The following is a 115,343-nucleotide window of genomic DNA, read 5'->3' on the forward strand; positions in this document are numbered from 1 at the left end:
AGGCGCTGCCTTAGTAGTGCAACTTGCTCTTCGAGCACGCCCATCCTGGACTGCATCTTCGCAAGCATCTGCTTGAGCAATTCAGGATCATCAGGAAGGTTGTCGGGCACGAAATTCATGCCCTGGATTATACCGAATCAGGCCACGAATCGCGGCGTCAAAACCTGATGGGGACGGTTACGCCAAAGGTCAAAGCCGTCGAGCATCCAATTGAGCTCCTGGACAGTCAGGACAATTGCTTCGTCGGTCACATCGGGCGATGTTTTGAAACGCTCAGACTCCAGGCGCTTGAGCCAAAGGCAGAAGCCGTTGCGCTGGTAAGTAGGCCGTAGGAGTTTCACCTTCAGCCTCTCGCAGAACCGTACGTGAGCCTCTCAACTCATACGGCTCCCGTTGCCCGGTCGAAACTCATTTCCATAAACATGCCAGTGCATGAACAACGATGGACAGGCTTTCTTCATCCGGTTGAGCCAATCAACACTGCGGCGTTTGTGCCCCGCCAGTGGTTTGTACTTCTGACGGGCCCAGCGTTGCAGCTTCAAGTCAAAGTGATTGAAGACCTTGCGCATGACCGTTTTGTAGAAAGCCCCATAGTAGTTCCACCACCCGCGCAGGGTAGCGTTGTACTGCTGTGACAACTCAAGAAGGCTGACCGGTGTTTGCCGGTGGATATTCCAGCTGCGAGTTCGTTGACGCATTCTTTTTAACGCCTCATTACTGGCCCCGGGCAGGAAGCTGGTAAACCGGCGTCCATTATTGCCCCATGCCTCCCGTGGCCGGAAGGTGAACCCCAGAAACGTGAACTGTGTCGTTGGGTACGCTGCTTTGCGGTTACTGTCTTTGCAATACACAATCTGCGACTTTTCCGGGTGCATGGTCAACAGACATACCTCCAACCGTGCCTTGATTGCCGCCATGACCTCACACGCCTGCTTTTCGCTACGGCAGTGAACCACCGCATCGTCGGCGTAGCGTGCAAATGGACAACCTGGAAAAGTCCGTTGCATCCAGGCATCGAACGCATAGTGCATAAACAGATTCATCAATAAGGGACTGACAACCCCACCTTGGGGTGTACCGCTTTCACGCGGGACCTGAACGCTGTCAGCAGTCTCAAATGGCGCTTTAAGCCACCGTTCGATATACAACAGAATCCATTCATCCTTTATGTGATGCTTAACCGCTTTGAGCAGCAGCTCATGATCAATGTGATCAAAGGCTCCCTTGATATCGAACTCCACTACCCAATTAATATTCCAGCAACGCCTACGAGTGATCTCCACTGCCTGTTTGGCTGACTTTCCCGGCCGGTATCCATAGGAATCAGGATGGAACAGACAGTCCAGACTCGGCTCTATAAGCAACTTGATGGCGGTCTGAGCCACCCGATCGGCTACTGTTGGAATACCCAGCTTGCGTTTGCCTCCTGATTGCTTCGGAATTTCCACCTGCCGAACCGGTGGCGGAAAATAGGAACCCGACGACATGCGGTTCCAAACCTTGTACAGGTTCCGTTGCAGCTTCTGCTCGAACTGGGCAATAGATTGTTCATCTATCCCAGCGGCTCCTCGATTGGCTTTCACTTGCTGGAAGGCCTCCCAAACTGTCAGCTTGGAAATGCTGTACGACTTTGCTGCGCTCATGCCGCTCTTCCCCGCCGAAGCCGGTTGACGACATAAGCGAGCTGGGCAACGCCATCCCTTCGCTCCACTCTCATTACAAGAACTTCATCACTACTACGAATAGCTCCGCCCCTCGGCCTTTGCATCGGTATTCTTGCTTGCGGTGGTAGCCGCTTGTCATTTCCCTTGGCATCAAAGGCGAGGTTCTCACGTTCCATATCAAAGCCTGTATTGAGCTCATGCCGCCTATACACCGGCTGCCATCTGGACAGTAGACAGGTATCTTCCAGACTAATCCCGAGGCTACTGGGCGACCTCGGTTTTGACAGCGCTTGAATCCTTAACGATGCGTCTTCGGACGGTTTGCTTTCGCTCATCTTCTCAATACCTACCTGACGCCGTTATCGGCGCCTTTTCCAACGGTCGCTCACCACCACGCCTTTTGAACGCAGCAGCACCGGGCGGTTTGAAGCCAGCTCCTGCAAGCAGACTCCGGGAGGCCTACTCCCATCTTTGATACAGCATCGCTGGCTGATGCCAGCGTTCGTGACACACCCCAGTACAAGATCTTCACGCGGTTGCGTGGCTTATTAAGGAAGACGAATAGTACGGGGTCGAACACCGCAACCTTGATGTCCAACTCGACCAAGGCTGCCAGACCGTCGATGGATTTTCGGAAGTCGACGGGCTTGGGGTACAGATACACTTTTTCGACTTTTGCATCAGGACGCATCATGGTTGGCGGGCTCCAGAAAGAAATCGGGAGCACAGCATCCGGGATCAAGCAGCGGCTTTGAATGTGGGGTTCATGGAGCGCTTACGCTTTGAATGTGGGGTTCATGGAGCGCTTACTATATTGGTGGGCAGGCATGAGTAAGCCTTTCGATATGGAAGTATTCTTGGCAGGCATGCTGACTGGATCGCATGCGACGCGGCAACGCCATTTACGTCAGGCAAAGATTATTCAAGCTCAAATCGCAGAGCGCTGGCATCGGGAGACGCCCTGGTCTTGGCAGAGAAAACACTTGGCTTGGTTTCTTGCGCATGCCTTAGAGCGACGCAGTCAGGAAACACGATATTATTACGTGCTCACTATGCGATTGCTTATTCGTCGATTAGAAAAGTCTTGGGTTATCAACCTCTGAGCCGCAAAAAATTATTGCCAAGTACAATATACCTTGATGCTTACCGGACCGATAACCAAGCGTCTTTCGTTATGTTATTTGGTTCCGAGGGGACAGGCCCCTCGCACTCTGTCAAACAACACTGCTCCACAGTTTTATAGAATCGGACCTATACCAAACCACATCATTCTCTTGACACAGCAGCAAGAAAATCAATTCTTCCAATGCAGGCAAATAGAACTCCTCCAACACTAGTCGACAGCCAAGCGTATAGTTCTCGCTAGATATGTGATACTCCGTCTCCTTATTATGGACAACTGAACATCTTATCTGATAAAGAAGTTTTGAAAAAAACTTGAAGAATGAAGCCTGAGGATCCGCAGACACCCTTTTAACATTCATTTTTGCAAGAAAATCATCAATTTCATTAACGTGGGCCGCTTGGGCTGCAATGAAACTCCCCCAACGCTGATATATTTCCTGCCCAATTGTACCGGTGCTAAATGGCAATTCAAAAGCGACTTTCATCAGAGAGCTAACCGCTTCCAATTCATTAGTTTCGACTGCCTTGTATAAACTTTTAAAATCCCGAATTGAAAACATGACGCCATTTCTTGAGCGCTCAAGTTTTACTATAGGGTACTTAAACATGAAGCTCTCTACCACATGATATATAGATAGATACTTCGACAGCACATCTTTCCTTTCAACGTACTCACCCAGAATCTGCACAATCTCACCAAACTGGGCATAATTTAAGCTCGGATCATAGTTATCGATAGAGGAATTCTGTGGAGGATTAAGATACTCAATACTCTTCGTAACCTTCTCCCCACGAGCCAACATGTATATCTTTAATAGAGAAGTAACATTTTCTCTACTAGATATACAGGAAGACAGCCCAAACAAAACTTCTGTGCTTTGTGTGAAATCGATATCATCACACAGCGAGGCTAAGCTGTACCATATTTCGACATCAGTTTGCGAAGCAGTCAACACGTTTAAGGAGCTTTGTTTTCCAGGATTAAACCAAGCCAAATTACTGCCGACCGGACTAACATCAGAAACAAACGCTCCCGATGAAAAGCCCAATGCGCAAGGGATTACTCCAAAGTCAGGATTAACATCCTCATCGGGGATAGTAGCAACACCTTCACATATTTTCGCAGCCAGCGCTATCTGATAGGAGAGCTTTGGGTAACTGAAGTTCGGATAGTTACCAAACTCCCCACTAAAGCGCTCAAAAGCTGATTTAACTTTAGACAAATCTACATCAGAAGACCGTGATGCATGTTTATCTTCAAGTTCCAATCTCAAAGCAGAAAGTTCATCACAGAGTGCGTCAAAATTGTCTTGCGCGCTTGGATCCAAAGCCTCCCAGTATGTTTCATCGGCATCTTCAGATATTCTTCTAATTTCCGCAATCAAACCTGAAAAGACAGCATCAGCCTTCTTCATAGCTCTTCCCCCTCGAAGGCAGAGAGCCAATTTACTTGCTTAGAAAAATCACTCTGAATAAGCCTAACAACTGCTTTAAATATGATTCTCTTGCTTACCGCACCAATATTAACCTTAGCCAAATCCAAGTTTTTTCGAGCCACCTCATACCCAGGAACGTCAACAAGTCTAAAGTTCCGAGCTAGCAAGCTGCATTTATCCAGAAAATCTGCAGGGCTTTTAGAGCACTCTCCTAGAGCTGCAAAAACAGCAGTTAATGAGGTATCGCGCCCCATCCATTGAACACCTTCAGCACCAAATACCCTACTAGCCTCCATATCAATTTCAAACAGCGCCGCGACAAATCCCTCTAAAAACTCATAGGAGAACACATCTACTAATTCATAATACCTATCTTCATCACTCTGAATCTTTTCAATCAAGTTTGAATTTGTAGATACCGGCTTTTTCTCAACATATGAAATCAGGGACGAAATCAGATGAGAAAAATGGAACTCCCCAACACCCCGTTCCTTGCTGTGCGAAGATGACGACACGTCTTTTTCCCTTGAAACCTTGACGTGACCAGCTTTGACTTCAGCAAGCATAGAAAAAATATTGTTAAACAAAAGTTCAAGCTGATGGCGAATATTTACTGGCTTATGACCAGCATTCAACAAGAGCATTTTCTGCACTTGCTCTCTCGGGCCAAGATTACTCCAAACCTCAAACCATTGATAATTTTCTGAAAAGCAACTTTCTAGAGCCCCTCTTCCCTGAGCTTCATACATCCTTTTAAGTTCAATCAGGATATAGCTCGAAGAACCAATAGCAACCAACTCATCCCTGTACTTTCTTTTTAACTGAAAATCAGACTCGCCCTGCAATTGAGGGACAATCTTCTCAAGAAATAAATTCCTCGTATCGTTTATTACTTTAAGCCTATGGGTACGTTGCAAGCCGTCAAGAATCTTGAAGTTACTAATATCGCTACCAGCTAGATTATCGTTGCCATCCAGAACCAAGGTAATAGACGGGATATGCCTTTTATTCAGCACAGTCAATACAAGCTTATCTAGGTAAGAATTATTTACAATGGCTCGCTGAACATCGTACGACGCATAGTCATGTGGCAGCGATGACAAGTACTCACTCAAAGAGGACCTTATCAAATAACAGCTTGCCGCGCCCTCAACCTTAACATCCAACTGATCAAACTTCATATCACCTCCTTGAGCTCACACGAATCTCCCTATAATGATACTTTGGAGTGTCGCTGTCAAAAGTAGCGCAACCTAAGAGCAGGCTTACAAGCCTTAGAACAAATGAAATATATTGACTCAACCTCCACTCAATACAACTTCTAGATCAAACCCACGACAGCGTGAGGGGCTGTGCTCTTAGTAATTTGACTCAAAAAAGGATAGCCGAAGAGATAGGAAAAAAATATTTGGTATAAAAAAATCGAAAAATCAATAGCTTATTAACATTTTCGATTCCTGGTGCCGCACCATACGAAACACCAGAAAAGGCTCACCGAAAGGTGGGCCTTTTTTGTTTTCCTGTTTGCACCTCGTGGCGGCGGGGATTGATCGGGCTAGGGGATGGGTGGGATTTAAGGAGACAAGCATGCCTAAGCAGAGAATCCACTGGACGCCTGGAGAGGCTGCTGCGGCCGAAGGGTTTCGATGCCAGACCCACTTAAAAACAGATCGCCTAATTCACGCTGCTTTTCCCACTCGCACTTCAACGTGAAGACCCGCCTGAGCCAACAGGTTGATCAAGCGATCAACACTGAACAGATCGATTTTGCCGCGTTGCAGTTCAGAAATGCGGGGCTGCATCACATCAAGAATTTTGCAGCTTCAGCCTGTGACATACCACTGGACTCAATGAAATCGCGAATAACCATCATCAAGCTGAATGGAATGCGCATGTTCTCAGCGTCTGCAGAGGCCTTTTCCAAAGCGTCCCAAACGCTCGTAAATTCTGGGTCAGAGTGATTCATCAATTGATCTCCTTTGTCAGAATCTTCAGACGGCGGACTGCGAGATCGAGATCTGCTTTTGTCGGCACTTGCCGTCACTGTTCCGTATCTTTACCTTAGTCCGTAATGCCTATGGAAAGGGGTAAGAGATGTTCGATACGCCGCCGCAAGCGCATCAGGTGATCGAGGAGCGGTTTGCTCCCAACAGGGTCGAGATGGTTGCGGCCGCGCTGCGACCGGCCATCGTGTTTTCAGAGAAACGTGACGACAAGCTTGGTGGCAGCCGGATCGGCGGTACGCCGGATTTGCCCAAGGTGATCGAGTGGCCGCGACGACCGGTTCCCCAACATATCGATGAGATTGCTAAACGAGCGGGCGAGCCTTTCGACGCGGATTTAGGCCGGCATCTTGCCGCGGGCCTGCCCTATGCCTTCATCGCGCAGATCAGCCTGGCGGAAGCGGCGGGTCTGGGTGATGTGGCAAAACCCCTGCCTGACGCAGGCCGGCTGTTGTTCTTCTACGATTTGATTGCAGGTCCCTTCGACACAGGGATGCAGTCGGCCAAGGTGATCTGGGACCGCAGCCCGGCCGAGGCGATTGCGCATACCTCCACGCCGGACAGTCTTGTCACCGCCGCTTCTGCCTATCGCACGATGATCGACGACACGAACAGGCAATACGGCATACAGCCGGACGCTCGTCCGGCCGGTGCCCCATTGCCGGGCACACCCTATGGCGGTCCGGCCCGGCCGATGGCGCTGAAGGCTGTGCTGCAGCTGCCCTCCTTTTCCAGCCTCGAATTCCAAGCGTCCGGTCAGTTGGTCACGATCTATGATCAAACGATGATCGGCGGCGTCCAGGCGTTCAGCCAAGCCTATGACAGCGTTTCCCAAGGAGCTGGCCAGGTGAGTCTACTTCTCGGTGCGCCAGTGCCTGAGCAGGACGATCCCCGTTACGATGCTGTCATTGTTAACGACTACAAGATGCAGTTTCTCTCGCGTGCAGACTGGGCCAAGAACAGGGACACGGTGATGGAAAAGGCAAAGGACTGGCTGCTTCTGCTGCAGATCGATGTGTCTGGCTGGATGCAGGACAGTGGTGAGGGCACGATCTATTTCCTGATCCGTGACAAGGATCTTAAAGACCGGGCGTTCGAACGCGTTGTCGCCGTCTACCAGCAAACCTAAGAGGGTGTAGTAGTAGAGCTCCGTATCACGTATTTCCAGGTGGACACCATCGTCCTTATCGCTGGGATGCTGCAGGTGTGCTCGCTGGCCGTGCCGCGCCACACAAAAAAAGCCCTCGTAGAGATACGAGGGCTTTTTTGTTTCTGAGGTTTGGAAGCTCTCCTGGAACCTGCCACCTTGCTGCGCGGACATTCTGCAATGTCAGTCAGGGTCGAAAGCTGCCTGCTTCGCTATTTCAGCGGAACATACACATCAGTTTGCCATTGATCCTGCGGTGTCTCGGGATAGGTACTCAGGTAATGAAAGAACAGCGGCTGGTCACGAAGTTCTTCTCCACTGGCCGCAAGCCAATCGCGGTAAATCGGGTAGATCGTTTCGCCGATATGGTCCGGTGACCCCGCGTGTCGCACCACAACGCAGCGACCGCCAGGAATGACGGTCTCGTACACACCGAACTCATTCGACCTCACGGCTTCGTGAATCTCGCCGCTGATTGCGAAGCGCAATTCTTCTGGAGGGGTCGTATCGGGGTTGCCATAGGGAATGCCAAAGGTGCGACTCGATGCCACCGGCGACTGTCCGCTCTGCATACGCCACTCGATGAACTTGCATACGCTCTCATTGACGAGCCCGGCGGGTCCGCAATGTTCAAGTGTTGCTACCCTGACTTCAGGAAACTCCACGATTCGTACGTGCATGATGATGGTCCTGGAAAAGTGAGGGATTGCGAATACCGTACTCCAGACCTGCCAGTTCCGTTCCTTCCCGAACGCACTCGGCGTCCTACCGAGCGCCCGCCTGAACGCCCTGCAAAATACCTCGGGGCCCACCGAATATTCCAGCGAAATCCTGCCCCCGAAAAAACCGGCCTCCCCGTAACCGAATCACCGGCCTCAAACCTCATCCTCCACACCATAGCTATCCGCGCCAATGGCTCGCTCGTGCTTCCAATAGGCAATGACCGAGTCCACCTCATCCGCTGTCAGGCACTCGACCTCATCAGCGTCCATGGCATTCCAGGCATTAAACGTCTTCTCCTGCATCACCCGGGCAATTGTTTCTTCAGGCCAGTTACGGTCTTGCGGGCCTGTTTTGCAATGTGGACCAAACCACTCGTAGTCCGCAAACCCGCAAGGCAGGTTTGTCAGCTCCCAGAAGCCTCGATACGTTTCAGGCGTTCGGGCAATCAAATCCTGCTGATGTTCGGCTTCATCTTTTTCGGTCCATGAGCCTGCCGCGATACGCGTCAAACGGCGCTCGGCCCGACATTGGAACCAGAGCGCATGATGCTCGGGTTCCTCGGTCGCCCAGTCGTACCATTCATATTCGATACCCACCTGATCCCAGCGGCACACGGTACTGATGACAGCGGCCTTGGTAGGTCCGAAGACCCATTCGTAGGCATTCAGGAATGACGGTTCGTGACCCCATTCAAGCCCTTGGACAGCGTAAGAAAATCGATGAGTGTTCTCGCGCCAGAACGTCTCGAGACTGTCCAGGGTCGGCAGATGGACGAGCATCGTACCGTTACCCAGAAGAATGTCTGGGGGGATCGGAAAAGAGATGGGGTCAATCCTGTTCTCGGGCATGGTGTCTATCCTGAAAGTCGTCGCATCATTGGCGGGCGCTCAGTGCGCACTGGATGCTGTCCGAAACCATGCCTTTGAAAAACTCGGTCTTTGCGCCAGTGGTTGTAAGAAATGTCCTTTCTCGTTGGCAACTCATTGAGAAGGAAAGAACGCAGGGTGTGGCCGCAAGCCGGCAGCGAATGTCGCGCCACTCCAATGAAGACGAACCCGGCACCGGCGCACAGAGGAGCAATGGAGATGGATACCTCAATCGCACAAGGCCTCAAGCTCGCCCTCGTCTCGGCAACCGGGTTATCGAAAGACGCCTCTAGCCCTCAGTTCACCGCACTCTCATGCACCAACTCCCCGGTAAACGTACAGGCATTACCATGGAACGTCAGGCACCCTTCTTTTTCATCGACCTGAAGAAATCCTTCATCGTTGAACGTCAGAATGACCTTGCACGCCTTATGCCGCGTCAACGGGTTGTTTGTCACGAGGTCATAGTCAGGGTTGGGCACCGAGAGAACGCCGGTGTCGCCGTGGAACGTCATCCGCCCATCGACGCCCCCCGAACACCCGCCTTCTATCATCGTACTGATCGAGGCATCGTAGTCCCCACCGCCCACCGCCTTCAGTTTGACCGTTACATCGCCGCCATCGCCCGAGCCGAAGTAAGTGCCTTCACGGACGAGAGGATCCTCGGCCGCCACAATGCCGGTGCTCAGGGCCAGGCACACGCCTGCTAGAAAAAACCTGTTCATTACTTCTCCTTGGTAAAGCCGTCTCGAAGGCTATTACTGTCCGGTGAACCACACGCTTGGGGTTTCGGGACGTCAATGATCGCCACCGTCGAGCGTTGCAGAACCTGCTTTATGCCGCAAGCGTCCCGAGATGATCTGCGCCAAAGAGGCCACTCTAACCAGGCAACAGAACGCACCTCTCCCACCGCCCCGCAGCCACGTCCGACCTGGGTGCCATGACGGTCAGGTCAAGTGCGTCCCAGAACACCCGCCCGGTCGTGGAATCGGCATTGATGTGCACGAGCACCATCCAGCTTTCTGGATCGGTCAGGTCCGCGTGTTCATCCTGCTGCGCCGAGCCGGCCACTTCCTGGCGGCAGTCCTGGCCGCCGGCATAGGTGGCGTAACCCAGCATTTGATGGACCGGCGCCAGTCTGGCGTTCGACCGTGTTCCGAGCGGAGCCCTTCGCAGGTCCTCGCTGATGTCTTCGAGTGCTGACCCGGACCCGACGCCCAGGTCTTCGATCCGGCTCTGGGCTTCGGCGACGTTGATTGATTGTGTCAGCACCGGGCGCAGCCGCGCCGAGGCGACGCACGCCCAGCGCTCGTCCGACAGCGCGTCGAACGCTTCGCCGGGCGTGCCATAGGCCCACACCGGGTCAGGGCTGTGCGAGAAACCGAAGGTGCCATCGTCGCGCAGCGTTGCCGCGACGTGGTCGCCTTCGTCATGCGGCAACGGGCCTGGCTTTGTGTTATCGGCAAGGTCATCGATGAGCCGGATGGCCGCCTGCGAGGCCTCGATAAGCGCCTGTGTCATGGGGAATCTGACCAGGCGGGCGCCCGGCGGCGAGTAGACGACGTCAACGAGCAGGGCGTCGTCATGCACGAAGAAAGAGAGCAGGCCTGCCTGCGGCAGGGGTGCCATCGGCCCACAGGCGGACGTCACCTCGGCAAGGTCGATCTGCATCAGGAAGGGGTGGCGCATGCCATACGCATTCGTAGGCCAGGCACCGGGCGGCAAGTCGGGGCCGCCGCCGATCCGACTGGCGCCAAGGGGTGCAGGATCACCATAAGGCTCCTCTACCAGGGCCACGGCAGCGGTCATCATCGGTTCGACGCCAGCCTCTTCGTCGACGGCCATCGCCGCCGCGAAGCGGTTCTTCCAGACGGGATTGGTCGGGTCAGGCAGGTTCCGCTCGGGATGCGTCTGCGCCTCGGCAATCTGAAGGCGTTTTCTTTGCTGTGTGTGAAACTGGCTTTGCAGGAGCCTGGCACTCGTGCTGCTCGCAAGCGCCTGCAAACTGTCTAGCAGGGTTGTAAAGCCCTGAGCCGCGATGCGCTCATCAATCTCGCGTGATCGACGCCCAAAGCCCCACGCACGCTCGTCCGGGCCACGGACCAGCAGGACCTCGACGGTTTCCGTGGCGCCTGCGGTGGCCACCTCGGCCATGCCCCGCCGGGCCTCTCGTCCGAACAGCTGCTTTGGCTCAACCAGCCAGTCCACCTCACTGTTCAAGCCCAGAAGATCGGCTGCCAGCGCCGCGAATGCGCCGTCCAGATCGAGCCCGCCGGGCGCGTCGAGCGCCAGCACGAACAAGCCAGGCGATACCTCGGTGTGCGTAGCGGGCCCAAGCCTGAAACGTTCAGGCTCCAGGGCGATGACGTTGGGAAACGCGGCGGGCGCTGCAAAGACGAAGTCGCGCGTCAACCACCTTACCTGCTGATTCATACTGCACCTCGGGTTCAAGTCCGAAGCGTGTGGCCGGCGCTTGCTTTCGGTCACACCCTTTGTTCAGCCCTCGTTAACGGCGGATTTCGTTTCAGGCTTGCCATTGTGCGAGGGCATCGAAATTTCGCTGGTGGGTACTATGGCAGGTTTCTGGAGATGAGAAACATTCAGCACGGGTAACGGCCCCACGCGCCATGCCGAAGGGGTCCCGAACGCCCCATGAGAACAGCTGCTCGCCTTATGGTGGTCGGCCTGTGCCTATGCGATGATGGCGCCTTACTTCAAACGTCCTTCAGACTCTACAGTGACTCAGCCACCAGGCTCGGTCGCGTGCTTACTTCATTCAGGCCCTACTCGAAGAACGACACGCTCATGCGTGCTGGACGACTATTCAACGGCCCCACCCTTCTCTCAGGACCGGCACTCATGAACGCTGAAACAAGGCTCTCCCACCATATACTCTCTGTGGCCGAACGCGCGGCCATTGCCGAAATCGAGGCAACGACCGATATTCTAAGGCTCGTGACCAAACTGACAAGAATGCGGTTTGCGGCGATTGCCAAGTTCAGTGATAACCAATGGGTGACATGCTCGGTCTATGACCCTTCCAACCTGGGGATCGAAGCCGAAAGTACGTTTGATCTGGAAACGACTATTTGCAGTGACTTCTGTATCAACCCCGAAGCGTTATTCATTCCGCAGATCAGCCAGTCACCGCGCCATGCCCTGCGCCCTATTGTTAAACGCTTTGACCTTGAAAGTTATGCCGGCCTGCCTATCTTCCTGCCTGACGGTCGTTTGTTCGGCGCGCTCTGCATTCTTGACTCGCAATGCATCACATGTGAAGACCCTGACGTGCGTGAAGTCTTGTCGATCTTTGCCAAACTGATTGGTTGTATCTTTTTTGCCAACCTGTCATTACCGCACGTGCCAGAACGTGCATGATCCAGCCTCTGAATACCCCTACAGTGAGCGCCTGAAAAAGGCGGTGTGTTAAAACCACCGCCTCAGGCCGCTGTCAACTTACTGTATTTTAAATCGGTTGGTCATTTCCTGAAGTTGCACACTGATGCGGGCAAGTTCCATACTTGACGACGCTGTTTCTTCACTGGCGGCGGCCGTTTGATCCGAAATATCCCGCACATTGGTCACGCTTCTGCTGATCTGCTCACCCGCCGCGCTTTGCTGCTCCGCCGCACAGGCAATCTGCTCGTTCATCGTTTCGATGGTCTTGACCGACTCGGTAATGCCTTTGAGCATGGTGCGTGCGTCCCGTGAGTGCTGCACGCTGCTGTCGGTCAGTTGAATGCTCTGCTGCAGCACCGCGCTCATGCGGTCGGTGCTGCGGTTCAGGCCGCTGATCAACTGGGTGATTTCGTCCGTGGACGTCCGGGTGCGTATGGCCAGGCTGCGAACTTCGTCGGCGACCACGGCAAAACCCCGCCCGGCTTCACCGGCTCGTGCCGCTTCGATCGCGGCGTTCAGCGCCAACAGGTTGGTTTGCTCGGCCACGGCATTGATGACGTCCAGGACACCACCGATGCTTTCAGCGTTGCTGCGCAGCGTGACCATGGCCTCTTTGGTGCTCTCCATCTCGCCGGCCAGCAATTCGATCTGCTTGACCGCCTTGCCGACCACCTCATCGCCTTGCAGGGCCTGATGGCTGGCATCTACTGCCGTTTTCGCCGCCAGGCCGGCATTGCGGGACACTTCATGGGTGGTGGCCGTCATCTGCTGCATGGCCGTCGCGATCTGGTCGGTTTCAACCTTTTGCGCGTTGACGCCGACACTGGTTTCCTCAGTGACTGCAGACAGTTCTTCAGCAGCGCTTGAGACCTGAACAATTCCGTCGCGCATTTCACCGATCAAACGCCTCAAGCCGGCGGTCATCGACTGCATGCTGTTTTGCAGCGCACCCAGTTCGTCTTTTCTGCTGACCACGGCGTTATAAGTAAAGTCACCGTTCGCCACCGTTTCAGCGATGCGCACCGTTTCCTTGAGGGGCGTCACGATGGAATTAGTGATCAGCCAGGCCGCCATCATTCCCAGCGCAATGGCCAGCAACAACCAGATCAACAGCATGTGCTGGGAGTCGGTCACATCAGAAAGCCTGAACGCAACTTGCACATCCGACATTTTCCCGGTGATGCCAAGCAGTGCGGTAATGGACGTGGTAATACCCGCCTGCGCCGTCTCCACTTTTGCCTGAGCGGCCACCAATGTTTGAAGCTGCTTCTCATACGCCGAAACTTCAAGCGATAAGGTCTCAATCGACACCGGTGGCAAGCCTGTCGCGCTCAGGGCTTTTACCAACGCGGCCACATTGCTGATGGCGCTGCGAACAGCCTCTTCGGATTCTTTAGTGGGCGCCGCCGAGTAGGAACGAAACCCTACGCGCATTCTCTGGACCGCAATAAAAATCCCCGTCAGCTGTTGACGCTCTGCAAAGTTGCCCGCGTCCGAGTTAGTGATTTCTGCCAGGCGAAGCATGCTGGTATTGATCGCTTCGACTGCGGTGGCCGCGACAACACGAATACTTTCACGCTCGCGCGTAGCGGCGACGACCTGATTGTAATATTCACGGTAGCGTTTAAGAATGGCGTCGGCTTCGGCCAACAGTGCACGATTCTCTGCCGAGTCAAAGTTTGGAATAATTGCCGTTAACTGGCTTTCAGACTTTCCCAGCGCGCTGGACCACTTTTCGGCTTGTGCATCCGACGGGGTCAATAGATAAACCAACCGTTCTATTCGCATGTCGCGGGCCAGCGTACTGAAGCGTGCGATGTCTTCGATACGTTCGCTGCGGTCACGCAGGGTCTCCGTTGCTTTCCAGCCGGTATAGGCCACCAGTAAAATCATGCCGATCAGCAGTGAAAAACCGAGCATGAGTTTAGATCGAACACTTAGGTCGCTAAGCATTGTCCATCGGCGAGAGTGCATGACGCCACCTTAATAAGAATTGATACGGTTTGGCAGCAAAAGCCGCAGGTGATGCAGCTATCGGCTTTTTAAAAGCTTTCTTTAAGAAAACCGGCTTAATAAGCCCAATAGAAAAATATTTCTTCACCGTGTACGGATATTTTCAATGCTCGCCAGAGTCCATTCTCTTCAGGCCTTTTGTCTCAAGTTTATCAACAATAAAACACTTCAACTTATGGCGAATTGGATCCTTTTTAAAAGTTATGCATGCATTGAATCATGCACTATTTAAAGGCATCAGATGTCATACGTTACTGCACGTTTATCTGTACGCGGCCAGTGCCTTGACCCTTGGCCTTCGATACCGGCTTCACATCGCGCTACAGAAACCCCCGCACCCTCGCTATGATCAAGCCTCCCCGCGCCCACAGGCGGCTTACCACAAGGATGTCCCATGTTGCGGCCCTCGCTACTGTTCCTGACCCTGGCACTCAGCCCTGCCTGGTTCCCCGCCCACGCCGCCGACAAGACCGAGCGCCGCTGCGGCTGGTTCGAGAAACCGTCACTGGGCAACATCACACTCACCGACCGGGACGGCACCTGGGAAATCGCCAGGCAAGGCGGCCATCAGGCCAGGGGCGAGTTGCCGCTTTTTGCGGATGACCAGTGGATCCGCAACAACGGCCACTATGGGTACAGCTGTGCCTGCGTGACCGCCAGTGTCGATGTCGCGAACCGTCGCCTGGACAACCTCACCCAGGCCACCGCACGCCCGCTGGCCGCCTGCCGCAACGATGCCGCCTTGCACGAGCCAGCCAATCCGCTGGCGGCGGCGCCGATGACGCTCAGGGCCTTGAAGACCTACCAGACCGATGGTTTCAGCTTTCGCTATCCGCATGGCTGGAAGGTCACTAGGGAGAACCAGTGCCTGAAACTCGATGAACCCTCCATGGCCAACAACGAGGAATACACCCTCAGCCTGTGCCTGCAACACGGCACGCTGGAACAGGCCGCCGACAGCCTGATCTTTTCTCTGGAAGACGGCGTCTGGATGCGCAATGCGGGCATGGACGAACCCAGCCCGGTGGATGTTATCCAGGGGCCGGGCTGGAAAGGTCTGCTGACCACTCAGACCTGTGGCGTCGGGGACCCGGAAACCGGCTTTCATGCCGCCGGCGGTACCTGCCTGATGGCGATTGTCTACACCGACTCCACACAGTTGCTGTTCGAAACCGTGGGGTATTACCAGAACTTCGAAACGATCGGCGCAATCATCCGGTCGGTGCGGTTCGACGCCGGGCAGTAGTGCCTTCCTGCCGGGACGGTGAAAAGCTGCCGGCAGCCCTGCGGTACTGGCTGGCCTGATGCTCCGCAGGACGCTGTGGTTATGGCTGCCCTTCGGGCCTTTCGTTCTTCAACAGCTTGAACCGCAGCTGCGCCTCTTGCGAGGAGGCGCGGTCCAGGTGCCCGACCCGCTCCCACCAGTACGCCAGCATGGCTTCGTCCGGGCAGAAGTAGCCGATTTCCTTGGGACCGATCTTGCGAATCGTGCGGTTGACCTGGGCATCGAAACCGGCCGCTTCCTGCGTATTGGCGGGCAAGACGCCGATGTCTTCAAGCATCAGGTCAAAATGGAACAGCGCCTGGTTGATATGGCTCTGCACACTGCGGTCGCTGCGGGCGAAGATCTGGAACTGGTCGTGCGACTGCATGAAACGCGTGATCACACCGGCATGTTCATCCTCGCGCAGCAGGCCCAGCATGATGCCCAGCGTCATCATCTGGTTGAGCAGCCGCTCGACGAATTGCTGGAGAAAGCCGGCCAGGTCGGCACGCTTGATATCGGTAAAGACCATGGCATAGCGCGTGGGCATGTGCATGACCATCAGCACCGGCTTGCGCTTGCGGGTGACGCAGTGCACTTGCCACTGGTCCTGCGGCAGGGGACGGCCGTCGGCATCGTTGAAGGCGTCGTCTTGCCATTTCTTGGAGGGCGCGGGCTGCACTGGCGTGACGGTCGAGCCCTTGACCTTGCGGGTGAAAAAATCACAGGCAGCCTGTGTGCAGTTCAGTACGAGCATGGGGCGCGCGGCTCCAGGAGGGGATGACCGGCTCAGAATGCCTGAAAACAGCGGCTGGGTGGTACTGGGACTGATTCTGGTTGGCGTCTTTGGTGCGATATACAGAAACCGAATCCAAAATCCCGTGTTTACACAATCCTGTGGGACCGAGCAAATACTGACGGTCAGGTGTTGAATGTAACGGTCCTTTCGCGACCGCTGGTCGCTCCTACGGGATGGGTGCCGTGCGCTGAATAGGCGTTCGACACGGCATTAGTGTAGGAGCGACCAACGGTCGCGAATGCAGGGTATCAGCCACCAAAGACGCCGAATCGAGCGCTGCCCTATTCAGCCGCCCGGGCCGTGGCGATGCCTTGTTTGGCGGCCCACAGGCCGATGTCTTCCTTGCGGATCGCCGCCGCCATCAGCGCCGGGAACTGGTCGGGGCTGCAGGCGAACGAGGGTACGCCCAGCGCGGCGAGCTTGGCGGCCAGGTCGGCGTCGTAGAACGGGCGGCCTTCGTCGCTCAGCGCCAGCAGGGTAATGACCTGAACGCCCGAGGCCACCAGCTCGGCGGCGCGTTGCAGCAGGTTCTTTTCCACGCCGCCTTCATAAAGGTCGGAGATCAGCACCATGATGGTGTTGCGCGGTTCGCGGATCAGGCTCTGGCAGTAGCCGACGGCACGGTTGATGTCGGTGCCGCCGCCCAGTTGCACGCCGAACAGCAAGTCGACCGGGTCATCGAGCTGCTCGGTCATGTCGACCACGGCGGTGTCGAACACCACCAGGTGCGTGGTGACCGCCGGCAGCGAGGCCATTACCGCGCCGAAGATGCTCGAATAGACCACCGAGGCGGCCATCGAGCCGCTCTGGTCGATGCACAGGATGATGTCGCGCTGGCTGCGCTGGGACTTGCGTCCGTAACCGATCAGCGTCTGCGGGACGATGGTCTGGTACTCCTCCTGCCAGTGACGCAGGTTGGCGCGGATGGTGCGGTTCCAGTCGATCTCGGCGTAGCGCGGGCGGTTGTTGCGCACCGCACGGTTGAGCGCGCCGCTGACCGCGCTGCGCATCGGCTCTTCCAGGCGTTTGATCAATTCGTCGACCACCTTGCGCACCACCATGCGCGCGGTCTCTTTGGTTTCGGCCGGGATCACCCCCGACAGCGACACCAGCGAGGCCACCAGGTGCACGTCGGGCTGCACCAGTTCAAGCATTTCCGGTTGCAGCAGCATGTTCTTGAGGTTCAGGCGTTCCAGAGCGTCCTTCTGCATCACCTGCACGACCTGGGTGGGGAAGTACTTGCGGATATCGCCCAGCCAGCGCGCGACCTTCGGCGATGACTTGGCGCTGCCACCGCGACGCAGGCCGCCCGGCCCGTCAGGGTCGTAGAGTGCGGTCAGGGCGGCGTCGATGTTCATCTGCGCGCTGTCCAGGCCGCAGTCGCCCAGGCTGGGCGCGGCCGCTTCGCCGAGCACCAGGCGCCAGCGTTGCAGGCGCGCCTGTTCGTCGTGTTGCGAGAGTTCGGTGTCGTCGTTCACGAAGACGCTCCATCGTGGGGTAGGCCCAGCAAGCGGCCAAGCAAGGGCACGGGGCGTGCCGCACGCTGCGCATCGATGCGTGCTGCCACCGGCACAGGCGCCGCGTCCTGCACCGGCCGCCGGGCACGCTCGCCCAGTTCACGGCGCTCGGCGGCCGAGAAGGTGCTGAAAGTGCGGCGCAGCAGCGCAATGATGCCGTCGAAGTGGTCCTTGCTCAGGGTCGCCAGCCAGCCGTCGACCATGGTCCACAGGCGTGGGTCGTGCATCAGGATCAGCGCGCTCTGGTCGAGGAAGCCCTCCAGCCAGCCGGCAGCGGCGGCGGGCTCGACGCTGCGTGACAGCGCCAGGGTCATGCGCGAGGCACTGGTGTCGACATCATCGACCCCGGCATCGAACAGCAACCGCGCCGCCTGCCCGGCCAGCAGGCCGTGAGTGGCGCCGAACACCGCCAGGCGCCCCAGGGCCTGTTGCCAGTCCTGGCTGCGGGCCGCGTCGTCGAGCAGGCGAATGGCGGCGTCGGCCTTGCCGATACGCTCGCGCATGGCCGTGGCGGCGTCATCGTCCAGTGACGCACAGGCCGGGGCCAGGCCGATGGCGGCGCGGGCGATCAGGCCGTCGAGTACATGACGCACCATGCCGGTGTCGGTCTGGCGCACGTTGCCGTAGCGCGCAATGCGCGTCAGCGCCGGCACGGCATCAAGCAGTTGCGCCACATCGGTGGCCACCGAGGCCAGGTCTTCCAGGGCATGGGTGACCGGCTCCACCGCCTGTGGCAGGTTGGCCAGCAGCACCGTGTCGACCAGCGCCGACAGTTCGGGCAGCGACGTGGCGTCCTTGGCCTGGCCGATGGCGCGGGCACTGGCCGCGTCTTCGACGGTGCTGCCCCACTGGCTGGCCTCGATGATTGACACGGCCAGTTCCGGCTGCCATTGCAGGTTCCAGATTTCGTGGAAGGTGCCCTTGGCCGAGACGCCGGTCCGCGCCAGCTCGCCCCAGCCGATGCCGAGGATCGCCAGGCGGTGCAGCAGGTGGCTGCGCGCCAGGTCGCTGGTTTCGCGCAGGTCAAGATCGAGGGTTTTCTGCGCAGCCTGGGGCTTCATGCGCAGGCTTTTCTGCAGTTGTTCCAGGTCGCGCTGCAACGGCACCGCGGGTACGTCGGGCGGCACGCCGCCCAACCGGTTACCGACAATCAGCCGGTCGCGGATCAGGCTCATCGGCGCGGCGTCGCCCATGCACACGGTGGTCTGCAACGCCTCGAAGAGTTCTTCAAGGCCGGGGGCAGGCCGCTCGCGCATGGCGGCCAGGGCATCGGCCAGGCGTGTGGCTTCGATGATGTGCGCTGACGAACAATCCAGCCCGTCATCGCGAAACAGCCGGGCGGCGCGAGCCAGCCAGGTAACGGCGCGCTGGCTGCTGTCGGTCTCGTTCCACAGGTGTGCATACCAGGCCGGGGCATCGACGCCGGCGCCATAGCCGCTGGCGCTGCTCAGGTTGCGGTAGGTCCACGGCGCCCAGGTGGCGGCCACCTTGAGCTTGGGCAGGCCCTTGAGCAGGTCGTTGTCGAGCTTGGCAGCCGGCATCGTTGCCAACGCCGGCACGTGCCAGGCGCCGCAGACCACGGCAATGCGCTGGTAGCCGTCCTTGAGCGCCTGGCGCAGGCACTTGCGCATATGCGCCTCGCGCAACGCTTCGCGGCGCACGTAGTACGGCGAACGCTCGGCCGGGGCCTGTTCACGCAGCGCCTGCATGGCTTCGGCGATGGCGGCGAACAATTGCTCGCCGTCGCAGCGCTCTTCGACCATGTGGTTCCACCAGCTTTCGCCATCGGCGTAGCCGGCGGCGCGACCCAGCCAGCCCAGAGGGTCGTGGGTCAACTCATGTTCGGGGATTTCTTCGCCGACGGCGGTGCCGTCAGCTTCGGCAAAGTCGGCGGCCTCCAGTTCGACCACGACCGTTTCATCCTCCTCGGTCGTTTCATCACCCTCGCTCGCTTCGACCGCCTCAGCCGCCTCGGCTTGTGCCTGCTGCTCTTCGCGCCAGGCCTTTTCCAGAGCGAACTGGTGGGTGGCCGGCAGGTCGATGAAGCGCGTGGGGATGTTCTGGCCCAGCGCATAGCGCAGCGCCTGCCACTCCGGAGAGAATTCGGCGAACGGGTAGAACGCCGACTGGCGCGGGTCGCCCTCGGCGTGCACCAGCAGCGCCACTGGCGGCTGCATCGCTTCGCTGAGCACGAACGGCAGGACCGCCTCGGCGTCGGGCGGGCCTTCGATCAGCAGGCAGTCGGGTTGCAGGGTGTGCAGCGCCTGCAACAGGCTGCGGGCACAGCCTGGGCCATGGTGGCGGATGCCAAACAGGTGGATCGCGTCGGACATGCGCGATTACTCGATCTCGCGGCAAGCGCGATACAGGTCTTTCCACTCGCTGCGTTCCTTGACCACGGTTTCCAGGTACTCGCGCCACACCACCGCGTCCTGCACCGGGTCCTTGATCACCGCCCCCACGATGCTGGCCGCCACATCACGGGCGTGCAGCGTGCCGTCACCAAAATAAGCCGACAATGCCATGCCGTTGTTGATCACCGAGATCGCCTCGGCGCTCGACAGCGTGCCGCTGGGCGACTTGAGCTTGGCCTTGCCGTCTTCGGTCAGGCCGTTGCGCAGCTCGCGGAAAATCTGCACCACGCGGCGCACCTCGGCCAGGGCCGGCGGCTGGGCCGGCAGCTCCAGCGAGCGGCCCATTTCGGCCACGCGCTTGGTGACGATGTTCACTTCTTCCGCTTCGCTGGACGGCACCGGCAGGATCACCGTGTTGAAGCGGCGCTTGAGCGCCGACGACAGCTCGTTGACGCCCTTGTCGCGGTTGTTGGCCGTGGCGATGACATTGAAGCCACGCACCGCCTGAATCTCGGTGCCCAGTTCCGGCACCGGCAGGGATTTCTCCGACAACAGGGTGATCAGGGTGTCCTGCACGTCGGCCGGGATACGGGTCAGTTCTTCGATGCGGGCGGTCTTGCCGCGCTCCATCGCCCGCACCAGCGGGCTTTCGACCACCGCCTCACGCGACGGCCCCTTGGCCAGCAACTGGGCGTAGTTCCAGCCGTAGCGCATCTGCTCGTCGCTGGTGCCGGCGGTGCCTTGCACGATCAGGGTCGAGTCGTTGCTGATGGCTGCCGCTAGGTGCTCGGACACCCAAGACTTGGCGGTGCCCGGTACGCCGTACAGCAACAGGGCGCGGTCGGTGGCCAGGGTCGCCACGGCGGTTTCGATCAGGCGACGGCTGCCGATGTACTTGGCGCTGACTTCAAAGCCGTTTTCCAGCTTGCCGCCCAGCAGGTAGGTGACCACCGCCCAAGGCGACATTTCCCAGTTGGTGGGGCGTTGGCGGGTGTCCTGTTTGCGCAGTTCATCGAGCTCTTCGGCGAATTGCTGTTCGGCGTGCTGGCGCAGTACTGAGCTGGTCATTGATCGGTCCGTTTCAATCGAGAAGGGTCTGCAGGTGTTCGCGCAGGTTCAGGGTGTTGTGCCAGTCATGCAGGGCTTCGCTCTGGTGACGGTGCAGGGCCTCGTCATCCGGCCAGCCCTGGCGGGCTTGCGCGAAAAGCTCGGGCGGCAGCAACGTGGCGAAGTCGCGCAGGTTATGGCGCAGGTTGTAGTCGTAGACGCTGCGCGGCAAGGCGATGCCGATGCGCAGGTGCGGCAGCAATTGCTCGCAAAAGGCGGTGCCGGGCCGGCTCTGCACCGGGATGGCGGCCAGGATCTGGGCCAGCAACTCGGACAGGCTCAGCGAATTGCGGTCTTCAATATGGTGCGCCAGGCGCAGCCAGTGGCCTTCGCGCTCGGGCACCGGCAGCAGCGCGATCAGCGGCTGGCTGTCGAGGAAGCAGCGCGCCAGACGAAGGCCGGTCGCAGAGATGCGGTCCAGCAGCGCGGCGGCCCACTCGGCATCGCCTTCGCGCAACGTGGACTGGTACCAGCCGCGAATCAGGGCTTCGTCCCAGTCGCTGCGGCCGGCGGCGGCAATCCAGTCGTGCGGGGTCAGGCCCTGGTGATCGCGCCAGGTCTGCAGCGGCGCGGCGGCCACCACCTGGTACAGCCACCAGGCGCGCTGGCCGAGGCCTTCGCCGTTGGGCACGGCTTCTTCAATCTGGTCGTCCTTGCCGTTGTCGAAAAACGCCTGGGGCGGTTCGATCTGCACGGTCGGGGCGTTGTTGCCCGAATGGGTCAGGCGCTTGAACAGGCCCTTGAGGCCACCCGGTTCGGCCGCCGCCGGGGTCACGTTGACGCACAGGGCCAGGCGCGCGGCCATGCGCCGGCGATAGGCCGAATCCGGCAGGTCCATCAGCAACTCGGCGGCCACGCGGCGCACCTCTTTGCTGCGGTCGCGGCTCCACTCGTCCAGCAGTGGTTCGTCATCGGCACTCAGGCCGGTGGCCAGGGCGGCGAGCAAGGCGCTGCGCTCGCGGGCATCGAAATCCTTGCGGCCCGCCACCAACAGCTCGCGGGCGGCGACCGGGTCCTGTTCGCGCAGGGCGCTGAGGTAAACCTGGCGTTGTTCAAGGCTGCCCAGCGACCAGATCTCGTCGTTCAGGGCCTCGCGGCGGTCGATGGCCTGAACCTGCCAGGCCGGGTTGCGCTCGGCCAGCCAGCGGCCGCGCTCGCCCAGCACCGGCGCGAGCAGGCTGCGCAGGTACGCGTCACGGCGAGCCCGATCCAGCAGCTCGGGCAACAGTGACGGCGGCAGGCGCAACTGGCGCTGCGCCAGTTGCAACAGGGTCAACTGGCCAAGGCGCGGGTAGCCTTCGGCAAGCATCTGGCTCAGTACGCCGAAGCTTTGCTCGGGCGGCAGGGCCAGGGTGTCTTCCGGGGCCGGCGCGGCGGCCGCCGTGATGGCCTCGGGGGCCAGCCAGCCGGCGTGCTGGCACATGTCGAGCACCGCCGCACTGCGCAGCAGGCGCGCTTCGTCGCTGGCCGAGTCGCGGGCAATGGCGTCGAGCAAGGGGCCGATAGGGCCTTCGACAGCCAGCGGCGCCAGCGCCTGCTTGCGGGTGCCCAGCAGGGCGGTGACCGCCAGGGGTTCGAGCAGGCTCATGCAATTGTCTCCCGTGAGGACCACACCAGCGTCTGGCCCTGCCAGGCCGTCAGCGGTTGCAGGTAGCTGCCGTCGACACCCTGGTGCCACTCGCTGAATACCCGCAGCGCCCGGCCACCGGCCACGGCGCACAGCATCCAGCCGTCACGCTTGTCCATCTCCAGCGGCACCTGGCTGTCGCCCTCGGGCCCGGAAATGCGCAGCATCCAGCCCAAGTGTGGGTCAAGTTCGGGCGTGCCGTCGTCGATGCTCATCGGTTGTGGGGTTTGCCAGGGGTTGGCGGCCAGCGCCGTGGCCAGGGTGTTGAAGGCGTCGTGTGCCGGGCAAGGCGAGGTCTGTACGGACGGTTCGACCAAGGTGGGCGTGGCGGCCAGTACCGCACGTTGCGGCCAGGCACCGGGGTAAAAGGCCAGTTCGGCGCTGATCACCGAGTCGGTGACGAACACCTGCTCGAACTGCCGCGAGCCATGGGCGTAGTCCTGCAGCAGCGCCATGCGGCCGCTGTTCAGGCCACGCAGCCAGACCCGGCGCATCAGCAGGCGGTCTTCTTCCTCGACGTACTGCCCTTGTACATGCCATTGATCGACACACGCCTCGCCCTGCCCCAGCACGTCGTCCTTGCTCAGCGGCAAGCCCAGGGCCTGGGACAGGTCGGTACGCTCGGCGGCGGGCAGGCTGTCGAGACGGCGAAAGCCGTCGATCATCAATTGCAGGCGCCCGAACGCACCGAGCAGGCGCAACGGCCAGTCGACGCCATCGACCACACCACTGCCGGGCACGCCGGCCAGCGGGCGCAAGCGGTAGGCCACGCCGGGCAACTGGGCGTCGACCATGCGCGCGGCCAGTTGCTCGAAGGCGCCTTCGTTGCCGATCAGCGTGGCCAGCCCCTGGGTGACCTGGTCCTGCAACCAGCGCTCCAGCTCATCGAGCCCGGCCTGCATGCGTTGCAGGCGCTTGGCCGAGACGGCGGCATCGTCGGTACGCTTGACGGTCGGGGCCTCGGCCTTTTTCTGCTCCTGCTTTTCGGCACGCTGCTGGCGGCTTTGCAGCCACTCGCCGACCCAGGCCGGCAGCTCGGTGTCGGTGAACGCCGAGCTTTGCTCGGCACGCAGCAATGCCAGGGCCAGGCCATGCTTGCAGGGGAATTTGCGGCTGGGGCAGCTGCACTTGAACGCCAGGGCTTCCAGGTCGATCTGGACCTGGTACGGCTTGCTGCCGCTGCCTTTGCACTCGCCCCACACGGCCCGCTCGTTGACGCCGAGGGTTTGCCATTTACTGAGGCTGAGCAGGCCCTGCGCCGCTTTGGCTGACGAGGCATCGGGTGCTTGCTGAAGAATGAGTTCGCGAGAAAACTGCATCAAGGCTTACTGGATTCCATTCGGTAAGGATGCCGATGATGGCATAAGCCGACATCACGGAAACCCTTTGAGGCCCAAAATGAGGAATCGTTCGCAATTCACCTGAATAGAATATCGGGCCAGCCCGCGACATCGGGTCAGTCACCCGGCCTGGGGCACCGGTTGCGCGGCGTGTTCTTCCAGCTGTTCACGCTCCAGCGTGGCCTGCACCAGTTCATCGGTGACGCGGATCTCGGCGCCCACCGGCGACATCTGCGTGGCCGCCTCGAACGGCGCGGTGGGGGTCGAGGCCGGGTGGACCTTGCGGCGCCAGATGAAGAACAACGCCATGGCGAGGTTCAGCACCACGAAGGACCAGAAAAAGCCGCTGTCACCGACATGCTTCATGGTCGGCGAAATGATCAGCGGGCTGATGGCCGAGCCCACCGAGTTGATCAGCAGCATGCCCTGGATCACCCGCACCAGCTCGCCGGCCGACACGGTGTCGGTCGCATGGCTGACCGCCACCGGGTACAGGGCAAAAACCCCGCCGCCAAGCAGGAACAGCAGCACCGCCAGCAACAGCATCGAGTCAGGCAGCATCAGGATCAGCACCGACAGCACCGCGCAGAACACGCTCAAGGCGATCAGCACTACCTGCCGGTCCTGGCGGTCGGACCAGCGCCCCACCGGGTATTGCAACAGCATCGCGCCGAGAATCACGCAGGCCATCAGGTAGCCGACCTGGGTGATGTTCATCCCGACCCGCTGCAGGTAGATCGGCAGCAGCGCGTACATGCCGGCAATCGCCACCCCTGAGCCAAAGGTGCCCAGCACACCGGTGGGCGTGATGCGCAACAGGTCCTGAGGCAGCAAGGGTTCGATATCGCCGACCTCGGGCGCCACGCGCGGCAGGATCACCATCGGCAGCACCGACAATGACGCCAGCATGCCGGCAATCATGAACGGCGCCGTCTCGCCCCAGGCATTGATCACGCCCAGTTGCAACTGGCCGAGCATGCCGGCGCCGTACAGCGCAATCATGTAGATCGCCAGCAGCCGGCCGCGCATCTTCTGGTCGCCCGACAACAGCAACCAGCTTTCCACCACCAGAAAGATGCCGACAATGGCCAGGCCGTTGACCAGGCGAAAGAAGAACCAGGCCCACGGGTCGAAGATCAGCCCCTGCAACAGGAACGTCACCGCCGTCAGCGAGGCAAAGCTGCTGTAGGCGCGGATATGGCCGATGCTTTTGATCAGCCGGTCACCGAACATCGCCCCCAGCGCCAGGCCGACGAAGTAGGACGACGAAACCAGGCCGATCATCGTGTCCGACACCCCGGCCGAGTCGAGCCGCAGGGACGTCAGGGAAGAAATGAAGCCATTACCCAGACTGACAATGAACAGGCCGATCAGCGGCCCCAGCACCAACGCCAACAATTTTCGCGACACGACACCCTCGGTATTCAACCAGCACTAATCGATGCAATTGTTTGATGGGGGCAGTCGGATGGAGGTCTTTCTGTCGACGATCTGGCAATTTCGCACCCGCAAATCGGGCGCGGATTCTACGGCGAGCAAGGGCCAAATGAAATCTGAAAACGACATGAAAAGCAGGCATTTTGTCGCAGGTAGATAAACGGTCGTGGTCAGGCACCCGATCCAGGGTTGTCATCCACCGGTGGGAGGGGGCTTTGTCCCGGGCGGCGATCCGACGATGAGGCCAGCAAGGCCCATACACCTGCTGCGCCTGACACACAGTCATCGCCAGCAGAGCTGTTTCCCACAATGTGTCAGGCATGAGATCCAGGTTTGTCATCATTCTGGATAACGCCTCAGGAGCACGGCGATCCCTTCCCCGCCTTCAACAGCACACTCAACTGCTGCGGGGGCTGGTGCACCAGCCCGGTCGGTGACTCGCACACGCGCTGGATGAAGTTGTCGCTGAACAGCAGCTTGCCGTGCACGAAGTGCTCGCCCGGCCTGAGGTTGGGGTTGTCGATGTGCGTGCCCAGGCGGCCGGCCAGCCAGGTGCCGGCTTCGTTGTGGCTGATCCAGCGTTCCTCGGCCAGTGACTGCAGCGCACCCGCCGGGGCATCACCGGCGACGACGATGACCGGCACGTCGCTGACTTCGGGCACCAGGTCGTTGTGGCCCCAGGCGCCGTTTTCGCCCAGGCGCTGGCCATGGTCGCCGGTGATGATCAGGTAGCGCTCGCCTTCGAGCCGGTCGAAGTCCTTGAGCACCTCGCCCAGCAGGCTGTCCAGGTAATGCACCGAATTGTCGTAGGCGTTGGCCTGGCCGTGCGGGCCGCTGTCGGGCCAGGGTCGCGGGGTGGCTTCATGGCGGTAGTTCCGGGCATAGGGCAAGTGCGCGGTGCGCAGGTTGAGCACCACGAAATTGCGCTCGGCCCAGCGTTGCTGGTCAAGAATGTCGAGCAGGGCCCGGTCCTGCTTTTGTACAAAGCGCAGCGGGTGATCTTCACGGGTGATCGACACATCCAGATAGCGGCTGCCCAGGTGCGCCAGCAGTTTCGATTCCTGCGACGAGATCCAGTGGGTACGAAACCCGGCCTGCTGTGCAAAGCGAAACAGATTGATCTGGCCATGGCGCAGCAAGGCATCCTGGCCCGGCTCGCGGATCGGGTTGAGCAGGTACGGCAGGCTCACGTCGGTGGCCACCCCCGCCGACACGCCGGGCCGCACCAGCGCATGGGGGTTGTCGCGCAAATAGGCTTGCAGTCGGGGCGTGGTGTCGCGGTCATAGCCGAACACCCCCAGCCGGTCGCTGCGCAGCGAGTCAGCCACCACCAGCCACACATGCCGCGCCGTGCTGGGCACTGCGGTCAGGGCGTACGGCGCATAGGCGGTCGGTGGCAAGACCGGTTCAGTGCGCCAGGCCAGGCGCACCGCCCAGGCCGAAAAAGCATTAAGGCTGTTGTGCAGGCCGCTGCGGCTGGCGCTGGCGACAAAGGCATCAAGGTTGCGATAGGTGGCGCGATGCGGCTTGGAAAGCAGCACCACGGCGATCAGCAGCAAGGCCCAGCGGCTGGCCGGCAGCGGCACACGACCCGGCAGGCGCAGGTGCAGCCACAACAAAATGCCATAGGGCAGCAGCACGCAGAGCAACGCCGGCCAGTGCCGGGCAAGACTGTGCCAGGCGGTCTGGCGGACCTCGGCGCCGTCGGCCAGCATCGACTGAATGTCGATGGCATTGAGCGGCTCGCCGAAGAAACTGATATTGGCCAGCTGCAGGGTCTGCATGCCGGCAAACATCACCAAAATCGCCGCCACCAGCCAGCGCAGGTTGCACAGCCACAACGCCAGGCTGAACAGCCACAGGGCCGCCACGTAGGACAGCTCGAGTTCGGCGCGGTTGTTGGCGGTGTATTGCTGCTGGAGAAAATCGTCGAGCAACAACAGGGCGCAGCTCAGGGTCGCCAGCGCCAGCAGCGTCAGCCACGGACGGGCGCCGCTGTGCGCAGGCGCGCGCAAGAGGTTCAGCAGCATGAAGAAATCCAGAAAAGATCAATGGTCGTCAGGGCTGGGCTTTTCAGGGCGCAAGCGGCGACGCCCGGTCAGCATCGACAGTGGCAGGTTCTCGCGCAGGCGCAGGCTTTCCAGCAACGCGGCACTCACGTGCACGGCCACCAGTGCCGCCAGGCTGTTGGCGATCCAGCGGTGCAGGTCCTGCGGCCAGTCGGCGCCCCACAGGGCATCGACTTCCTGCATCAGAAAACCGGTCAGCGCCAGCGCCCCCAGGGCGGTCATCATCAGCACCATCACCAGCGCGCCCAACGGCGAGTGCCCCAGGCGGTGGCTGTCACGGCCGTGACGCAAGGCGCCGAGGTGCGTGCGCAAGCGTGTGGGTGTGGGCCAGAAGTCAGCCCAGCGCGCACTCTGCGGGCCGATGAAGCCCCACACCACGCGCACCACCAGCCAGCCGGCAACGTAGTAGCCCAGCCAGGTGTGCCAGTCGTCACCGGCCTCATTGAAGAAATAGTTGGCGACGAATACCAGGGCCACCGACCCGTGAAACAGGCGCACCAGTGGATCCCACAGGCGGATCGTCGCCGCGTTCATCAGCTCTTGATCTCGGTCTTCACGGCCTTGCCGCTGACCGGGTCGTGGTAGATCTCGACCTTGCGCTTGTCCTTGTCGAAGCCGTAGATCTCGTAGCAGTTGCCGTCGGTGACCTTGAATTTGCTGATCTGGTAACCGGCCTCGCGCAGCTTGGCCTGGAAGGCTTCGGGGTCTTGCCAGGTGGCGCGGTCAGCGGTGGTGCATTGCGGGCCGGCATAGGCGCCGGCGCTGGCGAGCAGCAGGGTCGGGATCAGGGCGAAGCGCAGCAGGCGGGTCATGGGACGGGTCTCCGTTTGTTGGAAGCCCTAAGGTGCGGCGCCAAGCTTAATGAAGTCTTAATGAGTAACGCCCTGTAACATTTGCTTACTGCCAGGTAAGCGCCGAATCGCCATGATTGCGGCCTGCACACAGAGGGCACACGCATGCGCGTATTGCTGGTGGAAGATGATCGTGCGCTGGCCCAGGGCATCCGGGTCGCCCTGCGCGGCGAGGGCTATGTACTGGACTGGGTCGCCGATGGCCTGGAGGCCGAGCACGCCTTGCGCTGCGAAACCTTCGACCTGGTGCTGCTCGACCTCGGCCTGCCCCGGCGTGATGGCATCAGCCTGTTGCGCGGCATGCGCAGCCAGGCTGAAGGCAACGTGCCGGTGCTGATTCTCACCGCCCGCGACGCGGTGGCCGACCGCATTGCCGGCCTGGACGCCGGCGCCGACGATTACCTGGTCAAGCCGGTAGACCTCGATGAACTCAAGGCGCGTATCCGCGCCCTGCTGCGCCGCAGCCAGGGCCGTGCCCAGCCGCGCCTGGAACACGGCGGGGTCAGCCTGGACCCGGCCACCCAGGAGGTGTTCTACCAGGGCGCCTGCGTGGCCATGACGCCGATGGAATATCAGTTGCTGCACCAGTTGCTGGCCCGCCCCGGTGTGGTCGTCACCCGCGAACGGCTGAGCAACACCCTGTATGGCTGGCAGGAAAGCGGCCCCGGCAACACTCTGGAAGTGCTGATCCATAACCTGCGCAAGAAACTCGATGCCGGGCTGATCCGCACGGTGCGTGGGGTGGGTTATCTGGTGGAGCGCAGCGCGTGATTTCCATCCGCACGCGCATCCTGGCACCGACCCTGTTGCTGATGATCATCGGCAGCCTGACCCTGGTGCTGCTGGCCCTGCGCGACAGCCACCGGGAAATCGAAAACGTCTACGACGCGCAACTGGTGCAGGCCGCGCGACTGATGCAGGGCGTACTGCAACAAGCCCCCGCGCAACGCGACTGGAACGCCCTGGAAGCGGAGCTGGACAATGCGCTCAACCGCTCTGCGCAGGGCATTCTTTCGCACCCGTATGAAATGAACGTGGCCTTTCAGATCTGGTCGGCCGACGGCCGCCTGCTGCTGCGCTCCCGGCACGCCCCGGCCCTGGCCGAACCGCCTGCACCCGGCCTGCACGACCTGATGTACCAGGGCCAGGACTGGTGCGGGGTGTTGCTCGAAGACCCGACACTGGGCATCCGCATCTGGGCCGGTGAACGCGACGACCTGCGCCAGGACCTGATCCAGAAAATCGTCCACCACGCCTTGCTGCCGACCCTGATCGGCCTGCCGTTGCTGACGCTGCTGATCTGGGCCGTGCTGGGCTGGGGCCTGCGCCCGTTGCAGCGCCTGGCCCGGCAACTGCGCAATCGCCCGCACGACAGCCTGGAGCCATTGCCCAACCAGCCGCAGCCACCGGAGCTGGAACCGATGCGCTCGGCGCTGGACCACCTGCTGGGCCAGTTGCGCACGCAGCTGGAGCGCGAGCGACGCTTTATCGCCGACGCCGCGCATGAACTGCGCACGCCCCTGGCGATCCTCGACATCCATGTGCGCAATGCCCAGGCCGCCAGCGACCCGCGCGAGCGCGCCGAAGCGCTGGGCTTTCTGCAACAGGGCGTGGGCCGCATGACCCGCATCGCCAGCCAGTTGCTGACCATGGCGCGCCTGGAACCGGCCGCCCAGCCCAGCCAGCACTTGAACCTGACCGCCCTGATGCGTGAAGAACTGGCCGAGCTGACCCCGCTGGCGCTGCGCAAGAACGTCGAGCTGGTGCTGGACAGCGAAGATGACTGCCTGCTGCGCAGCGAACCGGCCGCGCTGACCATCATGGCGCAGAACCTGATCAGCAACGCCCTGGCCTTCGCACCGGCCGGCAGCGAGGTGCGCCTGCACCTGAGCCGCCACCCTGACCGGCACCTGCGCCTGCGGGTACTGGACCAGGGCCCGGGCGTGAGCGAAGCGGCCCTCGCCCGCCTGTGCGACCGCTTCTACAGCGCCGGCAACCCCGAAGGCGCCGGCCTGGGCCTGGCCATCGTCGACATGGTCTGCCGTCGACTGGGGCTGACCCTGACCTTTTCCAACCGCGCCCAGGGCGGGTTGTGCGTGGAGGTGGTGATTCCGGTGGCGGGCTGAAGGCAGCCTGCCTGTGAGCCTCATCGCCATGTATGACCGCGATTCAGGCGCTTTTCGCGTACTTGCCGACCAAGGCGGGTTGCAATGACTTCAGGGTCCATGTCATGGATACGTGACATATCGGGTGAGATGTAACGCATACGCAACGTCGCAAGAAATCAAAACAACCTGCCATACGGTATGCCTACGCCACCAGCACCAGCAAGGCCAGGCCGGCGCACAGCAGGTTGCTGCCTTGCCAGCCCATGCCGGTGAGCAGCACGGCCGGGGCGAAGGCGCCCAGGGTGGCGCAGATGGCGATGGCCAGGTCATTCTGGCCCTGCACCTTGAACGCCTGCGCCCGGCCTTCGAGTTGCCGGGCCAGCAAGGCGCCGCTGCCGACGTAGGTCAGGTTCCAGCCCAGGCCCAGCAGAATCAGGGCGGCGCTGATCGCCAGGTAATGGCTGGAGGCGATATTCACCGCCGTGCTGGCGATCAACAGCCACAGGCCCAGGCACAGCGTGGTTTTCAGCCCGAGGCGTTCGATGATCCAGCCGGTGAAGAACGACGGCGCGAACATGGCGATCACATGCCACTGGATGGCCAGGCGCATGGCGGTGAAGTCTTCGTGCATGTGCTGCATGTGCATCGAGGCCTGGATCATCAACAGGTGCATGATGAAATAACCCAGCGCCGCGACCGCCATGGCCAGCAGGATCGGCGCGGTCAAGGGCGAGCGCGTGCTGGCCTGCGACGCCTGGCGCGAAGGCCGGGCAGCGGTGCCGGCGTCGTTGGGCAGGCACAGCGTAACCAGGGTGGCCAGCACGGCCAGGCCGATAAAGGCGGCATAGCACAGGGAGAACGCGGCAAAGGCACCGACTTCACGCAGCCACTCGGTCAGGGTCGGGCCCAGCACGGCGGCGATGACGCCACCGGCCACCACCAGGGAAATCGCCCTGGGCTTGAGGTGTGCCGCCAGGTTGTCGGTGGCGGCAAAGCGGTTGAAATTGGCGAACGCGACATAGACGCCCAGCGCCGAGTGGCACACCACCAGCAGCGCAAAGCTTTGCTGGACCACAGCCTGATAGCCACTGATACCGGCCACGGCCAGGGCGATATTACCGAGCAGAAAGGTACGCTTGCGGCCCCAGCGGCCCATCAGGTAGGCCACCGGGTAAGTCGCCAGCATCAGCCACAGGAACTGAAAGCCGTAAGGCACCGTCGACAACGCCGGTGTAGGCGCCAGCGCCGCGCCGATGGTGGCGGCCATGGTCACCGACATCACGGCGCAGGTCAGGTTGATCGACTGGGCGGCAAAGTACAGCCAGGTTCTGCGAGGTAATCCATTCACCGGCCGGGCTCCTTGGCAGTGTGTTCGATGTCGCCCGAAACAGCGCACAGCCGGGGGATCCGGTGCGATGACGACAGATCGATCATGCGCCTTGTGCGGTACGGGCGGTCACACAATCGGCACGTTTTGCCACGAACTGTTAGGCTATTTTTTCTAACAATCGCCTTGCCGGAATGCCTGATGAGCGCTCAGCGTTTCTACACCCTTCTCAAGACTCGCCTGGACGCCGGCGAATGGACACCCGGCCAGCGCCTGCCGTCGATTCGCAAGCTCGTCGACGACACCGGCAGCAGCTATCACCAGGTGGTCTCGGCCTATGCGCGGCTGGTCAGCGAAGGCGTGCTGGTGGCCCTCCCTGGCAGCGGCTATTTTGTCGCTCCCCGCACACAGGCCCTGGCCAGCCAGGCGGAACCTGAGTGCATGGCGGGCGATGCGCTGTTCAACTTCCTGCAAGGCGGGCCGCACTACACCAAGCTGGGCTGTGGCTGGTTGCCTTCATCCTGGACCGACACCGACCTGCTGACCAAGGCGATTCGCCGTACGGCGCGGCTGGAGCAGCACTCGCTGGTCGAGTACGGCGACATTTCAGGCTACCTGCCGCTGCGCAAGCAACTGTGTGCGCACATCAAGCGCCTGACCCGCCTCGACACCCGTCCCGGCCAGATCCTGACCACGCTGGGCGCCACCCACGCGCTGGACCTGATCGCCCGGCTGCTGATCAAGCCCGGTGACACCGTACTGGTCGACGAACCGTGCAACGGCAACCTGATCCGCCTGTTGCGGCTCAACGGCGCGCAGGTGATCGGCATCCGCCGCACCGCCGACGGCCCGGACCTCGCCGAACTGGAAAGCCAGCTGGCGCGCCAACCGGTCAGGGCGTTTTTCTGCAACAGCACCTTCCATAACCCCACCGGCGGCACCATCACGGCCAACAACGCGTTCAATGTACTGCGCCTGGCGGTCAAGCATGACGTCATCATCGTCGAGGACGATGTCTATGGCGACTTCAGCCCCAGCGCCCGGCACACCTTTGCCGAGCTGGATAACCTGGAGCGGGTGATCTACGTCGGCAGCTTTTCCAAGTGCCTGTCGGCCTCCCTGCGGGTCGGCTATATCGCCTGTCCGCCGGCACTGGTCGAACCTTTGACGCGCCTGAAGCTGCTGACCTGCGTGGCGGTGCCGGCGTTCTGTGAGCGTTTCGTCAACACCATCCTGGCCGACGGCACCTATGCCAGGCACATGAAGCAGTTGCGCCAGAAACTGATCGAGCAGCAGAACAAGACCCAACGTGTATTGAAAAGCCGTGGCTGGCAGTTCGAGATTGCGCCTGAAAGCGGCATGTTCGTCTGGGCCGAACACCCCGACATCGCCGATCAACAGGGGTTTATCCAGCGGCTGACGCAGCACGACATCCTGCTGCTGCCCGGTTCGGTGTTTGCCGTGGAGCGCAATTACCAGGCGTTCCTGCGCATCAACTGCACGCACTTCAGCACGCAGGTTGCCCAGCATTTCCAGGTGTGAGACTGGCCGCGCAATCAGCCCTGATGCAAATCCAGTAGGAGCGCGCTTGCCCGCGACCGAGTGCGTAGCGCTCGCAAAATCTCGAAAACGCCACAAATTTACGACTGCTACCCCGTCCGGGATCTATGAAACGCCACAAATTTACGACTGCTACCCCATCCGGGATCTATGAAACGCCACAAATTTACGACTGCTAACGCAGCCGGTCGCGGGCAAGCGCGCTCCTACGGGGGTGAATTCAATATTCAGTAAAATCAGTGAGTTATTTTATAGTTGAGTAGGCAACGCATCACCATTCCCGCGGCGCCATCATTTCTTCCAGGTCGGCCTCGGCAAAGCCATACGCGCTGGCGATCCAGGAAAAGTCCTCGGCCAGGGCATCGCGGGCGGCGGTTTCAAGTTCGCTGCCGTGTGCCTCGAAGGTGTCCTGCAAGGCGTTGAGGCGTTCGGTGGCGGCATGGCTCAGCACGTACAGCGCCTCAAGCGTGGCCGGCTGCTGCTGTTCAATCTGACGGCACAGGTCGATCAACACGTCCTTGCACAGGTCGACCACCTCGTCGGGAAAGTAGTCGTCGGCGTACATGCCTTGCAAGAAAACATGATCGTCCATGGCGGGGTTATCGAGGCTCATGAAAGCTCCTTGGGTTGTGATTCAGAGAATGCCCTTTTCCCACTCCAGGGTGCCCCAGGGCCGGGTCTTTCTGGAGTCCAGGCGCCAGGTGTCGCCGGTGCGCACCAGGGTGTAAAGCACCTCGTAGCGCATCGGCCCATCCGCGTCCTGACGGGTCATCAGGATCGCGCGCCGGCCTTTGGGCTCGATGCTCACCAGGGCTTCGCCCGGGGTGTAGTCCGGCGGCCAGCCGATGCTGTTGCCACGGCCCTGCGGACGCGGCTTGAGGGTGCAGAACCGCTCGAACACTTGCGCCATTCCGGCACGAATGAAGTCCCAGTCCAGGTCATGGATATCGACCTGCTTTCTGTGCTCATGGCAGTCGGTCTCCCAGCGATTCATGGCCAGGATATAGCCGCGCAGCACACTGGCCGGGTCGCTGTGGTCGACATCGGACAGGTCCGGCGCCACTGGCGGCCACGGCAGGTACACCTCTTCAGGCACCACCGGTGGCCGGGCGCCGTGGCTCAGCAACAACGCCTCTACCCCGGCATGCCCGCGCTCCTGCGCCATCGACAGGGCATTACGCCCGTCACGGGTCTGCGCCTGCAGATCGGCCCCGGCCGCCAGCAAGGCCGCAACCACCTCGGCATGGCCCTGCAACGCCGCCACCATCAAGGGCGAGCGCTGGTAGTCGTTGCCCGTCAGGTCCACCGCCGCCCCGGCCTCCAGCAGCAGCTCAAGGATAGGCCGGTCATCGGAATGCGCCGCCCAGCCCAGGGCGGTAAAGCCCATGACGCCGTCATGGCGGTCAAGGTCGGCGCCCTTGTCGATCAGCAGCCGCACCGTGTCGATATGCCCGGCAATGGCCGCATCGATCAGCGCCGTACGGCCCAGCCCCTTCTCGGCAAAGTCGATCTCGGCGCCCGCTTCCAGTAACGCCTGTAGCTGCTCGTTGTGACCGGCCGCAGCGGCCTTCAACAGTGCCTTGCTCATGCGTTCCCCCGTACTGTTCAGTCCATCGGCAACGGGCAGTCCTGATCAATCCATACCCGCAGTTCATCGGCCACCGCGTGAAATTCCTCGCGCGCCATGCTGCCATGATCGACCAGAAACACCGTCGCCGGTTCCAGGCCGGGCGACACCATCACCGCCCGGCCGCCGCCATCGTCACCAATGGTCAACCAGCCTGGGCAGTAAGACTGCACCTCATAGGTTTTGTTACGTTCCAGCAGCTCGGCGGGCGCGTAAAAGCAAACGTAGTCGCCGCAGCTGGCACCGTTGGCCTGGATCAGGTGCGTGCGCAAGGCAGGCGCCAGCGGCTGGCCGAGCCAGTGTTCCAGAGCGGCGAAGTCGTCGTTGAGTGAAGGGGGCATACGGGCGGGCCTGGCAGAAATGATCGGCGCAGGATAACGCGATCGGTTGAACATGACCTTGCGTCACACCACTCGAACCCCACACCCGCCCCGGCAGTCTACCGGGCTGATCGTTCATTGCAGGGTTAACCGCGTGCCCAGAATCATTACCGACGAAACACCCGAAGAAGTGGTGAAAGACCAGAACACCCGGCTCTTTGGCACGCCCAAGGAGCGCCTGGATTTCTACCGGCGCGAGATCCAGTACGAGACCACCAACCTGTCCAACCGCACCAACGCCTACCTCACGGCGCAGTCGTTCCTGGTGATTGCCTACGCCTCGTCGATGGCCAACACCAACCCCGACTGGGGCATGATCTTTACCGTGGTCATCCCGCCGATGCTGGCCTTGCTGGGGCTGCTCAACACCGTGAGCGCCTGGCCGGGGATTCGTGCAGCGTGCGAAATCATCGAGCACTGGCACCATAAGCAGGGGCAGTTGCTGAGCAGCGAGCCGGTCATCGGCCTGACCTATGACGACTCGCCGCTGTTCAGTGACTGGGAATCGAGCGAGACCGGGCCGAAGAAGTCCCTGCTGTTTTCCAAGCGGGCGCCCTGGCTGTTCAGCATTTTCTGGGTGTTCTTCGGCTTTTTCGCGCTCTTTCTGCAGATATTGACCCTCGACAGCTGAGGTCAGGGCATCAGGATGATCTTGTCGCTGCGGCCTCCGTTGACTTCGGCATAGCGCGCCAGCCCTTCGCTGAGCGGCGACTCCACCAGGCCGGTGGGCAACGCCAGCAGGCCCTGGTCGAAGAAGCGGCCGAACTGATCGAGCATGGCTGCGCAGGCCTGGCAGTCATACAGCAGCGAGTTGATGCCGACCACCGAGCCGCCCTTGCGGTACAAGGCCAGGGACGGCAGTTGCACCTGGCCGTCGACGGGCGCGGCGATGATCGCGATGCGGCCCCAGGTGGCCAATGCTGCCACCGAGGCCGGCAGCCAGAAACCGGTGGTGTCGAAGATCACATCGGCGCCGCCCTGGAAGTGGGCGTCCACTTGCCCGGCCAAGGCCTCTGGCTGGCCCAGCACGATGCTGTCGAAGCCGTCGGCGGCCAGTGCCTGTTGCTGTTCGGGGCGGCGCACCGCGCCCAGCACCTGCGCCCCCAATACGCGACCCAGCGCCAGCGCTGCACTGCCTACGGCACCGTTGCCGCCGATCACCAGCAGGCGGGTTTGTGCATTCACCTGGCTGCGCTGCAAGGCGTCCCAGGCGGTGGTGTACGGCACGCCAAGGCTGGCAGCCTGGGCAAAGCTCAGCGCTTCAGGCTTGAGCGCCACGCCGCTGGCCGGCAGAGTCAGCCAGCGGGCGTGCGAGCCATCCCGAAAGAACCCCGGCTCCTTGCCGGTGCCCCACACCGCCTTGCCCAGCAACGCCTGCGGCCCTTCGACCACCACACCGGCAAAGTCACGCCCCGGCACACGCGGCAAGGTGGTGTACGGAAAGCGTCCGAGGACGTTTTTCACATCACTGGGGTTGAGCCCCGCCGCCTTGACCTCGATCAACACCTCGCCGTCGGCAGGCACCGGGACAGGCAACTCGACACAGGCCAGGGCCGCCAGGTCGCCGGTGCGGGAAAATTGCAGTGCGTTCATCAGTGACTCCAGTCGCAAGAGAAGAAAGGTTCAGGACAGCCATTGGCTGAGCAGTTGCTTGCCCATCGGCCAGGCTTTTTCGCCCAATTGCATGCCCAGCAGGCCGACCAGCGCCACGGCGGGCGGCGCTGGCGATCGAAAATCCAGCACGCTGTACAGCACGCCGACAGCGAGACCAATGGCGAGGGAAATGACAAAACTCATGATGAGCTCCGGGCAATCAGGGAATGCCCGCAGTCTAGGGAGATGGCGCGACGGCTGCCGGCCAAGGACTTCTGGTTATCGGCCAGGTTGAGGGATTGGCCGGGCGGCGATCATGCGACACCGATTCGCGCCCCGGCATTCCGGCAGAGCTCCCTCCCACAGCACAGTGTTTGCTGTGCGACAGCGTGCCGCCTTGGCGCGCCGCCTTGGCGCGGTGTCAGCGACACAGGGTGGTTTCCTGCAAGACCGGGGTTGTGGTGTATTGCGAGGGCGCCATGCCCAGTTCTCGGCGGAACATGTCGCTGAAACTGCTGGGCGAGTAGCCCAGGGTGCGGGCGATGGTGCTGACCGGCTGGCCCTGGATCAGCCGGGCCACGGCGGTGGCCAGTTGCACCTGGCGGCGCCATTCGGCAAAGCCCATGCCCAGGCGGGTCTGGAACAGGCGTGCCAGGGTGCGCACACTGGCACCGGCGGTTTCGGCGTGTTGCTCGAAGGCAATGCTCAACGACGGCTCGTCGATCACCGCCTGGCACAAGTTCATCAGGCGCCGGTCGGCGCCGTCAGGCATGGGGATGCGGATCAGCGAGCGCCGGGCGCGCTGCAATTCCAGCAGGGCCAGGTTGACCAGCGCGTCGTAGTAGTCCGGCTCGCCTTCGCGGTCCAGGGCCACCAGGCCGATGATCAGTTCGCGCAGCAGGCCGCCGACTTCGAACACCTGCACGGTGCCCTCAAGGGTGCGGGCAATCGCCGGGCGCAGGTAGATATTGCGCATCTCCAGGTCCGACACCACGCGAATGCCGTGATCCACACCCGGCGGCAACCACACGGCCCGCTGCGGCGGAACCACCAGCGCCTCGCCGGGCGTCTCGACCCACATCACCCCGGAAGCGGCATACAGCACCTGGCCCCACACATGCTGGTGCGGCTCGATGTACAGCCCGCGCGGGTAGGTGCGCGCCAGGGGTTGCACGGGAACAGCGGTGTCGGTGAGGTCGGGTGGAGCGGCCAGGGCCATAGCGGGTCATCGCAGCCAAGAAGAAGAGTGGCACAGGGTAGCGAAGTGCCGGGGCCTATAGACACCCCTGACACCGGGCTGATGTGAATTGTCCACCATCAGTGGACAGTAAAACCCGTTTCAGCCGATTTATCCCTTTGTGGTGAATCCTTAATCTGTACCCATGTTGAGCGACACCGCTGATTACCGAACCTCAAAACTCTCAGATAAAGGATCTACGCCATGACCACTCAAGCCACCAACGCCCCAACCTACAGCCGCCTGAACAAGGACGATGCCATCGTACTGCTGGTCGACCACCAGACCGGCCTGATCTCGCTGGTGCAGGACTTCTCGCCCAACGAGTTCAAGAACAACGTGCTGGCCCTGGCCGACCTGGCCAAGTTCTTCGAGCTGCCGACCATCCTCACCACCAGCTTCGAGCAAGGCCCTAATGGCCCGCTGGTGCCAGAGCTGAAAGAGATGTTCCCGGACGCGCCGTACATCGCCCGCCCTGGCCAGATCAATGCCTGGGACAACGAAGACTTCGTCAAGGCAATCAAGGCCACCGGCCGCAAGCAGATCATCATTGCCGGTGTGGTCACCGATGTCTGCGTAGCCTTCCCGACCCTGTCGGCGCTGGCTGAAGGCTTTGAAGTGTTCGTGGTCACCGATGCGTCGGGCACCTTCAACGAAACCGTGCAGCAGGCCGCGTGGAACCGCATGAGCCAGGCCGGTGCGCAACTGATGAACTGGTTCTCGGTGGCCTGCGAGCTGCACCGCGACTGGCGCAACGACATTGAAGGCCTGGGCAACCTGCTGTCCCAGCGCATCCCCAACTACCGCAACCTGATGAATGGCTACGCGGCGTTGACTGCACGGTAAGCGATTTTTGATCGCGCCAACAAAAAAGCCAGGGCCCGCGTCATGCGGGCCCTGGCTTTTTCATGTCGACATCAACCGCGATCAGAACACGTTGATCGGGTAGTCGATGAAGATACGGGTTTCGTTGCCTTCGCTGTTATAGGCGCTGGCGTTGTCCGACACCCGCAGGAACGAGTTGCGCAGGCGCAGCGACAGGTCCTTGGCCGGGCCACTCTGGACCACGTAGGTCAGCTGGCTGAAGATTTCGCGCTCGGTGCCATTGCCGCGGTTGGTGCCGTCGTCAATGTTGGTGCCGCGCACGTAAGCGGTCTTGTAGCTCAGGCCAGGCAGCACCAGACCGGACAGGTCGACGCCGTAGCCCACTTGCCAGGAGCGCTCGTCCTTGGCGTTGAAGTCCGACCAGAACGAGTTGGCCAGGTAGATAGAGTTGCCGCCATCGCTGTACGCGCCGGCACTCTGGTAGAAACCATAGTTGTAGCCGGTGTCGCCGGAGCTGCGCTGGTGCGCCAGGGTGAAGCTGTGGATGCCCACCGCCCAGGTCGCGGCCAGGCTCCAGATCTTGTTGTCGCGTTCGCCGGCGGCAGCGTCGGCCGAGAAGTCACGATCAAGCTTGGTCTTGTAGCCATTGAAGTCAAAGGTCAGCGACTGCTCGGAAGGCAGGGCAAACACGTAGTTCAGGTTGACGTATTGCTTCTTGAACACGTCTTCGTTGTCCGAGGCGTAGGCCGAAGCACTGAACGCTTCGCTGAACTTGTAGCTGGCACCGTAGACGTTGATGCTTTTCAGGCCACCGCTGTCGTGGCCGGTGGCGCTCTTGCGCACCTGGCTGGTGAAACGACCGGCCACCACTTCAAGGTTTTCGATTTCCCTGGAGCTGATGTACGTACCGGTGAAGCTTTCCGGCAGCAGGCGACCGTTGTCGTAGCTCAGCACCGGCAGTTGCGGCATCTGGTCGCCGTACTTGATCACGGTATTGGAGACGCGAGCCTTGACCGCAGCGCCCACGCGGGCCAGGTCGTCGGCGGCCTGGCCGCTGTCGCCCTGCTTGAAGAAGTCGATGCCGCCGGCCCCGCTCTTGCCGCGGCCGCCGTCCAGGCGCACGCCGTACAAGGCAAAGGCGTCAACGCCCACGCCAACGGTGCCCTGGGTGAAACCGGAGGTGAAGTTGCCCATGAAGGCCTGGCCCCACTCGGCCTTGTCCTGATTGCCGTTCTTGTAGTCACGGCTGATGTAGGCATTGCGTGCGTTCAGGGTCAGGTGGCTGTCTTCGACGAAGCCTTGGGATTGGGCCTGGCTTTGCGCCATGGCCTGGGTGGCGCTGAAGACGCCCAGTGCGAGAACGCCCATACGTTTGTTAAGCATTGTTGTTTTCCTTTGACGAATGATTAACGCACTGTGACCCGCAGCTCTTGGGTCACCCGTGAGGCTCTATGCGCGTGCAGAGCGCAGGGCATAAAGGCCGAACGAAATCATCGCAGTGGTCTACTGATGCACGTACGCGGCGCGTGGCCACAGGCGTTGGGGGCGAATCCTAGTCGCGCCCTCGGGGGGTGTCAAACAGGCAAAGGCCTGGCCCAGAGCCATTTCAGGGTGGCCCAAGGCTTCATTCTTCGATAATGGTGACCAGGGCCTGTAGCTCTGCTTCGCTGAACAGCCCTCGCGGATAACGCTCGATCAGCATCAATCGGGTATCGGGGCGCGGCCTGGGCAGGCGGGTCCTGCGCAGCCAGTCAGCCATGATTTTGCGAGCCTCGCTACTGACGGACAGACCCCGTGGAGCGTTCGGGATAATACCTGCGTTCATAGTGGGACAACCTCTTGTCATGAGGGGGCCAACTGTACCGCCCGCGTGTGACAGGCAGGCGAAACAACTGGCTGACTACCCAGAAATGGACGCCCGGATTAGTGCTACAAAGCGTTACCCGAAAAAAAGCCCATCAATAGATGGGCTTTTGCCAGCAAGAACAGGACCAACCTGACCGGCCCTCAGTCCTGATCGACTCGGGAAGCCGGCTGCTGCTGGGTCAGGCAATGAATATTACCCCCGCCCAGCAGCAGTTCACGGCCCGGGACCATGACCACCAGGTGTTCCGGGAATACCCGTTGCAGAATCTGCCGTGCAGTTTCGTCCAAGGGATCGTCGAAAGACGGCGCGATGATGCCGCCGTTGACGATCAGGAAGTTCACATAGGAGCCCGCCAGGCGCACAGAAGGGTCGCGTTCCTGGCTGCCGTGCACCTTGTCGACGCCGGCACACTCCTCAGCGGTGGCATACAGCGGGCCGGGAATCGGCATCTTGTGCACGATCAATGTGCGGCCTTGCGCATCAGGGGTGTTTTCCAGCACCTGCAGGGCGGCCTGGCAACGCGGATAGTTGGGGTCCTGCGGGTCGTCGGTCCAGGCCAGCAGCACTTCGCCGGGGCGCACGTAGCAGCAGAAGTTATCCACATGCCCGTCGGTTTCGTCGTTGTACAGGCCGTCGGGCAGCCAGATAACCTTGTCGACCGCCAGGGTGTCGCTGAGTACCGCCTCGATCTGTTCGCGGTTCAGGTGCGGGTTACGGTTGCGATTGAGCAGGCACTCTTCGGTGGTGATCAGGGTGCCTTCGCCGTCGACATGGATCGAACCGCCTTCAAGTACAAAGCCTGGCGTGGCATAGCGCGCCGTACGCTCCATGCCGAGGATCTTGCCGGCCACCTGGGCGTCGCGGTTCCAGGGGAAGTACAGGCCACCGTCGAAACCGCCCCAGGCGTTGAAATCCCAGTCCACGCCGCGCACCTGGCCGTGGTGGTCGATGACGAAGGTCGGACCGGTGTCGCGCACCCAGGCATCATCGTTACTGATCTCCACAACCCGGATATTCGGCGCGTCCAGGCATGCCAGGGCGTTGTCGTACTGGGCGGCAGACACCCCGACGGTCACCGGCTCGAAGCGGGCGATGGCATGGGCCAGTTCGGCATGCGCCGCCTGCACCGGCTTGGCGCCCAGCCGCCAGTTGTCCGGCCGCTCGGGCCAGAGCATCCAGACCTGGGTCTGCGGCGCCCATTCGGCCGGCATGTAAAAGCCATCGGCGCGCGGTGTGCTGGTGAGGGTGGTCATGGCTGTCAGGACTCCGGTAAACGGTCGAGAACGGTGGACCATCATGACAGACAGGCCATGACGATTTGAGAAGCGTGTTATAGCCGATAATAATCGGCATTTGAAGCGTTCTGGATTTTTACTGCTCCAACAATCGGTATTTATCCAGATATAAATCCATTAAATAGTGTGCCTGCCTGGCACACGATGGTGGGGTTTTATTCCAGCTCGCGCAGCACCTTCGACACGCTGTCGACGAAGAAGTCCACGCTCTGCGCCGTGGTGCACATTGGCGGCTTGATCTTGAGGATGTTCAGGTAGTCGCCGGTCGGTTGCATGAAGATGCCCAGCTCACGCAAGCGTTCGCACAGGTAGGCGGTCTCCTCGCTGGCCGGCTCCAGAGTCTGGCGGTCGCGCACCAGTTCGACGCCCAGGTAGAAGCCCATGCCATGCACCGCGCCCACCAGCGGATGTTTATCGGCCAGCGCCTCAAGACGCGCCTTGAAGTGGCCGCCGACGATGCGGGCGTTGTCCCACAGTTTTTCCTGTGCCATCACGTCCAGTACCGCCAGGCCGATGCGGCAACTGACCGGGCTGCCACCGGAGGACGAAAAGAAGTAACCCTCGGCCTCCAGCGCCTCGGCGATCTCGCGGCGGGTGATCACTGCGCCCAGTGGGTGGCCGTTGCCCATGCCCTTGGCCAGGGTAATGATGTCCGGCACCACGCCCTGCTCTTCGAAGCCCCAGAAATATTCGCCCAGCCTGCCATAGCCAACCTGCACCTCATCGGCGATGCACACCCCGCCGCGCTGACGAATCTGGCCATACACCTGTTGCAGGTAGCCCGGCGGCAGGGAAATACCCCCGGCGTTACCATACACCGGCTCGCAGATGAACCCGGCCACCTGGCGGCCCTGCCCGTCCAGCGTGGCCAGGGTTTCATCGACATGGCGCACATAGTCGGCGGTGCTCTCAGGACCACGAAACGGCCCGCGATAGGTGTTGGGTGCAGTGACCGGGTGCACCCAGTCGGGCCGGGTGGTCAACGCTTGCGGGTTATCGGCAATGGAGGTGGAAATCGCATCGGTGGCCACTGACCAGCCGTGGTAGGCCTCCAGCACGCTGAGCATGTCGCGCCCGCCGCTGTAGGCCCAGGCCAGGCGGATCGCCAGGTCGTTGGCCTCGGTGCCGCTGTTGACCAGGAACACCCGGTCCATGCCGGCCGGTGCGCGTTCGAGCAGGCGCTCGGAAAATTCGGCAATGGCCGCGTAGTGAAAGCGCGAATTGGTGTTCAGCAGCGACCATTGGCGTGCCGCTTCACGGGCCATGCGCGGATGGCCGTGGCCGAGCACCGCCACGTTGTTGAGCATGTCCAGGTACGAGCGACCCTGCATGTCGATCAGGTGATTGCGCCAGCCGCGCTCGATCTGGGGCGGCGCCTGGTAATAGTGCTTCTGCGAGCGGGCAAAACTGGCGTCGCGCCGGGCCAGCAGCACAGCCGCGTCCTGCAGCGCCGGGGCATTGCAATCAAAGCCCAGCAGGGCCGCCGGCGACGGCGCCAGCTGCTGCCAGGCCGGCGCCCAGGCCGGGGTGGTGAACAACGGCGGCGTGATCCCGGCCTCACTGCACAGTTGCAGCAGCAATACACCGTCGCTGCCCCCCAGCACCTGACCTGCCGCCAGCGGGCAGCCGGACGGCAGGTCGCAGGCCACGCCCCACAGCTTGAGGCTGAAGGTCTCGCCGACCAGTACCAGGGCGGCATCGGCGGTCTGGCGCAGGGTGGCGGTAAACGGCACATGCACCACCGTGTCCGGTGGCAGGTGCAATTCGACATGCAGCGCGCAGGTGTCGGGCTCGCGGCTGCAATCGGGCAGCGTGCGTGACAGGCGGTATTCGCCATAGCGGCTGGCGGCCAGCCCGGTCTGCCGGGCGGTCTGCGCCAGCAGGCGTTCGTCGATGCCGTCCTGCTCCCAGTTGCCGGCCTCGAAATGCTCGCTGAGCACACCCAGGTCCACCGTGCAGAAGCCGCGCCCGGCCAGGCTCGGCAGCAACGGGCGCCAGGCGGGCTGGACCTTGGACGGTGCCTCCAGGCCCACGGCATGCAGGATTGCCGCCTCCATCAGCGCCATCGGCATCGAGGTGGCAACGTCGAAAATCGACCATTCGCCGTCCAGGTTGGCCTGGATATAGGCATTGCCTGGCTCGATGCTGACGTGTTGCTCGCTGCTGAGCACCAGCACGGTGGCGCGGGCGACAATCAGCGGCCACAGGGCCTGGAGCTCTTCGAGGCACAGCGGGTTGATCGCGTGGTAGGCACGGATGGCCGGCAGGATGTACAGCGGGTCACCGCCGGCATGGTGCAGCAAGGCCGCGCAGGTGACCGACAGGTCGGCCACCCGCCAGGTGGTCAGCAGGTCGCCGAAGTCGATCAGCCCCTGTACGTGCCAGGCGCGCTGTGGGCTGCGGGCCCAGACCACGTTGTGGTCGGTGATGTCCAGGTGCACCGCCTGTAACGGCAGTGCCGGAATCAACGGCACCAGCCGCTGGCGGGCCTGCTCGACGGCTTCGTGCAGGCAGGCGCGCTCGTCGGTGTCATCGATGACCGGCAGCAGGTGGCGCGCCAGGGCATTGGCGTGGCGCGGGTCCCACTGCAGTACCCGCTCAAGGCCTGGGTGGGTGAAGTCTTGCAGTGCCCGGTCGACCCGTGCGCACAGCTCGCCCAGGGCCGTCACCACGTCATGCCCCAGGTAACCGGCATGGCCCAGCGACTGGCCGTCGATGAACGTCAGCAGCCGGGCATGCACCGCCTGCCCCTCCAGATTCAACGACAGTCGTGTTTCGCCATTGCCGGCGGTGACCACCTCGGGCACGCAGATACCCGGCTGGCCGGCCAGGTGCTGCAAGGCGGCATGCTGGGCGTCCAGCTCCAGCGGGCTGTAGTCGCCGTGGCAGATTTTCAGCACATAGCGCGCCTCGCCGGTGTCGAGCAGCAGGTTGCAGTCCTGCTGGCTGCCCAGCACCTTGAGCGTACCGCCGAGGCCGTAATGCTGCGCCAACAGCATCCGGGCCTGATCGAGGCTGACGAGCGGGCAAGGCAGGCTGGAGCGGCGAATCAGGGTGGCAAGCGGCATGGAAGACCTCAGGAAGTGATTGCTGGAGCAGACCGGCATGACAATGCAATTGAGCACTATAGGATGCGGCGGGCCATTGGCCAAAATCGCAGCGATTTGACGACGGCGGATTACCGGCACTTATGCCGCCCGCCATCGAATAATTTCATTACGGCCGCCGGTCGTCTTGGCTGATCCTGCTTGCGCACAGGGGGATCGCGCTATGCTGTGGCGAATGTCCATCAAACCCCCATTGTTCACAAGGAAAAGGTCCATCCATGCGAATTCTCGTTACCGGCGGCGCAGGTTTCATCGGCTCCGCACTGATCCGCCACCTGATCCGGCACACCGCCCATGAAGTGTTGAACCTCGACAAGCTGACCTACGCCGGCAACCTCGAATCGCTGGCCGGCATTGCCAGCGACACCCGTTATGAATTCGTGCAGACCGACATCGCCGACCAGGCCGCCGTCAGTGCGGTGCTGGCACGTTTTGCACCGCACGCCATCATGCACCTGGCCGCCGAGTCCCACGTCGACCGCTCCATCGACGGCCCGGCCGAGTTCATCCACACCAACATCGTCGGCACCTACAGCCTGCTCGAAGCCACGCGAGGCTACTGGCTGACCCTGCCGCCGGCCGAGCGCGAGGCGTTTCGCTTCCATCACATCTCCACCGACGAGGTGTACGGCGACCTGCACGGTGTCGACGACCTGTTCACCGAAACCACTTCCTACGCGCCCAGCTCGCCCTACTCGGCCAGCAAGGCGGCGTCCGACCACCTGGTACGTGCCTGGCAGCGCACCTATGGGCTGCCGGTGATCGTCACCAACTGCTCGAACAACTACGGCCCGTTCCATTTCCCGGAGAAGCTGATTCCGCTGATCATCCTCAATGCCCTGGCCGGCAAGCCGCTGCCGGTGTATGGCGACGGCCTGCAGGTGCGCGACTGGTTGTACGTCGAAGACCATGCCCGGGCGCTGCTCAAGGTGGTCACCGAAGGCGCGGTGGGCGAGACCTACAACATCGGCGGCCATAACGAGCAGAAGAACATCGACGTGGTGCGCGGCATCTGCGCGCTGCTTGAAGAGCTGGCGCCACAGCACCCGGCCGGCGTGGCCCGCTACAGCGACCTGATCACCCACGTGGTCGACCGTCCCGGCCACGACCAGCGCTATGCCATCGACGCCGGCAAGATCGAGCGCGAGCTGGGCTGGACACCTGAAGAAACCTTTGCAACCGGCCTGCGCAAGACCGTGCAGTGGTACCTGGACAACCTGGAGTGGTGCCGCCGGGTCCAGGACGGCAGCTATCAAGGCCAACGACTGGGCTTTACCGAACACAAGGATCTGATTGCATGACAAAAGGGATTGTTCTGGCCGGAGGTTCCGGCACCCGCTTGCACCCTATTACCCTGGGCATTTCCAAGCAGTTGTTGCCGGTCTACGACAAACCGATGATCTATTACCCGATCTCGGTACTGATGCTGGCCGGCATCCAGGACATTCTGGTGATTTCCACCCCGCAGGACCTGCCGCAATACCGGCAACTGCTGGGGGACGGCCGCCAGTTCGGCGTCAACTTCCACTATGCCGAACAACCCCGCCCTGAAGGACTGGCGCAGGCCTTCCTGATCGGCGAGTCGTTCATCGGCACCGATCCGGTGTGCCTGATCCTGGGCGACAACATCTTTCACGGCCAGCACTTCAGCGAACAACTGCGCCAGGCGGCGGACCGGACCGAAGGCGCCACGGTGTTCGGCTACTGGGTCAAGGACCCGGAGCGCTTCGGCGTGGTCGACTTCGACGCCCAGGGCCGGGCGCTGTCGATCGAAGAAAAACCCGCTGTCCCCAAGTCCAGCTATGCCGTCACCGGCCTGTATTTCTATGACAACGACGTCATCCGCATCGCCCGGGACGTCAGGCCCTCGCCGCGCGGCGAGCTGGAGATCACTGACGTCAACAACGCCTACCTGCAACGCGGCACCTTGCGTGTCGAGCGTTTCGGTCGCGGCTTCGCCTGGCTCGACACCGGCACCCATGACAGCCTGCTCGATGCGTCGGCCTATGTGCAAACCATCGAACATCGCCAGGGTCTGCAGGTCGCATGCCTTGAAGAAATCGCTTACCAGAACGGCTGGATCGACCGCGACCAGTTGCTCGAACGCGCCGGATACTTCGGCAAGACCGGCTACGGCCGCTACCTGTTCAAGATTGCAGGGGAACATCCGTGAATGTCATTGCCACCCAGTTGCCCGAAGTGCTCATCATCGAACCCAAGGTGTTCGGTGACGAGCGGGGCTTCTTCTACGAAAGCTTCAACGCCCGTGCCTTCAACCAAGCCACCGGCCTGCGCCCGCAGTTCGTCCAGGACAACCATTCGCGCTCGCAGCAAGGCGTGTTGCGCGGGCTGCACTACCAGATCGACAACCCGCAGGGCAAACTGGTGCGCGTCACCGCCGGCGAGGTGCTCGACATCGCCGTGGACATCCGCCGCAGCTCGATGACCTTCGGGCAATGGGTCGGGGTCCGGCTGTCGGGCAGCAATTTTCGCCAGCTATGGATTCCCGAGGGCTTTGCCCATGGCTTTCTGGTGTTGAGCGAAAGCGCCGAGTTCCTGTACAAGACCACCGACTTCTATACCCCTGACGCCGAGCGTTGCATCCGCTGGGACGACCCGGAACTGGCCATCGACTGGCAGCTCGACGGCCTGGTGCCGCAGTTGTCGGCCAAGGACCGGCAGGGCAAACGCTTGAGCGAGGCTGACCTGTTCCTATGAAAATCCTGATTACCGGCCAGCACGGCCAGGTTTCACGCCACTTGCAGCACAGCCTGGCCGGCCTGGGCGAACTGCAGGTGCTGGGCCGCGAACAACTGGACCTGAGCCAGCCACATGCCATTCTCCAGGCCGTGCAGGCCGCGCAACCGGACCTGATCATCAATGCCGCTGCGCACACGGCGGTCGACCAGGCCGAGAAGGAGCCGGGCCTGGCCCGCGCCATCAACGCCACTGCCCCCGGCCTGCTGGCCGAAGCGGCGGCCGGGCTTGGCGTGCCGCTGATCCACTATTCCACCGACTACGTGTTCGACGGGCGCAAGGCTTCGCCCTACACCGAGCAGGATGCGCCACACCCGCTGGGCATCTACGGCAGCAGCAAGCTGGCCGGCGAACAGGCCATTCAGGCGGTGGGCGGGCAGCACCTGATCCTGCGCACCAGCTGGGTGTATTCACTGCACGGGCGCAACTTCCTGCTGACCATGCAAAAGCTGCTGCAGGAGCGCGAAACCCTGAGCGTGGTCGCCGACCAGATCGGCGCGCCGACCTGGGCCGGCACCATCGCCCACAGCACCCGGCAACTGATCGAGCGCTGGCGTGACGGCCAGCCGGGGACCTGGGGGGTCTACCACCTGACGGCCAGTGGCGAGACGTCCTGGTACGGCTTTGCCCAGGCCATCGGCAAACAGTTGCTGGCCGAGGGCAAGCCCTGCGCGGTGCTGGAGCCGATTGCCTCCAGCGCCTACCCGACGCCGGCGGCCCGCCCGCTCAATTCACGCCTGGACTGCAGCCGGCTGGCGCGTGAATGGGGCGTGAGCCAGCCCGACTGGCAGCACGCATTACTGGAGTGCCTGGCCAGCGCCCGGCAGGCATAATGCGGGCCTGATGCCCGGGCGCCGATCCCGGGCCACCACCCGGGCCCTGGATCGATGAGCACACCTGCCGCCCCTGCGCGCCGCCCTCGCTGGCGCAGCCTTGCCCTGCTGGCGCTGTGCCTGGCGCCCTTGCTGTGGCCGCTGGAGCACCTGGCCGAGCGTTATTACCACAGCGAGTTGACCAGCCAGAACCGACAGACCCTGGACCTGTACGTCGCCAACCTGCTGGGCACCCTGCACCGCTACGAGTCCCTGCCGCCGATTCTGGGCGATCTGCCGGCGCTGCGCACCGCGCTGGGCACTCCGGCCGACCCCAGCGCCATCGACGGCGCCAACCAGGCGCTGCGCGAAATCACCGGGCAGACCGGCGCCGACGTCATCTACCTGATGAACAAGGAAGGCCGCACCCTGGCGGCGTCCAATTTCGACCAGCACGACAGCTTCGTGGGGCGCAATTTCTCGTTCCGGCCGTACTTCAACGACGCGCTGGCCGGCAAGCTGGGGCGTTTCTTCGGCCTGGGCACCACCTCGGTCAAGCGCGGCTACTTCTTCGCCGCCCCGGTGCGCGACGGCGACAGCGTGATCGGCGTGCTGGTGATCAAGATCGACCTGGACTACACCGAGACCCTGTGGGGCAAGACCCCGGTGCAGCTGTTGCTGACCGACCAGAACGGCGTGGTGATCCTGACCTCCAACCCGGCCTGGCGCTTCCACGCCACCCGGACCTTGAGCGATGAAGAAAAGAAAGCCATCGTCGCCATCCAGCCCTACCCGACCCGCGACCCGCGCCCGCTCAAGCTCGACGAACGCGCCTGGCTTACCCAGACCCGGACCATCGATGAAACCGGCTGGACGGTCAACGCCCTGGCCCCGCGCGTGCTGATCGACCGTCCCGTGCGCACCGTGGTCGCAGTCGGTGGCGCCGCCTTGCTGGTGCTCATGCTGTTGCTCAGCCTGGTGATGCAGCGCCGCCGCCACTACCTGGAGCGCATCGCCTTCGAGGGCAAGACCCGCCGCGAACTGGAGCGCCGGGTCATGGAACGCACCAGCGACCTGGAAGGCCTCAACAGCCGCCTGCGCCAGGAAGTGCTGGAACGCGAACAGGCCCAGCAGGAACTGGTGCGCGCCCAGGACGAACTGGTGCAGGCCGGCAAACTGTCGGCGCTGGGCACCATGTCGGCCAGCATCAGCCACGAGCTCAACCAGCCGCTGGCGGCGATCCGTACCTACGCGGAAAATGCCGAGATCCTGCTTGATCACCAGCGCACCGACGACGCCCGGGGCAACCTCAAGCTGATCGGCGAACTGACCGGGCGCATGGCTTCGATCATCGCCCACCTGCGCGCCTTTGCCCGGCGCGACGCGCATGCCCCGGAAAGCGTGGCCCTGCAACCGGCGCTCGAAGACGCCCTGGCCTTGCTGGCCAAGCGTCGCCGGGCCATGGAGGTGGAATTGATTCGCGACCTGCCGGCGGCCACCTTGTGGGTCCAGGCCGGCGAGACCCGCCTGCGCCAGGTGTTGGGCAACCTGCTGGCCAATGCGCTGGATGCGCTGACCGAAAAAGGTCCGCCGCGTAAACTGTGGATCAGTGCCGAGGCGACCCCTGAGGGCGTCAACCTGTACATTCGTGACAACGGCCCGGGCTTCTCGCAAGAAGCGATGGCGCGGGCGCGTGAGCCGTTCTTCACCACCAAGACCCGTACCCAGGGCCTGGGGCTGGGCCTGGCGATCTGCGACACGCTGATGCGGGCGCTGGGCGGCGAGCTGTTGTTCGCCAATCACACCAGCGGCGGCGCGCTGATCACCCTGCGGCTGCGCGCCGGATTGTCCGGGGCCAATCTTCAACCTCCCGAGGATCTTTCTGCATGAGTGCCGATACCGCCATCGACAGCCAGGTGCAAGTGGTGCTGATCGACGACGATTCACTGCTGCGCCAGGCCCTGAAACAGACCCTGGACCTGGCCGGCCTGAACGTCCTGAGCCTGCCGGCGGCCACCGGCCTTGCCAGCCGCATCGGCCGCGACTGGCCGGGGGTGGTGATCAGTGACATCCGCATGGACGGCATGGACGGCATGGAGCTGCTGGCCCAGTTGCACGAGCAGGACCCGGAACTGCCGGTGTTGCTGATCACCGGTCACGGCGACGTGCCGCTGGCGGTCAAGGCCATGCGCGCCGGCGCCTACGACTTTCTGGAAAAACCCTTCCCCAGTGACGCCATGCTCGACAGCGTACGCCGCGCCCTGGCCCTGCGCCGGCTGGTGCTGGACAACCGCAGCTTGCGCCTGGCCCTGAGCGACCGCCAGCAACTGAGCACCCGCCTGGTGGGCCAGTCGGCCTCCATGCTGCGCCTGCGCGAGCAGATCGGCGCCCTGGCCGGCACCCGCGCCGACGTGCTGATCCTGGGCGAAACCGGTGCCGGCAAAGAGGTGGTTGCTCGCGCGCTGCACGACCTGTCGGCCCGGCGCAACGGGCCGTTCGTGGCCATCAACGCCGGCGCCCTGGCTGAATCGGTGGTCGAGAGCGAGCTGTTCGGCCATGAGCCGGGGGCCTTTACCGGCGCGCAGAAGCGGCGCATCGGCAAGTTCGAATTCGCCAATGGCGGCACGCTGTTTCTCGATGAAATCGAAAGCATGAGCCTGGACGTGCAGGTCAAGCTCCTGCGTTTGCTGCAGGAACGCGCCGTGGAACGCATGGGCAGCAATCAGTTGATCCCGCTGGACATCCGCGTCATTGCCGCCACCAAGGAAGACCTGCGCCAGGCCGCCGACCAAGGCCGCTTCCGCGCCGACCTGTATTACCGGCTCAATGTCGCCTCACTGCGCATTCCGCCACTGCGCGAGCGCGGTGAAGATGCACTGATGCTGTTCGAACACTACAGCGACGCGGCCAGCCAGCGCCATGGCATTCCCAAGCGTGAGCTGACGCCCGGCCAGCGGGCCTTGCTGCTGCGCCACAACTGGCCAGGCAATGTACGCGAGCTGCAAAACGCCGCGGAACGCTTTGCCCTGGGCCTGGAGCTGGAACTGGAAGGCATGACCGGCACGCCGGCACCGCTGAGCAGCGGCGGCCTGAGCGAGCAGGTCGAGCACTTCGAGCGCACCCTGATCGCCGCCGAACTGACCCGCCCGCACACCTCGGTGCGCAGCCTGGCCGAGGCCCTGGGCCTGCCGCGCAAGACCCTGCACGACAAGCTGCGCAAGCACGGCCTGAGTTTTGGTGACCACAGCACCCACCCGGACGACAACGAATGAGCGCCCACACCGCGCAAGCCCTTGAGCAACTGCTGCACCACGACATCCCGCTGACCCGCGACATGGGCGTGAAGGTCATCGACTGGCAAGGCCACCGCCTGCGCCTGCATTTGCCGTTGGCACCCAACGTCAACCACAAGAGCACGCTGTTCGGCGGCAGCCTGTATTGCGGCGCCGTGCTGGCCGGCTGGGGCTGGCTGCACCTGCGCCTGCGCGAGGCGGGTATCACCGACGGGCATATCGTGATTCAGGACGGGCAGATCAACTACCCACTGCCAGTGCGCGGCGACGCGGTGGCGGTGTGCCAGGCGCCGCTGCAGGCGGCATGGGAGCGGTTTCTCGCCACCTACCAGCGCCGCGGCCGTGCGCGGCTGGCGTTGCACACGTTTATCCACGAACAGGCCAGTGAGGCAGCCGCGGTGCGGTTTGTCGGACAATTCGTGGTGCATCGGTAACAAGGCACGCACCGTAGGAGCGGCCGGGCGGCGATCCGCTTCAGCCGCGACTAATGACGATCCCATGCAGAAGAGGCGATGCCTGCATCGGCCCTTTCGCGACCGTTGGTCGCTCCCACGGCTTTGTCATGACGCGGATTACGCAGCAGCGACCATCGGTCGCGAACCACGATGGTGGCATCACGCCCTGGCCAGCTCCAGCAGCCGGGTGCGCCAGGGGGCGTTGGCGGGCAGGGCGAGGAAGAACGGGTTGAGCAGTGATTCACGCGGCGGATAGCTGAACGGCTGGCCGTCGAGCTGCAATACCACGCCGCCGGCGCCTTCGAGTACGCCTTGTGCCGCTGCGGTGTCCCATTGCGAGGTCGGGGCCAGGCGCGGGTAGCAATCGGCACTGCCTTCGGCCAGCAGGCAGAATTTCAGCGAGCTGCCGATATTGGCCAGTTGCAACTCGCCCACCGCCTCGGCCAGTCCCGCCAGCAGCCGCTCCTGATCGGGGCTGGAATGGCGGCGGCTGGCAACCACGGTCACGCCCTGCCCGGCCGGTGGCCCGGTGCGCACGCTGATGGCCTGGCCTGCCCCGTCGGCTTCACGGCGCCAGGCGCCCAGGTCCTTGCCGCCCAGCCAGCAGCGGCCATTGGTGGGCATCGACACCACGCCGAACACCACCTGCCCGCGCTCGATCAGCGCGACGTTGACGGTGAACTCTTCGCTGCCGGCAATGAATTCCTTGGTGCCGTCCAGCGGATCGACCAGCCACCAGCGCTCCCAGGTGGCGCGCTCGGCCTGGGCAATGTTGGCGTCTTCTTCGGACAGCACGTGAATGCTCGGGTCCAGTGCCTGCAAGCCGTCGACCAGCACCTGATGCGCGGCCAGGTCGGCGGCGGTCACCGGCGAATCATCGGCCTTGGCCGTCACCGCCACGCCATTGCGCCAGAACGGCAGGATCGCCTCACCCGCCTTCAGGGCCAGGCGCACGACCGGCGCCAGCAGTGGATGAGGCAGGTTGTCGAGCACGTCGGTCATGGCAGGAAGGTTCCTCGTTGGGTCAACAGATCGCGGGCCAGGTACAGGGCGGCCAGGGCACGACCTTCGCTGAAGTGCGGGTGCTGCGCCAGGCTGGCCAGGTCGCGCAGGTTGATGGCCTCGACCCGGATCGGCTCGGGCTCGTCACCTTCAAGGCGCTCTTCGTACAGGTCGGTGGCCAGCACCACCTGGATTTTCTGGCTCATGTAGCCCGGCGACAGCGACAGTTCGGTCAGGTGTTCAAGCTGGCGGGCGCCGAAGCCGGCTTCTTCCTTGAGCTCGCGGTTGGCGGCGGCCAGCACGTCTTCGCCAGGTTCGATCAGGCCCTTGGGCAATGACAGCTCGTAGTCTTCGGTGCCGCCGCAGTACTCTTCGATCAGCAGGGCATGGTCGGCATCGCGCATGGCGACGATCATCACCGCGCCATACCCGTTGCCGCGCCCGACCAGCCGTTCGTAGGTGCGCTCAACACCGTTGGCAAAGCGCAGCTGCACGGCCTCGACACGGAACAGGCGGCTGCTGGCGACGATTTCACGGTCAAGTACAGTGGGTTTCTGACGCATGACAAACTCCTTGGCATGAGCGCGGTACTATACGTGGCTTTTTCCGTCATCTGTTTCAGATATATTGCCCCTTCATCGTCAAGAGAGCCCCGTATGCCTGCCCTGCCCTGGAGCGAGATCGACACCGTCCTGCTGGACATGGACGGCACGCTGCTCGACCTGCATTTCGACGAACATTTCTGGCTGCATCACCTGCCGCAGCGCTATGCCGAGCTGCACGGCATCAGCCTGGCGATGGCGTGGCTTGAGATCAAACCGCTGTTCGTCGACCATGCCGGCACCCTGAACTGGTACTGCCTGGATTTCTGGAGCCGCGAGCTGAAACTGCCGATCCGCGAGCTCAAGCAGGAGGTCGCCCACCTGATCGCCCTGCGCCCGGACGCCGAGACGTTCCTGGCGGCGCTGCAAAGCGCCGGCAAGCAGGTGATCATGATCACCAACGCCCACCGCGACTCGTTGTCACTGAAGATGGAACGCATCGAACTGGCGCCTTACTTCGAACGCCTGATCAGCTCGCACGACTATGGCTTTCCCAAGGAAAACCAGCAGTTCTGGGACGCCCTGCACGCCGACACCGCCTTCGACCCGGCCCGCAGCCTGTTCATCGACGACACCCTGCCGATCCTGCGCAGCGCCCGCACCTACGGCATCGCCCACCTGCTGGCGGTCAGCGAACCGGACAGCAGCAAGGGCCCGAAGGACACCGAGGAGTTTGCAGCGGTGGAGGATTACCGGGTGTTGATCGAAGGGTTATGACATCCACACAGGGTATGGATGTCCGACGTAGGAGCGCGCTTGCCCGCGACCGAGTGCGCAGCGCTCGCAAAAATTGTGTAGACGCTGAAAATTTACGGCTGTAAATCTGCGAAACGCTGAAAATTTACGACTGCTAACGCAGCCGGTCGCGGGCAAGCGCGCTCCTACCACGGTTGTTACTCCGGTATACGCAGGGTCTGGCCGGGGTAGATCTTGTTCACGTCCTTGAGCATGGGTTTGTTGGCGTCGAAGATCTTCTGGTACTTGTTCGCGTCACCGTACACACGCTTGGAGATGGCGCTCAGGGTGTCGCCTTTTTCGACGGTGACAAATTTTGCAGCGGCCGCAGTCGGTGCGCCGGCAGCAAGGGTCATCTGGTCGTCGACTTTCTCGACGCCCTCGATATTGCCCAAGGCAAGCACGATCTTTTCCTTTTCTTCCTGGCTGGCCACTTCGCCGGTGACGGTAACGGTACTTCCCTCTACGCTCGTATGAACGTTGGGATTACCCAGGCCCACCTTGGCGATATGATCTTTCAGCTTATCGGCGTGTGCGTCGCCGGGTGTCAGCGCATCGATGATGCTTTCTCCGGCGTCTTTCAGGAAACTGAAAATACTCACTGTGGTTCCTCCTCAAGATACGAAGCATAGGTGCCCCTTCAACCATAGACCGCGACGCCCGGTCCGAGTGCCGGCCCGACAAACGTAGCGCCAGTGCGTAGAATCGACCGACCGCCTGTCCCCCGGAGTGAGCATGGACATCAAGCAATTGAAATTTCTGATCGCCCTCGACGAGACCCGGCATTTCGGCCAGGCGGCGGCGCGTTGCAATATCACCCAGCCGACCCTGTCGATGCGCCTGCGCAGCCTGGAGCAGGAGCTGGGGCTGGAACTGGTCACGCGTGGGCAGCGTTTCGAAGGCTTTACCGCACCGGGTGAGCGGGTGCTGGCCTGGGCGCGTACCGTTGCGGCCGCCTACGAAGGGCTGCAGGCCGAGGCTGCGGCCTGCCGCGGCAATCTGGTAGGCACCTTGCGCCTGGGCGTGGTGCCGCTGTCGAGTTTTGATCCGTTGGCGTTGCTGCAACGCTTGCATCAGGCGCACCCGAACCTGAGCTTCGAATTGTCGTCGCTCAGCTCCGAACAGATCCTGGAACAGTTGGCGAGCAATCGCATCGACCTGGGCGTGTCGTACTTCGAGCGCCTGGACGCCAAGCGCTTCGAAGCCCTGCCCCTGGGCGAGACGCGCATGGGCCTGTTGTATGACCCGCGCCACTTCCAGTTCACCGAGGCGCCGCTGGGCTGGGCCGACCTGATCGAACTGCCGCTGGGCCTGCTGACCGGCAGCATGCATTTTCGCCAGTCCATCGACCACAACTTCCACAGCCGTGGCCTGCAGCCACAACCGCTATTGCAGACCGACGCGGTGCACCAACTGTTGCAGGCCGTCCAGGGCGGCCTGTGCTGCGCCATCATGCCGCTGGAAGGCGGCCTCGACACCCTGAGCGAAACCCTGCGCCTGCACCCCATCGAAGACGCCCGCACCCTGGCCGGGCTGGGGTTGATCATGCGTAACACCGCACCGCGCTCGGCCTTGGCCGAAGTGTGCTTCGAGTTGATGAAGCAATCCCTGGGCCCGCAATGATCGACCTGCTCTATCACGGCATCGGAACTAGCGATTAGACGCACAGCGGCAACCGGCCTAGGCTTACAGCCATCAATCTGCCGGTACTCCAGTCATGCATGCCAAGCGCACGATCAGTACGGCGTCGGCCCTGGAAGCGCCCGCGCCCGGCGCCAGCCAGGCCTATCAGTACGCCGGCCTCGACGGCTCGCCAACAGCCGAAGCCGTCTTGGCCGAAGAAGTCGCCCTGGCCATCGCCTATAACGGCATCAGCCAGGCGGTGATGCTGGTCAGCCCCACCGATCTTGAAGACTTCGTGGTCGGTTTCAGCCTGGGCAGCGGCATCGTGGCCTCGGCCGACGAAATCTACGATTTCACCCTCAGTGGCTGTGGCTCGTCCATGCAGGCCGAAGTCGAGATCGCCAGCCGCGCTTTCTGGGCCCTGAAAGAACACCGTCGCCAGTTGACCGGTACCACCGGCTGCGGCCTGTGCGGTGTGGAGGCAGTCGAGCAGGCCCTGCCGGAGCTTGCCGTATTACCCGGCGCGCCCCTGCCGCCGGCCGCGTGGCTGGACGGCCTGCGCCAGCGCATCGGCGCCTTCCAGCCATTGGGGCAGCACAGCGGTGCGGTGCATGCCGCCTTGTTCATGAATGACCAAGGTGAGTTGCTACTGGGCCGTGAAGACATCGGCCGGCACAACGCCCTGGACAAACTCATCGGCGCGCTGGTCCGGCAGAACATTGCCCTGGACGGCGGCGTGGCCGTCGTCACCAGTCGCTGCAGCCTGGAACTGATCCAGAAGGCCCTGCGCGCCGGCCTCCAGACCCTGGTCAGCCTGTCGTCGCCCACGGTACTGGCCCTGCAATGGGCGCGCAGCCATAACCTCAACCTGATCCACCTGCCGCAGCACAGCGCGCCGCGGGTTTACAGCCCTGCGATGGAGAACCGACCGTGACTCATCATCAAGCCGACAAGACCCCGACCCCGCGCTACAAGCCCTATAAAGGGCCGGCCGGCGGCTGGGGGGCACTGATCAGCGTGACCCAGGCCTGGCTGGGCAGCGACAACGCCCTGAAAAACCTGCGGGCCATGCTCAAGACCAACCAGAACGGCGGCTTCGACTGCCCCGGTTGCGCCTGGGGCGACTCGCCGGAAAGCGGCATGGTCAAGTTCTGTGAAAACGGCGCCAAGGCGGTCAACTGGGAGGCCACCAAGCGCCGCGTCGACGCCGCGTTCTTTGCCCGCCATAGCGTCAGCCAGTTGCTGGAGCAGAGCGACTACTGGCTCGAATACCAGGGCCGCCTGACCGAGCCGATGGTCTATGACCCGCAGAGCGACCGCTACAAGCCCATCGCCTGGGATGATGCCTTTGCGCTGATTGCCCGGCACCTCAATGCCCTGCCTGACCCGAACATGGCCGAGTTCTACACCTCGGGCCGGGCCAGCAACGAAGCGGCGTACCTGTACCAGTTGTTCGTACGCGCCTTTGGCACCAACAACTTCCCTGACTGCTCGAACATGTGCCACGAGGCCAGCGGCGTGGCCTTGTCGCAGAGTGTGGGGGTCGGCAAGGGCACGGTGACGTTCGATGACTTCGAACACGCCGATGCGATTTTCGTGCTGGGCCAGAACCCCGGCACCAACCACCCGCGCATGCTCGATCCGCTGCGCGATGCGGTCAAGCGCGGTGCCCAGGTGGTGTGCGTCAACCCGCTCAAGGAGCGCGGCCTGGAACGCTTCCAGCACCCGCAGCACCCGCTGGAAATGCTCACCAACAGCGACAAGCCGACCAACACCGCCTACCTGCGCCCGGCACTGGGCGGCGACATGGCACTGCTGCGCGGCATGGCCAAGTTCCTGTTGCAGTGGGAGCGCGAAGCCCAGGCCAGCAACAGCGAGCCGGTGTTCGACCACACATTTCTCAACGAGCACACCCATGGCCTGCTCGACTACCTGGCGGTGGTCGACGACACGCCGTGGAGCGTCCTGGTCGAACAGTCCGGCCTGCCGATGGAAGACATCGAGCGCGCCGCGCGCATGTACGCCAAGGGCAAGAACGTCATCATGTGCTGGGCGATGGGCATTACCCAGCACCGCCACTCGGTGGCAACCATCCAGGAAATCGCCAGCCTGATGCTGCTGCGCGGCAATATCGGCAGGCCAGGCGCCGGACTGTGCCCGGTGCGTGGCCACAGCAACGTGCAGGGCGACCGTACCATGGGCATCAACGAGCGCCCGCCGGCGTTCCTGCTCGACGCCCTGGAACAGCGCTTCGGCTTCAAGGTGCCGCGCGTCAACGGCCATAATGTGGTCGAGGCCATCCATGCCATGGCCGAGGGCCGGGCCAGGGTGTTCATCGCCCTGGGCGGCAACTTCGCCCAGGCCACCCCCGACAGCCCACGCACCGCCGCCGCCTTGCAGAACTGCGACCTGACCGTGCAGATCAGCACCAAGCTCAACCGCAGTCATCTGTTTCATGGCAAGCAGGCCCTGATCCTGCCGTGCCTGGGTCGTACCGACATCGACCTGCAGGCCGACGGCCCGCAAGCGGTGACGGTGGAAGACTCGTTCAGCATGGTCCACGCCTCCAATGGCCAGTTGCAGCCCTTGTCGAAGCAGATGCGCTCGGAGCCTGCGATCCTGGCCGGCATCGCCAACGCCACGCTGGGCAAGCAACCGGTGGACTGGCTATGGCTGGTCGAGGACTACCGCCGCATTCGCGACCTGATTGCCGACACCCTGCCCGGCTTCAAGGACTTCAACGAGCGGCTCAAGCACCCGGGTGGCTTCTACCTGGGCAACGCGGCCGGTGCCCGGCACTGGAACACCGCCACGGCCCGCGCCAACTTCAAGCCCAACCCGCTGCCCGGCAGCCTGATCGACGAGCGTGTGCATGCCACCGGCCAGGTGCCGGACCTGATCCTGCAATCGATGCGTTCGCACGATCAGTACAACACCACCATCTACGGGCTCGATGACCGCTATCGCGGGGTCAAGGGCCAGCGCGACGTGGTATTCGTCAACGAGGCGGACATCGTTCGCCTGGGGTTCCAGCCCGGGCAGAAGGTCGACCTGATCTCGATCTGGGGCGATGCGCACGAGCGGCGCGTCAAGGGCTTCACCTTGCTGGCCTTCGACATTCCTGCCGGCCAGGCGGCGGCCTACTACCCGGAGGTCAACCCGCTGGTACCGCTGGAGAGCGTCGGCGACGGCAGCCATACGCCAACGTCGAAGTTCGTGGCCATCCGCCTGGAACGCTCGGGCGCGTCGGCACGGATTGTCTGATCGCGGTCCAATAGCGGCCTGCAAAAAACGCCTGCAAAAACAGGCGTTTTTTATGCGCTGAATTATTTCCCAAGCGGCTGTAACAAACTGTTACCTTTCAAGCTGCAGACACAAAAAAGGCCTGTTTTTTAAAGAAACAGGCCGTGATCAAGTGAGCTATGACTGTTAAAAAACAATTAAGTTCCCTAGCAAAAACAGTAACTTAGCGCTTTGTGCGGCAATCGTGTTATTCGTCGGATTTGCATTGCATGAAGCATTTGTTAATTGCAGGATCGCCTCGTCATCAATCCGAGATTCCTTTATGAAACTCTCCTCGATTCTGTTGTTGTCTCTTTCTCTCGTGACCGGTTCCGCCCTGGCGGGCGGTAACCTGGAAGCGGGCGTTGGTGGTGCATTGGGCGGGGTACTGGGTTCGGTCGTCGGTCAGCAGATCGGCGGCAGCACAGGTTCGGCCATCGGCGCCGGTCTGGGCGGCGCAGCCGGTGGTGCGGTCGGTGCCGATCGCCGTAACCGTACTGAAGCAGCCATCGGTGGCGGCCTGGGCGCAGCGGGCGGCAACGTCGTCGGCCGCAGCGTCGGCGGCAACACCGGCAGCCTGATCGGCGCAGCCGCCGGCGGCGGTGCCGGTGGTGCGCTGGGTAACTACATGGGCAACGAAAGCCGCGACGACGACCGTCGCTACCGTGGCGGCAATGACCGTCGTGAGTACCGTGGCGGCCGCGGCAACCGTGGCAATCATTACGGTCACCGCAAGCACGATCGCCATTGGCGTCATCGTTAAGCCCGGACGCACAACCTGCTGCATAAAGCCCACTGGCCGCTCTCGAGCGGCCAGTCTGGTTTCAGGGCAACGCTTTCAGGACAACGCTTGCAACGCCTCGCGCAAGGCTTCGGGCAGTGGCGCCGGCTGCTGTGACACACGGTCCACGAACACATGTACGAATCGCCCGGCCGCGCAGGGTTCTGGCTCACCGACCCTGAACACCGCCACGTCGTATTGCACTGAACTGCCGCCAAAACGCGCCACGCGCAGCCCCACTTCGATCAGTTCGGGGTAGGCGATGGACGCGAAATAGTCACAGGACGAACTCACCACCAGCCCTGCCACCGGGCCGTCGTGAATATCCAGCGCGCCGCGCTCGATCAGCCAGGCATTGATGGCGCTGTCGAAAAAACCGTAATAGGTGACGTTATTGATGTGGCCGTAGATATCGTTGTCCTGCCAGCGCGTGGTGATGGGCTGGAAGTGACGATAGTGATGGCGTGCTGGAATCTCTTCAGACATGGTCCGGGCTCATGAAGACGGCGAAACGGCTGACTACGGTACAGGGACAGAGCGTGTTTGCCGACCGCCCGGGAGTTCATGTATAGCCAAAGGCTTACACGCAATAGAGCAACATTGCCCTTTGCACACCCTGCGCATAAGCCTATATTTGGATCCAACCACTGGTGAGCAGGAAGCCCGCCAGGATCAAGGATGATCGACCATGCCCGGATGCTCCTGACAGGATGTTGGAATGGTCTTGGAACAAGAACCCGCCTCGGCGGGTTTTTTATTGCCTGTGAAAAAGCAAATGCGAATCAGGCCGATCAGCATGTATAGCCAAAGGCTTACACGCATTTAGGATAATCGCTCTTTGAAGCCCGTCCGGATACGCATATATTGGATCCAATCCACTGACAAGCAGGACGCGGGTCAGGATCAAGGATGATCAACCATTGCCTGGACGCTGCTGACAGGGAGTTGGAATGGTTTTGGACAACAAACCCGCCTCGGCGGGTTTTTTATTGCCTGCGGTAAAGTCAGTGTTCGCGACCGTTGGTCGCTCCTACAATTGCTGCAACACGTGCCGGGCATGGCCGGCATTGATGTAGGTCTGCACCAGTTCGGCCAGCTCATCGATCTGGAGCGTCTTGCCATCACGGCAGAATTTTTCCAGCTTCAGGGTTACCAATCGTTGCTTGCGGTCAACCTTGGCCCCGGGCTGGAAATACCCACGCCGGGTGATCTCGGGCAAGGGCACCTGTTCTTCCAGGATAAAGCTCAGTTGGGTGCCCTGATGAATCTCCAGATTGAAGAGCGCAATGTCCCAGATCGGCACCGGTGTCTTGATATTGGCAAACACCAGGTGATCGGGTGTCAATGACAGTGCAGTCTGGTCGGCGCGGCGGATCAGGCGCACGGACGAAGGCAGCAAGGAGGCCCCGACCCCGGTGGCGATGAAGCCGACGATCAGCAGCACTTCCTTGGCGTCCGAGGTTTCCTGCGGCAGAAACAGCGGCGCCAGCAGCGCCACCAGGCCGGCCCCGGTCATCAGGCCGAACAACACGGTCGTCACCCAGCCGTGGATCCTCGCGCCTTCGTGCAAATGCACCTCGCCTTCGACCCGACCGGCCGTGTCGCGCAGTTGCTGGACCAGCTCGGCATCCTGAACGGCGTAATAGTCGAGAAAGTCCTGGCCCAGGCGCGCGCACAACCCTGGCGCATCACTGAAATACCCGTGCAGGACGTGCCCGGCCTGCACGGCATCCACAGGCCGCACCCCGCGGCTGATGGCCACCTCGGTCTCGACCTGCAAGGCCACCAGGCGCTCGCCGTTACAAGGGTGGGTGTCGGAAGGGTGCGGCAGTTGCACCGTCAGGTAGTCGTCGGGCAACACCAGCGCCTGTTGCGCCAGCTCGTTGAACAGGCTGGCCGGCAGGTCGACCTCCCGGGGCTGTTCGGGATCGGCGGCCATCGCCGGGACCATGCGCGCCTCCAGCCCCTGGACGAGCAATGGCTCGATGGCGCTGATTCTGACCAGCGCCGAGGCGGCGGCCAGTTGCCCGCCCAGTTGCGCACCGGCCGCATCGGCGGCCAGCTCGCGCTGGCGGCTCCAGTGGCTCACCGAGTGGTCGAACGACGCCAGGAAATGCAGCCCCAGCATGAAGGACGGCTGCATGATCAAGCGTTGCAGCAGCCCGCCTTCGACCAGGATATCGACCATCACCGTCATGCTGCGGCCAATGCCGTCGTAGATCGGCAGAAAGCGCAGGCTGTACTCGGTGTCTTCACCGGCGAAATGCGCCAGCTCATGACCAATCACCGCACTGACCTCAGCGCTGTCGAGCACCCCCAGGTAGGTGATGGGCACATGCAGCGTGCGCCCGGACAAGCTCGTGCCGCACGGCTGCAGTTGAACATCACTGGAGGTGACGTAAAAGCCTTCGCTGAGACCGACGACGATATGCTGCGGCGCCAGCGCGCCCAGGCGCTCGGCCAGGGTGTCGACGAACGCCCACAGGCCCGGGGCCTGCTCGCGACCCACGGCCTGCCCCAGTACCGGCAAGGGCGCCGGCTCGAACATGTGCAGGATGACACGCAGTTGCCGGATGGCGCGCCACAGCATGTACACACACAGCAGCCCGAATGCCCCGACCACGATCATGACACTGAACCGCACTTGCGACAGCTGGCCGTCAGGCCACAGGCTCAGGCCTTCGAACCCCATGATGCCCACCACGGCGGCGCTCATGGCCAGGACATGGCCCATCAGCACGTACGGCAGCCGTTGGCTGACCCAGGTAAAGGTCTGCAGCAGACGCTCACGCGAGTGCGCGGCCCGCGCCGCCGCCCGCGATACCCCCAGCAACCCGATCAAGCCGATCAGCGCCGCCAGCAGGCTGGTCACCATGACCATGATGGCCAGCCCATGCCGGGCCCTGTCGATCGACAGCTGCGTCTCCAGGTGCGTACTGACCCGCGCCTGGCGCTTCAAGGCCTCAGGGATCGAGATGCGCTGGGAGCCGACGTCGAGCGTCGCGGTGCTGGAGCGTGCCTGCATGGCAATGAGCGCCGGACGCAGTGTGGTCATTTCGGCCAGCCGCCTTTCGTGTTCAGCGTCGCTCGACAGGCTGCGCTGCAGCTCCCAGCCGCCCAGCAGCACCAGGCACAAGGGCAGCAGGACCAGAACAGCAATCAGCTTCAGGTTCTTCATGGGCTTCACTTGAAAAGCGGCATGAGCCGCACAGGGGCGATGGCCCGTTCATGGAATACAGCGGTTACTTTTTCTGTTTGCGCGCCAGGGTCCGTTGCTCGCGCACCTGCACCATGGCGGCCAGCATGGCCCGGTAGCGGGAGCTGTTGAGTACCAGTAAGGTCAGCAGCGGCAGCAGCACGCCAACGATGTACATTGCCTGCGGCACGCCCCGGTGGCCCCAGTTGAAGGCGACCACCAGCAAGCACACCACCATCGCCGCCACCACCGGCCACACGCCCCAGGGGCGTCCGCGAATGACCAGGAAATTGGCCGAGCACAAGTAGACCGCCAGGCCCAGGTTGGCCATGACCAGGTGCTGTGCGTAGTCGGCCTGTGCCGAAGGGTACAGCGCGAACAGCAGGATCAGGGACACTGACAAGGCAAACAGCGCCAGGAAGAAGGCGCTGATGAACACGGGAAAATGCCGGCGCAGGATCGTCAGAAAGTCCGTGTCCTGCCTCACTCGCCCAGCTCCTCATACAGGCCGATCGCATAGCTTTGCACGATGCCGCTGCCGGCCAGTCCGGAGCCAATGCTCAGTGCGTCCTTGATCGTCACGGCAAACTTCGCCGAGATTTCGGTGGCGCCATAGCGCTTGGGCATGGCGCCGGCCTCTTGCAGCGCCTTGCGCAACTTGGGCGTCAAGGTCGGGTTCTCGATTTGCAGCAGCTCATCGGTCAGACGCTTGCGCTCCTGCCGGTTGAGATTCTTCAGGCTCTGGAACCAGCTACGCCCGGTCATGGCCTTGCGCGCATTGAGCAGCTTGGCAACGGTCAGTCCTGCCGCACCCACGCCCGCCAGGGCCACGATATCCAGCGCCTGCGAGATGCCCTGGTACCACTCGTTGCTGTCGAGCGCGTCGTTGTTGGCCGGGCTGAGCACTTCATTGCCAACCCGTGCAAGGCCGATGCCACACTGCGCAGTACTGGCCGCCGTGGCGGCCAGCCCCAGCGAGGTGATCACCAGGCTCGCACCGCCGGTAAACGGCACGATGGCCGTACCACCGATGACCGCGATCCAGCCCAGTACGGCGCCGGTGCAGGCCATCGTGGCATTGAAACCCTCGTATAGCAGCCGCGATTCGCGCGGGTTGCTCTGCACATGCTGGGCAAACTGCTGCGGCGAAATATTGCGCTGCGCCTCGCGCACGATGATGCGCTTGGGCTTGAGACTGCACAGCGGGGTGAATTCGCGCAGCGTCACGACATTGAAATCGGCATCGATGTACACCACCCCGGCGCCGACGATTGCAGGGTCGGCGTCAATGGCGGCGAACAGCTTGCGGGTATTGATCCTGGCCTCGATCCGTTGCCGGGCCATTACTTGCGAAGGGCTGTTACGCAGCCCGATCATGACTTCAGACATGGGTCTTCCTTGAAACGATAAAAACAGACGCCCTGGTAGGAGCGCGCTTGCCGGAATGCCGGATCACCGCGGCCGAGTGCGAAGCGCTCGCAAAATCTCGGAAACGCTGAAAATCTACGACTGCTAACGCAGCCGGTCGCGGGCAGAGCGCGCTCCTACAGGCGCCTATCCGGATCAGGCGTGAGCCCGGATCAGGCGTCAGCCCGATCGGACATCAGCCTGGATCAGATCACGCCGGGCAAGGCACCGGTGCCCAGTCGCCCACGTCGGGGTTCTTGCACATGCTGTTGACCTGGGTCTGACCGGCAGCGGCGACCTGCTTGCCTTGCTCCTGCTTGTCCTTGGCGTCGCGCAGGGACTTCTCGGTGCTGACCGCTTCTCTTGGCACAACAGGCAGCTTGCCGCCGGATTTCGGGTTCTTGACCGGCGGTTTCTTGCCGCCGTTGCTCGAGGTGGTCACCACTTTCGGCTCTTCGGCTGCGGCCACGACCACGACGTCGTTACGCTTGACGCCCACTTGCTGCAGGTCGGCCTCGTAGGCCTGGGTGTAGTTGCTCAGGTCTTCGCTGGCGCGGCCGTTGACGGCGGCGATCAGGTCGTTGGACTCCTTCAGGCCGGCCACGATTTCCGCAAGGCGCTTGCGGCCTTCGGTTTCGTTGATGGTGTTGGCCTTGCGACCCGACACCAGGCTGGTGAACTCGCGCTGGTAGCACGATTGCGAGGCCTGGGCGTAGGCGGTGCTGCGGTCGATGTCGGCCGAGCTCTTGCTGAAGTCGGTGGCGTAGGAGGCAATGCGCTGATTGTCATCGGCGATCTGCTTCTGGCGCTCGGTGTAGTAACCGGCCGCACCGCCTACCAGAGCGCCGCCGGCCGCACCGATGGCGGCATTGCGGCCGCGATTTTCCTTGTTGCCGGTCAGCACACCGGTCAGCGCACCGCCGACAGCGCCGATCGCAGCACCGGTGACCACCGACTTGGTCATGTCCGAGTCGGTCTGGCGCAGGTGCTGCACCGGCTCGTAGCAGCTCGGGTAGTACTCGACCTTGGTGGTCGCGCCAACCTTGGACACCGGGGAGCTGGCGCAACCGGTCAGCAGGACAGCGCTGAATCCGGCCGTGGCCATCATCAGGGTGCGGCTTTTCACGAAGCTTGCGAGGGGGTTGCGGGACAGGGACATGACGGCTTCTCTTCTTGAGGTTTCAACCAACCCGGTACGGCCCCATGCCGTCCGGATTTCTTGCGTTGCCTGCTTGCAACGGACAGTCACTGAGTGCTGACCGATGCAAGCAATTGCTTGAGGATCAAGGCCGGGTCGGCGCGCTTGTTCTGGCGGTACTCGCCGACATGACGCACGAACAGCGTGGCGCGGTTCATCAGGCTCTTGCCGATGACCGGCTTGCGATTGAGCTCTTCCTTGACCCGCTGAAACTGGGCCTGGATCACCGCATCGGTGTAGCGCGTGCCGGTGGCCAGGTTGTCGATGTAGATCGCCACCGCGCCGTCCAGCGCGCTGCGACCGTTGGCAATGGCCGCGTCGAACATCGCGGCGCTGGCCTGGTCCTTGGCGTCAGCCGCCTGCTTCTGGCTTTTCTGCAGGTTGGTCAGGCGGATGTTGTAGTTATTGATGGTCTCGGCCACCAGGGCCGCCGACTGGATCAGGTTGCCGGCGGCTTCTTCGCGTTGCATCGCGATCAGCGCCACGTTGCGCTTGAGCTCTTCGTTGACCAGCCCCAGCTCGGCTTGCAGGCGCGGGTCGGCGGTGGTGCCGATCAGGGTGTCCAGGCGCTGGGTCGGGTCATTGACGGCGGCGATATCGTCGGTCAGCGAGGCCAGCCGACCGTCCTTCTGCCATTGCTCGAACAGCTCCTTGTAGCGCGAGCGCGGCGCCGACAAGGCGCCCAGTGCAACCCGAAAGCCGGTGGTCTCGTTGCGCTGCTCGGTGCCGTCGGCGGCGAACAGCGGGTACTCGCGGCGCATGCCGGTGAACAGCGTGCCCTCGCCTTCCAGGTAGTTGCCGCCCTTGGCCACAAAACCGCCGTAGGTGCCCTGGCGGCGCCCGGCGTGCACCAGCTGGAACGACTCCTGGACCATCTCGGCGGCGTTGCCGATCACATCGAACAGGCCGATCGGGTTGGGTTGTTTAGTACCGACGGGCATCAGCCGCGCCGCCTGGCCGGTGCCACCGGCCACCTGGTTGTACACCGCCCAGTCGGCCAGCGGGCCATCGCCCTCCTGGCCTTCCTGGCGGCGCGGGAACAACCGGCCCTCCAGGTCCTGGCGACTGACCGCCTGGGCGCCACGGGCGGCGAACTCCCACTCCACTTCCGTGGGCAGGCGCACAAAGCCGATGCCGCCGTCGTCGTCACTCTTGCCCCGGCCGCTGACCGGCAGCAGGTCACGGTGGTTTTTCATCAGCCAGGCGCTGTACACCGCGGCAAAGCGCTCGGCCTCGAAGCGCGACAGGCTGACCTGGGGCAGACGCCCGGCCATGCCCTCGACCGCCTCGCAAGCCGGGGCCGGTTCGCCGCTGGCCAGTGATTGCGCCTGGGCCATGACCTGGCTGTACTGGCGCTGGGTCACTTCATATTTGCCAATGAAATACATCATCGGCTTGAGCGGCGTGCCGGCCTCGGCCTTGGGCAGCATCGGGCCGATGCTTTTGCGCCAGTCGGCCGACAGGTCCTGCAAGGTGAACTGGCCATTGATGAAGTCGCGCCGGTAGCCGGAGATGAACGACTGCTTGTAGCCGGCCTCACCCTCGTTGAACGGGTAGCCCAGGCTGATCTCGCGGTCGTCCAGGCTACCTTCGGCGAGGATGTACACATAGCGCATGACCATCTCGCCACCGCACGGCAGCGGCAGGCTGACGTCATCGGGCAAGGGCTTGGGGTTATCCAGCTTGTTCGGGACTTCTTCGGCCTGCACGGCTGTCGCCGCCAGGCACAACGCCGCGACCGCCAGTGCCTGTGAGGCCCTGCGCAACTCAAACATCTCTGATTCCTTCCGAAGCTTCGATCCGTGATACGCGCCAGCCGCCCAGCAGCGCCGCAACGGCGCTGATGCCGAGCACTGCCACCAGTGCCACCAGGTAATGGCGAGGCAACAGCTGACTGGCATACTCGCCAGACACCTGAACGAATAAACGGTTCAGCCCCAGCTCTGCAATTGCATATAAAAGTGCGCCAATTGCGGCGGCCATCACACCGCTGTACAACGCCTGCAGCACCACGAAGGCCAGCAAGGCCCCCGTGCCAAACCCCAGCAAACGCAATACCGACAGCTCGCGGCGCTTGCGTTCGATGGTCGCCAGGGTGCCGGCGACGATGGCCGCACAGCCGCCGCCCATGGCCAGGGCGGCAATCACCCAGAACACAATCGACAGGTTGCGGCTCAGCGACTGCACCTGGGCGATGGCCTGGGCCTGGGTCGACACCAGCAAGCCGGCGTCGGCAAAATGCCGGCGCAGGGTTTCGACATCGTTCAGGCTGCGGGCATACAGGCGAAACGCCGGGTAGATACGCGCCACGTCGCTACGAGGCTCGCCCGGCCAGCCCAACGCCGGCACCGCGCGCCCGTCACGGTAATCCTCGGCCGCCTGCAATAGCGCCAGGTCGGCAAACAGGGCATCGCGCTGGAACGCTTCAAGCGGCAGCACGGCCATGACGTTGACCTGCACCCGGCGCGATTCGACCCTTCCGGCCACCTGGCGGGTGAAGACTGCATCGAGCCAGTCACCGGTCTGGGCCTTGAGCTTTTCAGCGGCGGTCTTGCTCAGCAGCACGCTGTCCAGGCCCCGCGGCGGCATGATCGGGCCCAGCAGCGGGTCGCCCTCGGCGCTGGGGATCATCTCGACGTTCAGCGCTGCCTGCCCGGGCAGGCTCACGTCTGCCGTGGCGGCGATCTGCCGGGTGCGTGGCACCACGAAGGCGACGTCCGCGCGCATCCCCAGCGCCGTGATCGCCTCGCCGTTGAAGCGCCCGCCGCCCAGCGGAATGATTTCGCGCACCGCCGGGTCCTGTTCCAGGCGCTCGGTCAGGCTGCCGATCAGGCCGAACTTGAGCCCGAACAGCACCAGCAGCGGCGCGATCACCGCCACCAGCGCCAGCACACTGCAGGCCGACAAGCGCCGGTCGGCACGGTAATCCTGCCAGGCCAGGCTGGCCACCAGCATCAGGTGGGTGGCCGGCTTCATGCGCGCACCTCGCCCAGGGTCGCGGTCACGCCGCCATCGGCGTCGCGCCGGCAACTGATGCGCAGCACGCTCAAGCCGGCCTGGCGCGCCAGGCCTTCGTCATGGGTGGCGATGATGCAGCAGGCGCGCTGCTTGTGCGCCTGCTTGAGCAGCAGTTGCATGACCCGTCCGGCATTGAGCGGGTCCAGCGCGGCCGTGGGTTCGTCGGCCAGCAGCAATTGCGGGCCATGCGCCAGGGCGCGGGCGCAACTGACCCGCTGGCGCTGACCCACCGACAGGGCGCCGGGCTTCTTGCGCAACTGATCGGCGATTTCCAGTTGCTCGGCCAGGTGCTCGACACTGCCGTCGTTGCCCAACCCGAGCAGGCGCCGTGACAGCTCGATATTGCCGCGCACATCGAGAAAGCCCAGCAACCCGCCGGTCTGCAGCACATAGCCCAGGTGCCGGCTACGCAGTGCGGCCAGTTGGGTCTGCTGGCCTTCGCGCCACAGGCCCTTGATGTCGAACTCGCCTTGCGGCGTGGAAAAATCGAAGCGCTGGGCGTGATCCGGCGCCAGCACCAGCGCCAGCAGGTCAAGCAAGGTGCTCTTGCCGCAGCCGCTGGGGCCGACCAGCGCACAGTGCTGGCCGCCTTGCAGTTCCAGGCGCGGGACCTCCAGGCTGTAGCGCTGGGCACCGACGCCACGGGTCTTGCGCACGTCGCGCAGGCTGAGCATCACGGCAGCGTCGACAGGGGCACGCGGTACAGCGCGTCCCCCGGCTCCGCATCGCCGAACCGGACCCAGTTGGCCAGGTCGTTGTGGAAGGTCTCGTACAGGCGGATCTTCGATTCCAGCTCGTCGATGAAGTCTTCCTGCTCGGCCACGCTCAGCGACAGCCACAGGTCCTGGGTCATGTTCAGCGACTTGCTGCGGTACGGCAGGCCTTCGAGGTACTCACCCAGCACCCCGCCACGGGCCAGGTTGGCCCCCGAGCGCAGGGCTTGCGGGTCGCGGCTCATATAGGCGCTGGCGCTGGCGATTTCCTGGAAGAAATCCTTGGGCGAACTCTGGGTCTTGCGCGCCGCATCGACGATCAGCTTCAGCGACTGTTGCAGGTCGTTGAGCTGCAGCTTGGTGAGCATCACGCAGACCTGGAAGGCTGGCAGCGCCGGGTTGGTCAGGTCGCGGTCGGCGGCCCAGGCGCTGACCAGCTGCGGCGCCTGGCTGGCCTGCTTGCGGCCGAGAAAGTCCATGTGCATGGCGTAGCCGACGGCGGCGGATTTTTCGCCCAGGCTTGGCGCCTTGGCCAGCAGCGGCACGGCCTGCGGCTGGTTGCTGCGCACCTGGTGCACCAGGTCGGCGAACACCGTGCCGATCTCGTCGACCCGCTGGCCGAACTGCGCCACGTCACCGCCGGCCACCGGCACGTACAGGTCACCGATGCGCGGGTTGGCGTCGGCGGTCAGCACCCGGTATTGCTGCTCGGCCGAGTCGTGGTTTTTCTTGCCGGCGTCGGTGCGCAGGTGCAAGGCGTAGATCTTGATCTGCTTGCCCAGCGCGGCCTGGCGCACTTCGGCTTCGTTCATCTGCGTGCTGCTCAGCGGGTCGCTCTTGCGCAGGGCACCGGCGTCGCTGACCAGCAGGATCAGGCGCCCGCCGTAGCCGGACCAGTCCATGCCGTCGACGGCCTGCATGATACCGGCGAAGGCGTCTTCGTTGAACGAGTGGCTGGACACCGAGGTGGCCTTGACCTGTTGCGCCAGTTGCATGAAGCGCTGCGGGTCGCTGCCCTGCTCCAAAGTAACCAGCGTCTTGGCCAGGTACTGCAGGCCCGGCGTCTTGGTGGTGTTGTTGCGAAAGCCCACCAGGCCGAAGCTGACGCTGTCGAGCTCGCCGCGCTGGGCGATCTTGCTCTGCAACTGATGCACCACCTCGCGCACCTGATCGATGTAGGGCTGCATCGACACCGAGGTGTCGACCACCAGCACCACGGCGGTGCGAAAGGCCTTGGCCTGGGCCTGGGTTTGCGCCTGGGCCTGAGCGGCCTGAGTCTGGCCTTGGGCCTGGTTCGCCGCGCTGGCACCCAGGGCACCGGCCAGGTTCAGGTCGTTTCCGGCGGCCTGGCGACCGGGGTCGATGGACGCCACGTTGAGCATCTGCATCGGCTGGCCGTCTTCGTCGAAGCCTTCTTTGGCCTCGAAGATCGGCAGCAGGTAGAACTGCTCCTGCGGCACCGCACTGGCGGTCGGTTCCAGGGCCAGCACCTGGCTGTTGTCCTGAGGGTCGTTCTGCGCCTGCATCAGCAATTTGCGCGCGGTGATCGGGCTGGCGATCAGATTTTCCAGTTGCTTGGCGTCGCGCACGAACATCACCGGCGAACGGCCAGAGCGTTCGGTGAACTTGAGCACCAGGCTCTGCTTCCAGTCGCTGACCTGCGCGGCCGGCAACCAGCCCTCGCTGCGCCCGTCACTGCCGGCGCCGACCCGCAGCCACTGGCCGCCGGCCGCGTCGCGGCGCTCATAGACATACAGCACCGAAAACGCCGGCAGCACTTGCCCTCCGGCACCGCCTGGCTCGGCGGCCAGTTGCGCGTCGGGCTTGCTCAGCACGCGTTGGTACAGGGTCTTCTTGCCGGCCATCAGCAAGGGTCGACCGCTGTCGCCGGGGACTTGCGCAGCCGCTGTGGTGGGGGCCGTGGCAGTGGCTGGCGTAGTGGGCGTCGAGGCCGGCACCGGGGCCGTGCCGCCCTGGGCCGGTGTGTCGGCGCTCGTGGCGTAGTCAACGTTCGAGGGCGGCTGCGCCGCCGGCTGCGGCTGGCCCACGCCCAGCCACAGGTAGCCGCCAATGCCGATGCCCAGCGCGGCGGCCACCGCCACGGCCAGCAGGGCCTTGGCCGGGCCACGGCGGTTCGGTGATGGCGATGGCTGCGGCGACGAGCCGGGCTTGGGCGGTGGCGGGGCCTGGGGCTTGTCCGGGCCTGGCGCGGGTTGCGGCGGCGATGACGGCCCGGAGTGCGGCTTGTCCAGGCTCAACGGCGCCTGACCCGGAATATCGATGGACACCGGCGTCAGGCCGGCCAGGTCGTCGCCGGGGGCCGGCAGCGGCTTGATCGCCTGTGGGTCGGGCAAGGGCCGGAACTGCGTGCGCTCGCTGTCGCGGACGGGGTCGGCCTGGGCCAGTTCATCAAGGGCGGCGACCAGCGCCTGGGCCGTGGCAAAGCGGTCGGCCGGGTCCTTGGCCAGCAGGCGGCTGAGGATGTCCTGGTAACGGTCATGCTGCAGCGGCAGCTCCGGCAGCGGCTCGGTCAGGTGTGCCAGGGCAGTGGACAGCGCGTCGGGGCCGCTGTACGGCAGGCGTCCGACCAGGATTTCGTAGAGCACCACGCCCAGCGCGTAGAGGTCGGCGCGACCGTCGATGTCCTGGCCACGCGCCTGCTCCGGGCTCATGTAACTCGGCGTGCCGATGGCAAAGCCGGCCTGGGTGAACTGGGTGCGGTCGTCCATCGACTTGGCAATGCCGAAGTCCGAGAGCACGGCGGTGCCGTCGGCCCGGAACAGGATGTTGGCCGGCTTGACGTCGCGGTGCACCAGGCCCTGGGCATGGGCGTAGCCGAGCGCAGCGGCGATCTGGCGGATATAGACCAGGCCGTATTCGGCTGCCAGCCCGGCGCCGATGCGCTCCTTGAGCGTGCCGCTGGGCAGGTATTCCATCGCCATGTAATACAGCGGGCCGACATTGCCGATGTCATGGATGGTCGCGATGTGCGGGTGCGACAGCCGCGCCAGGGTGCGGCCTTCGCGCAGGAAGCGCTCGCAGAAGCTGGGGTCTTCGGCCAGGCTGGCAGCCATGACCTTGAGCGCGACCTTGCGCTCCAGCGAACGCTGGGTGGCCAGGTACACCGTGGCCATGGCGCCTTCGCCAATTTCACCGTCGATGTCGAATCCAGGAATCTGCATGTCCATAACGGCTCTCAACTGGCCTTGACGACGATGGCGGTGATGTTGTCCGGCGCACCACGGGTCAACCCCAGGTGCACCAGGCTGCGAACCACTTCATAAGGGTTGGGGTGCGCGAGGACGTCACGGATCTCGTGGTCCTCGGCGGTCTTGTTCAGGCCATCGCTGCACAGCAGGAAGGTATCGCCGGGCAGGATGTCCAGCGTCACCCGCGACAGCGCCAGACGCGCCTCGACACCGATGGCGCGGGTGACGATATTGGCCCGCGGGTGCACCCGCGCCTGGGCCTCGTTGAGCAGGCCGCTGTCGATCAGTTCCTGCACGTAGCTGTGATCGCTCGACAAGCCTTGCAGCACGCCGTCGCGCAGGCGGTACAGGCGGCTGTCGCCGGCCCACACGCACTCGCCCTGATCCTCGCGCACAGCCAGCACCACCACCGTGCTGCCCATCATCGACAGTCCCCGGCGTGCAGTTTCCTGGCGTACCTCGGCATTGAGGTCCTGCAGGCGCTGCACCAGCGCCTCGCCGTAGATCGTCAGGTCCGCCAAAGGCGGCACCCCGCGCAGGGCATCAACGATCAGGCTGCTGACATAGTCGCCGGCCGCGTGCCCGCCCATACCGTCGGCCACCACCCACAGGCCGCGTTCGGACAGCGCCAGGCAGGCGTCTTCGTTCAATTGGCGAACCATGCCGGTGTGGCTGTAGCTGGCCGATTGGAAAGTCAGTGCCATCAGGCCTGGCCCTCCTGACCGACGCTGTCGAGCCCCAGCAAGGCCCGGGCAAAGTCGGCGGCCGCCGGCAACCCGTGGCAGCGCCACAGACCAGGCTCAATGTGCTCGCCACCGCGGCCCCACCACAGACTGGCGCCCACGCAGCCCTGCTCGGCCAGTGCGGCCAGGCGCATCGGCGCGGTGGTGGCGGCCAGGCGTTGCAGGTCGCCCTGCACCTCGGTAGCCGCCACGGCATCGAACGCCGGCACCGGCACGGCTTGCAGGCCGGCCTCGAAGGCTTCAAAGCGATTGTCCGGTGTCAGGCTGTCGAGCATCAGCGCCTCGACCTGTTCGAACCAGTCGTCCACCGCCAGCCAGGCATTCATCGGTTGCGACTCATCCAGTACTACGGCCACGGTCAGCGGAAAGTACCGCCCGACCCGGTCGATGCTCGGCATCAGCACCCCGGCCACGGCCTGCGGCCCGCACACCCCTGGCGCCAGCACGAAGCGCCACAGCGGGCTGACCAGGTAGGCCTGCAACCAGTCGTTGCCCAGTTGCTGCTGGCTGGCCAGCAGGCCGGCGGCCAGCCACCGGTCCCAGGGCTGGATGAACGATTGCGGCAAGTCGCGGCTGACAAAGTCGCCGCGGCTGGCCAGTTTTCCGTAGAACCCGGCGTAGGTCATAACCGCTCCGGCAGGCTGAAACCGCTCAGGACACGGCTTTTGAAAGGGTTGAAGGCGCTGTTGGCGCGCAACTCGTAGGCAATGCTGGCGCCGTCGACGCGCAGGCGCAGGTTGAAGCGGTCAGGGCCGTTGCCGCCGGTCAGGTCCGATTGCTCCAGCAGGCGGAACCACGCCCACGGGCCGTCCAGGGTGACGCCGGAGCGGCCGCTGGCCGAGGGCGGGCTGATCGACAGGCGCACCACGCCGATGCTGCCGGGGTTGGGCCATTGCATGGCCACCGGGCGGCTGGGGCCGTGGTCGTAGCTGATCTGCTGGCCGTCGAGGTCGAGCAGGAACTGGGTGATCGAGGCGTCCATCGCCACCGGCTTGAGCTCGAAACGCACCACCGGCTGAGTGCCGCCGGCACGGAAGAACGCATCACGGATCACGCTGGCGCGCTGGAAGGTCTGCAGCACGCCGCTGTTGATGCCCAGCTTCTGCGCCGCACCCGGCTGCCAGCGCCACGGGTTGGTCGAGGTGTCGACGTAGGGTTGCAGGTACTTGCGGAAGTAATTGTCCATCACCCCGCCGACGCCGAAGAACATGCCGAAGTCATCCAGCGTGGCGTCGCGGCTGCTGCCGGGCGACATCGGGTAGCGGCCGCTGAGCGACTGGCGATAGACGTTCAGCACCTCGCTGGTCCAGGCCGCGTTCAACTGGTTGCGCACCCCGCCCATCATGGTGTTGGTGGTGGAGTTGACTACCGACTTGACCAGCCCGCGCACCAGCGCCGGCTGGCGTTCGGCACTGAGGTTGACGCGGTTGGCCGCGGCGGTGGTCTGGTTCTTGGCCTCGCCCAAGAGCGCATCGCCGCTGGCGCCGACCATGGCGCTGACCTGCACGTACAAGGCATTCATGTCAGCCAGCAAGGCGTCGATGCCGGCGGGTTGATTGTTGTCGGCGCCCTGCCCGACCAGCCGGCGCAGCTCGGCAAAGTGCGCGCTGACCGGGTCGTCGGTGGTTGCCGGGGTCGGCGCCGCGCCGCTCTGTTGTTCCTGGCCGAGCAAGGAACCCAGGCGTTGCTTGAGCTGGTCGACGCCGTCGTCGGCTTTCTTGCCCTGGGCATTGAGCAAGCGTTGTTCTTCTTGCAGGTCCGTCTGTTTCGCCACCTCGACCAGCAGTTTTTTCAGCGGCGAGTCCGGGCCGGAAATCACCCGCAGCACGTCGGCCGCCTGGGCCACGCTGGTGATGGGCACAAAGTCGATGTCAGCCAGCAGCGCGTCCCATTCGCGGACAAAATCCTGGAAGTACAGGCGCCGTACTTCACCGGCCAGGCTGGCAACGTCCAGCGCCGCGCCAGGCACGCTGCCCTGCCCGCCGCCCAGCACCCATTGCTCTTCGGCCAGGGTGCCGGCCTGGCTCAGGCTGTTGCGCAGGAAACCTTCGCGGTAGCCCTTGGCGGTGAACAGGCCATTCAGCGGTTCGCCCAGCGGCTTGCCGCTCTTGCGGCTGAACACCAGCGCGGCATCGCGCCCGGCCGCTTCGTTGAGGCGAAAATCCGGCACGCCGGCTGGCAGCTTCTGGCGCTTGACCCGGTCATAGACGCGCTGGGCCATCGGCAACTGCTGCAACTGGCGGCGCAGGTCGTCGATCAGCGGCTGGTCCAGCCGCGCCTTGGGCGGATGACGCTCGAACAGCGCCTGCAAGTGGCCGTCCAGGGCCTGGCGCTGCTGCGCCGGCAAGTCGCGCGGCAGGCTGCGTTCCCAGTCCAGGGCAATCCAGGCCTTGATGAAGTCGGCGTCGTAGTGCTCCTGGTCGGCAAGCATCAGGTAGGCCTTCAGGCCTTCGTACAGGTAGTCCGACGAGCCACCGGAACGCAATTGCTCTTCGATGCGGCTGACCAGGCGTGGCGCGAACACCGCGATCAACAGCTTGCGGTAGACGCTGCCGGACTCGGCTTCGAGCATGTCGCCCTGGTACAGCCCCAGGCCCTCGGACCAGTCCGGTGCGTCACCGGCCAGGTTGCGCACCGCATCGAGCAGCGGCAGCACCGCCAGCACGTCGCGCTGTGCGGGGCTGAGGTTCTGCACTTGCGGGCCCAGGGGGGCGACCTTGCCGTCGACCTGAGCGATGTAGTTCTGGTTGGCGCGGTAGCTGACCCACCACAGCGAGGCCACGGTCAGCACCACCGCCACGGTGGCGGCCAGCACGCCGCGGGCGATCCAGCGCCGTCGGCGCTCGACCTTGGGGTCGGCGCTCATCAGGCCCTGCTCGGCAAAGGCCACGTCGGTAAACAGCTTTTCGATGAAGTAGCTGCGCCCGGTGCCGTTCTGCCGCGCCAGGTGCTGGCGGTCCAGGCTCATGCTCTGCGCCATGACCCCGATCAGGCGGTCGATAGGGCTGCCTTCCTGGGTGCCGCTGGTGAAATACACGCCGCGCAGCAGGGGCCGTTCTTCGTACGGGTTGGGCTTGAACACGCCTTCGAGAAAGCCTTGCAGCGCCTGGCGCAGGGCGGCGAACTGCTGCGAGAAACCATAGATCAGGTCGCGACGGGCCGGGTCGCGCTCCTGTTGCAGGCGCTCGACCAGCCGCTCGTTGAGGCGTTGCTCCAGCGCCGCGAACTCGGCCGGGAAATCCTGCAGGGGACCGGCGGCCTGCTTGCCGTCGTCCAGGGCGAAGGTGGTGCCCCACACCTGGGCGCGCTCTTCCTTGCTCAAGGCATCGAAGAACTCCATGAAGCCGGGCAGCAGGTCGAGCTTGGTGAGCATCAGGTAGATCGGAAAGCGCACGCCCAACTGGTCATGCAGCTCCTGCACCCGGCTGCGGATCGCCACCGCATGGGCGGCGCGCTCTTCGTCGCTGCCCAGCAGCAGGTCCGACAGGCTGATGGCGATGAACGCGCCGTCGATGGGCCGGCGCGGCCGCTGGGTCTTGAGCAAATCGAGAAAGCCCAGCCAGGCGGCCTTGTCGACCTGCGCATGGCTGTCTTGCGTGGTGTAGCGCCCGGCGGTGTCGAGCAGCACGGCCTGGTCGGTGAACCACCAGTCGCAGTTGCGCGTACCGCCCACGCCACGGATGGCCCCGCTGCCCATTTGCGCGGCCAGCGGAAAGTCCAGCCCCGAGTTGACCAGCGCAGTGGTCTTGCCGGAACCGGGCGGGCCGATGATCACGTACCACGGCAGCTCGTACAGGTTGCGCCGCTGATCACCGCCCAGCCGGGCCTTTTTCAGCAGGGCCAGGGCCTCGTCCATGCGCTGGCGCAGGGTGGCCAGTTCTTCGGCGGTGGCCACGCTGGCCGCGTCCGGTTCAGTCTCGGCGGCCAGGCCTTCGATGACCCGCGCCGCCTGGCGCCGGGCCTGGATGATGCGAAACACCCGCCAGCCGATCCACACCGCCCACAGCAGGCCGATAATCAGCCAGCGCCGGCCTTCGGGCACCAGCGCATCGAGCAGCGGACCGACAAACCAGATGATCAGGCTCAGGGCGAGCAGCCCCAGCACCGGGATCACCCAGCGAATGACAAACCCCAGAAACGCCTTCACTCCACGCCCTCCGCCAATACCGTGATTTCAACCCGGCGATTCTTCGCGCGCCCTTCGCTGGTGGCGTTGGGGGCCAGAGGCTCGGTGTCGCTGCGCCCTTCGGCGGTGAAGCGTTGTGGTTGCCCGGTGCGCGCCGCCAGGATCTGCAACACCTGTTCGGCCCGGGCCTGGGACAAGGCCCAGTTGGACGGAAAGCGCAACGTGGCGATGGGCCGGTTGTCGCTGTGGCCGGTGATGCGCACCTCACCCTTGACCTTGCCCAGCGCCTCGGCGATGCGCAGCATCAGCGGCTGGTAGGCGTCGACCACAGTGGCGCTGCCGGAGGCAAACAGCTCGTCGCCGCGAATGGTCACCACCGAGCGGTCTACCGCGTCTTGCACGGCGACCTTGCCGGCGCGGATCTCGTCGGACAAAAATCCTGCCAGGCGCGGACGCTCAACCAGCTTGGGCTGCACCACCGGCCGGTCGATGGCCTGCACCGGGATCTCGCCCAACAGATGAATACGCTTGAACACCGGCTCGGCCTCGGCGGCCAGTTGCAGGCGCAGGATGAACAGCAACAGCAGCAACAGCGCGATACCGATGGCCACGCCGACCCAGGGCGGCATGAACTGCGCCAGGCGGTCGCGGGCCATCAGCAGGCCGCGCCAGCGCGGCGACAGCCCCTGCTCGCGCTCGCCACGGGCGCTGCGAATCGCCGCGCTGGTGCGCTCACGCAGGGCGTCGAGCTGGCTGCGGCCGTTGTTCATGACCCGGTAGCGGCCTTCGAAGCCCAGGCTCATGCACAGGTACAACAGTTCCAGCAGGTACAGGCGCTCACGCGGGGTTTGCAGGCAGTGCTCCAGCAGCTGGAAGCACTTTTCGCCGCCCCAGGCTTCGTTGTGCACGGTGATCAGCAGGCTTTGCTGGGTCCACTCGCTGCTGCTGCCCCACGGCGTGCTCATCACTGCTTCATCGAGCGCGGTGCACAGCACGTAGCGCGCCAGCAGCACGTCATTGCGCGCCACACCGGCCGCCTCGGCACGCTCTTCGAACTGGCGCAGCTGCGCCAGCAACTGGGCGCGCAGGCTGGCCGGCGCCGGGTGGGCGATGGTGTTGCGCAGGCGGGTCAGCAAGGCCAGCAGGGGGCCGGCGGCCGCCTCCAGCGGGTTCAGGCCTTGGGCCTGGCCGGGCGTCAGCGCCGGGCCTTGCGGCTCGGGTTCGCGCGCAGCCGGCGCGGCCTCGCCGGTACTGGCCGGGCGGCCACCGGGGCGCGGCATGAATTGAGTACGGTCATCGGTGGGGTGCATGCCGCTTATCCTCGGATTGCCCAGAACGCCAGGTTCAGGCCCGGGAATTCACCCGCGATATGGAATGCAAAACCGCCGGAGCGGCTCAATTGCTGCCAGTGCTCGCTGCCCCGGTCGAGTTCGTAGTAGGTCGAGCCGACATGGAACGGCAACTGGCGCGGCGCCACTGGCAGCGGCAACAGGCCGATGCCCGGCAATTGCAGGTTAACCAGGTCGCGGATGTGCTCCACCGAACCGACCTTGCTCTGCTGGCCGAAGCGACCGCGCAGGGTTTCGCCGGGGATGTCGGCACGTACCACCAGGATGAAGCTGGCGTTGTCCAGCAGGCTCTTGTCGGCCAGCATGGCCACGTGCACGCCGTAGGCTTTCTCGACGATCGGGATCGGCACCGCCTTGCTGTCGATCAGCATCGACAAGGCTTCGCGCAGCGCCTGCATGACCGGGGCAAAACTGGCTTGCAGGTCGTCGTGCTGGTAACGCGGGAATTCCTGCGGGCGGTGCTCGCGGGTCGAGAAGGTGGCGAACTCGCCGGCCAGGCTGACCAGCTCGCTGTACAGCCGCTCCGGATGCAGCGGGCTGAGGTGGCCCAGGTGCTGGACCAGCGGCTCGGCGCGGTTGACCAGTTGCAGCAGCATGAAGTCGGCGATTTCCGAAGCACCGCCGGCGCCGGAGGCCACCACGCGCCCGGCCAAAGCTTCCCCACGCTGACGCAGCAGGCCTTGCAGCTCGCTGCGAAAGGCACTGAGCGGACGGCTGACAGCGATGTCCAGCAGCGGCGGGATGTACTGCTCGTCGAGCAGCAAGACGTGGTCGGCGCGTTTCTCGATGACCCGCACCACGCCCAGCACGGCGTAGTCGCCCAGGCCTTCCTGCTCGGTGAGCAGGCGCAAGGCGCGGGCGCCAACGGCCACCGGCGCGCGGTTTTCGAACGGTGCATTGTCGTCGCGCACTTCGCGCACCTGGCTGACATAGCGGGCCGCGCCGGCGGCCTCGCCTTCATCGACCGTGTCGCGCACGCCAGCGCGGCGCAGTGGCAGGCCCAGGTACACCAGGCCGTCGCGCACGTTGTCGTCGAGGATCAACGGGCTGGGTGCCGGGTCGTCATGGGGAATGTTGAACGGCGTGCCGTCGGGCAGCAGCCCGCGCGCGCTGATGATCGCCAGCTTGCCCTGGGCCAGCAGGCCCTGGTCGATGAGCAGTTCGGAAAACCCCCAGGCCGCCGCCGACAGCGGACGGCTGCGGGCGTCGACCAGGTTTTCCAGGTAGCGGTCATGCTGCTGGAAATGCTGGGTTCCAATGAACATGCCTTCCGACCAGACCACACGATTGTTCCAGGACATGGGTTCTCCGATTGCCTAGTGAGCAGGAAGGGTTACAGGGGCGCTGCGGATAGCCTGCGCATCGAGTTCGATGCGGTAAGGCGGGTCTTGTCGGGGCGCGACCGGCAACACCAGGCGCCACAGGGCGCGGTCGATTTCGCGGTAGCCGACCACCAGGCCAATGTGCCGGGTGGCCGGGTTGAGGGTGCGCGTCACGCGGCGGCTTTCACCGGGACGCACCAGCACTTCGTCCTGATCGATCAGGTCCGCGCCCAGCGCATCGCCGGCCCGTTCGGCCAGGGCAAAATAATCGGCACGGCTGAAGGCCGCACTGTTCTTGAGTTCGAAGATCCGCACCCGCACCGGGGCCGGCTGGCCACTGGCGCCAGGATTGAGGCCGGCCGCGGCTTGCAGGTAGAGGGTGATGGCACCGTCTTCGGCGGCCTCGACCGGTGCAGGCGCGGGCGGCTCGCCAGGCTTCGACGAACAGCCACCGAGCAGCAAGGCCAGGGCAATCAGGGGGGCAAAGATACGCAACATCGCAATGCTCACGGCAGGGTCTCAGGGGCGGCGCAAGCGTTGGCTGTGCGCTTCGTAGGCACGGCTGAACTCGCGGCCGAACAGGTCCTGGAAGTCGTCTTCGGCTTCCTGCGAAATGCGCTGGTAAAGCGCGGTGAATTGCTGCCAGTACTGCGCCTGGCGCGTGCCGCCAAACAGGTTGGTCAGCCCGCCGGGCTTGCCCATGCGGGTTTCCAGCGCGGCCGGCTCGAAGCGCTTGAGCAGGTGCTTGATGGCCGCTTCGACCCCGGCCATGACGGCCAACTGGTGGGCGCGCAGGTCGTCGAAACTGTCTTCGATCGCCTGTTCGGGCCCCATGAACGCCTGGTTGCCATGACGCAGCAACAACAGCAGCGCTTCATCGGCATTCGGGGCGAACTTGAGCGGGTTGTTTTCCACCGGGCGGATCATGGTCTGTTGCATGCGGAACTCGCCCTTGAGGCTGGTGCGGGCCCGCAACACATCGATCAGGCCTTCGACCATCAGCCGGTAGCTGCGGCCGATGGCTTCCATCTGCGCGGCGGCCTGGGCCGGGTCGAGGGTCAACTGGTCCAAGCCTGCACCGCGCAGGAAGGCTTGCAAGAGGTCCTGCTGTTGAGCACCCGGCGGTGGCGCCGGAGATTGTGCAACGGGCGCCGCCGGGGGCTGCACGGCGGCGGGAGGCACAGGTGCAGGCTCAACCGGCGGCGGCAAGGCGGTAACGGGCTCAGGCGCCGGGGCGGCGGGCAGGATTGGCGCGGCAACCACGGCCGGGCGTACCGGCGCCGGCGCAACAGGGACAGGCGCTGGCGCGACCAGATCGGCCAGCGGGTCCCAGTCATCGGGAATCATGCCCGGCGCGGCAGCGGTCGGTGCCGGTGGCGGCGCTTCGGCAGGGGCGGCAACCGGGGCGGCAGGCAGCACCGGTGTCGGTGGCCGGAAGTCATGCTGGCGGGCCGGCACATGGTCGGGCTGGGTGGCCGGCGCGACACTGCCCGGTGTCAGGAAATCGAACAGGTCGGCAAAGGTGTCCTGCGCCGAACCGCCTTGCAGGCGGGCCATGCCGGGGGCGTCGATCGGTGGCAAACCCGGATGTTGAGCGCAGGGCGACGCCTGCCAGTGGTTGTCCTGGCGGCTCATCAGCGCTTCGAAACTGTTCGCCGTTTCACCCGCCTTCAGCCCTGCTTCGGGCAACTGCATGTTGAAATCGATGCGCACGCGAATCTCGTATTCGCCGATGCGCACAAGTTCACCGTCCTGTAATACTTCGCTGTTACCGCGCCGCAGGCGAATACCCGCCTCGACCAGTTCGACGCCGTTGGTGCTGTGGTCGGTCAGGTAATAACGGCCGTCCTTATATTGAATGACGCAGTGCCGCGACGACACCAGTCGCTCCGGGTCAGGAAGTATCCAGTCATTTTCCGAACTACGGCCAATTGCCATTACGCCTTGATCCAGGGTCTTTTCTGCACACTGGCCCGGCGTAATCTTGTGGTAACTGGTGATGGTCAAACACAGCGACATCGTGCCTCCCTGCTATATCGCATTTGATCAAATGGCCGCTCTGCGCCCTGACAACCCAAGCCTGACCGGCAACTTCCGAAAAAGTTCAACCTCCGGGATAACAACTAAAAGCCTGCAGATCGGCGACTTTGCGCGCATGATAATCACGCCCCGCCAAGCGATGTCAAAATAACATGCAAGCTGTTAGCTGTGTCACAACTTCCCGAAAGGGCGCCTATCCTAACCTTGACATTGCCCTTTAACTACTCCAAAAATGCACCACTTTAAAAACTCGATAGTGTCACTATGACATCTAGCAAGTTATGGCTGACTACAGCCTCTTCAAATAGTTCCAAAAATTTTCCTACATAACCGTAGACATCATCTGAGTCGATAAGGAGATCACGTTTGATGGATGTCGCACTGTTACTCAGCGCTGTTTCAGCCGACGCGCCCTGTGGCGAGGATCTGGAATACGACGCCGACTTCCTGCAGCTGGAGCGTGACGCACAGGGCAAACCCGAGCGTGTCATGGGTGATGCCGTGCAAGCTGCCGAACCGCCTGCCTGGCGCTTGATCGAGCAGTCGGCCAGCGGCTTGCTGCAACGCAGCAAGGACCTGCGCATCACCCACTTTCTGGTGCAGAGCGCCGTGGCTTTGGACGGCATTGCCGGCCTGGCCAATACCCTCGACCTGATCGACCAGTTGCTGCGCCAGTACTGGGACACGCTGTACCCGCTGCTGGACGCCGATGACGACAACGACCCGACCCTGCGTGTCAATGCGCTGGCGGGCCTGGCCTGCGACACCAACCTGCGCCTGCTGCGTGAAAGCCCGCTGGTGCGCTCACGCGCCTTCGGCACCTTGAGCGTGCGCGCCGCGCTGCACGCCGGTGGCCTGCAACACGCCAGCGACGAGTCGCTGAGCCTCGAAGCCCTGGGCGCCGCCTTGCGCGACAGCGACCCGCAGACCCTGCAGGACACCCACGCGGCCCTGCGCCAGGCCTTGCAACGGGCAGCGGCCATCGAAGCGTTCGTCAATGAACATGTAGGCTCCGAGCATGGCATCGACCTGGCCGCGCTGAAACAGCCCTTGCGCCAGGCCTTGCAGGTGTTGGGCGAGCATGCCCCGGCCGCTGAAGCGGGCACCGACGACGAGGTCCCGGCCCCGCAGGCCGCCGACGACGTCGGCACCGCCCGGGTACAGGCCTTTGCCGCACCCGCGAGTGCCGAGATCAACAGCCGTGAAGACGTGCTGCGCAGCCTCGACCGATTGCTGGCCTACTACGCCCGCCACGAGCCCTCCAGCCCGCTGCCGATGCTGTTGAACCGTGCCAAGGGCCTGGTCAATGCCGACTTCGAGGCGATCGTGCGCAACCTGATTCCCGACGGCATGTCCCAGTTTGAAACCCTGCGCGGTCCCGAGCCTGACTGACCCGCGAGGCGGATCACGCTTGGGATGCGCAACCTGTTATCGGCTTTGAGGCCAACACCGTCGCAGCAGCGACCAGGAGAAGCAACGTGGCGAAAACCAGTTCGCAGAAATTCATTGCGCGCAACCGTGCGCCTCGCGTGCAGATCGAGTACGACGTGGAACTGTACGGCGCCGAGAAGAAGGTGCAGCTGCCGTTCGTGATGGGCGTGATGGCCGACCTGACCGGAAAGCCCGCAGAACCCCTGGCGCCGGTGAACGAGCGCAAGTTCCTGGAAGTCGACGTCGACAATTTCGACTCGCGGCTCAAGGCCATGCAGCCGCGGGTGGCCTTTCATGTGCCCAACGAGCTGACCGGCGAAGGCAACCTGAGCCTGGACATCACCTTCGAGAGCATGGACGACTTCAGCCCGGCGGCCGTGGCGCGCAAGGTCGACTCGCTGAACCAGTTGCTCGAAGCCCGTACCCAGCTGGCCAACCTGCTGACCTACATGGACGGCAAGACCGGCGCCGAAGAAATCATTCTGAAAGCCATCAAGGACCCGGCGCTGCTGCAAGCCCTGGCCAGTGCGCCTAAGCCCAAGGACTCCGAGCCCTCCGCTTGATCAGGACCCATGACCATGACCGATTTACAGCGTGACAATCAGGCCCCGGCGGGCACCGTAGAGCACACCAACGAGTTCGCCTCGCTGCTGCTGCAGGAATTCAAGCCCAAGACCGAGCGCGCCCGCGAAGCGGTCGAGACCGCCGTGCGCACCCTGGCCGAACAGGCCCTGGCCCAGACCGACCTGGTGTCCAACGACGCGATCAAGTCCATCGAGTCGATCATCGCGGCCATCGACGCCAAGCTCACCGCCCAGGTCAACCAGATCATTCATCACCCGCAGTTCCAGCAGGTCGAAAGTGCCTGGCGCGGCCTGCATTACCTGGTCAACAACACCGAGACCGACGAGCAACTGAAGATTCGCGTGCTGAACATCTCCAAGCCGGAGCTGCACAAGACCCTGAAGAAGTTCAAGGGCACGGCCTGGGACCAGAGCCCGCTGTTCAAGAAGATGTACGAAGAGGAATACGGCCAGTTCGGCGGCGAGCCCTATGGCTGCCTGATCGGCGATTACTATTTCGACCAGTCGCCCCCGGATGTCGAACTGCTGGGCGAGCTGTCGAAGGTCTGCGCCGCGATGCACGCGCCGTTTATTGCCGCCGCCTCGCCGACAGTGATGGGCATGGGTTCCTGGCAGGAGCTGTCCAACCCGCGCGACCTGACCAAGATCTTCACCACCCCCGAGTACGCCGGCTGGCGCTCGCTGCGTGAGTCCGAGGATTCGCGCTACATCGGCCTGACCATGCCGCGTTTCCTGGCCCGCCTGCCGTATGGCGCCAAGACCGACCCGGTCGAAGCCTTTGCGTTCGAAGAGAACACCGACGGCGCCGACAGCGCCAAGTACACCTGGGCCAACGCGGCCTACGCGATGGGCGTGAACATCAACCGCTCGTTCAAGCACTACGGCTGGTGCTCGCGCATTCGTGGCGTGGAATCGGGTGGTGAGGTCGAGAACCTGCCGGCGCACACCTTCCCCACCGACGACGGTGGCGTGGACATGAAGTGCCCGACCGAGATCGCCATTTCCGACCGCCGCGAGGCCGAGCTGGCCAAGAACGGCTTCATGCCGCTGCTGCACAAGAAGAACACTGACTTTGCCGCGTTCATCGGTGCCCAGTCGCTGCAGAAACCGGCCGAATACGACGACCCGGACGCCACCGCCAACGCCAACCTGGCCGCGCGCCTGCCGTACCTGTTCGCCACCTGCCGCTTTGCGCATTACCTCAAGTGCATCGTGCGCGACAAGATCGGCTCGTTCAAAGAGCGCGACGAGATGCAGCGCTGGCTGCAGAACTGGATCCTCAACTACGTCGACGGGGACCCGGCGCATTCCACCGAAACCACCAAGGCCCAGCATCCGCTGGCTGCCGCCGAAGTGGTGGTCGAGGACGTCGAAGGCAACCCGGGCTACTACACCTCGAAGTTCTTCCTGCGTCCGCATTACCAGCTCGAAGGACTGACCGTGTCGCTGCGCCTGGTATCCAAGCTGCCATCGACAAAAGGCGCCTGACCCTGAAACCGCCGTAGGAGCGCGCTTGCCCGCGACCGGCTGCGTTAGCAGTCGTAAATTTGTGGCGTTTCGCAGATTTTGCGAGCGCTACGCACTCGGTCGCGGGCAAGCGCGCTCCTACATAGACGGCGTAAGCGGCGTAGACGGCATAGGCGTCATAGGCGTCATAGGCGTCATAGGCGGCGTAGTTAGAAAAGCGGTGTTGTCGCACAAATCACTCAGTGGCGCTGTGCCACATCAGGAGAAACCATGGCTGTCGATATTTTCATCAAGATCGGTGACATCAAGGGCGAGTCGGTCGACAAGACTCACAAGGACGAAATCGAAGTGCTGAACTGGAGCTGGGGCATGTCCCAGTCCGGCAACATGCACATGGGCACCGGTGGCGGTGCGGGCAAGGTCAACATTCAGGACCTGTCGATCACCAAGTACGTCGACAAGGCGACCCCCAACCTGATGATGCATTGCTCCAGCGGCAAGCACATCGACAAGGTCACCCTGACCGTGCGCAAGGCCGGCGGCGACAACCAGGTCGAGTACCTGATCATCAACCTCGAAGAAGTATTGGTCACCTCGCTGAGCACCGGTGGCTCGGGCGCCGATGACCGCCTGATCGAGAACGTGACCCTGAACTTCGCCCAGGTCCTGGTCGACTACCAGCCGCAGAAAGCCGACGGCAGCAAGGAAGGCGGCCCGATCAAGTACGGCTGGAACATCCGCTCCAATACCAAGCGCTAAGGTCTTGGCGTCCCCGGCCGCTCCGGCCGGGGGCAACTGGCATCAGGATGCCTGCCAGGCAGGCGGTAAGGAGACACACAGATGGCCAAACCTTCGTTTATCAATTTGCAGCAGGCCTATCCCAAAGTGGCTAGCCCTTGTGATCAACCGTGGGGAAACCAGTGCGCCATTCGCATGAGCATTGCCCTGAACGGTGAGCGAAGCATCCGCGTCAACAACTCCACCTACACAGATCCGAAATGCAAGCATGAACACGCTCGCGGTGCCGAGTCTCTGGCCAACTGGTTATGGCGCCATCATTTGGGCAGGCCCTTGATCATTGAAGGTACTGCCAGCGCTCGACAGACTATTCGTGACAAGCGCGGCATCATCTTTTTCAAGGACTGTTTTGCCAGAGCTTCGGAGAAACCGGAGGACCGCACCGGAGACCACATTGACCTATGGAATCGCGGTATCACTCAAGGTTTTGACGACGGCAACTACATGTCCAAGAAAATCTGGTTCTGGGAGCTGCCATGACCAGAACATACTCAGGCATTACCCTCCTCATGGGGGCTCTGTTCAGCCTCAGCGCTTGTGCACAGCCGCAAGAGCAAGTACCCGCATCGTCGACGCCTCTGACCCAGGCCACGCTCGCCGGCCAGCCTTTGCAGTTGGTAGAGCATGAGGGGCAATGTGTGCTGCGCAAGCCAGACAATAGTGACCTGAAACTGGAGATGAACTGGCCTTGCCAGTTCACTCCAGACAAACAGGGCAAGGTTCAGACTGAAGTGCACAATTCGGTCCCTATCGTGCTGGTAGAGCACAGTCAGCCCAACCCGGCACCTGACACAGACTGCGTGAAAACATCTCAAGCCGTGCGGTTGCGTGACAACACGCTGGAAACCTCAAGGGTGAACAGAAGCGCTATGTGCCATATCGGTCAGCAAGATCAGAAAATGTTCACGGGGTTGTTCCGTTGGTAACCACGAAGGCACTTTGCCGAGTTACAGCCCTGTCAGCCGGATTGCGGGGTGTGGCCCTGCTCACTGGGATCAGAAAGCCTTGATCTGGAATTTCGACTGGTGACCAACATGACCCCGCGCGAGCGCCTGCAGCCTTCCCTGCTTGATCGCCTCACTGACGATGACCCGGGCAACCTGCAAGAGGGCACGGACAAGCGCGTGCTGTCGCTGAGCCAGCTCAAGGCCTCGGTGCTGCGCGACCTGACCTGGCTGCTCAACACCACCTCTCTGCTGGACGCCGATGCCACGTTGCACACGCCTGCGGGCACCTCGGTGGTCAACTACGGGCTGCCGGCGCTGGCCGGCAGCAGTGTGTCGGGGGTCGACATCGCGGTGCTCGAAAGCCTGATCCATCGGGCGATTACCACCTTCGAGCCGCGCCTGCTGGCACACACTGTACGGGTGCGTGCCCATGTGGGACATGAACAGATGAACCATAACGCCCTGAGCTTCGAGATCCAGGGCGACCTGTGGGCGCAACCGGTGGCCCTGCCGCTGTTGCTGCGCACCGAGCTGGACCTGGAATCGGGTCATGTAAAAGTCTTGCCTGCCGAACAACGGAGACGCCCATGAATCCGCGCCTGCTCGGGTTGTACAACCAGGAGCTGCAGCACATCCGCGAGAGCGCCCAGGAGTTTGCCCGCGAGTACCCCAAGATCGCCGGGCGCCTGACGCTGTCGGGGCTCGATTGCGCCGACCCGTATGTCGAGCGCCTGCTCGAAGGCTTTGCCTACCTGACCGCCCGCGTGCAGCTCAAGCTGGAGGCCGAATACCCGACCTTCACCCACAACCTGCTGGAAATCGCCTACCCGCACTATCTGGCGCCCACGCCGTCGATGACCGTGGTGCAGATGCACGCCGACCCCGACGAAGGCTCGCTGGCCGACGGCTTTACCCTGCCGCGCGACAGCGTGCTGCGGGCTGCCCTGGGCCGCGACTCGCAGACCTCGTGCGAATACCGCAGCACCCAGGCGGTGACCCTGTGGCCGGTGCAAGTCAGCCAGGCCGACTATTTCGGCAACCCGGCGGCCGTGCTCGGGCGCCTGGCCGCCAGCGAACCCAAGGCCAAGGCGGCCTTGCGCATCACCCTGCGCACCGGCGCCGAATTGCCGTTCGACAGCCTGGCCCTGGGCAACCTGCCGCTGTACCTGCACGGCGCCGATGAACTGCCCTATCGCCTGTATGAGCAACTGCTGGCCAACACCTGCGCGGTGTTTGCCCGCCAGCCCGGCAGCGACTGGGTCGAGCGCCTGCCGGTGGATGCCTTGCGCCCGTGCGGCTTCGATGACCGCGAGGCGGCGCTGCCGGTGGTGCCGCAGGCGTTCCAGGGCTATCGCCTGCTGCAGGAATACTTCGCCTTGCCGCAGCGCTTTCTGTTCATCGACTTCAGTGGCCTGGAACGCGCAGTGGGCCGTTGCACCGGGCAAGAGCTGGAACTGATCGTGCTGCTGGAACGCTTTGACCAGAGCCTGGAAAACAGCGTGGGACGCGAGCAGTTCGTGCCCTACTGCACCCCGGCGATCAACCTGTTTCCCAAGCGCCTGGACCGCATTCACCTGACCGACCGGGTGCATGAGCACCATGCCATTGCCGACCGCACCCGGCCGATGGATTTCGAGATTCACTCGCTGACCGGTGTGACCGGCTTCGGCACCGGGCCCGACCAGCCGTTCCTGCCGTTCTACGCGGTGCGTGACCCGTCGCGCTATGGCCGCGACAAGGCCTATTACAGCCTGCGCCGCGAGCCACGGGTGTTGTCCAGCGAGCAGCGGCGCACCGGCACGCGCTCGACCTACGTGGGCAGCGAAAGCTTCATCAGCCTGGTCGACAGCCAGCAGGCGCCCTACCGCCACGACCTGCGCCAGCTGGGCCTGACGGCCTTGTGCACCAACCGCGACCTGCCGCTGTTCATGCGCCTGGGCGGTGCCAGTGACTTCACCCTGGCCGACAGCGCGCCGGTGCAAGCCATTCGCTGCCTGGCCGGGCCCAGCCGCCCCCGCGCCAGCCATGCCCACGACAACAAGGCCTGGCGCCTGATCAGCCAGTTGTCGCTCAACTACCTGTCGTTGAGCGAGCAAGGCCAGGGCGCCGCCGCCCTGCGCGAACTGCTGCGCCTGTACGGCGATGACCAGGACGCGGCGCTGCAACTGCAGATCGAGGGCCTGCGCGAAGTCAGCAGCAAGCCGTGTACGCGGCGCTTGCCGATGCCGGGGCCGATCGTGTTCGGACGCGGCCTGGAGATCACGCTGGAATTCGATGAAAACGCCTTTCGTGGCACCGGCGTGTTTCTGTTGGGCGCGGTGTTCGAGCGCTTTCTGAGCCGCTACGTGTCGATCAACAGCTTTACCGAAACCGTCCTGCGCAGCACCGAGCGTGGCGAGATCATGCGCTGGAAGGCCCAGCCCGGCCGGCGGCCGACGCTGTGAGTACGCTTGATGCCATGCACGACCAGCCCTGGGAGTACGACTTCTTCCAGGCGCTGCGACGTATCGAGTGCGAACACCCCGAGCTGCCGCGCTTTGGCCATTCGCTGCGCCTGGGCGATGACCCGGTGCGCCTCGGCCAGCGCCAGGACAGTGCCTTTGCGCCCTCCACGCTCGCCAGCGTGCAGCCGGGCGACGACGACAACGCGGCGCGCCTGGAGCAGTTCTTTTTTGGTCTGGGCGGACCCAACGGGCCGCTGCCGCTGCACCTGACCGAATACGTGCGCGAGCGCCAGCGCAACCACGCCGACAGCACCAGCAAGCGCTTCCTGGATGTGTTTCACCATCGCCTGCTGAGCCTGTTCTACCGCGCGTGGGCCGAGGCCCGGCCGACCGTCAGCCATGACCGCGCCGATGACGATTACTGGTCCGGGCGCCTGGCGGCCCTGTGCGGGCGCGGCCTGCCCGGCCAGCTGGAACAGGGCGAACTGCCCGGCACCGCCAAGCTGCACTACAGCGGCCACCTGGCCGCGCAGACCCGTTACCCGGATGGCCTGAAAGCGATCCTGGGCGAGTACTTCGGCCTGCCGGTGCACATCGAGGAATACGTTGGCCAATGGCTGGAACTGCCCGAGCGCAGTCGCGTGAGCGTCAGTGCCAACCGGCTGGGCGTCGACCTGTGCCTGGGCCGGCATGTCTGGGACCGCCAGCATAAATTTCGCATTCGCCTGGGACCGCTCACGCTTGAGCAGTACATGGGCATGCTTCCCGGTGGCCAGCCGTTTCGCGAGCTGGTGGCCTGGGTCGCCGAGTACCTGGGCTTTGAACTGGACTGGGACCTGAACCTGGTGCTGAAGCAACCACAGGTACCACGCCTGCAACTCAACGGGCGCCAGCGGCTGGGTTTCAACACCTGGCTGGGGCACCGCAACAAAGATGCCGACGAACTGATCCTGGCCCGGCACTACGCCGATCAGGCTGGCGATACCCGACAGCCCGGTTCGACCCCCACTTCAAGGAACCTGTCAGATGAGTGAAATCAGTCGCGCCGCGTTGTTCGGCAAACTCAACAGCGTGGCCTACAAGGCCATCGAAGCGGCCACGGTGTTCTGCAAGTTGCGCGGCAACCCGTATGTGGAGCTGTCGCACTGGCTGCACCAGTTGCTGCAGCTGCAGGACTCGGACCTGCACCGCATCATCCGCCAGTTCAACGTGGAGCCGGCACGCCTGGCCAGCGACCTGACCGAGGCGCTGGATCGCCTGCCCCGTGGCTCGACCTCGATCACCGACCTGTCGTCGCATGTCGAAGAAGCCGTGGAGCGCGGCTGGGTGTACGGCAGCCTGATGTTCGGTGAAAGCCAGGTGCGCACCGGCTACCTGCTGATCGGCATTCTCAAGACCCCGAGTTTGCGCAATGCCCTGCTGGGCTTGTCGGCCGAGTTCGGCAAGCTGAAGATCGAAAGCCTGACCGAGCGCTTCGACGAGTACGTCGGTGATTCACCGGAAAACGCCCTGCGCGCCAGCGACGGCTTCAATGCCGGCGCCGTGCCCGGCGAAGCCAGCGGCGCCATGGCGCCCAGTGCGCTGGGCAAGCAGGAAGCGCTGAACAAGTACACCATCGACCTGACCGCCCAGGCGCGCAACGGCGAGCTGGACCCGATTGTCGGCCGCGACGAAGAGATCCGCCAACTGGTGGACATCCTCATGCGCCGCCGGCAGAACAACCCGATCCTCACCGGCGAAGCCGGCGTGGGCAAGACCGCCGTGGTCGAAGGCTTTGCCCTGCGCATCGTCGCCGGCGACGTGCCGCCGGCGCTCAAGGACGTCGAGCTGCGCAGCCTGGACGTCGGCCTGTTGCAGGCCGGCGCCAGCATGAAGGGCGAGTTCGAACAGCGCCTGCGCCAGGTCATCGAGGACGTCCAGGCCTCGCCCAGGCCGATCATCCTGTTTATCGACGAAGCCCACACGCTGGTCGGTGCCGGCGGTGCGGCAGGCACCGGTGACGCGGCCAACCTGCTCAAGCCGGCGCTGGCCCGCGGCAGCCTGCGCACCGTGGCGGCCACCACTTGGGCCGAGTACAAGAAGCACATCGAGAAGGACCCGGCGCTGACCCGGCGCTTCCAGGTCGTGCAAGTGGCCGAGCCGTCCGAAGACAAGGCGCTGCTGATGATGCGCGGCGTGGCCTCGACCATGGAGCAGCACCATCAGGTGCAGGTGCTCGATGAAGCGCTGGAAGCCTCGGTCAAGCTCTCGCACCGCTACATTCCGGCGCGCCAGTTGCCCGACAAGTCGGTCAGCCTGCTGGACACTGCCTGTGCCCGGGTTGCCATCAGCCTGCATGCGGTGCCGGCCGAGGTTGACGACAGCCGGCGGCGCATCGAAGCGCTGCAGACCGAATTGCAGATCATCGCCCGCGAGCACGCCATCGGCGTGCACACCGGCAGCCGACAGGGCCAGGCCCAGGCGCTGCTGGACGCCGAGCAGGAACGCCTGACCGGGCTGGAAGTGCGCTGGGCCGATGAAAAAACCCTGGTGGACGAACTGCTCAAGCTGCGCGCGCAACTGCGCGACAGCGTGGGAGTGGTCGACAGCGATGTGACCGCCGCGGCCGCCGGCGACAGCGGCCATGAACTGCGCATCCGGCTGGTCGAGTTACAGCAGCAATTGAGCGCACTGCAAGGCGAAACGCCGCTCATCCTGCCCACCGTGGACTATCAGGCGGTGGCCTCGGTGGTCGCCGACTGGACCGGGATTCCGGTGGGGCGCATGGCCCGCAACGAACTGGAAACCGTGCTCAAGCTGGACCAGCACCTGAGCAAGCGCATCATCGGCCAGGACCATGCCTTGCAGATGATCGCCAAGCGCATCCAGACCTCGCGCGCCGGGCTTGATAACCCGAGCAAGCCGATCGGCGTGTTCATGCTGGCCGGCACCTCCGGGGTGGGCAAGACCGAAACCGCGCTGGCGCTGGCCGAGGCGCTGTATGGCGGCGAGCAGAACGTCATCACCATCAACATGAGCGAGTTCCAGGAAGCGCACACGGTCTCGACTCTCAAGGGCGCGCCACCCGGTTATGTCGGCTACGGCGAAGGCGGCGTGCTGACCGAGGCAGTCCGGCGCAAGCCCTACAGTGTGGTGTTGCTCGACGAGGTGGAGAAGGCCCACCCGGATGTGCACGAGATGTTCTTCCAGGTGTTCGACAAGGGCGTAATGGAAGACGGCGAAGGCCGGGTGATCGACTTCAAGAACACCCTGATCCTGCTGACCACCAACGCCGGCACCGATCTGATTGCGCGTGTGTGCCAGGACCCGGCCAACGTGCCTGACCCTGAGGAAATCGCCAAGGCCCTGCGCGGCCCGCTGCTGGAGATTTTCCCGCCGGCCCTGCTCGGCCGCCTGGTGACCATCCCGTACTACCCGCTCAGCGACACGATGCTCAAGGCGATTACCGACCTGCAACTGGGACGGATCAAGAAGCGCGTGGAAAGCACCCACAAGGTGGCCTTCGATTACGATGCCGAGGTGATCGACCTGATCGTCTCGCGCTGCACCGAAACCGAAAGCGGCGGACGGATGATCGATGCGATCCTGACCAACACCCTGTTGCCGGACATGAGCCGCGAGTTCCTGACCCGTATGCTCGAAGGCAAACCCCTGGCCGGCGTACGCATCCGCCAGCAGGACGGACAATTGCACTATGAATTCGATGACGCGCCGGCATGATCTGTTGTATCCCGGCATGACCCGTTGTAGGAGCGCGCTTGCCCGCGACCGGCTGCGTTAGCAGTCGTAAATTTGTGGCGTTTCGCAGATTTACAGTCGTAAATTTTCAGCGTCTACACAATTTTTGCGAGCGCTGCGCACTCGGTCGCGGGCAAGCGCGCTCCTACACAGCGTCATTTGCACAGCAACAGCGTTCGTGTATAGCCGATGAATTTCGCATGACGAGATAACCCATGAATTTCCAGCAACTCACACGCATGGCGCAGATCACCAGCCCCCTGGGGCCGGATGTGCTGTTGCTCAAGGATATGGGCGGCGGCGATGAGCTGGGGCGGCTGTTCAACTATGAACTGCAGCTGACCTCCACCGACGGCGCCCTGGACCTCAACCAGTTGCTCGGCAAGCCGATGTGCCTGTCGTTGCAACTGACCGGCGGCGCCCAGCGGCATTTCCACGGCATCGTCGCGCGCTGCAGCCAGAACGTCGACCGTGGCCAGTTCGCCAGCTACCAGGTGACCCTGCGGCCGTGGCTATGGCTGCTCAGCCGCACCTCGGACTGCCGGATCTTCCAGCACCAGAGCGTGCCGCAGATCATCAAGCAGGTGTTTCGCGACCTGGGCTTTTCCGATTTCGAAGATGCGCTCAGCCGCCCCTACCGGGAGTGGGAATACTGCGTGCAGTACCGCGAGACCAGCCTGGATTTCGTCAGCCGGCTGATGGAGCACGAAGGCATCTACTACTTTTTCCGCCATGAAAAAGACCGCCACGTGCTGGTGCTGGCCGACGCCTATGGCGCACACCAGACCGCACCGGGCTACGAGTCGGTGCCGTACTACCCGCCTGACGGCCAGCACCGCGAGCGTGATCACTTCAACGACTGGCGCCTGGCCCAGGAAGTGCAGCCAGGTTCGCTGGAGCTCAACGACTATGACTTCCAGCGCCCCAGTGCGCGCCTGGAAGTGCGCTCGAGCATGCCGCGCCCGCACACTGCCGGCGACTACCCGCTGTACGACTACCCTGGCGCCTACGAGCAGAACCAGGACGGCGAGCATTACGCCCGCACGCGCCTGGAAGCCCTGCAAAGCCTGCACGAGCGCATCGAGCTGAGCGGCAACGCCCGGGGCGTGAGCGCCGGCCATCTGTTCAGCCTGACCGGCTTCGGCCGCCAGGACCAGAACCGCGAATACCTGATTGTCGCGGCGCGCTACTACGTGGCCCAGGAGAGTCTGGAAACCGGCGGTGGCGGCGGCCTGCAGTTCGAGGTCGGGCTGACCTGCATCGACGCCCAGCAAAGCTTCAAGCCGCTGGCCAGCACCCTCAAGCCGCAGGTCATGGGCCCGCAGACCGCGCGCGTGGTGGGCCCGGCCGGCGAAGAGATCTGGACCGACCAATACGGTCGGGTCAAGGTGCACTTCTACTGGGACCGGCACGACCAGTCCAACGAGAACAGCTCGTGCTGGATTCGCGTGTCGCAGTCCTGGGCCGGCAAGAACTGGGGCTCGATGCAGGTGCCGCGCATCGGTCAGGAAGTGATTGTCAGCTTTCTCGAAGGCGACCCCGACCGGCCGATCATCACCGGGCGGGTGTACAACGCCGAGCAGACCGTGCCCTACGACCTGCCGGCCAACGCGACCCAGAGCGGCATGAAGAGTCGCTCGAGCAAGGGCGGCACGCCGGCCAACTTCAACGAAATCCGCATGGAGGACAAGAAGGGCCAGGAGCAGCTGTTCATTCATGCCGAGCGCAACCAGGACATCGAGGTCGAGAACGACGAGAGCCACTGGGTGGGCAACAACCGCACCAAGGTGGTGGACCACACCGAGACGGTGACCATCGGCGTCGACCGCATCCGTGCGGTGGCGCATGACGACCTGTTGCTGGTGGGCAATACCAAGACCGATGCCATCAGCCGCAGCTACCTGATCGAGGTCGGCGAAAACCTGCGCCTGGTGTGCGGCAAAAGCGTGCTGGAGCTCAACGCCAGCGGGCAGATCAACCTGACCGGGGTGAACATCAGCGTCTACGCCAGCGGCACCGCGACGATCAACACCGGCGACATCCTGCACCTGAACAACGGCTCCGGCGCCGGCACCGAACCCAAGGGCCAGGGCGTCAAGGGCGAGATCGACGCGGCGGTGAAGCAAATATTTCCCAAGACCTGAAGCCAGTGCCTGGGCCCTGTAGGAGCGCGCTCTGCCCGCGACCGAGTGCGTAGCGCTCGCAAAAATTGTGTAGACGCTGAAAATTTACGACTGCTAACGCAGCCGGTCGCGGGCAAGCGCGCTCCTACGCGCGTCATTTGTGTAAACCAGACGGAATCGTTTTTATGACTTACCGCCTCAATGAATTCAGTTTCGCCCTGCCCGACACCCAGGTGCAGGATGCAACCATCAACATCCTTAAGTTCGGCGAGCTGGGCACGTCGTTGATCGTCAGCCGCAGTGTGCTGGCCGACGGCGAGACGCTGCACAGCAACTTTGCCGCGCAACTGGAGCGCCTGGGCCAGCAGGTGCAGGACCTGCGCCACGAGCCGGTGCAGACGCTGCACGTGGGCCTGAACCAGGAAATCGAAGCCATCGAGCTGCGCAGCCAGTTCAGCAAGGGCAACGAGAAGATCTGGCAATTCCAGCTGGCGCTGGTGCTGCCCGACACCCGGCGCATGCTGGCGCTCAGCTACGTCAAGGCCCAGCCACTGGGAGCGGCGGAAGCCGCGCATTGGGCGGGCATCAAGCAGTCACTGAGCTTCAACACGGTGATCTGAACCTGGACGGGGTGAATGTGATGGACCGCAGGCATGTCTGACGCCATCTGGGCCGCCCGCCTGGGCGATGGCCTTGAACACACCTCGATGCTGGCCGACATTGTCGGCGGCGTGCTGGAGGTGGCCGCCCATGTGGCGATCGGCGCACTGGCCACCGCCGCCGTGGCCGCCGCCGCCGGCATTACCGTCGCCACCGGCGGGCTGGGCGCGTGCCTGCTGGGGGCGGTGGTCGGGCTGGTGGTGGGCGTGGTCATGGCCAAGACCGGTGCCGACACCGGTCTGTCGCGATTATGCGAGGGCATCGGCAACAGCCTGTTTCCCCCGACCATTCAGGCCACCATCAGCACCGGCTCGCTCGACACCCTGACCAATAACCGCCCGGCCGCCCGTGCCGCCGGCTGGGTGCCGCCGGGTGTGCAGCTTGTCGAACAGGAAGGCGAGGCCCCCGAGGCCAGCTACCTCGATATGGCCGGTGAGTTCTTTTCGCAGATGTGGCGCCCCACCGTCGCCACCCCGGCCCCCGGTGCCGAACCGCTGCCCGAGGACCTGGTGCTCTGCGCCAAGCACCCGCCCATGCCGCCGCAGTTTCTCGCCGAAGGCTCGGATAAGGTGTCCATCAACGGCCAGCCAGCGGTGCGCAGCGGCGACCGCAGCACCTGCGAGGCGGTGGTGGTGTCGGCCGGGCCCATTTCGTCGAACGTGCGCATCGGTGGTGGCACGCTGACCGTGCGTGAGATTCGCAGCGGCAAGACCCCCGGCGTGGGCCTGGCGGTGACCGTGCTGCTGATGCTCAAGGGCGGCAAGGGCAAGTTTCTCAGCAACCTGCCGTGCATGGCGCTGGGCCTGGCCAACAGCTACGTGATGGGCCAGGCCACCCAGGCCATCGTCAATGCCACCAGCGCCTCGCCCAACCCGGTGCATGCCGCCACCGGGGCCAAGGTGCTCAGCGGCCAGGACGAGCTGGATTTCGTCCTGCCCGGCATCCTGCCCATCGACTGGCAGCGCTTCTACAACAGCCGCGATGAGCGGCGCGACGGGCTGTTCGGCGCCGGCTGGAGCGTGGCCTATGAAGTCGGCGTGCAGGTCGAGGCGCACCCTGAGGGCGGCGAACGGCTGGTGTATACCGATGAACAGGGCCGGCGCATCGACATGGGCACTGTCCCCTTGGGCGGAGCGGTGTTCAGCGCCGGCGAAGGCCTGGTGGTGCGTCGCCATGCCCGTGGCACGCTGCTGATCGAGAGCGAAGACGGCCTGTACCGGCTGTTCGAGCCCAGTCCGCTGGAGGCCACTTGTTTGCGCCTGAGCCAGTTGGGAGATCGCAACGATAACCGCATTTTCATCGACTACGACGAACTGGGCCGGATAAGCGGCCTGCGCGACACCTTCGACGACGTGCGCCTGGCGCTGGTGTACTGCGCGCAATGGCCGCGCCGGCTCAGCCATGTCGAGCGCCTCTACCCGGACGCGCCACCCTTGGTGCTGGCCCGTTATGCCTTCGATGACCTGGGACAACTGGCCGAGGTGTGCGATGCCACCGGCCGGGTGCAACGGCGTTTCTGCTACGACGACGGCCTGCGCATGGTCGAGCACCAGTTGCCCACCGGCCTGCGCTGCTTCTACGCCTGGGCGCACGTCGAGGACCTTGAATGGCGCGTGACGCGGCACTGGACCGACGAGGGTGAGGACTACGCGTTCGACTATGACCTGGCGGCCGGTACCACCACCATTCGCGACAGCCTGAACCGCATCAGCCGGCGGCGCTGGAACGCCCAGCACCAGATCGTCGAGTCCGTCGATCCGCTGGGCCACACCTGGCATTTCGAGTGGAATGACGAGCGCCAGTGGCTGGGCGCCACCGACCCGCAGGGCGGTCAATGGCAGTTCAGCTACGACGAGGCCGGCAACCTGACCACCACCAGCGACCCGCTGGGGCAGACCGAGTCGACCGCGTGGCTGGAGCACTGGTCGCTGCCACAGAGCGACACCGACAAGGCCGGCGGCCAGTGGCAGTATCGCTACGACGCGCGCGGTAACTGCATCCGCGAGACCGATCCGCTGGGACAGGTAACCCGCTACCGCTACGACAGCCAGGGCCAGGTGGTGGAGATCACCGACGCGGCCGGCCGGCACAAGCACCTGCGCTGGAACGCGACCGGCCAGTTGCTGCAATACACCGACTGCACAGGCTACAGCACCGATTACGTCTACGACCACCACGGCTACCTGCGCAGCATCACCGACGCCCTGGGCGAACAGACGCTGTTCGAACACGACGCCCAGGGCCGCCTGCTGCGCAGCGAGCTGCCCGATGGCCGGGTGGAGCAGTTCCAGCGCGATGCCAGCGGCCTGCTGACCGTCTACATCGACCCGGCCGGCCACGCCACCCGCTATGGCTACAACCGTCGTGGCCAGGTGCAGCAGCGGCTCGACCCGCTCGGGCATCGGGTGCGGTTCGAGTACGACACCTATGGCCGCCTGCAGGCGCTGAGCAACGAGAACGACGAACGCTACCGCTTTGCCTGGGATGCCGCCGACCGCCTGGTCGAGCAGCAGGACCTGGACCGCAGCGCCCAACGCTACACCTATGACGCACAAGACAACCTGATCGGCCTGGTGCACCTGCCGGCCGCGCATGGCAATGGCTTGGCCTTGATGCCCGAGCAGCCGCTGCCGGCGCTTGAGCAGCACTTCGAACGCGACGCCCTGGGCCGGCTGGTGGCCAAGACCACGGCCGATGGCCTGACCGCCTACCGCTACACCCCGCTGGACCTGCTCGCGGGGGTGGACTTCACCGGCCTTGACGGCCAGGTGCAGCAATTGGGCTTTGTCTACGATGCCCTGGGGCAGATGCGCGAGCAGCACAGCCGCGACGGCACCTTGCAGCATGAGTACGACGAACTGGGCAACCTGATCCGTACCGGCCTGCCCGACGGGCGCTGGCTCAACCAGCTGTACTACGGCAGCGGCCATTTGCACCAGGTCAACCTCAACGGCCAGGTGATCTGCGACTTCGAACGTGACCGCCTGCACCGCGAAGTGCTGCGCACCCAAGGGCAGGTCAGCACCCGCAGCCAGTACGACCGCGCCGGCCGCCTGCGCGCACGACTGCGCCGGCCGACCCAGCAGCCGCCGCAACTGCCGGCCCAGGCTGAAAAGCAATACGACTTCGACCCGGCCGACAACCTGGTCGGGCGCCTGCAGCGTGATCGCGCCACGCGCCAGGACCGCCGCGACCTGTTGCAATACGATGCCAGCGGCCGCATCGTCGCCGGCCACGACAGCCTGACCGGGCACAGCGAAACCTTCACTTGGGACGCCGCCGCCAACCTGCTCGACCGCCCGCTGGATGGCGCGGCGTATGTGCGGCACAACCAGGTGCTGACCTACCAGGACAAGCGCTACCGCTACGACGCCTTCGGCCGCACCGTGGAAAAACGCAGCACTCGCCACGGCGTGCAGCGCTTCGCCTACGACGCCGAGCACCGGCTGATCGAAGTGAGCCACGACAATGGCCACCGGCTGCGCATGCACTACGACCCGCTGGGCCGACGCATCGCCAAGACCGAACACGACCGCCACGGCCAGTTGTTGAGCGAAACCCGCTTTATTTGGGACGGCCTGCGCCTGCTGCAGGAATGCCGCAACGGCCTGCAAAGCCTCTACGTCTACCGCGAAGACAGCTACGAACCCCTGGCCCGTGTCGATGGCAGCGGCGAACAGCAGCGCATCCGCTACTACCACAACGACCTCAACGGCCTGCCCGAACAGCTCACCGACCACGACGGCCAGATCGTGTGGCAGGCGCAGTACCAGGTGTGGGGCAACACCCTGCGCGAAGTGCGCGAGCCTTGGTACGTCGAAGAACAGAACCTGCGCTTCCAAGGCCAGTACCTGGACCGGGAAACCGGCCTGCACTACAACACTTTCAGGTTCTACGACCCGGACATCGGACGCTTCACCACGCCCGACCCGATCGGGTTGGCGGGTGGGATCAACCTGTACCAGTACGCGCCGAATCCGCTGGGGTGGGTGGACCCGTGGGGGTGGAGTTGTGCCAGTTTCAAACGCTGGAAACGAGGTGATGCCATTGATAAACCGCTGCCAAGTGGTAAAGCGCCTGCCTGGGATGTCGTCAGATCCCGATACTGGAAAAATCGTTACGAAGCGACCAAGAATACAACTGAGTTCAGTCCGGCTAACAGAGCGCGAATGCAGCGAGGCTCAGCACCGCTGGACAAAAACGGGAATTCAATGGAGCTTCATCACCACAATCCACAACGGTTTGGCGGAAGAGACGTGAACAACCCTCGCAACCTTCGTGAGGTCACACGAGAGCAGCATGCCGCACTTGATGAGTTCAGACATTTATGAAAAACACCATGCCCTCTTTGCAGATTGTACGCGCGTTCGTAGAAGCCACAATAACGCCCGCAGCGTTCGAGAAACAGCTACTGGAAAACGCCGCGTTATCAACGGAATTGCAAGTGCCTTTTCGCCTCCCGGAATACATCGAAGCACCTGATGTTTATACCTTCGCCCTTGAACAGGACTACACGAATCTGGAGTCAATCTTCAACACTCAAGTCCTGCTGTCCGGGTTCTTGAACAGCCGCTCTGTCGAGCATGAACGCAGCCAGAAGTATGAGGATTTATTCAATCTGCTGCTCAGCGTCCAGCCAAAATGGCTGAGCCTGTCGGCTGATTATCTATCGACCCTTCTGGACAGTGCGCCGTCGCAAAAGCCCAAGGCGCTACAGGCCTGGCTCAAAGACAGGATCAAACATGAATTTCGCTACCTGAAAACACCGCCCAAGTGGCTACAGGCGCCTGCCTGGCCGATTGACCAGGGCAAACCCCTGGTGTTTGTCGGGCAACTGGATGTCAGCGGGCTGAGTCATGACACCTCACAGGCCTACGTTTTTTTCAACGCGCATGACCACTCTTATCTCACCCTTCAACAGTCGTGCTGATGGGGCCGGGCTGATCGCCTGCCTTGACGAAAAAAGCGATTGAAATACAAGGAGGGAACCCCGTGTAAAAGCCGCAGACCAAAGGCACACTCAAACCGGATGAACGCCTTATGAACACCCTTGAACGTGCACGCTGCCAAGTGTGCAGGCACGTCTTCAACCTTGACGAACAACAGCAGGTATTCGTTAAGGCAATGAAGGATAAAGGGCAGCCTTTCATGATGATCGAGTGCCCTTATTGCGGCACGTCTACGCAGTATGTGGACAGTCGCGACATTCAGGTGTCGCCGCAGGAGCAATCGGGTGCCTACCGGTGCCCTGTTGCGCAGTGTTCCGGGTGGGTCGAGTGGATTGCTGATACGCCTGCCTTTCTGGGTTGCGGCGAGTGCGGCAGCCAGTGGTATCACGAAGCGGCTCTACAACGTGAGATCAGCCAAATAGTTGCCCGCTACGCCTACCGGGCGGCCTGCTATGAAAAAACGCACACAGCATGGGCACCGGCGCCGCTGGAGCAGCATCCTGAAGATTACGAAGCCAGGGTCGAACAGGAAGCGATGGACACGGGAACCGAACAGGTACGAGGTTGAACGATGGCGCTGGATATCATGATTCGTAAAACCGACGGCACCACGTCGAGGGCCGAATTCCCGGAGGGTCTTCATCAAGCCCTGTTCAGGAACGACGTGAGGATCAGGAAAACATCCATTCTTTATCATTTGAAGGACTATTACCTGACCGACTGTTCATTCAGGAACGACGAGATTCTCAGGCTTGTGACGGCGCTCGAATCAGAGAAAACCCGCCTGCCTGCAGAGCATGCCCAGGCGCTGGAGAATGTGCTGGCTCTGCTTGGCGACGTTGATCTGGCAGAGATTTCATTCGCCGGTGACTAGGGGCTGTTGCGCAATCGCAACGCCCCCTCATTGCCCAATCACCCGGACCCGGAAAATCATGTTCGCCGACGACAAGCTCGCCTTCCAGACCGCCCTGAACAGCATGCTCAAGACCCTGAAATGCTCGGCGCTGCCCATGAGTGCTTCCAAATTCCACCTGAAGTTTCGCCTGAACAAGGTCGTGGTGGCCGAGCTGTATTTTCTCTATTCGATCAACTCGCGGGCCTATTACTTGAGTGGCATGGTCACAGGTGGTCCGGTGTTCGAGCGCATGCAAGGCATCAGCCCGCCCTACCGCAGCAACCTGAATGCGGGCAACCCGGGGTGTTTTTCTTTCTGCACCAGCGGCAGGCAGGACAAGAAATTCAGTCCGCGCATCGATGGTGTGATTCCCATCCCGCCGGCCAGTGCCACGGCGCAGGTGTGCGAGCACATCAAGGGCGTGCTGGAAAACCACTACATCCCGCTGATCACCGGGTGCATTTTTCCGGATGAGTCCACCCTGGCCCATGTGCTGGAGGCGCCGGGGGATTACAGCTACCCCGCCGTGTTCATTCATTGTGCTGCCGTGTGCAATCCGGACCTGCTGGCCTCAGGGCTGATGGAAACCCTCAGGACGCGCCGGGCGATTGTCAAAAACAAGGCGTTCGACCTTGCCCTGCTGCAAGGTTAAGAGGGTGTGTAGGAGCGCGCTTGCCGGAATGCCGGACCACCGCGACCGGCTGCGTTAGCAGTCGTAAATTTTCAGCGTCTACACAATTTTTGCGAGCGCTGCGCACTCGGTCGCGGGCAAGCGCGCTCCTACAAGCGGTGAATTCATATCCTGAAAAATCAGTAGGTTATTTTGTGTTTGAGGAGAACCACGTTCTGTTTCCGGCAGTCAAAAAGCGGCGACCTGGCGTGGTAAATCAGGTGCAATACCCCGACTTGCGGTAAGGTGCCGCGACTTCTACAGCCACACTCAGCCTGCCAGAATGGATGGCCACTCAATTGGCTCGATCTCGACGTTTCAGCCTGCTGGACCTGTACCGCCTTCATCGCCGGCAAGCCGCCGTCCACACCGCTTGCAGCGCGTTGATGAGCTGCCGGCATGTCTGACGCGATCTGGGCCGCCCGGCTGGGGGATGGACTCGAACACACCTCGATGCTGGCCGACATTGTCGGCGGCGTGCTGGAGGTGGCCGCCAGCGTAGCGATTGGCGCACTGGCCACCGCAGCGGTGGTCGCCGCCACCGGGATCACGGTCGCCACCGGCGGGCTGGGCGCCTGCCTGCTGGGGGCGGTGGTCGGGCTGGTGGTCGGCGTGGTCATGGCCAAGACCGGTGCCGACACCGGGCTGTCGCGATTATGCGAGGGCATCGGCAACAGCCTGTTCCCGCCCACCGTCCAGGCCACCATCAGCACCGGCTCGCTCGACACCCTGACCAACAGCCGTCCGGCCGCACGCGCCGCCGGCTGGGTGCCGCCCGGTGCAGCGCCCAGTGACCAGGAAGGCTCGGACGACGCCGAAGCCAGTTACCTCGACATCGCCAAGGGCTTCTTTTCGCAGATGTGGCGGCCTACGGTGGCCATGCCGGCACCAGGGGCGCAGCCGCTGCCCGAGGACCTGGTGCTGTGCGCCAAGCACCCGCCGATGCCGCCGCAATACCTGGCCGAAGGCTCGGACAAGGTCACCATCAACAGCCAGCCGGCGGTGCGCAGCGGCGACCGCAGCACCTGCGAGGCGGTGGTGGTGTCGTCCGGGCCGATTTCGTCGAATGTGCGCATCGGCGGCGGCACGCTGACTGTGCGCGAGATTCGCAGCGGCAAGACCCCGGGCGTGGGCCTGGCGGTGACCGCACTGTTGATGCTCAAGGGCAGCAAGGGCAAGTTCCTCAGCAACCTGCCGTGCATGCTGCTCGGGGGCGTCAATGCCTTTGTCGTCGGCCAGGCCACCAATGCCCTCACCCAGGCCATTGTCGGTTCGCCCAACCCGGTGCATGCGCCCACTGGCGCCAAGGTGCTGGGCGAGGCGATGGAGCTGGACTTTGTTGTGCCGGCCTTGCTGCCCATCGACTGGCAGCGCGTCTACAACAGCCGTGACGAGCGCCGCGATGGCCTGTTCGGCGCCGGCTGGAGCGTGGGCTGGGAAGTGAGCGTGACGCTTGAAGCGCATGCCGACGGCGGTGAGTCGCTGCTGTATGTCGACGAACAGGGCCGGCGCATCGACATGGGCAGCATCCCCTTGGGTGGCGCGGTATTCAGTGCCGGCGAAGGCCTGGTCGTACGCCGGCACAGCAATGGCCAGTTGCTGATCGAGAGCGACGACGGCCTGTACCGTCTGTTCGAGCCCAGCCCCCACGACACCCGGCACCTGCGCCTGACCCAACAGGGCGACCGCAACGACAATCGCATCTACCTGGTGTACGACGAGCACGGCCGCCTGCAGCGCCTGCACGACGACGATAACGCGGTGCAGGTCGAACTGGGCTACAGCGCGCAATGGCCACAACGGGTCAGCCATATCGAGCGTCTGCATCCGGACGGCCTGCGCGATATGCTCAGCCGCTATGCCTACGATGCGGCCGGCGACCTGAGCGAAGTGCGTGACGCCGAGGATCAGGTACGCCGGCGCTTTGCCTATGACGCCGGGCGGCGCATGGTCGAGCATCAGTTGCCGTCCGGGTTGCGCTGTTTCTATGCCTGGGCACTGGTCGAGGATCGCGAATGGCGGGTGGTGCGGCACTGGACCGATGACGGCGACGAGTATGCTTTCGACTACGACCTGGAGGCCGGGCGCACCACCGTGCGCGATGGCCTGGGCCGCACCAGCGAGCGCCGGTGGAACGCCCGGCATCAGGTCACTGAATACCGCGACAACCTTGGCCAGACCTGGTGCTTCGAGTGGGACGACGAGCGCCAGTTGCTTGGGGCCATCGATCCACAGGGCGGGCAGTACCGCTTCGATTACGACGAGTCTGGCAACCTCAGCGCCAGCCTCGACCCGCTGGGCCGGCGCACCACTACAGTGTGGCTGGAGCACTGGGCGCTGCCGCAGGCCGAGACCGATGCGGCCGGCAACACCTGGCAGTTTTACTATGACGCCCGCGGCAACTGCATTCGCGAGACCGATCCGCTTGGCCAGGTGACCCGCTACCGCTACGACGCCCATGGCCAGACCGTTGAGATCATCGATGCCGCCGACAAGCGCCAGCAGTTGCGCTGGAACCGCTTCGGCCAGTTGATCCAGCGCAGCGACTGTTCCGGCTACCCCACCGACTACGCTTACGACCGGCACGGCAACCTGACCTGCATCACCGATGCGCTGGGCGAACGCTCGTTGTATCAGCACGATGCCCAGGGCCGGCTGTTGGCGCACGAGTTGCCTGACGGACGCCGCGAGCAGTACCTGCGCGACGCCCACGGCCAGTTGATCGGCCATACCGATGCGGCCGGGCACACCACCCGCTACCGCTATGACCGCCGTGGCCAGGTGCGCCAGCGCATCGATGCCCAGGGCCGGCAGGTGCAGTTCGAATACGACGCTTATGCGCGGCTGCTGGCGCTGAGCAATGAAAACGGCGAGCGCTACCGCTTTGCCTGGGACGCCGGCGACCGGCTGGTCGAGCAACAGGGCCTTGATGGCGGACGTCGTCGCTATGCCTATGACGCCCGCGACCAGTTGACCCGTGTCGAGCACCTGCCGGCGCCGCTGGCCACCGCCGTGGCGACCCTGGTCGAGCCGCCCGCAGCGCCCATCATCCACGAGTTGCAGCACGATGCCGCCGGCCGCCTGACGACCAAGATCACCGGCAACGGGCGCACCGACTACCAGTACGACGCGCTGGATAACCTGACGGCGGTGAGTTTCACCGACCCGGCTGGCGAGCGGCAGCAACTGGACTTTGCCTATGACGCCCTGGGCCAGTTGCGCGAAGAACGCAGTGCGGCCGGGCGCCTGGCGCATCGTCACGATGAGCTGGGCAACCTGGTGCAGACCTGCCTGCCTGACGGGCGCTGGCTCAACCGCTTGTATTACGGCAGCGGGCATTTGCACCAGTTGAACCTCGACGGCCGGGTGATCAGCGATTTCGAGCGCGACCGCCTGCACCGCGAAGTGCTGCGCACCCAGGGGCAGATCAGCACCCGCAGCCAGTACGACCGCAGTGGCCGGCTGCGCAGCCGCTTGCGCCGACCGACCGGCCAGCCGGCGGCCTTGCCGGGGCTGGGCGAGACCGACTATCAGTTCGACCAGATCGATAACCTGGTGGCTCGTATCCGGCGCGATCGCCAGCCGCCCGGCGACGGTCGCCAACTGCTGGGCCATGACAGCACCGGGCGCATCATCGCCAGCCAGGACAGCCTGACCGGCCAGAGCGAAACCTTCGCCTACGACGCCGCCGCCAACCTGCTCGACGGGCCGCAAAACGGCGGCCTGGTGCGGCATAACAGGCTGCTGGTGTGGCAGGACAAGCGCTACTGCTATGACGGCTTTGGCCGGCTGATCGAAAAGCGCAGCACCCGCCACGGCGTGCAACGCTTTGCCTACGACGCCGAACACCGCCTGATCGAGGTGCGCAACGCCAACGGTCATCGCGTGTGCATGCAGTACGACCCGCTGGGCCGACGCATCGCCAAGGTCGAGCGGCACGCCAGCGGCCTGGTGCTGGGCGAGACCCGTTTTGTCTGGGACGGCATGCGCCTGTTGCAGGAGCACAAGAACCACCTGACCAGCCTGTACCTTTATACCCAGGGCAGTTTCGAGCCGCTGGCGCGGGTCGATGGCAGCGGCAGCCAGCAACAGGTGCGCTACTACCACAACGACCTCAACGGCCTGCCCGAACAACTGACCGACAGCGACGGCCAGCCGGTGTGGCAGGCGCAATACCAGGTGTGGGGCAATACCGTGCGCGAGAGTCGCGCCGCCCATTATGTCGAAGAGCAGAACCTGCGCTTTCAGGGTCAGTACCTGGACCGCGAGACCGGGCTGCACTACAACACCCTGCGCTTTTTCGACCCGGACATCGGCCGCTTCACCACCCCCGACCCGATCGGCCTGGCCGGCGGCCTGAACCTGTATGCCTATGCGCCCACCCCGTTGGTATGGGCCGACCCGCTGGGCCTGAGCAAGTGTGGTACCGCCAGCGGCAAGCGCCCGCCGGGGCCTGTGCATGACCAGCGCACCACCGACAGCTTTACCGGTGGCGTGTACAAGAACCGGCAGTTGACGCGTAATGAGCGCTACTACAAGTACCATGGCGTGGATAACCGCACCGGGCGCAAGGTGTCGTGGCTGGCCAACAAGAAATTCGGCACCGAAGACCAGTTGCGCAAGGACCTGGCCATCGACCGGGCCTGGAACATCAAGATCACCAAGGTTTCGGAGTTCGAGGTGCCCAAAGGCACCTGGATCAGCGAAGGCACCGCCGCCCCGCAAGGCCCGGGTTATCCCGGTGGTGCATATCAAGGCGTTGTCACCAACCTGCCCCGCGCCTGGGTCATCAACACCAAAGGAGTGCCCTGGTAATGCCCTTGAACGAACTGCTGATTGCCCTGGATAACCTGATCCAGGCGTTGAACAAGGACGGCAAGCCCTCGGCCGAATTCTTTGCCGACCGTGCCGCCGAACTGCGCCAGCCCAACCTGGGCGCCGCCGGGCATCATGAAAGCCTCAAGCGCCTGTCGACCTGCATGGCCATGGCCCAGTACGGCGACTTCTCGCTGGAGCAGGAAGCGCTGCTGGGCCAGGTCGTCGACCTGGCCCATGAGTGCCTGACCACGCCCTGACCGAAAGGCCGGCGGTGCCTGCCGCGCAGCCATCGCCGGCAAGCCGCCTCCCACGGAGATTGATGTCGTTGCTGGAATGAGTGCCCGGCATCAATGTAGTGAGAGTGGCCGGCGATTCGGTTGCCGGTGACAGGGCCAGAAAAACCGCCACGTCTGTTTCGTCTGCAGGCGCCGCCGAGCACAAGAAGATTAATGTTGTCATGAATGTATCCACTTGTTCACGGCAAAACTATATTCAACTACTCATTAAACCTTGACGCAAACTGAATGAAAAATTGACACGTCGACTTTAAATGGCCTGTACGCTTTCCTGCCTGACGGGTGAACGTTCTACAGGTCTTTTTATATGAATCGCTTCTTATGGAAACTTCTTCCAAAGGGCCAGCGCGAGCTGCTGCTCGATCGTCTTCCGGTCATTGACCGGCAGGTCGTCAACAAGACGTTATCCGGCAAACCCCGGTTCCCGGAGGCATTCGACGAGCGCGAATGCGTGTTCATTCATGTGCCCAAGTGCGCCGGCAGCAGCGTGGCCAACGCGCTGTTTGGCGCCAGTCCTACCGGCCATCTGCCGCTGTACTGGTATGAAAAGCAGTTCAAGGAACGCTACCGGCATTACTTCAAGTTCGGCTTTGTGCGCGACCCGTTGCAACGGGCGTTATCGGCCTATCACTACTTGCTCAGATCGCCACCGGGACGGGATCAGGCCGCGTGTGAGCTGGTTCGTAAATACAACAGTTTCGAGGCCTTCGTTGATCATTGGTTGTGTGCAGAAAACATTACCCGGCAGATCCATTTTGCGCCGCAGCATTACTTTCTACAGAACGCCCTGGGCGGTATAGATGTGGACTTCATCGGGCGCCATGAACACTTGGCGGCGGACTTCAAGACGCTGTGCACACACTTGCACCTGAAGGCCGAGCTGCCGCACATCAATCGCTCGGCCGGGGCTGCAGCCAACAATTGCTCGGCGGCCTCGCGACGCAAGGTGCGTGACGTCTATGCCCGCGACTATGAGTTGTTTGGTTATGAATGAGCCGCGTCCGTTGTTGAGCGGCCCGACCTTGATGGTCGACCGCAACATGCGCCAGGCCCTGAAACAGCAACAGGCGTGTTGCATCTGGCTGACCGGGTTGTCGGGGGCCGGCAAGTCGACCCTGGGCAACCGTCTGGACCAGATGCTGCACGCTCATGGCCTGCACAGTTATCTGCTCGATGGCGACCATCTACGCAAGGGCCTGTGCCAGGACCTGGGCATGTCCGATGCCGACCGTCATGAGAACGTGCGGCGCATTGGCGAGGCGGCGCGGTTGATGGTCGATGCCGGGCTGATTGTCATTGTCTCGGCGATTTCGCCCTTTCGCGCCGATCGCGACCGGGTGCGCCAGCAACTGGCGACCGAGGCCTTTATCGAGGTGCATGTCAGCACGCCGCTGGCCGAGTGCGCCCGGCGCGATGCCAAGGGCCTGTACCGTGCCGTGCAGGAGGGACGGATCCGTCACTTCACCGGTATCGACAGCCCTTATGAAGCCCCGCTGGCGCCGGAGTTCGTGATCGACACCTGCCAGGACGATGGCGAAGCCTTGCTTGGCCACTTGTTGCAGCGGGTCGCGCAGGACCGCGCGCAAGGCACTTTGCCTCCTGTCAGAACTGTCAGTAGACGTTTGCCAGCACCCTTGCACACTGTGGGGTTCTGTCGCACGGGCGGTGCTTGAGTGCGCCTGGGAGCCTGTGTGGCCTTACCTGCGGAGGTGCCACCCATGGATGCGCTGAATGTCATCAACATCGGGACCGACAAGGTCAATTCGTTGCTCAATCTGGTTTTACAGTATGCGGCCACCTTTGGCCTGAAGCTGCTGGTCGCTGCCCTGATATGGATTGTCGGGCGCTGGTCGATCGGCATGGTGGTGCGGATGCTGCAACGCTACCTGACCCGACAGCGGTTCGACCCGACGGTGCTGCGCTACCTGGGCTCGTTCGTGACGGTGACCCTGAACATCATCCTGGTGGTGGCGATCCTGGGGTATTGCGGCATCGAGACCACCAGCTTTGCGGCCTTGCTGGCGGCGGTGGGCCTGGCGATCGGCATGGCCTGGTCGGGGTTGCTGGCCAATCTGGCGGCAGGTGGCTTCATCATCGTGCTGCGCCCGTTCAAGGTGGGCGACTCGATTGCCGTGGACACGGTCAGTGGACGGGTGGAAGAGATCGGGCTGTTTTCGACCGCTCTGGATACAGCGGAAAACGTGCGGGTGCTGGTGGCCAACAACAAGGTGTTTTCAAGCACCATCGTCAACTACTCGGTCAACGATTATCGCCGCGTGGAACTGACCGCGACGTTGCCGGCGACAGTGGATGAGCAGGCCGTCAGTGCCCGGCTGAGCGCGCAGTTGCAGGCCATCCCGCATGTGCTGGCAACCCCGCCGGTGGACGTGCAACTGACCAGCCTGAGCGCCGACAGCCTGACCCTGGCGGTCAGGCCGTATTGCCACAACGATCATTACTGGCCGGTGTATCACCAGAGCCTGGAGGTGATTCGCCGGTTGCTGCGCGAGCAGGCGGCGCCAGGGTCTGAACCTGGGCGCCGCTGAAGCGGCGCTTACTGGCCCATGGCGCCAGAGCTGGCCATGACGAAGGCAACGAACTCTTCAACGGTCATCTTGCGGCCGTTGAAGTCGACGCTGTTGTTGGCGTACTGCAAGGAGGTGACGATGTTGTCGCCTTCAACCTTGGCCAACTGCATGCCCTGGGCCATGGCGCCGATCATTTCGCTGGTGGTGGTGGCTTGCTCGCTGATTTCCTTGGCATCGGTCATGCCTTGCATCGAGGCCTGCAGACCGACCAGGTCCTGGACCATGCCCTTGGACAGCACGAAGCGCGCGTCCAGCGCACCGATGCTCTTGCTCACCAGCTCATCCTGTGGCTGGTCGAGCGGGCCCGGATCGGCCAGGTCGATGCTGATGCGTGCATGGCTTTCACCGTTGGCGGTACGCAGCGAGAGTTTTTCCAGCTCCAGGTGCGGCTTGCCGGCCAGCAGCTTGCTCATCTGGGCATCTACCAAGGCCTGGTCGGCCGGGGTCAGCTCGATATCAAGCGGCTCCTGGGCGGCGGCGGCGGCCTGTTGTTGCGGCACCACTTTCTCCTGGAACAACTGATACAGCGCCTTGGTGGCGACAATGTCGAAATTGCCGAAACGCAGGCCCATGTGCGCTGCGCCGATTTCCTTGCCGTTGTAGGCGATCTTGCCGATGTCGTAGTTGATCTGCGCCGAGAGCTTGTCGCCCTCTTCCTGCATCAGGTTGGTGTTGGCGAGCTGATCAAGCTGCACCGTTGCGGCCCCGGCCGGCTGGAAGGTCATCTGCTCGACCTTGACGTTGCTGTGGCCCAGGTAGAAACCGACCTTGCCCTTGGTGCCGCCGGTGTCGAAGCTCATGCCCTTGACCTGCATGGCCACCGGGCCATCCGGGGACTGGACGTTGAGCTGCAGGCTGTCCATGTTGCCGGTGACCTTGATCTTCTCGGCATCGGCCGACACGTCGCTGTGCAGGACCATGCCGGAGAAGTTGAACTCGCCATCGGCGTCTTTCATCTGCATCGGGGCGAAGGTCAGCGAACCGTTGACAGCGCGGTCATAACCGATGCTGGCCTGGCTCTTGAACGGCGTCGCGCCCTGGCTCAAGGCAAACCATTTTTCGGAGTCCTTGGTCTTTTCGATCTCGCCATTGCTGACCGCCATGACCGGCAGCAGCTTGAGCGAAGTCAGGCGCGACAGCGGCAGCGGGCCGTGTTCGATATGGTCGACGAAGTACAGCTCAAGGGTCTGCATCTGGCCTTCCGCGTTTGGCGCCTGGAATGTGGTGCGGTAGCGCGCGGTGCTGCTGAACAGGCCGCTGTCGAGCGACTCCATTTGCACCGTGGCCTTGTACTCGCTGCCGGCGAATGCCTTGGCCAGTTCCTGATTGCCCTTGGCGAGCGTGTCGTTGAGCACGCCGGGCAATTGTTGGCCGGTGTACCAGGCGCCCCCGGTTACCACGGCGCCGACTACGATGATGACGCCTGCAACGATACCTGCTGATTTATTCATGTCGACCTGGAGATGTCCGTTCTGATGGTTGATAAGCCTTCCCTGCACCCGATCACAACACGGCACCGGACCGGTGGAGGCCTGACAAAAAGTTGCAGGAGATTAACACTGCACCGCGCCCGATGACGCGGCGACGTGGCCTGAATGCGCGGTTCGACACATTTCTGGAGATTTCGTTGCACATCGCGGAAAAGGTTATCGGGTAGCCATAGTCTCGTTTGTCGCGTTAGGCTGGATGCGGACTGACACAGAGGCCGATCACATGAGTGCACAGCAGGACAACCGCCGGCCGATCAAGGCCGTGATTTTCGATATGGATGGTTTGTTGCTGGACACCGAAGGGATCTATACCGAGGTCACCGAAATGATTGCCCGCCGCTATGGCAAGCATTTTGACTGGAGCATCAAGCAGAACACCATCGGGCGTGGCGCCCGGGATTTCTCCGGCTACATCATCGACACCCTGCAGTTGCCGTTGTCGGTGGATGAATTTCTCGCCATGCGCCAGCCCATGCTCGACGAACGCTTCCCGCAGGCGCAGGCCATGCCCGGGGCCGAAGCGCTGGTGCGCCATCTGGCCGCCCACGGCATTCCCATTGCGGTGGGTACCAGTTCGTCGGTGCATTACTTTCACGCCAAGATCACCCGCCACCAGGCCTGGTTCGAATTGTTCGACACCGTGGTCACCGCCGATGACCCGCAGGTGACGGCCGCCAAGCCGGCGCCGGACATCTTCCTGGTGGCCGCCGAGCGCCTGGGCATCGACCCTGCCGACTGCCTGGTGTTCGAGGACTCGCCGTTCGGCGTGACCGCCGCCAAGGCCGCCGGCATGATGGCCGTGGCCATCCCGGATGTGCACATGCCGCCCGAGCGCTACCGGCATGCCGACCTGATCCTGGGCTCGCTGGGCGAGGCGCCGCTGGCGCAATGGGGCCTGCCTGCCATGCCGGCCTAACGCTGCGCACCTGCAAATCTATTCAATGACATGGAGGGTGTTGAACATGACTTATCGCACACTGGGCCAATCGGGCCTGAAGGTTTCCACGCTGACCCTGGGCTCGATGATGTTCGGCGAACAGACCGGCACCGAGGAGTCGCTGCGCATCATCGACAAGGCCTGGGACCAGGGGGTCAATTTCATCGACACGGCCGATGTGTACAACAGTGGGCGTTCCGAGGAAATCGTCGGTGAAGCCATTGCCGCACGCCGCAGCGAGTGGGTGCTGGCCACCAAGGTGGCCGTGGGTCCCCACGACGGTATCCCCAATCGCGCAGGACTCAACCGCAAGCACATTTTCAACGCCATCGAGAACAGCCTGCGCCGGCTGGATACTGATTACGTGGATATCTACTACCTGCACAAGGAGGACCACGACACGCCACTTGAGGTGACGGTGTCGGCCATCGGCGACCTGATCGCCCAGGGCAAGGTCCGTTACTGGGGCGTGTCGAACTTTCGTGGCTGGCGCATCGCCGAGATTGCCAATGTCGCCCAGCGCCTGGGGGTGGACAAACCGATCATCAGCCAGCCGCTGTACAACATCGTCAACCGCCAGGCCGAGCTTGAACAGATCCCGGCAGCGGCCTTCCACGGCCTTGGCGTGGTGCCCTACAGCCCGCTGGCGCGGGGGGTGCTCAGTGGCAAGTACGCACCGGACATCGCCCCCAGCGGCGACAGCCGGGCCGGGCGCCAGGACAAGCGCCTGCTGGAGACCGAATGGCGCGTGGAGTCGCTGCGCATCGCCCGGCAGATCCAGGACTACACTCGCGACAAGGGCGTCGGCATCGTCGAGTTTGCCATTGCCTGGGTGCTGAACAACCAGGCGGTGACCTCGGCCATCGTCGGTCCGCGCACCGAACAGCAATGGGACAGTTACCTCAAGGCGCTGGAGGTGCGCATCAGTGCCGAAGACGAAGCGTTCATCGACTCGCTGGTGACGCCAGGCCACGCCTCGACGCCCGGCTTCAACGATGTTCAGCACTTTGTGTCAGGTCGTCTGCTGCGCTGATGCGTTCCGCCGTGCAGGGTTGAACCGGCATGGCGGCTGCGTTTTTTCTGGTATGTAGGGTGCCTCTAAAAACGTAGGCGAGGCAGTCAGCGCAAGGCAAAAACAGGCGAAAAACGGTCGGAGTCGCGGCCGACTTTACAGGTTG

Annotated in this window: 97 protein-coding genes and 2 pseudogenes; 45 read left to right on the forward strand and 54 right to left on the reverse strand. The window is 63.3% G+C overall.

The window, feature by feature from the left end; genetic code table 11:
* Positions 1–137: 137 nt before the first annotated feature.
* The 3 genes from tnpB (DGA31_RS20450) to tnpB (DGA31_RS20460) form a co-directional block, all read right to left on the reverse strand.
* A complete protein-coding gene (tnpB, locus tag DGA31_RS20450; RefSeq protein ID WP_236709357.1) occupies positions 138–341 on the reverse strand; it encodes a transposase in 204 nt (67 codons plus the stop codon).
* Positions 342–374: 33 nt separating this feature from the next.
* On the reverse strand, positions 375–1,643 hold the full coding sequence (ltrA, locus tag DGA31_RS20455; RefSeq protein ID WP_056835475.1) for a group II intron reverse transcriptase/maturase: 1,269 nt from the start codon (positions 1,641–1,643) through the stop codon (positions 375–377).
* Between the two features lie 406 nt (positions 1,644–2,049).
* Positions 2,050–2,358, reverse strand: coding sequence for an IS66 family insertion sequence element accessory protein TnpB (gene tnpB, locus DGA31_RS20460; RefSeq protein ID WP_056835473.1), 309 nt, complete (start codon positions 2,356–2,358; stop codon positions 2,050–2,052).
* Between the two features lie 133 nt (positions 2,359–2,491).
* Here tnpB (DGA31_RS20460) and DGA31_RS20465 point away from each other — a divergent pair, with 133 nt between their 5' ends.
* Positions 2,492–2,767 (forward strand): hypothetical protein, encoded by a 276-nt coding sequence (locus DGA31_RS20465; protein ID WP_109513779.1) that lies wholly within the window; start codon positions 2,492–2,494, stop codon positions 2,765–2,767.
* Between the two features lie 111 nt (positions 2,768–2,878).
* Here the strand turns inward: DGA31_RS20465 and DGA31_RS29670 are convergent, their stop codons facing one another.
* From DGA31_RS29670 to DGA31_RS30325, 4 genes are all read right to left on the reverse strand, one after another.
* Positions 2,879–4,204, reverse strand: a complete 1,326-nt coding sequence (locus tag DGA31_RS29670) for a hypothetical protein (protein WP_152035063.1) — start codon at positions 4,202–4,204, stop codon at positions 2,879–2,881.
* Complete coding sequence (locus DGA31_RS20475) at positions 4,201–5,406, reverse strand: hypothetical protein (RefSeq protein ID WP_109513781.1); 1,206 nt, start codon at positions 5,404–5,406, stop codon at positions 4,201–4,203. Before DGA31_RS20475 ends, DGA31_RS29670 begins: the two co-directional genes overlap by 4 nt.
* Before the next feature lie 498 nt (positions 5,407–5,904).
* Complete coding sequence (locus DGA31_RS30870; protein ID WP_421957993.1) at positions 5,905–6,027, reverse strand: XRE family transcriptional regulator; 123 nt, start codon at positions 6,025–6,027, stop codon at positions 5,905–5,907.
* The gene (locus DGA31_RS30325) at positions 6,027–6,191 is read right to left on the reverse strand and encodes a hypothetical protein (protein WP_241509624.1); all 165 of its coding nucleotides are present in this window, start codon (positions 6,189–6,191) and stop codon (positions 6,027–6,029) included. Before DGA31_RS30325 ends, DGA31_RS30870 begins: the two co-directional genes overlap by 1 nt.
* Positions 6,192–6,319: 128 nt before the next feature.
* Between DGA31_RS30325 and DGA31_RS20485 the strand changes: the two genes are divergently transcribed.
* A complete protein-coding gene (locus DGA31_RS20485; protein WP_109513782.1) occupies positions 6,320–7,357 on the forward strand; it encodes a DUF1963 domain-containing protein in 1,038 nt (345 codons plus the stop codon).
* A gap of 230 nt (positions 7,358–7,587) precedes the next feature.
* Here DGA31_RS20485 and DGA31_RS20490 read toward each other — a convergent pair.
* From DGA31_RS20490 to DGA31_RS20505, 4 genes and pseudogenes are all read right to left on the reverse strand, one after another.
* Positions 7,588–8,181 (reverse strand): annotated as a pseudogene (locus tag DGA31_RS20490) (AraC family transcriptional regulator); the annotation flags it as partial.
* Positions 8,182–8,250: 69 nt separating this feature from the next.
* Positions 8,251–8,946: a hypothetical protein gene (locus tag DGA31_RS20495; protein ID WP_109513783.1), complete on the reverse strand. Its 696-nt coding sequence runs from the start codon at positions 8,944–8,946 to the stop codon at positions 8,251–8,253.
* Between the two features lie 314 nt (positions 8,947–9,260).
* A complete protein-coding gene (locus DGA31_RS20500; RefSeq protein WP_056842109.1) occupies positions 9,261–9,689 on the reverse strand; it encodes a hypothetical protein in 429 nt (142 codons plus the stop codon).
* A gap of 154 nt (positions 9,690–9,843) precedes the next feature.
* Entirely contained in the window at positions 9,844–11,397 is a 1,554-nt protein-coding gene (locus DGA31_RS20505) for a DUF1963 domain-containing protein (protein ID WP_109513784.1), read from the reverse strand.
* A 426-nt stretch (positions 11,398–11,823) separates the two neighbouring features.
* Here DGA31_RS20505 and DGA31_RS20510 point away from each other — a divergent pair, with 426 nt between their 5' ends.
* Positions 11,824–12,342, forward strand: a complete 519-nt coding sequence (locus DGA31_RS20510) for a GAF domain-containing protein (protein ID WP_109513846.1) — start codon at positions 11,824–11,826, stop codon at positions 12,340–12,342.
* A gap of 78 nt (positions 12,343–12,420) precedes the next feature.
* Here DGA31_RS20510 and DGA31_RS30875 read toward each other — a convergent pair whose 3' ends face one another.
* Both DGA31_RS30875 and DGA31_RS30880 read right to left on the reverse strand, forming a co-directional pair.
* Positions 12,421–13,296 carry a methyl-accepting chemotaxis protein gene (locus DGA31_RS30875; RefSeq protein WP_421957994.1) on the reverse strand — a complete coding sequence of 292 codons (876 nt, stop codon included), beginning with the start codon at positions 13,294–13,296 and terminating at the stop codon, positions 12,421–12,423.
* Positions 13,282–14,337, reverse strand: a pseudogene (locus DGA31_RS30880) (methyl-accepting chemotaxis protein); the annotation flags it as partial. The pseudogene DGA31_RS30880 and the gene DGA31_RS30875, both read right to left, overlap by 15 nt.
* A gap of 433 nt (positions 14,338–14,770) precedes the next feature.
* Between DGA31_RS30880 and DGA31_RS20520 the strand changes: the two are divergent.
* Positions 14,771–15,622 (forward strand): DUF4087 domain-containing protein, encoded by an 852-nt coding sequence (locus tag DGA31_RS20520; RefSeq protein WP_109513785.1) that lies wholly within the window; start codon positions 14,771–14,773, stop codon positions 15,620–15,622.
* A 79-nt stretch (positions 15,623–15,701) separates the two neighbouring features.
* Here DGA31_RS20520 and DGA31_RS20525 read toward each other — a convergent pair whose 3' ends face one another.
* The 10 genes from DGA31_RS20525 to DGA31_RS20570 all read right to left on the reverse strand — a co-directional run bounded on the left by DGA31_RS20525 (position 15,702) and on the right by DGA31_RS20570 (position 28,690).
* A complete protein-coding gene (locus DGA31_RS20525) occupies positions 15,702–16,397 on the reverse strand; it encodes a DUF6933 domain-containing protein (RefSeq protein ID WP_109513786.1) in 696 nt (231 codons plus the stop codon).
* A gap of 323 nt (positions 16,398–16,720) precedes the next feature.
* The gene (locus DGA31_RS20530) at positions 16,721–17,917 is read right to left on the reverse strand and encodes a VWA domain-containing protein (RefSeq protein ID WP_056842103.1); all 1,197 of its coding nucleotides are present in this window, start codon (positions 17,915–17,917) and stop codon (positions 16,721–16,723) included.
* Positions 17,914–20,289, reverse strand: a complete 2,376-nt coding sequence (locus DGA31_RS20535) for a DUF5682 family protein (protein ID WP_109513787.1) — start codon at positions 20,287–20,289, stop codon at positions 17,914–17,916. Before DGA31_RS20535 ends, DGA31_RS20530 begins: the two co-directional genes overlap by 4 nt.
* 6 nt (positions 20,290–20,295) lie before the next feature.
* Entirely contained in the window at positions 20,296–21,378 is a 1,083-nt protein-coding gene (locus DGA31_RS20540) for an ATP-binding protein (protein WP_056842101.1), read from the reverse strand.
* A gap of 13 nt (positions 21,379–21,391) precedes the next feature.
* Positions 21,392–23,005 carry a DUF5691 domain-containing protein gene (locus DGA31_RS20545; RefSeq protein WP_109513788.1) on the reverse strand — a complete coding sequence of 538 codons (1,614 nt, stop codon included), beginning with the start codon at positions 23,003–23,005 and terminating at the stop codon, positions 21,392–21,394.
* Positions 23,002–24,363 carry an SWIM zinc finger family protein gene (locus tag DGA31_RS20550; protein WP_109513789.1) on the reverse strand — a complete coding sequence of 454 codons (1,362 nt, stop codon included), beginning with the start codon at positions 24,361–24,363 and terminating at the stop codon, positions 23,002–23,004. Before DGA31_RS20550 ends, DGA31_RS20545 begins: the two co-directional genes overlap by 4 nt.
* Positions 24,364–24,504: 141 nt before the next feature.
* A complete protein-coding gene (locus DGA31_RS20555; protein ID WP_109513847.1) occupies positions 24,505–25,794 on the reverse strand; it encodes an MFS transporter in 1,290 nt (429 codons plus the stop codon).
* A 383-nt stretch (positions 25,795–26,177) separates the two neighbouring features.
* Positions 26,178–27,851: a phosphoethanolamine transferase gene (locus DGA31_RS20560; RefSeq protein WP_109513790.1), complete on the reverse strand. Its 1,674-nt coding sequence runs from the start codon at positions 27,849–27,851 to the stop codon at positions 26,178–26,180.
* 18 nt (positions 27,852–27,869) lie between these two features.
* The gene (locus DGA31_RS20565) at positions 27,870–28,424 is read right to left on the reverse strand and encodes a cytochrome b/b6 domain-containing protein (protein WP_109513791.1); all 555 of its coding nucleotides are present in this window, start codon (positions 28,422–28,424) and stop codon (positions 27,870–27,872) included.
* Positions 28,424–28,690: a PepSY domain-containing protein gene (locus DGA31_RS20570; protein WP_056842198.1), complete on the reverse strand. Its 267-nt coding sequence runs from the start codon at positions 28,688–28,690 to the stop codon at positions 28,424–28,426. The genes DGA31_RS20565 and DGA31_RS20570 overlap by 1 nt, the downstream gene beginning before the upstream one ends.
* Before the next feature lie 156 nt (positions 28,691–28,846).
* On the opposite strand from DGA31_RS20570, the gene DGA31_RS20575 reads away from it, so the two are divergent.
* Together DGA31_RS20575 and DGA31_RS20580 are read left to right on the forward strand one after the other, a co-directional pair.
* Complete coding sequence (locus DGA31_RS20575; RefSeq protein WP_109513793.1) at positions 28,847–29,512, forward strand: response regulator; 666 nt, start codon at positions 28,847–28,849, stop codon at positions 29,510–29,512.
* Positions 29,509–30,867: an ATP-binding protein gene (locus DGA31_RS20580; RefSeq protein ID WP_109513794.1), complete on the forward strand. Its 1,359-nt coding sequence runs from the start codon at positions 29,509–29,511 to the stop codon at positions 30,865–30,867. The genes DGA31_RS20575 and DGA31_RS20580 overlap by 4 nt, the downstream gene beginning before the upstream one ends.
* Positions 30,868–31,051: 184 nt before the next feature.
* Here DGA31_RS20580 and DGA31_RS20585 read toward each other — a convergent pair whose 3' ends face one another.
* On the reverse strand, positions 31,052–32,128 hold the full coding sequence (locus DGA31_RS20585; protein ID WP_421957995.1) for an MFS transporter: 1,077 nt from the start codon (positions 32,126–32,128) through the stop codon (positions 31,052–31,054).
* A gap of 249 nt (positions 32,129–32,377) precedes the next feature.
* On the opposite strand from DGA31_RS20585, the gene DGA31_RS20590 reads away from it, so the two are divergent.
* A complete protein-coding gene (locus DGA31_RS20590) occupies positions 32,378–33,718 on the forward strand; it encodes an aminotransferase-like domain-containing protein (RefSeq protein ID WP_109513796.1) in 1,341 nt (446 codons plus the stop codon).
* Between the two features lie 289 nt (positions 33,719–34,007).
* Here the strand turns inward: DGA31_RS20590 and DGA31_RS20595 are convergent, their stop codons facing one another.
* The 3 genes from DGA31_RS20595 to DGA31_RS20605 are packed head-to-tail and all read right to left on the reverse strand — an operon-like array spanning position 34,008 to position 35,704.
* Complete coding sequence (locus tag DGA31_RS20595; RefSeq protein ID WP_109513797.1) at positions 34,008–34,349, reverse strand: DUF5713 family protein; 342 nt, start codon at positions 34,347–34,349, stop codon at positions 34,008–34,010.
* A gap of 21 nt (positions 34,350–34,370) precedes the next feature.
* The gene (locus tag DGA31_RS20600; RefSeq protein WP_109513798.1) at positions 34,371–35,324 is read right to left on the reverse strand and encodes an ankyrin repeat domain-containing protein; all 954 of its coding nucleotides are present in this window, start codon (positions 35,322–35,324) and stop codon (positions 34,371–34,373) included.
* Positions 35,325–35,341: 17 nt separating this feature from the next.
* Positions 35,342–35,704, reverse strand: a complete 363-nt coding sequence (locus DGA31_RS20605; protein WP_109513799.1) for an SMI1/KNR4 family protein — start codon at positions 35,702–35,704, stop codon at positions 35,342–35,344.
* Positions 35,705–35,837: 133 nt separating this feature from the next.
* On the opposite strand from DGA31_RS20605, the gene DGA31_RS20610 reads away from it, so the two are divergent.
* On the forward strand, positions 35,838–36,374 hold the full coding sequence (locus DGA31_RS20610) for a hypothetical protein (RefSeq protein ID WP_109513800.1): 537 nt from the start codon (positions 35,838–35,840) through the stop codon (positions 36,372–36,374).
* 2 nt (positions 36,375–36,376) lie between these two features.
* Here DGA31_RS20610 and DGA31_RS20615 read toward each other — a convergent pair whose 3' ends face one another.
* The 3 genes from DGA31_RS20615 to DGA31_RS20625 all read right to left on the reverse strand — a co-directional run bounded on the left by DGA31_RS20615 (position 36,377) and on the right by DGA31_RS20625 (position 38,555).
* On the reverse strand, positions 36,377–37,336 hold the full coding sequence (locus DGA31_RS20615) for a quinone oxidoreductase family protein (protein ID WP_109513801.1): 960 nt from the start codon (positions 37,334–37,336) through the stop codon (positions 36,377–36,379).
* Positions 37,337–37,366: 30 nt separating this feature from the next.
* The gene (locus tag DGA31_RS20620) at positions 37,367–37,540 is read right to left on the reverse strand and encodes a DUF1427 family protein (protein WP_082481885.1); all 174 of its coding nucleotides are present in this window, start codon (positions 37,538–37,540) and stop codon (positions 37,367–37,369) included.
* A gap of 217 nt (positions 37,541–37,757) precedes the next feature.
* A complete protein-coding gene (locus DGA31_RS20625; protein ID WP_109513802.1) occupies positions 37,758–38,555 on the reverse strand; it encodes an AraC family transcriptional regulator in 798 nt (265 codons plus the stop codon).
* A 222-nt stretch (positions 38,556–38,777) separates the two neighbouring features.
* Here DGA31_RS20625 and ycaC point away from each other — a divergent pair, with 222 nt between their 5' ends.
* The gene (gene ycaC / locus DGA31_RS20630) at positions 38,778–39,419 is read left to right on the forward strand and encodes an isochorismate family cysteine hydrolase YcaC (RefSeq protein WP_109513803.1); all 642 of its coding nucleotides are present in this window, start codon (positions 38,778–38,780) and stop codon (positions 39,417–39,419) included.
* 81 nt (positions 39,420–39,500) lie between these two features.
* On the opposite strand, the gene DGA31_RS20635 is transcribed toward ycaC, so the two are convergent.
* The 4 genes from DGA31_RS20635 to DGA31_RS20650 form a co-directional block, all read right to left on the reverse strand.
* On the reverse strand, positions 39,501–40,781 hold the full coding sequence (locus tag DGA31_RS20635) for an OprD family porin (RefSeq protein WP_109513804.1): 1,281 nt from the start codon (positions 40,779–40,781) through the stop codon (positions 39,501–39,503).
* Positions 40,782–41,022: 241 nt separating this feature from the next.
* Positions 41,023–41,157, reverse strand: a complete 135-nt coding sequence (locus DGA31_RS20640; RefSeq protein WP_330219676.1) for a hypothetical protein — start codon at positions 41,155–41,157, stop codon at positions 41,023–41,025.
* Positions 41,158–41,405: 248 nt separating this feature from the next.
* Positions 41,406–42,518 (reverse strand): agmatine deiminase, encoded by a 1,113-nt coding sequence (gene aguA, locus DGA31_RS20645; RefSeq protein ID WP_109513805.1) that lies wholly within the window; start codon positions 42,516–42,518, stop codon positions 41,406–41,408.
* 197 nt (positions 42,519–42,715) lie between these two features.
* Positions 42,716–45,628, reverse strand: coding sequence for an aminotransferase (locus DGA31_RS20650; RefSeq protein WP_109513806.1), 2,913 nt, complete (start codon positions 45,626–45,628; stop codon positions 42,716–42,718).
* Positions 45,629–45,885: 257 nt separating this feature from the next.
* Here DGA31_RS20650 and rfbB point away from each other — a divergent pair, with 257 nt between their 5' ends.
* The 7 genes from rfbB to DGA31_RS20685 are packed head-to-tail and all read left to right on the forward strand — an operon-like array spanning position 45,886 to position 52,963.
* Positions 45,886–46,968, forward strand: coding sequence for a dTDP-glucose 4,6-dehydratase (rfbB, locus tag DGA31_RS20655; RefSeq protein WP_109513807.1), 1,083 nt, complete (start codon positions 45,886–45,888; stop codon positions 46,966–46,968).
* Positions 46,965–47,840 carry a glucose-1-phosphate thymidylyltransferase RfbA gene (gene rfbA / locus DGA31_RS20660; protein WP_056842081.1) on the forward strand — a complete coding sequence of 292 codons (876 nt, stop codon included), beginning with the start codon at positions 46,965–46,967 and terminating at the stop codon, positions 47,838–47,840. Before rfbB ends, rfbA begins: the two co-directional genes overlap by 4 nt.
* Positions 47,837–48,385, forward strand: a complete 549-nt coding sequence (rfbC, locus tag DGA31_RS20665) for a dTDP-4-dehydrorhamnose 3,5-epimerase (RefSeq protein WP_056842080.1) — start codon at positions 47,837–47,839, stop codon at positions 48,383–48,385. The genes rfbA and rfbC overlap by 4 nt, the downstream gene beginning before the upstream one ends.
* The gene (gene rfbD, locus DGA31_RS20670; RefSeq protein ID WP_109513808.1) at positions 48,382–49,257 is read left to right on the forward strand and encodes a dTDP-4-dehydrorhamnose reductase; all 876 of its coding nucleotides are present in this window, start codon (positions 48,382–48,384) and stop codon (positions 49,255–49,257) included. The genes rfbC and rfbD overlap by 4 nt, the downstream gene beginning before the upstream one ends.
* A gap of 54 nt (positions 49,258–49,311) precedes the next feature.
* Positions 49,312–51,126: a sensor histidine kinase gene (locus DGA31_RS20675; RefSeq protein WP_109513809.1), complete on the forward strand. Its 1,815-nt coding sequence runs from the start codon at positions 49,312–49,314 to the stop codon at positions 51,124–51,126.
* Positions 51,123–52,508, forward strand: a complete 1,386-nt coding sequence (locus DGA31_RS20680) for a sigma-54-dependent transcriptional regulator (RefSeq protein ID WP_056842077.1) — start codon at positions 51,123–51,125, stop codon at positions 52,506–52,508. Before DGA31_RS20675 ends, DGA31_RS20680 begins: the two co-directional genes overlap by 4 nt.
* Entirely contained in the window at positions 52,505–52,963 is a 459-nt protein-coding gene (locus DGA31_RS20685; RefSeq protein ID WP_109513810.1) for a YiiD C-terminal domain-containing protein, read from the forward strand. The genes DGA31_RS20680 and DGA31_RS20685 overlap by 4 nt, the downstream gene beginning before the upstream one ends.
* A 180-nt stretch (positions 52,964–53,143) precedes the next feature.
* Here the strand turns inward: DGA31_RS20685 and cysQ are convergent, their stop codons facing one another.
* Complete coding sequence (cysQ, locus tag DGA31_RS20690; protein WP_109513811.1) at positions 53,144–53,986, reverse strand: 3'(2'),5'-bisphosphate nucleotidase CysQ; 843 nt, start codon at positions 53,984–53,986, stop codon at positions 53,144–53,146.
* Positions 53,983–54,549, reverse strand: a complete 567-nt coding sequence (nudE, locus tag DGA31_RS20695; protein WP_056842074.1) for an ADP compounds hydrolase NudE — start codon at positions 54,547–54,549, stop codon at positions 53,983–53,985. Before nudE ends, cysQ begins: the two co-directional genes overlap by 4 nt.
* 93 nt (positions 54,550–54,642) lie before the next feature.
* Here nudE and yrfG point away from each other — a divergent pair, with 93 nt between their 5' ends.
* Positions 54,643–55,305: a GMP/IMP nucleotidase gene (yrfG, locus tag DGA31_RS20700; protein WP_109513812.1), complete on the forward strand. Its 663-nt coding sequence runs from the start codon at positions 54,643–54,645 to the stop codon at positions 55,303–55,305.
* Between the two features lie 176 nt (positions 55,306–55,481).
* On the opposite strand, the gene lysM is transcribed toward yrfG, so the two are convergent.
* On the reverse strand, positions 55,482–55,925 hold the full coding sequence (gene lysM, locus DGA31_RS20705; protein WP_109513813.1) for a peptidoglycan-binding protein LysM: 444 nt from the start codon (positions 55,923–55,925) through the stop codon (positions 55,482–55,484).
* A gap of 133 nt (positions 55,926–56,058) precedes the next feature.
* Between lysM and DGA31_RS20710 the strand changes: the two genes are divergently transcribed.
* The 4 genes from DGA31_RS20710 to DGA31_RS20725 all read left to right on the forward strand — a co-directional run bounded on the left by DGA31_RS20710 (position 56,059) and on the right by DGA31_RS20725 (position 60,991).
* Positions 56,059–56,946, forward strand: a complete 888-nt coding sequence (locus DGA31_RS20710) for a LysR family transcriptional regulator (RefSeq protein ID WP_056842071.1) — start codon at positions 56,059–56,061, stop codon at positions 56,944–56,946.
* 94 nt (positions 56,947–57,040) lie between these two features.
* Entirely contained in the window at positions 57,041–57,880 is an 840-nt protein-coding gene (gene fdhD, locus DGA31_RS20715; RefSeq protein WP_109513814.1) for a formate dehydrogenase accessory sulfurtransferase FdhD, read from the forward strand.
* Positions 57,877–60,210, forward strand: a complete 2,334-nt coding sequence (locus DGA31_RS20720) for an FdhF/YdeP family oxidoreductase (protein ID WP_056842069.1) — start codon at positions 57,877–57,879, stop codon at positions 60,208–60,210. Before fdhD ends, DGA31_RS20720 begins: the two co-directional genes overlap by 4 nt.
* A gap of 301 nt (positions 60,211–60,511) precedes the next feature.
* Complete coding sequence (locus DGA31_RS20725) at positions 60,512–60,991, forward strand: glycine zipper domain-containing protein (protein ID WP_109513815.1); 480 nt, start codon at positions 60,512–60,514, stop codon at positions 60,989–60,991.
* Between the two features lie 75 nt (positions 60,992–61,066).
* Here DGA31_RS20725 and DGA31_RS20730 read toward each other — a convergent pair whose 3' ends face one another.
* From DGA31_RS20730 to tagH, 16 genes are all read right to left on the reverse strand, one after another.
* On the reverse strand, positions 61,067–61,495 hold the full coding sequence (locus tag DGA31_RS20730; RefSeq protein WP_056842067.1) for an acyl-CoA thioesterase: 429 nt from the start codon (positions 61,493–61,495) through the stop codon (positions 61,067–61,069).
* 544 nt (positions 61,496–62,039) lie between these two features.
* Entirely contained in the window at positions 62,040–64,187 is a 2,148-nt protein-coding gene (locus DGA31_RS20735; protein ID WP_109513816.1) for a M48 family metallopeptidase, read from the reverse strand.
* A 64-nt stretch (positions 64,188–64,251) separates the two neighbouring features.
* Positions 64,252–64,692, reverse strand: coding sequence for a hypothetical protein (locus DGA31_RS20740; RefSeq protein WP_109513817.1), 441 nt, complete (start codon positions 64,690–64,692; stop codon positions 64,252–64,254).
* On the reverse strand, positions 64,689–65,594 hold the full coding sequence (locus tag DGA31_RS20745; RefSeq protein WP_109513818.1) for an Ssp4 family T6SS effector: 906 nt from the start codon (positions 65,592–65,594) through the stop codon (positions 64,689–64,691). Before DGA31_RS20745 ends, DGA31_RS20740 begins: the two co-directional genes overlap by 4 nt.
* A gap of 229 nt (positions 65,595–65,823) precedes the next feature.
* Positions 65,824–66,771 (reverse strand): type VI secretion system-associated lipoprotein TagQ, encoded by a 948-nt coding sequence (gene tagQ, locus DGA31_RS20750; protein ID WP_056842063.1) that lies wholly within the window; start codon positions 66,769–66,771, stop codon positions 65,824–65,826.
* Positions 66,772–66,857: 86 nt separating this feature from the next.
* Positions 66,858–68,585: a formylglycine-generating enzyme family protein gene (locus DGA31_RS20755; RefSeq protein WP_056842062.1), complete on the reverse strand. Its 1,728-nt coding sequence runs from the start codon at positions 68,583–68,585 to the stop codon at positions 66,858–66,860.
* A complete protein-coding gene (locus DGA31_RS20760) occupies positions 68,578–69,786 on the reverse strand; it encodes an ABC transporter permease (RefSeq protein ID WP_056842061.1) in 1,209 nt (402 codons plus the stop codon). The genes DGA31_RS20755 and DGA31_RS20760 overlap by 8 nt, the downstream gene beginning before the upstream one ends.
* On the reverse strand, positions 69,783–70,502 hold the full coding sequence (locus tag DGA31_RS20765; RefSeq protein ID WP_109513819.1) for an ABC transporter ATP-binding protein: 720 nt from the start codon (positions 70,500–70,502) through the stop codon (positions 69,783–69,785). Before DGA31_RS20765 ends, DGA31_RS20760 begins: the two co-directional genes overlap by 4 nt.
* Positions 70,502–73,729, reverse strand: coding sequence for a serine/threonine-protein kinase (locus DGA31_RS20770; RefSeq protein ID WP_109513820.1), 3,228 nt, complete (start codon positions 73,727–73,729; stop codon positions 70,502–70,504). The genes DGA31_RS20765 and DGA31_RS20770 overlap by 1 nt, the downstream gene beginning before the upstream one ends.
* Before the next feature lie 8 nt (positions 73,730–73,737).
* A complete protein-coding gene (locus tag DGA31_RS20775) occupies positions 73,738–74,454 on the reverse strand; it encodes a PP2C family protein-serine/threonine phosphatase (RefSeq protein WP_109513821.1) in 717 nt (238 codons plus the stop codon).
* On the reverse strand, positions 74,454–75,119 hold the full coding sequence (gene tagF / locus DGA31_RS20780) for a type VI secretion system-associated protein TagF (protein ID WP_109513822.1): 666 nt from the start codon (positions 75,117–75,119) through the stop codon (positions 74,454–74,456). Before tagF ends, DGA31_RS20775 begins: the two co-directional genes overlap by 1 nt.
* Positions 75,116–78,640 (reverse strand): type VI secretion system membrane subunit TssM, encoded by a 3,525-nt coding sequence (tssM, locus tag DGA31_RS20785; protein WP_056842056.1) that lies wholly within the window; start codon positions 78,638–78,640, stop codon positions 75,116–75,118. Before tssM ends, tagF begins: the two co-directional genes overlap by 4 nt.
* Positions 78,637–79,929, reverse strand: a complete 1,293-nt coding sequence (locus DGA31_RS20790; protein ID WP_056842055.1) for a DotU family type VI secretion system protein — start codon at positions 79,927–79,929, stop codon at positions 78,637–78,639. The genes tssM and DGA31_RS20790 overlap by 4 nt, the downstream gene beginning before the upstream one ends.
* Positions 79,930–79,934: 5 nt before the next feature.
* Positions 79,935–81,269, reverse strand: a complete 1,335-nt coding sequence (gene tssK / locus DGA31_RS20795) for a type VI secretion system baseplate subunit TssK (RefSeq protein WP_056842054.1) — start codon at positions 81,267–81,269, stop codon at positions 79,935–79,937.
* Between the two features lie 15 nt (positions 81,270–81,284).
* Positions 81,285–81,788 carry a type VI secretion system lipoprotein TssJ gene (tssJ, locus tag DGA31_RS20800; RefSeq protein WP_109513848.1) on the reverse strand — a complete coding sequence of 168 codons (504 nt, stop codon included), beginning with the start codon at positions 81,786–81,788 and terminating at the stop codon, positions 81,285–81,287.
* Positions 81,789–81,809: 21 nt separating this feature from the next.
* Entirely contained in the window at positions 81,810–83,309 is a 1,500-nt protein-coding gene (tagH, locus tag DGA31_RS20805) for a type VI secretion system-associated FHA domain protein TagH (protein ID WP_109513823.1), read from the reverse strand.
* Positions 83,310–83,699: 390 nt separating this feature from the next.
* Here tagH and tssA point away from each other — a divergent pair, with 390 nt between their 5' ends.
* The 22 genes from tssA to DGA31_RS20915 all read left to right on the forward strand — a co-directional run bounded on the left by tssA (position 83,700) and on the right by DGA31_RS20915 (position 111,696).
* Positions 83,700–84,722 carry a type VI secretion system protein TssA gene (tssA, locus tag DGA31_RS20810; RefSeq protein ID WP_109513824.1) on the forward strand — a complete coding sequence of 341 codons (1,023 nt, stop codon included), beginning with the start codon at positions 83,700–83,702 and terminating at the stop codon, positions 84,720–84,722.
* Between the two features lie 86 nt (positions 84,723–84,808).
* Positions 84,809–85,324, forward strand: coding sequence for a type VI secretion system contractile sheath small subunit (gene tssB, locus DGA31_RS20815; protein WP_056842051.1), 516 nt, complete (start codon positions 84,809–84,811; stop codon positions 85,322–85,324).
* Between the two features lie 15 nt (positions 85,325–85,339).
* On the forward strand, positions 85,340–86,833 hold the full coding sequence (gene tssC / locus DGA31_RS20820; protein ID WP_056842195.1) for a type VI secretion system contractile sheath large subunit: 1,494 nt from the start codon (positions 85,340–85,342) through the stop codon (positions 86,831–86,833).
* A 249-nt stretch (positions 86,834–87,082) separates the two neighbouring features.
* The gene (locus DGA31_RS20825) at positions 87,083–87,571 is read left to right on the forward strand and encodes an Hcp family type VI secretion system effector (protein ID WP_056842050.1); all 489 of its coding nucleotides are present in this window, start codon (positions 87,083–87,085) and stop codon (positions 87,569–87,571) included.
* Positions 87,572–87,652: 81 nt separating this feature from the next.
* Positions 87,653–88,090, forward strand: coding sequence for a type VI secretion system amidase effector protein Tae4 (locus DGA31_RS20830; protein WP_109513825.1), 438 nt, complete (start codon positions 87,653–87,655; stop codon positions 88,088–88,090).
* Positions 88,087–88,536, forward strand: coding sequence for a hypothetical protein (locus DGA31_RS20835; protein ID WP_109513826.1), 450 nt, complete (start codon positions 88,087–88,089; stop codon positions 88,534–88,536). The genes DGA31_RS20830 and DGA31_RS20835 overlap by 4 nt, the downstream gene beginning before the upstream one ends.
* Before the next feature lie 108 nt (positions 88,537–88,644).
* Positions 88,645–89,148, forward strand: a complete 504-nt coding sequence (gene tssE, locus DGA31_RS20840; protein WP_421957996.1) for a type VI secretion system baseplate subunit TssE — start codon at positions 88,645–88,647, stop codon at positions 89,146–89,148.
* Positions 89,145–91,001: a type VI secretion system baseplate subunit TssF gene (gene tssF / locus DGA31_RS20845; RefSeq protein WP_109513827.1), complete on the forward strand. Its 1,857-nt coding sequence runs from the start codon at positions 89,145–89,147 to the stop codon at positions 90,999–91,001. Before tssE ends, tssF begins: the two co-directional genes overlap by 4 nt.
* Positions 91,002–91,015: 14 nt before the next feature.
* The gene (tssG, locus tag DGA31_RS20850; RefSeq protein ID WP_421957997.1) at positions 91,016–92,035 is read left to right on the forward strand and encodes a type VI secretion system baseplate subunit TssG; all 1,020 of its coding nucleotides are present in this window, start codon (positions 91,016–91,018) and stop codon (positions 92,033–92,035) included.
* A complete protein-coding gene (gene tssH / locus DGA31_RS20855; RefSeq protein WP_109513829.1) occupies positions 92,028–94,721 on the forward strand; it encodes a type VI secretion system ATPase TssH in 2,694 nt (897 codons plus the stop codon). The genes tssG and tssH overlap by 8 nt, the downstream gene beginning before the upstream one ends.
* A 233-nt stretch (positions 94,722–94,954) precedes the next feature.
* Complete coding sequence (locus DGA31_RS20860) at positions 94,955–96,883, forward strand: type VI secretion system Vgr family protein (RefSeq protein ID WP_109513830.1); 1,929 nt, start codon at positions 94,955–94,957, stop codon at positions 96,881–96,883.
* Between the two features lie 164 nt (positions 96,884–97,047).
* A complete protein-coding gene (locus DGA31_RS20865; RefSeq protein ID WP_109513831.1) occupies positions 97,048–97,482 on the forward strand; it encodes a DcrB-related protein in 435 nt (144 codons plus the stop codon).
* A gap of 33 nt (positions 97,483–97,515) precedes the next feature.
* A complete protein-coding gene (locus tag DGA31_RS20870) occupies positions 97,516–101,853 on the forward strand; it encodes an RHS repeat-associated core domain-containing protein (RefSeq protein ID WP_109513832.1) in 4,338 nt (1,445 codons plus the stop codon).
* Positions 101,850–102,452: a hypothetical protein gene (locus DGA31_RS20875; protein ID WP_109513833.1), complete on the forward strand. Its 603-nt coding sequence runs from the start codon at positions 101,850–101,852 to the stop codon at positions 102,450–102,452. Before DGA31_RS20870 ends, DGA31_RS20875 begins: the two co-directional genes overlap by 4 nt.
* Positions 102,453–102,562: 110 nt before the next feature.
* Positions 102,563–103,039, forward strand: coding sequence for a hypothetical protein (locus DGA31_RS20880; RefSeq protein WP_109513834.1), 477 nt, complete (start codon positions 102,563–102,565; stop codon positions 103,037–103,039).
* Between the two features lie 3 nt (positions 103,040–103,042).
* Positions 103,043–103,345, forward strand: coding sequence for a hypothetical protein (locus tag DGA31_RS20885; protein WP_109513835.1), 303 nt, complete (start codon positions 103,043–103,045; stop codon positions 103,343–103,345).
* A 58-nt stretch (positions 103,346–103,403) separates the two neighbouring features.
* Positions 103,404–104,018, forward strand: a complete 615-nt coding sequence (locus tag DGA31_RS20890; RefSeq protein WP_109513836.1) for a hypothetical protein — start codon at positions 103,404–103,406, stop codon at positions 104,016–104,018.
* Between the two features lie 417 nt (positions 104,019–104,435).
* Entirely contained in the window at positions 104,436–108,851 is a 4,416-nt protein-coding gene (locus tag DGA31_RS20895; protein ID WP_109513837.1) for an RHS repeat-associated core domain-containing protein, read from the forward strand.
* Positions 108,851–109,111: a hypothetical protein gene (locus DGA31_RS20900; RefSeq protein WP_109513838.1), complete on the forward strand. Its 261-nt coding sequence runs from the start codon at positions 108,851–108,853 to the stop codon at positions 109,109–109,111. The genes DGA31_RS20895 and DGA31_RS20900 overlap by 1 nt, the downstream gene beginning before the upstream one ends.
* A 346-nt stretch (positions 109,112–109,457) precedes the next feature.
* Positions 109,458–110,144 (forward strand): sulfotransferase family 2 domain-containing protein, encoded by a 687-nt coding sequence (locus DGA31_RS20905; RefSeq protein WP_109513839.1) that lies wholly within the window; start codon positions 109,458–109,460, stop codon positions 110,142–110,144.
* Positions 110,137–110,823 (forward strand): adenylyl-sulfate kinase, encoded by a 687-nt coding sequence (cysC, locus tag DGA31_RS20910; protein ID WP_109513840.1) that lies wholly within the window; start codon positions 110,137–110,139, stop codon positions 110,821–110,823. The genes DGA31_RS20905 and cysC overlap by 8 nt, the downstream gene beginning before the upstream one ends.
* Before the next feature lie 45 nt (positions 110,824–110,868).
* Positions 110,869–111,696: a mechanosensitive ion channel family protein gene (locus DGA31_RS20915; RefSeq protein WP_109513841.1), complete on the forward strand. Its 828-nt coding sequence runs from the start codon at positions 110,869–110,871 to the stop codon at positions 111,694–111,696.
* A gap of 8 nt (positions 111,697–111,704) precedes the next feature.
* Here DGA31_RS20915 and DGA31_RS20920 read toward each other — a convergent pair whose 3' ends face one another.
* On the reverse strand, positions 111,705–113,189 hold the full coding sequence (locus DGA31_RS20920; protein ID WP_056842033.1) for a YdgA family protein: 1,485 nt from the start codon (positions 113,187–113,189) through the stop codon (positions 111,705–111,707).
* 262 nt (positions 113,190–113,451) lie between these two features.
* Between DGA31_RS20920 and DGA31_RS20925 the strand changes: the two genes are divergently transcribed.
* Together DGA31_RS20925 and DGA31_RS20930 are read left to right on the forward strand one after the other, a co-directional pair.
* Complete coding sequence (locus DGA31_RS20925) at positions 113,452–114,144, forward strand: HAD-IA family hydrolase (protein WP_109513842.1); 693 nt, start codon at positions 113,452–113,454, stop codon at positions 114,142–114,144.
* Between the two features lie 46 nt (positions 114,145–114,190).
* Positions 114,191–115,198 carry an aldo/keto reductase gene (locus tag DGA31_RS20930; RefSeq protein ID WP_056842031.1) on the forward strand — a complete coding sequence of 336 codons (1,008 nt, stop codon included), beginning with the start codon at positions 114,191–114,193 and terminating at the stop codon, positions 115,196–115,198.
* Positions 115,199–115,343: the final 145 nt, after the last annotated feature.

The organism is Pseudomonas ovata (genome assembly GCF_003131185.1).
In the GTDB taxonomy this organism is placed as follows: Bacteria; Pseudomonadota; Gammaproteobacteria; order Pseudomonadales; family Pseudomonadaceae; genus Aquipseudomonas; species Aquipseudomonas ovata.

Excerpts from the sequence above, each read along its gene's own strand:
- DGA31_RS20725 (WP_109513815.1), top strand. The coding sequence starts at position 60,512 with ATGAAACTCTCCTCGATTCTGTTGTTGTCTCTTTCTCTCGTGACCGGT.
- fdhD (WP_109513814.1), top strand. The coding sequence starts at position 57,041 with ATGCATGCCAAGCGCACGATCAGTACGGCGTCGGCCCTGGAAGCGCCC.
- rfbA (WP_056842081.1), top strand. The coding sequence starts at position 46,965 with ATGACAAAAGGGATTGTTCTGGCCGGAGGTTCCGGCACCCGCTTGCAC.
- DGA31_RS20635 (WP_109513804.1), bottom strand. The coding sequence starts at position 40,781 with ATGCTTAACAAACGTATGGGCGTTCTCGCACTGGGCGTCTTCAGCGCC.
- DGA31_RS20535 (WP_109513787.1), bottom strand. The coding sequence starts at position 20,289 with ATGTCCGACGCGATCCACCTGTTTGGCATCCGCCACCATGGCCCAGGC.
- DGA31_RS20775 (WP_109513821.1), bottom strand. The coding sequence starts at position 74,454 with ATGGCACTGACTTTCCAATCGGCCAGCTACAGCCACACCGGCATGGTT.
- DGA31_RS20525 (WP_109513786.1), bottom strand. The coding sequence starts at position 16,397 with ATGCTCGTACTGAACTGCACACAGGCTGCCTGTGATTTTTTCACCCGC.
- tssJ (WP_109513848.1), bottom strand. The coding sequence starts at position 81,788 with ATGTTGCGTATCTTTGCCCCCCTGATTGCCCTGGCCTTGCTGCTCGGT.
- DGA31_RS20540 (WP_056842101.1), bottom strand. The coding sequence starts at position 21,378 with ATGACCAGCTCAGTACTGCGCCAGCACGCCGAACAGCAATTCGCCGAA.
- DGA31_RS20890 (WP_109513836.1), top strand. The coding sequence starts at position 103,404 with ATGTTCGCCGACGACAAGCTCGCCTTCCAGACCGCCCTGAACAGCATG.
- DGA31_RS20615 (WP_109513801.1), bottom strand. The coding sequence starts at position 37,336 with ATGAACGCACTGCAATTTTCCCGCACCGGCGACCTGGCGGCCCTGGCC.
- yrfG (WP_109513812.1), top strand. The coding sequence starts at position 54,643 with ATGCCTGCCCTGCCCTGGAGCGAGATCGACACCGTCCTGCTGGACATG.
- DGA31_RS20790 (WP_056842055.1), bottom strand. The coding sequence starts at position 79,929 with ATGCACCCCACCGATGACCGTACTCAATTCATGCCGCGCCCCGGTGGC.
- DGA31_RS20565 (WP_109513791.1), bottom strand. The coding sequence starts at position 28,424 with ATGAACGCGGCGACGATCCGCCTGTGGGATCCACTGGTGCGCCTGTTT.
- DGA31_RS20825 (WP_056842050.1), top strand. The coding sequence starts at position 87,083 with ATGGCTGTCGATATTTTCATCAAGATCGGTGACATCAAGGGCGAGTCG.
- DGA31_RS20905 (WP_109513839.1), top strand. The coding sequence starts at position 109,458 with ATGAATCGCTTCTTATGGAAACTTCTTCCAAAGGGCCAGCGCGAGCTG.
- DGA31_RS20930 (WP_056842031.1), top strand. The coding sequence starts at position 114,191 with ATGACTTATCGCACACTGGGCCAATCGGGCCTGAAGGTTTCCACGCTG.
- tssF (WP_109513827.1), top strand. The coding sequence starts at position 89,145 with ATGAATCCGCGCCTGCTCGGGTTGTACAACCAGGAGCTGCAGCACATC.
- DGA31_RS20475 (WP_109513781.1), bottom strand. The coding sequence starts at position 5,406 with ATGAAGTTTGATCAGTTGGATGTTAAGGTTGAGGGCGCGGCAAGCTGT.
- DGA31_RS20495 (WP_109513783.1), bottom strand. The coding sequence starts at position 8,946 with ATGCCCGAGAACAGGATTGACCCCATCTCTTTTCCGATCCCCCCAGAC.
- DGA31_RS20550 (WP_109513789.1), bottom strand. The coding sequence starts at position 24,363 with ATGCAGTTTTCTCGCGAACTCATTCTTCAGCAAGCACCCGATGCCTCG.
- DGA31_RS20745 (WP_109513818.1), bottom strand. The coding sequence starts at position 65,594 with ATGTCTGAAGTCATGATCGGGCTGCGTAACAGCCCTTCGCAAGTAATG.
- DGA31_RS20560 (WP_109513790.1), bottom strand. The coding sequence starts at position 27,851 with ATGCTGCTGAACCTCTTGCGCGCGCCTGCGCACAGCGGCGCCCGTCCG.
- DGA31_RS20600 (WP_109513798.1), bottom strand. The coding sequence starts at position 35,324 with ATGAGCAAGGCACTGTTGAAGGCCGCTGCGGCCGGTCACAACGAGCAG.
- DGA31_RS20485 (WP_109513782.1), top strand. The coding sequence starts at position 6,320 with ATGTTCGATACGCCGCCGCAAGCGCATCAGGTGATCGAGGAGCGGTTT.
- tssA (WP_109513824.1), top strand. The coding sequence starts at position 83,700 with ATGGATGTCGCACTGTTACTCAGCGCTGTTTCAGCCGACGCGCCCTGT.
- DGA31_RS30870 (WP_421957993.1), bottom strand. The coding sequence starts at position 6,027 with ATGCAGCCCCGCATTTCTGAACTGCAACGCGGCAAAATCGATCTGTTC.
- DGA31_RS20760 (WP_056842061.1), bottom strand. The coding sequence starts at position 69,786 with ATGAAGCCGGCCACCCACCTGATGCTGGTGGCCAGCCTGGCCTGGCAG.
- DGA31_RS20730 (WP_056842067.1), bottom strand. The coding sequence starts at position 61,495 with ATGTCTGAAGAGATTCCAGCACGCCATCACTATCGTCACTTCCAGCCC.
- tssG (WP_421957997.1), top strand. The coding sequence starts at position 91,016 with ATGCACGACCAGCCCTGGGAGTACGACTTCTTCCAGGCGCTGCGACGT.
- DGA31_RS20860 (WP_109513830.1), top strand. The coding sequence starts at position 94,955 with ATGAATTTCCAGCAACTCACACGCATGGCGCAGATCACCAGCCCCCTG.
- DGA31_RS20755 (WP_056842062.1), bottom strand. The coding sequence starts at position 68,585 with ATGTTTGAGTTGCGCAGGGCCTCACAGGCACTGGCGGTCGCGGCGTTG.
- DGA31_RS20710 (WP_056842071.1), top strand. The coding sequence starts at position 56,059 with ATGGACATCAAGCAATTGAAATTTCTGATCGCCCTCGACGAGACCCGG.
- aguA (WP_109513805.1), bottom strand. The coding sequence starts at position 42,518 with ATGACCACCCTCACCAGCACACCGCGCGCCGATGGCTTTTACATGCCG.
- DGA31_RS20625 (WP_109513802.1), bottom strand. The coding sequence starts at position 38,555 with ATGGCCCTGGCCGCTCCACCCGACCTCACCGACACCGCTGTTCCCGTG.
- DGA31_RS20830 (WP_109513825.1), top strand. The coding sequence starts at position 87,653 with ATGGCCAAACCTTCGTTTATCAATTTGCAGCAGGCCTATCCCAAAGTG.
- tssC (WP_056842195.1), top strand. The coding sequence starts at position 85,340 with ATGACCGATTTACAGCGTGACAATCAGGCCCCGGCGGGCACCGTAGAG.
- DGA31_RS20545 (WP_109513788.1), bottom strand. The coding sequence starts at position 23,005 with ATGAGCCTGCTCGAACCCCTGGCGGTCACCGCCCTGCTGGGCACCCGC.
- DGA31_RS20650 (WP_109513806.1), bottom strand. The coding sequence starts at position 45,628 with ATGCCGCTTGCCACCCTGATTCGCCGCTCCAGCCTGCCTTGCCCGCTC.
- DGA31_RS20595 (WP_109513797.1), bottom strand. The coding sequence starts at position 34,349 with ATGAGCCTCGATAACCCCGCCATGGACGATCATGTTTTCTTGCAAGGC.
- DGA31_RS20865 (WP_109513831.1), top strand. The coding sequence starts at position 97,048 with ATGACTTACCGCCTCAATGAATTCAGTTTCGCCCTGCCCGACACCCAG.
- DGA31_RS20575 (WP_109513793.1), top strand. The coding sequence starts at position 28,847 with ATGCGCGTATTGCTGGTGGAAGATGATCGTGCGCTGGCCCAGGGCATC.
- DGA31_RS20680 (WP_056842077.1), top strand. The coding sequence starts at position 51,123 with ATGAGTGCCGATACCGCCATCGACAGCCAGGTGCAAGTGGTGCTGATC.
- DGA31_RS20590 (WP_109513796.1), top strand. The coding sequence starts at position 32,378 with ATGAGCGCTCAGCGTTTCTACACCCTTCTCAAGACTCGCCTGGACGCC.
- DGA31_RS20880 (WP_109513834.1), top strand. The coding sequence starts at position 102,563 with ATGAACACCCTTGAACGTGCACGCTGCCAAGTGTGCAGGCACGTCTTC.
- DGA31_RS20885 (WP_109513835.1), top strand. The coding sequence starts at position 103,043 with ATGGCGCTGGATATCATGATTCGTAAAACCGACGGCACCACGTCGAGG.
- DGA31_RS20835 (WP_109513826.1), top strand. The coding sequence starts at position 88,087 with ATGACCAGAACATACTCAGGCATTACCCTCCTCATGGGGGCTCTGTTC.
- DGA31_RS20620 (WP_082481885.1), bottom strand. The coding sequence starts at position 37,540 with ATGAGTTTTGTCATTTCCCTCGCCATTGGTCTCGCTGTCGGCGTGCTG.
- DGA31_RS20915 (WP_109513841.1), top strand. The coding sequence starts at position 110,869 with ATGGATGCGCTGAATGTCATCAACATCGGGACCGACAAGGTCAATTCG.
- rfbB (WP_109513807.1), top strand. The coding sequence starts at position 45,886 with ATGCGAATTCTCGTTACCGGCGGCGCAGGTTTCATCGGCTCCGCACTG.
- DGA31_RS20505 (WP_109513784.1), bottom strand. The coding sequence starts at position 11,397 with ATGAATCAGCAGGTAAGGTGGTTGACGCGCGACTTCGTCTTTGCAGCG.
- DGA31_RS20585 (WP_421957995.1), bottom strand. The coding sequence starts at position 32,128 with ATGTCGGTGACCATGGCCGCCACCATCGGCGCGGCGCTGGCGCCTACA.
- DGA31_RS20640 (WP_330219676.1), bottom strand. The coding sequence starts at position 41,157 with ATGGCTGACTGGCTGCGCAGGACCCGCCTGCCCAGGCCGCGCCCCGAT.
- DGA31_RS20510 (WP_109513846.1), top strand. The coding sequence starts at position 11,824 with ATGAACGCTGAAACAAGGCTCTCCCACCATATACTCTCTGTGGCCGAA.
- DGA31_RS20920 (WP_056842033.1), bottom strand. The coding sequence starts at position 113,189 with ATGAATAAATCAGCAGGTATCGTTGCAGGCGTCATCATCGTAGTCGGC.
- tssE (WP_421957996.1), top strand. The coding sequence starts at position 88,645 with ATGACCCCGCGCGAGCGCCTGCAGCCTTCCCTGCTTGATCGCCTCACT.
- DGA31_RS20685 (WP_109513810.1), top strand. The coding sequence starts at position 52,505 with ATGAGCGCCCACACCGCGCAAGCCCTTGAGCAACTGCTGCACCACGAC.
- DGA31_RS20870 (WP_109513832.1), top strand. The coding sequence starts at position 97,516 with ATGTCTGACGCCATCTGGGCCGCCCGCCTGGGCGATGGCCTTGAACAC.
- DGA31_RS20875 (WP_109513833.1), top strand. The coding sequence starts at position 101,850 with ATGAAAAACACCATGCCCTCTTTGCAGATTGTACGCGCGTTCGTAGAA.
- DGA31_RS20925 (WP_109513842.1), top strand. The coding sequence starts at position 113,452 with ATGAGTGCACAGCAGGACAACCGCCGGCCGATCAAGGCCGTGATTTTC.
- tagH (WP_109513823.1), bottom strand. The coding sequence starts at position 83,309 with ATGTCGCTGTGTTTGACCATCACCAGTTACCACAAGATTACGCCGGGC.
- tagQ (WP_056842063.1), bottom strand. The coding sequence starts at position 66,771 with ATGTCCCTGTCCCGCAACCCCCTCGCAAGCTTCGTGAAAAGCCGCACC.
- cysQ (WP_109513811.1), bottom strand. The coding sequence starts at position 53,986 with ATGACCGACGTGCTCGACAACCTGCCTCATCCACTGCTGGCGCCGGTC.
- cysC (WP_109513840.1), top strand. The coding sequence starts at position 110,137 with ATGAATGAGCCGCGTCCGTTGTTGAGCGGCCCGACCTTGATGGTCGAC.
- tnpB (WP_056835473.1), bottom strand. The coding sequence starts at position 2,358 with ATGATGCGTCCTGATGCAAAAGTCGAAAAAGTGTATCTGTACCCCAAG.
- DGA31_RS20675 (WP_109513809.1), top strand. The coding sequence starts at position 49,312 with ATGAGCACACCTGCCGCCCCTGCGCGCCGCCCTCGCTGGCGCAGCCTT.
- DGA31_RS30325 (WP_241509624.1), bottom strand. The coding sequence starts at position 6,191 with ATGAATCACTCTGACCCAGAATTTACGAGCGTTTGGGACGCTTTGGAA.
- tssH (WP_109513829.1), top strand. The coding sequence starts at position 92,028 with ATGAGTGAAATCAGTCGCGCCGCGTTGTTCGGCAAACTCAACAGCGTG.
- rfbD (WP_109513808.1), top strand. The coding sequence starts at position 48,382 with ATGAAAATCCTGATTACCGGCCAGCACGGCCAGGTTTCACGCCACTTG.
- DGA31_RS20765 (WP_109513819.1), bottom strand. The coding sequence starts at position 70,502 with ATGCTCAGCCTGCGCGACGTGCGCAAGACCCGTGGCGTCGGTGCCCAG.
- DGA31_RS20770 (WP_109513820.1), bottom strand. The coding sequence starts at position 73,729 with ATGGACATGCAGATTCCTGGATTCGACATCGACGGTGAAATTGGCGAA.
- DGA31_RS29670 (WP_152035063.1), bottom strand. The coding sequence starts at position 4,204 with ATGAAGAAGGCTGATGCTGTCTTTTCAGGTTTGATTGCGGAAATTAGA.
- DGA31_RS20465 (WP_109513779.1), top strand. The coding sequence starts at position 2,492 with ATGAGTAAGCCTTTCGATATGGAAGTATTCTTGGCAGGCATGCTGACT.
- DGA31_RS20500 (WP_056842109.1), bottom strand. The coding sequence starts at position 9,689 with ATGAACAGGTTTTTTCTAGCAGGCGTGTGCCTGGCCCTGAGCACCGGC.
- tagF (WP_109513822.1), bottom strand. The coding sequence starts at position 75,119 with ATGACCTACGCCGGGTTCTACGGAAAACTGGCCAGCCGCGGCGACTTT.
- DGA31_RS20520 (WP_109513785.1), top strand. The coding sequence starts at position 14,771 with ATGTTGCGGCCCTCGCTACTGTTCCTGACCCTGGCACTCAGCCCTGCC.
- ltrA (WP_056835475.1), bottom strand. The coding sequence starts at position 1,643 with ATGAGCGCAGCAAAGTCGTACAGCATTTCCAAGCTGACAGTTTGGGAG.
- DGA31_RS20900 (WP_109513838.1), top strand. The coding sequence starts at position 108,851 with ATGCCCTTGAACGAACTGCTGATTGCCCTGGATAACCTGATCCAGGCG.
- ycaC (WP_109513803.1), top strand. The coding sequence starts at position 38,778 with ATGACCACTCAAGCCACCAACGCCCCAACCTACAGCCGCCTGAACAAG.
- DGA31_RS30875 (WP_421957994.1), bottom strand. The coding sequence starts at position 13,296 with ATGCAGTCGATGACCGCCGGCTTGAGGCGTTTGATCGGTGAAATGCGC.
- tssK (WP_056842054.1), bottom strand. The coding sequence starts at position 81,269 with ATGTCCTGGAACAATCGTGTGGTCTGGTCGGAAGGCATGTTCATTGGA.
- nudE (WP_056842074.1), bottom strand. The coding sequence starts at position 54,549 with ATGCGTCAGAAACCCACTGTACTTGACCGTGAAATCGTCGCCAGCAGC.
- DGA31_RS20895 (WP_109513837.1), top strand. The coding sequence starts at position 104,436 with ATGTCTGACGCGATCTGGGCCGCCCGGCTGGGGGATGGACTCGAACAC.
- DGA31_RS20605 (WP_109513799.1), bottom strand. The coding sequence starts at position 35,704 with ATGCCCCCTTCACTCAACGACGACTTCGCCGCTCTGGAACACTGGCTC.
- DGA31_RS20735 (WP_109513816.1), bottom strand. The coding sequence starts at position 64,187 with ATGAAGAACCTGAAGCTGATTGCTGTTCTGGTCCTGCTGCCCTTGTGC.